This window comes from Thiemannella venezuelensis (assembly GCF_014203605.1).
GTDB lineage: Bacteria > Actinomycetota > Actinomycetes > Streptosporangiales > Streptosporangiaceae > Planomonospora_A > Planomonospora_A venezuelensis.
On sequence record NZ_JACHJJ010000024.1, the window covers coordinates 1 to 114,843 of the forward strand.

Consider the following 114,843-nt stretch of genomic DNA (forward strand, 5'->3'; position numbering starts at 1 on the left):
TGTGGATTTGATCTAGACACTCACATCCTTGCAGATCGGGCGCACCTTCTTCATTTATCGATCTTGAAGCGCATTCTCAGGCTGAATAGCCGAGGCTGATCCGGCCCGGATCGCCTACATCCTCATGCGGAAGAGCAACATCGCCACCGAGGCCGGCCACCCCGGACAAGGCTTGGGGCTCGCCAACGCAGCGCTCAACATGGCTTCCACGCTGACACCACGGCTTCGTGCGGTGTCGCTTCGCCAGATCGCCAACGCCCACGCACTGCTCAATGAGCCACGGGAGTTTGAATCCGCTGTGGATGAGGCGATTCAACAGGCGGCACGGGGCATCACCCAGCTGGAGCCTGACAACGCGGCTTACTGCACTCCGTCGTATGTCGAGATGGAGGCAGGGATGTCATGGGTGCTCCTCAAGAAGCCGGACGTCGCTGTGGCAGTGTTCGAGCAGAGTCTGACGAAGTGGCCGAGTGCTACCCAGACGCGGGACAAGGGGCTCTGTCTCGCCCGACTCGCTACCGCTTCCGCTGCCCAAGGTGAGATCGAACGCGCTGTTCAGATCGGAGCCGAAGCGCTGACCATCGCCCAGCAGACTGGTTCGGCGCGCATACGAGCCCAGCTCGGTGCTCTCTGTGATCACTTGGCACCTGCCGGAAGGCTACCCAGCGTGCAAGACTTGCAAGAGCAGTTGCTCCAGCTCGTGCAACATGCCGCCTAAACGGTGGAGATACACAGGGAGGGGACCTTGTGGCTCATTTGCTGCCTACCTTCACAACCGAGGATGAGCGGGCACGCAACGCACGTGTGGCCATCCTGCCCATAGGCAGCTTCGAGCAGCACGGCCCGTATCTACCCTTGATTACGGATGCTGCAATAGCATCGATTATCGCCCGGGAGATATCAGAGCTCTATCCGGTGCGTCATCTACCGCCCCTAACCATCTCCTGCTCCCATGAGCACAAGGCTTGGGCGGGGACGGTCAGCATTTCCGCGAGAACTCTCTACGCGGTTATCGGTGATATTCAAGAGTCGCTTCGCCGGTCAGGAATTTCCAAGCTTGTCCTGGTCAACGCGCACGGTGGTAATTACGTACTGTCCAACATCGTTCAGGAAGCCACTGTCGTCGAACGATGCATGGCACTCTTCCCCACAGGTGCCGACTGGAACAACGCCCGAGCTGCCGCAATGATGGAGACCGACGGACATGAGGACATGCATGCCGGTGAGCTCGAAGTTTCCATCCTATTGGCCACGCACCCGGAACTTGTGAAGGATGGATATGCAGCCGCCGATCACACAGCCGACGATCGGCAGGACCTTCTCACTCTTGGCATGGAGGCATACACCGAATCAGGTGTGATAGGCCGTCCCTCGCTCGCCACGGCCGAGAAAGGGCGAGCAGCTCTCGATCACCTTGGTAAAGCGTTCTCGTCCTGTCTCAAGAGTCTCGGAGAGGCCGTCTAGCCTGTGTGAGAACTTTCTTCTCAAACTTAAAGCGGCCCTGACCGGGCCGCACGCGCCGCCGACTCGGCGCGGGCCGGCTCACGCCGCTGGGGCTCTGCGACCGGCCCGCACAGCGCCGGTCGGCAGGCGCGGACGAGAGGACAGGGCCGCGAGGCCGGGGAAGCGCACCCTCGGGTCACGGGGCTGAGCTCATCAGCGCAGGCGCGCGCAGTCACGAGGCTGGCCTTACTACATGCCTCCGGCGGGGGCCTCCGGCTCCGGGTAGGCCAAGATCACAGCGTGCGGTGGTGGAGTGGTTGCGGTGGGAGCCTGCCTGCCTGCCGTCGTCCCAGGGCAAGCCCTAGCAGACCAGCCGCGGGGCCGCCTTCGTTCCATCGCGGACGTGACCCGGGCGCGCGGCCGGGCAGCCCCGCGGCTGGCCCGCTATCCCTGCGGGTGGGACGACGGCAGACGGGCAGGCCAGAAGAAGCTGTGGATCAAGGGCAGTACTGGCGTAGCGAGGCTGGAACCATTTCGCAGACCTGATCGTCTACCAAGACATGACACGGAGAGAGTCCGAGGTCTAGGAAGGTGGGAGGCATCACCCTTGGTGATGTGCTCCCAATCATCCTCGCGGTCATTCTGGTGCTGATCCCGGTCGTCTGCTCTTGGGGGGTTGCGAAGATCCTTCGCACCAAGACAGAGCATCGGGTAAAACGCATCAGCCTGGCCATGGGGAAGAACCTTTCACTAGAAATTGAATGCTACGAGGTGCCTGACCCGTCTCGCCCCAACCTAGAAACGACCATAGGCGAGCCCAGGGAGACGGAATTACAGTAAGGTCATCCAAGCTGCGTGGCGAGCTAGGAACCCCACTACCTCGCACGCTTTGTAGTCAGATGCATGAGCCCATTTGAAACGGATCTCGTGCTCATTAGGGTGATGGCCTTCGAAGGCCCTGGCGCTAAGCCGGGGCCTTCACTCTTACCTAAACCTCGCACACCTGGTAGCTCGACACTGACAAGCTTCGACCTTGTCCATGGCCTCCACAGTTCGTGAAGCCCACGCATCGATCGCAGCAGCCTGCCCTCTGCAGAAGACGCGTTCCTGCGCTGGCCGGACTCTACGAGTTGATCCTGAGTATATGAACCGTTCTCTCCCGAGAAGCGCTGAGCCTTTTTGACTATGCGGAAGCAGGAAAGATCTGCTCAACATGTGCATAGTCTGTTTCTGGATAAGGATACGCCCACATAATTTTGTCAAACGGCATCCAGGAAGCCGATGTAAGTTGTTCGCGTGCGTATCCTATTTGAAGGTCGTCAACTATGCCTATCAGGCTGTACGTTAGAAGCCATAGTTCGCCATTGTATTTTGTGTAGCGCTTCTTGAGTTTATTCTCGATTGTTGTCCATAGCTGCTTCCTCCACTTGTCTTCCGGAATAGGAAAAGAGTGAGAGAAGAAGATTCGTGGTCCCGGTTGCTCTGTGGGCCATAAACCCCTGGAGAAGCTTGCGCCTATACGGGGTTCAGTGGGTGCATCTTGCCATGTATAAGTTCGGGCCAATGATGTTAGCGGCAAACTCTGTACATCGTTAATGACCTCGCGAACGTGCTCTGCGATATTGGCCACGAGGTCGATGGCCGCCACGGAGTGAGGACGTGGATAGGGTGGATTCTGGTGGTAGTCATCGAGTTGAACTACGAAACCTTGCAGTCGTTCAACGTCCTTCCCAAGTGCCTTGCGGACTTCGGCTGCGTACCATCGCTGAGTCTCTACCTGCTTTGCGAGCTTCCTATCTATTACCTCTGCGAGCTCAATTCCAAGCTGACTACCCCCAATTGTCGTCTCTACGTCAGGCCACCGATCGCCGCGCTCAAGCGCTCCAAGAGTCGGACCGCCAATATCGAGAAGGCCGACCTTGAATTTTTCAACAACAACTAGCTCGATGTCTTCTGTGATCTCTGGAAGGGTTTCTTCTGCTCTACTTAAGGAGCCGGACTTGGAAAAAGAAATCGACATTAGTGGTGGAGTCGGTTTCTTGGGCCTGTTTCTTGGAGTTTTTTGAGCCATAACTCTCCTTGGGTATATGTATTGTACTCTATCTGCTATTGGGTCAGCTGGAAATGTTGGGTTATCGCCGGGTTGTCACTACACGAACTGATCAAAACAGCGAGATTCTGGTTCGAGTCCAATCGCGGATCGGAGTGACAAAGTGAGTGACATCCGGGGTGCCCAGCGAAGTCTGGTCACGCACAGTGGTGCACACCGACGTGGGGCTGAACAGCTAAAACGCCTAATCCCATGATCGGCATGTCTGCTTCACACCGAAGAGGTCACTGGTTCGATCCCAGTATCGCCCACACAGATGAGACGCAGGTCAGAGCCTGCCGGTTGACACAACCGGCGGGCTCTTCTGTTTTCCTGGATGTCGATGGGAGCCAGTCGGGGAGCCGTCTCACTCCGACTCGGCCCGCCGACTGTCGCCGAAGACGGTGTCCATGGTGTGGGCACTCTTGGTGATCACCGGTCGGAGTTGCTGCCGGTACACAGCCTCGGTGACGCTGGTGCCCGCGTGCCCGACGAGATCGGCGATGATCTCCAGGGGCACGCCCTGGCCGCTCATGATCGAGACGAACGAGTGCCGCAGTTCGCGGGGCAGCCAGCCCGTTCCGATCTTCGCGTCCTCGGTGATCTTCCGGAGTGCCCGCCGCACGTTCGCGGCATCGCAGAAGAAGGACGCCCTGCGGCGCTTCACCCAGGACCTGGATGCCTACATCCCGGAAACCAGGTGGTTGCCGGTCTGGGACGGGGGGACGAGAAGAGTGCTGGTGATGCCGGGGGGAGGAACGTCGTGGGCGCACAGTCAGAGCAGGATGAAGACCGGCCGTCGGATCCGCCGGGACCGCAGGCACCGATGGGGGAGCCGGGCGCAGGCCCCGTAGTCGGCATGCCGCCGGAGCGGCAGCAGATGTTCCTGTCCACCCTGCTCGACAGCCTGGCGTCGGGGGTGGTGGCCTGCGACGCCGAGGGCAACGTGGTGGTGTTCAACCAGCCGATGCGCCAGTCCCGCCCGCACATCCCCGGCCTGCACATCCGGGACATCGCCAAGGCCTTTCACCTGTACGCCGCCGACGGGCGCACCCCGCTGGAAGCGGAGCAGGTGCCGCTGGCGCGGGCGCTGGCCGGCGAACGCATCGACGCCGAGCAGGTGGTCGTGCGCCCGCCCGGCCGGCGCCCGCGTTGCTTCGCCGTCACCGGCCGGCCGATCGACACTCCGGACGGGCACCGCCTGGGCGCCCTGGTGGTTCTGGACGACATCACCGAGGCGCACCGGGCCGGCGTCCTGACCGCCGCCCAGCACGCGGTGTCCCAGGTACTGGCCGAGGCCGCCTCCGCCGAGCAGGCCGCCGTCGCCGTGGTCGCCGCGGTCACCGAGGCACTGGGCTGGAGCTGCGGCGAGTACTGGCAGGTCACCCCCGACCAGGCGGCGATCGCCCGGGTCGGCTCCTGGACGGCGCCGCACCGGGACCTGTCGGCCTTCCTGGCCGGCCGGCCAGGATGCGCCCCGGCGAGGGTGTGGCCGGCGCCACCTGGGCCGGTGGCCGTGAGGTGTGGATCTGCGACCTGCGCAGCGACCCGCGCGCCATCGTCGGCAAACAGCAGGCGCTGCAGGCCGGCCTGCGGGCCGCGATCGGCCTGCCGGTGCGCAGCGGCCGCCAGATCCTGGGCGTGCTGACCTTCTTCACCGACACCGTCCAGCCGGCAGAGGACGACCTGACCGGCCTGCTGGACGGCATCTGCGCCCACGTCAGCCGGTATCTGGAACGCCGCCGCGCCGAGGAGCTCACCGTGGCGCTGGCCACCAGCCGCCGCCACTTCGACCAGATCATCACCCAGATCAACGACAACGTGTGGACCGCCGAAGTCACCCCTGACGGCTCGACCCACTCGGTGTACCAGAGCCAGAACGCCGCCCCCCTGTTCGGCCGCCCGCTGCCCGAGGGGGCCGACCTGGCCGAGGTCCTGACCCGCCAGGTCCACCCCGACGACCAGGCCGCCTATGCCGCCTTCACCCGGGCGCTGCGCCGCGGAGAGCGCGCCGAGATCGAATGCCGCGTCCGCGGCCTGGACGATGTCACCCGGTGGATCTGGATCCGCTCCACCCCGCGCCGCGACGGCGAGCATCTGTTCATCGACGGTATCTCCACCGATGTGACCGAACGCCACCGGCTGGCCGAACAGCGCGATCAGCTGCTGGCCCAGCAGCAACAGCAGGTGCGGCGGCTACGCGAGATGGACCGGATGAAGGACGAGCTGATGGCGATGGTCACCCACGAGCTGCGCAACCCGATCGGCGCCATCGGCGGTTACGCCGAGATGCTCGCCGACGACCCGGACCTGACCGAGGCCCAGCGCACTTTCGCCGATGTCATCGACCGCAAAAGCACCCAGCTGCAGCGCCTGGTCGACGACCTGCTGGATCTGGCCCGGCTGGACACCGGGCAGTTGGCCATCGACTCGCGGCCGGTCGATCTGGCCCACCTGGCACGCCAGGCGGTGGAGGACCACCGGCCCGCCGCCCAGGCCAGACACCTCACCCTCACCGCCGAACTGCCGGAGCGGCTGCCCCTGAGAGCCGATCCGCTGCGGCTGCGGCAGGTGCTGGACAACCTGCTGTCGAATGCGATCAAGTACACCCCCGACAAGGGAGCCGTCACCGTCACCGCGGGATCCGTCGACAACAGGCAGGGCCAGGGGAAGGTCCGATGCGAGATGGCCGTACTCACTTTCGCCGACACCGGCATCGGCATCCCGCCCGAGCAGTACGAGCACCTGTTCTCCCGGTTCTTCCGCGCCTCCAACGCCAAAGACGCCGGAGTCAAGGGAACCGGGCTGGGTCTGGCCATCACCCGGGCGATCGTCACCGCGCACGGCGGCACCATCACCGCCGCCCCCCGTGACGGCGGCGGCACCGTCTTCACCGTCGCCCTGCCGGTGGCGTGGTGACGGTCCGTCGTCTGACCACGCCGTGCAGCCCACGGCTGCGGGCGCCGCCGTCCGGCGGGCACGCCCCACCCGGGAGGTGGGCATCCCCCGGTCGGCCGGTAGGTGGGAGTCCCAGCACTTCGGTCGGCGGGCGCCTGCACCTCCCGCACGCCGCCGGGGCGTCGCAGGCCAGGACCGCCCAGGACCGGCGGGCCGTCCTGGACTGCCGCAGGGCTCAGGTCCGGATACGCGAGCGGCGGGGTGTCACCTCGGGCCGGAGGCGGATGACAGGCGGGCCCGCAGTCCGTCCGCACCCGGGCCGGACAGCTGCGGCAGGGCGGCCGTGCGGCCGGTCAGCGCCAGCAGGATCGCCCCCACGGGACCCTCGACCCGCGCGCCGCGCCCCACCGACCAGGAGCAGTCGGTGGCGGTGAGCTCGAACCCGTCGGGCATCCGCCACATCTGCAGGGGCCACTTCATCTGCAGGGGCCACTTCATCGTCCAGACGCGCGTCGCGGCGGCGGCCGCCGCCGCGACGGGCATCGGCCGGTCGCGGCCGAGGGGGATCGCGATGTCCTGCCCGTGCACGAGGGCGTCGATGAGCGGTTCGAGGCGGCTCACGCCGGGTGCCTTCCTGCGGGAGCCCGCCATGCCCCGGAGCAGGGCGCCGTAGCGCTCCACCGGCAGCCCGGCCCGCCGCACGGCGGTGTCGCGGATCATGCGGTCCATGCTCCCGCGCGCCCTGACCAGATCGCCCGCCGCCCGCAGCACGCCCGTCTGGGCGAGCGTCAGGTGGGCGGCGACGTCGCGCACCCGCCAGCCGGCGCACAGGGACGGAGCCTCCCACTCCTCCTCGGACAGGCCGTCGAAGAGGTCCGCGAGACCGGACCTCTCCTGGTCGATCGCCTTCCACACCTCGTCGCGGTCCATCTCGGCCTCCTGTCGTGGCCGTCTGCGGCGGCCGTACCGGCCCGGCATCCGATCTAGTACGATTATGGAACTATATTAGTTCGATAATCTGTCTATCATCAAGAGGGCTGGGATGAGCGAGGATCCGCGCCGGAGCGAGCCGAACCTCGGCCTGCTCTGCTTCTTCCCCCACCGCCAGATGGAGGCCCGCGTCATGGGCGCCGTGGCCGCGGCCGGGTTCGACGACATCACGCTCGCGCAGAGCAGGGTCTTCCAGCGGATCGGCCCTGACGGCACGAGGATCTCCGACCTCGCCGAGCAGGCCCGGATCAGCAAGCAGACGGTCACCTTCCTCGTGGACCAGCTCGAACGGGCCGGCTACGTGGAGCGGGTGCCGGACCCGACCGACGCCCGGGCCAGGCTGGTGCGGATCGCCGCCCGGGGCCGGGCGGCCGTCGAGGTCGCCGTGGTCGCCGAGGCGGAGGTCGAGGCCGAATGGGTGCGGCACCTCGGCAGGCGGGACGCCGCCTGCCTCCGCCGCGCCCTCACCCGCCTGCGTGAGATAACCGATCCCTACCGGTGACGGCCGGCCGGTCCCCGCGCCCTCCGGCGCCGCGGCGGCATCCGGGCCGGCGCCGTCCGCCGGGTTCCGCCGGCGGTCACTGACGGGAGGTGTCAGGGACCGGCGGCTAGCGTCGTGCCATGGACAACGACTTCGGCTTCTTCGTCGGTGACTGGACCTCCCGCCAGCGGCGGCTGCGCAAGGCGCTCGCCGGCAGCGACGACTGGTACGAGTTCCCGGGCGTCACCAGGTGCTGGAGCATCATGGACGGCGTCGGCAACATCGACGAGGTCGCGTTCCCGACGCAGGGCTTCGGCGGCGTGACGCTGCGGCTGTACGACGAGGCGACCGGCATGTGGTCGCTGTACTGGGTGAGCAGCAGGACCGGTATCTCGCTGCCGCCGGTGGTCGGCCGCTTCGGCGACGACGGGCGCGGGGTGTTCACCTGCGACGACGTGTACGACGGCGTCCCCATCAAGGTCAACTACATCTGGTCGGAGATCACCGCGGACTCGTGCCGGTGGGAGCAGGAGTTCTCCGCCGACGGCGGCGCGACCTGGGAGACGAACTGGATCGCGGAGTTCACCCGCGCCTCCTGACCGGTTCCCGGCCGCGACGCGTGCCGCCTCCGTCCGGGCGGACCGGCGGAACGGGGCGACCGGTACGGGACCGGTCAGGCCGCACGGGCGAGCACGGGGCGACGGGCGGGGGAGGTGCGGGGCAGGGGCGGGCGGTGCGGGGGGACGGCGCGGCCGTCGGGGAGGAGCTCGCCGGTGTCGTCGAACAGCACGACGCCGTTGCAGAGCAGGCTCCAGCCCTGCTCGGGGCGGAAGGCGACGGGGCGCGCGGCCTCGCGGTCGGACGCGTACGCCGGGGGACAGGGGGGTTCGTGCTGGCACATGGCGGACCTCGGTGGTCGGTTCGGGTGACGGCCGCTCGCCGTCGAACCCCCTCAGCATCGCCTCCGGCCGTGCGCCGGTCCTCGTACAAATACCCGTGACGCCGCTGTGCGGAGAAGTGCCGGTACACGCTCTGCCTCCGCGGGGCCGTTCACCCCGGCATGGTGGTGAACAGTGTCTCGATCTCGGCATCGGTCGCAGGACGGGCATTCAGGATGATCTGCCGCAGGAGTGTACGGTCGACCGCGTCCGAGCCGCCGACCCGGATGAGCACCTCCCCGTCCCGGCGCACGTACTGGTGCAGCCCGCAGGGGCATCCCCACTCGGGCTCCGGGATGCGGCCGGTCACGTACCACAGGTCCGGGCGCTCCGCCGCGCACTCCGGCTTCTCGTCCTGGCCGAAGGTCACTGCGAGTGGTCCCTGCGGGCAGCCTTCCGCGGTCTCCCGCCGTACCGAGACGGTGATGTCGTGGTCCTGCCACACCGTGACCACCCGCTGGTCGACCGGGGTGAAGAAGATCGAGGTGCCGGGGAAGTCGCGGGTCGTCCGGTATCCCGGCGGTGTGGCCGTGACGTACATGAGCGGCCGGTCGATCCCGGGCCGGGAGGCGATCTCCTCACGGGTGTCCTCCTGGCCGATCAGGTACGCGCTCCATACGGACAGGCCGACCGTCACCGCCAGCGCGCCGACCGCCGTCCGGCGGCCGGCCAGGAAGGCCGAGACCAGCGCGAACGGCAGGCCGCCCAGGGCCGTCGCGGCGGGGCTGCCCAGGCCGAGCGACAGGTCGGCCTCGGCGGCGATGAAGGCGCCTGCAAGCCACAGCGCCTGGCCGCCGCCGTAGACCAGGACCGCCCAGGTGACACGTCGGCCCCTGCTCCCCGTCAGGGGGGATCCCGCCGGGGTCAGCGAGCCGATCCCGTACGTGATGAGCACTCCCAGGAGCATCAGCAGGGCGACGCCGGCGGCCCCCGCCCCGCTGCCCGTCCACAACGCGAGCACCGCCATGGTGGGCACGACGTGACCGCAGATCGAACCGGCCAGCCACACCGCCGAGACCTGTCCCGTGACCGCTCGCCACTGCATGCACGACACCCTACGCAGTGGGCGAGTGCGGCGAGCCGCGCCCGGGAGCCGGGGGTCAGCGAGCGCCCAGGATCGTCCAGCCGTGGGCGGGGACGAGACACGGGTCTGCGGGAGGTTCCGCGGATGACTCCAGCGTGACCAGGTCTCCGGTCCCCGCCGGGAGGTCCTCCACCGGGAGGCGCCAGGGCCGGTCACCGATGTTGAGCAGGGTGAGCAGCCCGTGGCCGGAGTGGCCCGGATCGGTGGAGGCCAGCGCGGCGGCCCGGTTGTCCAGGTACGGCACGGCGGTGCGCGCCCCGGCCAGCCACGGGTGGCGGCGGCGCAGCGCGATCAGCCGCCGGTGCAGCCGGTGGACGGGCTCGCCTGCGGGGGAGAGCCCGTCCGGGGAGGCGGGGAAGGCCGGGCGGACCGCGTCGTCCCCGCCGGCCCGGTCCTCCTTGACACCGCGGAGACCCTGCTCGTCGCCGTAGTAGACGCTGGGCACGCCGCCCACGGTGAACAGCACGGCCAGCGCGTGGCCGAGGTGGCGGGCGTCGGTCAGGCGGCTGGCCAGCCGGGTCACGTCGTGGTTGCCGGCGAAGGTCAGCGGGGTGAAGGTCTCCAGGAACCCGTTGTGCCGCTCCAGCGCCCAGGCCAGCTCGTAGAGGTTGCTGTCGTTGAGGGAGCTCCAGAGGGCCTTCCACAGCTCGTACTGGGTGACCGAGTCCAGCCCGCTCTCCGCGACGTAGGCGGCGTAGTCGCCGTGGAGCACCTCCCCGGCGAACCAGGCGCCGGGATGGCGCGGCCGGACCCGTTCCAGGGCCCGCCGCCAGAAGCCCGGCGGCACCGCGTAGGCGGCGTCGAGCCGCCAGCCGGAGGCGCCCCGGCCGAGCCAGTGGTCCATGACGCGCACGACGTGGTCGAGTACGGCGGGCTCGTCGTGGTCGAGGGCGACGAGGTGCCGGTGGCCCTCGAAGACGTCGTGGTCCGCCCCGCCGGGGGAGCGGCGGAACCAGGCCGCGGCGCGCGGGTCGGCCTCCGCCCGCCGGAAGGCCGGGAAGCCCCGGCCGACATGGTTGAACACCCCGTCCAGGAGCAGGTGCAGGCCCCGGTCGCGGGCGGCGGCGGCCAGCCGGTCGAAGTCGGCGTCGTCGCCGAGCCGGGGGTCGATCCGGAAGTGGTCGACCGTGTCGTAGCCGTGGGTCTCCGAGTCGAAGACCGGGCCCAGCTGCAGGCCGGAGCAGCCCAGCCCGACGGCGTAGTCCAGCCAGTTCTCCAGGTGCCGCAGGCGGTGCCGTACCGGCTCGGAGGCGGGGAGCGCGACGGCCTCGGCACCGGTGAACCCGAGCGGGTACACGTGCCACCAGATCGTGCGGTCGGCCCATGACGCCACGGTCGCTCCTTCGTCCGGGCCCCGAGGGGCGGTGTTTTCCGGTCCATCGGGTTCTCCCAGAAATGCCGTGCCGGAAACCGGACGCCGGAGGTTTCTCGTAGGGCGGGCCACATCGCGGCGGTCCCGTTGTGGCGGGAGGCCATAGATCGCGGGCGGCGGAGAGGACCATGATCGGCTCTCCGACCGCCGCGACGCCATCAGGGGGCGACCGTGCCGAACCTCCGACGTTCCGCCGCCGGGACCGCCGTCCTCCTGGCGGTCCTGCTCCCCGCGACCGGTGCCGCGACCGCCGGAGTGAACGCGGAGACGGGGGCGGTCGCGGCCGAGCGGCCCTGGCTCGACGGGACCAGGTCCGTCGCCGAGCGGGTCGACCTGCTGCTCGGCGAGATGACGACGGACGAGAAGCTGAACATGGTGCGCGGCCACGGCCTGGCGCTGATGCCGCGCGGCAGGGTGAAGGCCGTGCCCCGGCTCGGGATCCCGGAGCTGCGCATGCACGACGGCCCGCACGGCGTCAGCGACGTCGAGGGCGTGACCGCCTTCCCCGCGCCCATCACCCTCGCCGCCACCTGGGATCCCGCGCTCGCCCGCCGGTTCGGCGCCGCCCTCGGCGCGGAGGCCCGGGGCAAGGGGGTCAACGTGCACCTCGCGCCCGCCGTGGACATCCTGCGGGTGCCCCAGTCGGGCCGGGTCTGGGAGAGCTTCGGTGAGGACCCCCACCTCACCTCCGCGCTGGCCGCCCAGGAGGTCAGGGGCATCCGCAGCCGGCACGTCATCCCCACCGTCAAGCACTACGTCGGCAACAACCAGGAGACCGACCGCATGCTGGTCGACGCGCGGATCGACGAGCGCACGCTGCGGGAGATCTACTACCCGCCCTTCGAGGCCGCCGTCGAGGCCGGGGCCGGGGCGGTCATGTGCGCCTACAACCGGGTCAACGGCGCGTACGCCTGCGAGAACCGCAGGACGCTCACCGAGGACCTGAAGGAGTCCATGGGCTTCACCGGCTGGGTCATGTCCGACTGGCTGGCCACCCGGAGCGGGCAGAAGGCCGCGCGCGCCGGGCTCGACCAGGCGATGCCCGACGACCCGCTGTTCTCCGCCAACCTCCGGCTGGGGCTGGCCGCGGGGACCTTCCCGCGGGCCCGCCTGGACGACATGGCCCGCCGGGTGCTCACGCCGATGATCGCCGACGGGCTCTTCGAGACCCGGTACGGCTCGCCGGGCCGCGAGGTCCGCACCGCGGCGCACACCGCGCTGGCCCGCGAGATCGCGGTCTCCGGGACCACGCTGCTGAAGAACCGGGACGGTCTCCTCCCTCTGCCGAAGAACACCGGCAGCATCGCCGTCATCGGGACCGCCGCCCACGACGACGTCCGGATCACCTCCGCCGGATCCGGCCGGGTGCTCCCGCCGTACGTGGTCACTCCGTACGAGGGCGTCGAGGACCGCTCCGGCGGCGCCGTGACCTACACGCCGGGCGACGGCGACGGCGCCGCCGGGCTGCGCGCCGCGGCCGACGCCGCGCGGGAGGCCGACGTCGCCGTGGTCGTCGTGGGGCTGGTCACCGAGGAGGGGAAGGACCGCAAGGACCTGCGGCTGCCCGGGAACATGGACGAGCTGGTCGAGACCGTCGCCGCGGCCAACCCGGACACCGTGGTCGTGCTCACCAGCCCCGCTCAGGTCCTCATGCCGTGGGCGGGGAAGGTGAAGGCCGTGGTCTCGTCGTTCCTGGGCGGCCAGGAGCTGGGCAACGCGCTGGCCGCCGTGCTGTTCGGCGACGCCGACCCCGGCGGGCGCCTGCCGATGACCGTCGCCCGGCGCGCCTCCGACTACCCGGCGGGCACGCGCAGGCAGTTCCCCGGCGTGGGCCTGCGGCAGGTCTACAGCGAGGGGCTGCGCGTCGGCTACCGGCACTTCGACGCGACCGGGACCGAGCCGCTGTTCCCCTTCGGGCACGGACTGTCCTACACCGCGTTCTCCTACCGGGGCCTGTCGGTCTCCGGGAGCACGGTGCGGGTCACGGTGCGCAACACCGGCTCGCGTCCCGGCGTCGCCGTACCCCAGCTCTACCTGCAGTTCCCCGGGGGCGCCGGGGAGCCGCCGCGGCAGCTGCGCGGGTTCGCCAAGGTACGGCTCGCGCCGGGGGAGGCGGCCACGGTCACCTTCCGCCTCCCGGAGCGGGCGTTCCAGATCTGGCGGGGCGGCCGATGGACGACGGTGCCCGGCCGCTACACCGTGCACGTCGGCGCCTCCTCGCGCGACCTGCCGCTGCGGGGGACGATCCGCCGCTGAGCACGGGCGGGGCGCGGTCCGGCACGCGGGCCGCGGCGCCGCCGGCCCGGATTCCCGGCGCCGGTCCCGGGCCGCCCCTCCAACTGGGCGGAAGGAAGTTCTAGACTGGCCCGAACAACCAGAATGGAGTTCGGTATCGATGCGGATCGGACTGTACCTCGACGAGCCCCAGGGCCCGGAGGCGCTCGGCAAACTGCGGGATCGGATCGCCCGCACCGCCGACGAAGGCTTCCCCTCGGCGTGGGTCTCCAACATCTTCGGCCTCGACGCCCTGACCGCGCTCGCCGTGGCGGGCAGCCAGGTCCCGGGAATCGAACTCGGCACCGCCGTCGTGCCGACCTACCCGCGCCACCCCGCCGTCCTGGCCCAGCAGGCCCTCACGGTCAACACCGCCCTCGACGGGAGGCTGGCGCTCGGCATCGGGCTCTCCCACCAGATCGTCATCGAGGGCATGTACGGCTACAGCTTCGAAAAGCCCGCCCGGCACATGCGCGAGTACCTGTCGGTCATGGTCCCGCTGGTGCGGGGGGAGCAGGTGGAGTTCGAGGGCGAGACCCTCACCGCGAAGATCGGCCTGAGCACCCCGGGCACGGGCGACATGCCGGTGCTCATCGCGGCGCTGGCCCCGCGCATGCTCAAGCTCGCCGGTGAGGTCGCCGACGGCACCGTGCTCTGGATGACGGGCCCCAGGACCGTCGCCGAGCACGTGGCCCCCGCCGTCACCGAGGCGGCCCGGGCGGCGGGACGGCCCGCGCCGAGGATCGTCTGCGGGCTCCCGATCTGCGTCACCGACGACGTCGAGGCCGCCCGCGCCCGGGCGGCCGAGGTCTTCGCCGTCTACGGCCACCTGCCCTCCTACCGGGCCATGCTCGACAAGGAGGGCGCGGAGGGACCCGCCCAGGTGGCGATCGTCGGAGACGAGGACACCGTGGCCGCCCAGCTCGAGATGCTCGCCAAGGCCGGGGTCACCGACTTCGCCGCCTCCGAGTTCGGCCGCGACCAGCGCACCAGGGACTTCCTCACGTCCCTGCTGTGACCTGGCGGGACGACGGCCCGCCCGCGGCGCCGTCGTCCCGCCAGTGGCCGACCAGCCCGGCGTACACGGGTGATCGGGCCAGCAGTTCGCGGTGCGATCCGGTGAGCGCGGCCGCGCCGTCCATCACCAGGACGCGGCGGGCCCTGCAGGCGGAGCTGATGCGGTGGGCGATCACGATGAGGGTGCCCTCGCGGGCGGCGAACGCCGTCTCGGCGCGCAGCTCGGCGGCCGGGTCGAGATGGCAGGTCGCCTCGTCCAGGACGACGACACGCGCCGGGGACGCGTAGGCGCGGGCCAGGGTGATGAGCTGCCTCTCCCCGGCCGAGAGCGCGGCCGGCTCCTCGATCGCGGCGTCGAGCCCGCCCAGCCGTTCGACGAGCGCGCGGGCGCCCACGGCGTCCACCGCCTCCCGCACCCGCCTGTCCGCGGTCCGCGGGTCGGACGGGCAGAGGTAGGCGAGGTTCTCGCCCAGCGTCCCGGCGAAGACGTAGGCCTCCTGCGGCACCAGCGCCATCACGGTCCGCAGGAGGTGCTCGGGGACCGCCTCGAGCGGAAGGCCGCCGAGCCGTATCCGGCCGCCGGTGGGCCGCTGGAGCCCGGTCAGCAGCATGGACAGCGTGGACTTGCCGACGCCGCTGGGACCGACCACGGCCAGGTGCTCCCCTTCGGCGACGGTCAGGTCGAGGCCGTGCACCACGGGCGCGGCCCGGGAGGCGTAGGCGAAGCTCAGACCCTCCACCTCCAGCCGGTGACCGGACAGCGGACGCCCCGACAGCGGACGCCCCGACAGCGGGCGGCCCGGTGTCCCGGCACCCGGGACGGCCGCGCGACCGGCTCCGCCCCGACCGGCCGGGGTCGGAGTGGCCGGGGTCGGAGCGGCCGGTCCGGGCGGGGTCCGGGCGGGGACGGTGACGGTCTCGGCGAGCCTGCCCAGGGTGACGGTGAGAGTCACGCCCCAGGAGCCGACGACGCCGACGAGCACGCGCATCGCCGGGTCGAGCCCGGTCGCCAGGTAGGCCGCCGCGCCGACGACCTCGCCGGGGCTGAGGCGGCCCGCCTCGATCAGCGGCCGGGCGGCGATCAGCAGGCCCGCCAGCGGCAGGTGCGCGCCGAGTGCGACGACGAGCCGCCGGCTCACACCCGCCCGGGCCAGCGCCCGGGTGGCCGCCGCCTGGACGGCGACGGCGGACTCCACCGCCGCCTGCGCCTGCGCCCGCGCTCCGCAGGCGGCGATGTCACGCAGGCCCGCCAGGATCGGGGTGGCCCGGGCGGTGAGGTCCTCGTCGGCGAGGATGAGCGCGCGCTGACGGGCCAGGAGGACGGGCATCAGCCTGGCGAACACGGCCAGTGCCGCGGCGACGGGCACGGCGACGGCGGCGGCGACCACAGGGGACAGGATCAGCAGCCCGCCCAGCGCGGCGACCAGCGACATGCCCAGCGTGCGGGCGCTTCGCAGCAGCGCGGAGACCAGGTCCCGCACCGTCTCCACCTGCTCGGTGAGGCGGGTGGCGGCGGCGGGGTCCGGCACCGCCCCGCCGGCGGCCCGGGTCACGGTGGCGGAGACGAGCGCGCGGACCAGGTCGTCGCGGAGCGGCTCGACCACGGCGGCCAGGCAGGGGAACATCATCCGTACGGCCACGGCCCTGAAGAGCATCGTGAAACCGAGCAGGCCGAGCCAGGCCAGGCCGGCGCCCGGCCGCCCGGCGAGGAAACCGCGGTCGAGGGCCGCGGCGACGAGCAGCCCGGACAGCAGCGCCGGAACCGCCTCGACGAGGGACCAGGCCGCGGCGGCGGCCAGCGGGCGGCGGCGGGGCCGCAGCAGCGCCGGCAGCAGCCGCCACCCGCCTCCGCCCGCCGGACCGCCACCCGCCGGGCCGGCGGTGGAGGGCGCGGCGGTGGAGGGCGCGGCGCTCCGCCCGGGCCGGGGGAGCCTCACGAACGGGCCGGGCACGGGTCCTCCTGATCCTGCGGGGACACCTCGCCCGCGGCGGCGAACAGGGCCCGGTAGTCCGGGTCCCGCCAGAGCCCGCGATGAGTGCCGCGGGCCCGTATCCGCCCGTCCTCCATCCAGACCACCAGGTCGGCGCGGGCGGCGGTGGCGACGCGGTGGGCCACGACCAGCCGGGTGCGCCCGCGCATCCCCTCCAGCAGGGTGCGGGTCACCTGGGCCTCCGTGGCGGTGTCGAGGCCGGAGGTGGCGTCGTCGAGAACGGTCAGGCGCGCCCGCCGGACCAGCGCGCGGGCCAGCCCCAGCCGCTGGAGCTCGCCGCCGGACAGCGGGGCGGTGCCGGCCGGAGTGCCGTACCCCTCCGGGAGGCGGCCGATCACGTCGTCGACGTGCGCGGCGCGCGCCGCCTCCCGTACGGCCTCCCGGTCGACCGCGGGCAGGCCGTACGAGACGGCCTCGGCCAGATCGCCGCCGAGCAGCACCGGACGTTCGAAGGCGTAGGCGACGGCACCGCGCAGCGCGTCCGGTTCGATCTCCCGCAGCGGGCGTCCGTCGAGCAGCACCTCGCCCCGGTCGGGATCCGTCAACCGCCCGGCCAGCAGGGCCAGTGTGCTCTTGCCGGCGCCGGAGCGCCCCACGACGGCGGTCAGCGACCCGGCGGGGACCTCCAGGTCCACGTCCTCCACCGGCGCGGTGTTCTCCCGCACCACCGTGACACCGCGGAACGAGAGCGCACCGGGGCCCTCGGCCGGCGGGCGGGTGCCGGCCGGGGGAACGGGCAGGCCGAGCACCTCGCAGATCCGCCGGGCCGCCGAGCGGGAGTGCGCCAGGGCCATCAGCGCGTCGGTCTGGTCGACGAAGGACAGGCCCAGCGCGGTGTATCCGGCCGCGGCCAGCAGCTGCCCCGGCTCCAGGCGGCCGTCGGCGACGCCCAGCCCGGCCGTTCCGAGCACCGCCACCTCGATGAGCGGAAGCAGCAGGGCGATCTTCCACACGCTGCGGGCCTGCGCCCGCCACAGGGCGTGCCCGGAGCCGGAGAGCTCCGGCAGCGGGGCGAGGATCCGGGTGATCTCACGGTCGGCACTGCCCGAGGCCCGCACCGTGCGGATGCCGGCCAGGGCGTCGGTCAGGCGGGCGGCCAACCGGCCCTGCGCCCCCTGGTAGTCGTCGTACAGGCCCGAGACCCGCTCGACGAACAGGCGGATGAGGGCGACCGCGGCGGGTGCACCGGCCACGAAGGTGAGTCCCACCCGCCAGTCGATCACGAACAGGGCGGCGACGCCGCCGATGGAGGTGATCAGCCCGGTCGCGATGCCCACCAGCGTCACCGGAACGCGTCCGGCGGTCGCGGTGTTGCTCACCAGCCGGTTGACCAGCTCGCCGGTCGGTGACCGGCGGGTCTCGGCGATGTCGAGCGAGAGCAGGTGGGCGGTGAGCCGCACCCGCAGGGACGACGTGGCGGAGGCGGTGGCGGCGGCCCCGGCCACCATGCCGGCGATCTCGGCGCACGCCGTGAGGGCCAGCACCAGGATCAGGCACACCGCGGCGGTCCGCGGTCCGCGGCCGGTGAGGGCCTCGTCCACCGCGGAGGCCAGGACGGCGGGCAGGAGCAGCACGGCGGCGGAGGAGGCGAGGGAGGCGGCGGCGACCACCGCCAGCGGCACCCGGGGACCGCGCGCGAGGGAGACGAGCAGGCGGTCGCCGTGTTTCCGCGTCACCCGCTCGCGCGACGGGCCCGGCACGGGATCTGGCATCGTCTCCCTCTCTGCGTGGTGGATCCGTCGGGACGGCGGCCCCGCGCTTCCGGCGGGGCGGGAACCCGCCCCGCCGGAAGGTCTACCGGGGGCCCGGCCCGTCACGCCGCGGTGAACGCCCGCCGGCACTCACCGCGGCCCTCGGGCGGGAGCTGCGGGGATCAGTACGTGTACCCGGAGCCGTTGCAGCTGTTGAAGCAGGTACGGATGTTGATCTCGCAGGTGGAGTTGCAGCCGCGGAGCTGGGTCTCCTCGGTTGCGGGGAGCATCTCCAGGGCGTTGATGTCGAGTTCCATCGCGGTTCCTTTCTTCTTGCCGGTTTCTTCCGGGGTCGTCACCCCGTTCGGGGTGACCGCCGGGCACGTCCGGACAGGGACGTGGCCGGCCGCCGGCGAGCCCCGGCGAGTGTCCGCCCGGGCTCGCCGGAGGTCTACGGAGGGCCGTGCCGGTCGTACGGCGGCCGATGGCGGTCCTCGCCCTCGCTGAGGAAGCCGGCGACGCGGTCGAGGACGAGGTGCCCGCCGGCCTCGGACAGCGGATCGTGGCCGGCACCGGCGACCTCCAGGTAGGCCGGGCCGGCGCCGCCGCGGTGCCCGCTCTCGCGGAGCCGGTCGCGCAGGCGCCGGGAGTGGGAGACCGGGATGACCGGATCCTGGTCACCGTGGACGATGAGCAGGGGCAGCCGCATCCGGCCGGCCAGCCGCAGCAGGTCGCGGGGGCCGAGGTCGTCGTCGATCTCCTCCCGGCCGCCGAGCCGGTCGATGAGGTTGCGTACCTCGGGCGGCCCGTCGTCGTGCAGGTGCCGCCCGGACAGGAACGGGGCGACGACCGCGGCGCGGGCCCACAGGCCGGGCCGGGCGGCGGCGGCCAGCAACGCCAGGTAGGCGCCGTAGCTGGGGCCGTACAGCATCGGCCGCTCGCGGCCCGGCCCGCGCGCGGCGGACAGGGCGCGGCCCAGGTGCAGGACGTCGTCCAGGTCGGGGCCGCCCCAGGCGCCGCGGACGGCGTCGCGGTGCGCCGCGCCGTATCCGGTGCTGCCCCGCTGGTTGGGCGCGACCACGGCGATCCCCGCAGCGGCCAGGCGCCGGAACAGCGGGTCGAAACCGAGCCGCCAGGAGGACTCGGGGCCGCCGTGCAGCGCGAGCACCACCCGGCGGGCGGTGTCGGGGTCGCCGTACACGACGGCCTCGATGTCTCCCGCCGGGCCGTCGTAGGCTCGCACGGGGGGCCGGGCCGGCCGCGGACGGGAGCGGCGCCGGGCGGCGCCTGACCGGGACGGCCGGACCACGGTGATCAGGCCGGGCGGGTGGTCGGGCGTGCTGTGGACCAGGTGCAGCCCGGCGTCACCCCAGTGGGCCCTCCGGTACAGCACGCCTGCCGGGAGGCCGACCTCCCGGCAGGCGTCCTCCACCAGGTCGTGCAGGAGGAGGTGGGAGCGGGCGCCGCGGGTGACCGCCAGCGCCAGGCGCCGTCCGGCGGGGTCCAGGGTCAGCGGGATCACGCCGCCCTCGATCGCGTTCAGCCGGTCGGGGAAGACGGTGGGCCCCTCGTCGCCGCGGCGCCGGACGCCCAGCCGGTAGGCGCCGCCGCGGTGTGCGGCGGTGAGCAGTACCCCGGTGCGGGGCGCTGCCAGCAGCAGGTGCTCGTCGCCGGCCAGGCCGTCCAGAGGGGTCAGGACGCCGCGTGAGAGGTCCAGCACCACGGTGCCCCCCGCCCCGGACCGGCCGGAGGCCAGAGCGAGGCGGTCGCCGGTCCCGTCGAGCCAGATCCCTCCGCTGACCAGGACGGGGAGCTCGGCGATCCGCTCGGGCGGCTCGTCCCGGCCGGACAGCCGCCAGACCGTGGTGGTCCGGTCCGCGCCGGCCTCGAAGGCCAGGGCGGCGGTTGCGGGCGCCGGCCCGGCGATGAGCCTGAGGGCGGGACCGCCGACGGTGGCCAGCCGGTGCTCCTCGGCCGGGGCGTCGCCGTCCCGGGAGGGGACGGCGAGCAGGAGACGGTGCCCGCCGCCGTCCGGGCGGCACAGCAGCACGCGGCCGTCGTCGGTGGCGACGAGCGCGGTCTGCGGGCTCTCTCCGCCGGAGCCGCGCAGGGTCCGGGCACGCGGGCCGCTCCCCGTGAGGTCCCACAGCTCCGGGGCCAGGCGGTGGCCGCGGCGCGCCAGGCAGGCGGCGTACCGCCCGCCCCCGGAGAAGCAGAAGCCGCTCCGCCGGACGTCCTGGAGGACCTCTCGCCCGGTCTCGGCGACGACCCGGTCCATCACGTCGGCTCCCGCCGCGCCGCGCCGGCGGCCGCCGGGTCCGGCGGGCCGTCACCGGGAGGGTCGGCCATCCAGGGGCGCGGCCCGCCGTGGCGCAGCCGGTGCAGGAAGTCCAGTACCCCGGCCAGGCCGGTGTTCCAGCCGACGGTCACCTCGGTCGTGCTCTCGTCCGGGACCACCAGCAACCCGTCGCGGACGACGGCGCGCGCCCACAGGCACCCGGCCAGCTCCTCGGCCAGCTCGCGGTAGACCGGCTCGCCCAGGACGTCGGCCATGTCGAGGAGGAACTGCCCGTCTCCGGCGAGCCCGTGGCAGGCCGCCGTCCCCGAGCTCAGGCGGTGCGCGTGCACGGCGACCGCGGCGCCCCTGGCGGCGTCCAGGAAACGCCGGTCACCGGTGGCCGCGTACAGGCGGATCAGGAACGTGCCCACCCCCGAGGAGCCGCTGCACCAGTGCGGGAGCCTGTCCTCCCCGCCGGGGGCACTCGCCCACCAGGCGGCGTCGCCGTGGCGGTCGGCCGCGGCCAGCAGGGTCTCCCCGGCCGCCACGGCCGTCTCCAGGCAGTCCTCGTGCCCCAGGGCGGCGTCCGCGGCCAGCAGGAAGGCGCCGACCCCGGCGACGCCGTGGGCGAAGCCGTAGTGCACCACGCCCGCCAGCCCGGAGTCGAAGTCCTCGGGAATCGGCCACAGCACCGTCTCGGGAGTGCGCCGGGCGGCCTTCAGCAGCGCGTCGGCGCACTCTCCGGCCCGCTCGCGGAAGCGGGCGTCACCGGTGGCGTACCAGAAGTGCAGCAGGGCCAGCCCGGTTCCGGACAGGCCGTGGCACACGTCCGGGTTCGGCCAGCTCGTCGGCAGGTCCAGCGCGAGGCCGGTGCCGGTGGCGCGCAGACCGTTGTCGCCGAGCGCGCGGCCGGCCTCGTACAGGCCCCAGGCGATCCCGGCGCGGCCGAAGTACAGCCCCGGAGAGGGCCGGTGCTCACCGGCGAGGCGGCGCGCCGTCCAGCCCGCCGCGTCCCTCAGCCCCGCCGGCAGCCCGGCGTGCGGTCCCGGCGCCTCCGTCCGCGCCGGCCGGGCGGAGGCCGTGGCGGCCTCGTGCCCCGCCAGCGAGGCGAGAAGGGTGAGCACTCCGGCCGATCCGTACTGCACGGCGCACGGATCGGTGGTCGCCCCGTATCCGCGCGCCCCCTTGACGGGCCACAGCGTGGCGCGCGCCTCCGGGTCGGCGACCGCGGCCGGGGAGATCGTCCGCAGGATGTGGGCGAGCCCGTCGCCGAGCAGGCGATCCTGCTCGGCCGCGCCCAGCCGGTAGCCGTGCGGAGTCCCCGCGCGGACCGCCGGCGGGAGCGGCGCGGCGGCCAGGCCGTCCAGGAACGCCCGTACCCGCTCCAGGTCCCAGCGCCGTCCGGGCTCCTGCCCCATCAGGCCGAGGAAGAGCGGGACCAGCGCCGTCGCCACCGGATCGCCCGCGGTGGCGACGCTCACCAGCGTGCCCAGCCGCGCGTCCCACGACCGCGTCCCGGCGGGCCGGTCCTCCGCCAGCACCGGCTGGCAGTCGGTGGCCATGAAGAACACCGTCGCCCCGAGCGCGAACAGGTCGGCCTCCGGGCCGGGCGCGGGGCCGTACTCGGCGCCCCGGACCTGTTCGGGCGGAGCGTAACCGGGGGTGAACGCCCTGACCACCGGTGTGCCGGGCACCGCGGCCGTCTCCAGGTCGATCAGCAGGCAGTCGTCGCCGGTGACGATGACGTTGTTCGGCGTCAGGTCCCGCAGCACGTATCCCCGGCCGTGCACCACGGCGACCAGGGCGGCCAGCCGCCGGGCCAGTCCCACCACCGCGGCGTGGCGATCCGGGTCCGGCGGGGAGAACCGCCGCCTCCCCGCCCATTCGGTGAGCACGCTCCCGGAGAGGCGCTCCTGGGCGAGGAAGAGGTTGTCGTCCTGCTCGAACAACTCCACCTTGCGCGCCGTGACGCCCAGCGGGGCGAACAGGTCGAGCATGCGCGCCTCGTGGCGGAGCCGGTCGCGCCCGTCCCGCCCGTGCAGGCCGGCGCCCAGGTGCGGGCGGGCGTGCTTGACCACCACCTGTCCGCCGGTCTCCCGGTCCTCGGCCAGGAAGACCCCTCCCTTGGCGCCGTGCCGGACGGCCTGGCGCACCACGAACCGGCCGCCCAGCAGCACCGCCTCCGGAACGGTGGTCCGGGCCGGCGCCCGGCCGGACTCGAACGGGCACCGCGCCCACTCCGGAGGGGAGTACCACGCCTTGCGCTCGTCGGTCACCCTGGTGCCGTCGGGCGCGGTCAGCCGCGAGGTGTAGGTTCCGTCGTTGTCCAGTTCGCCGGGGGCGGAGAAGACCCCGAAGCGGTAGTGCACCAGGCTGCCGGGCAGGTAGGCGCGGTCGGACAGGATCGGCGGGCCGGGCAGGCCGGAGGTGGCCCGGTGCAGCTCCTCGGCGATCGCCACGGCGGTCTCGTCGTCGGGCGGGTAGACCGTGACGAACTTGCCGACGGATCCGCGGTCCTGCTCACGTGACAGGAGGGCGCCCGTCTCGCCGAGCGTGGCGGCGAACTTGAACGGGCAGCGGCGGCGGCCCAGCACCTCCGCCACCCGCGCCAGCACCACGGGGGCCGACAGCGGCGTCGCCGACACGTGGAGCTTCCAGCCCTGGGCGCGCCGCACCGAATCCGCCGGAGCCGCATAGGTCCACGGCGTACCGGGGTGGATCTCCCAGCCGGGCAGGAGCCGTCCGGCGGCGGGGGCGGAACCTCCTGCGGCGGGCTCCGCGCCGGCGTCCGCCACGTCCGCCGCCCGGCCCGCCACCCGTCCCAGGGTCGCCCTGGCGATGTCCTCCAGCAGATGGCGGTCCCCGTCCGCACGCCCGCCCTCACCCGTACTCCGCACAGCCACGCCTCTCCGACTCCTCACCCTCGCCCGGCGATCCGTGTGGGGTCCGGGCGGAGCCTTCCCGCCGCGGACCGGCCGGCGCCCCGCGGCCGGGAGGGCGTCGCCCGCCCTCGCGCTCCACCGGGAACCCGCCGGACGGATCCACTCGGCGGGAATGTTCTCCGGCCGTGTTTGCGAGCGGCTTGGAGGTGCTTGTTTGCGAACCGCTTGGAATCGTTTGGAGCCGTCCGGGGCCACCGCGAACCGCGGTTCGGAGCGGGGATCGGTGATCGCGGAGTCCCGGGGACCGGGTCGTACCGCGGGACGCGGGGCGCCCCGCCCGTCCTCGGCCCCGTGCCCGGACATGCCTGACCCCGGCCGCGGGATCCGGGACCGGGGTCAGGGCGGCGCAGGTTATTCGTGGTAGAGGTAGAGGTCGAAGAAGGAACCGGCGCGCCTGCACTCGAAGTCCAGGGCGTTGGTGTTGAAGAGGGCTCTGACGCCGGCGCTGCTGCAGCCGCCGCTGGTCGTGTAGTGGCCTGCGAACCACCAGCTCCCGGCGGACTGCGCGGAAGCGGCCGTCGCGGGAGCGGTCATGGCTCCGAAGGCCAGGCCCCCGGCCACCAGCGCCACCGCGGCCAGACGACGAGTTCTCATTCTCTTTCCGCCTTTCGTGAAGAGGCGCGCCCGCGAGCGGCGATTCCGGTGAGGACCGCACCCGGACGCGTGTTTTCCCGCTGAGAGGGTGCATCGGCCTGCTTGGAAAGCACTTGGAGGATCGCCCCGGAGGCCTCCCGCGGCGGAGGCGGGATCTCCGGCCGGCTCCGGAGCCCCGGACTCAGCCCGCACGCCGCGGCGCCGCGCTCCGTCCCTCCCGGATGATGAGCCCGAGCTCCGACCTCGCCCGGTCCCGCCATCGCACGAGCCCGTTGCGGCCCGCCAGCCGTGCCAGCGCCACCAGGTGCCGGACGGCGGTCTCGTGCTCGCCCAGGGCGGAGGCGAGCAGGGCCAGGAACCAGTCCACCGGGCCCGCGAACGCGATCGCGGAGCCCGTGGAGACGCCGCCGCCGTGCGGCAGCAGCGCCGAGTAGCTCGCCCGGCAGGCGGAGACGTCGCCGAGGGCCGTCTGCGCCGCCGCCTGCAGGCAGGTCATGGTCAGCCAGGACCAGTCCCGCGGCGGAGTGCCCCAGCCGCGCTCGGCCAGCCCGCGGGCCTGCGCGGTACGGCCCTGCGCGCACAGGTGCAGGATCCGCGAGTCACGGTCCATGGTGGCGTGGATGCCGGCGACCGAGTCGATCAGGGTTCCGGCGTCGGCCATGGAACCGCGCTGGAAGTGCAGCATGATGCGCCCGGTGGCCACCACCGCGCCTGCGTACCACATGCCGAGCCGCCCGGCCTGCCGCTCGGCCTCGCCGTACAGGACGTCGGCGTCGTCGAAGCGGCCCTCCAGGACCAGCCTGCCGGCGCGCCACATCGTGTGCTGGAAGCGCGGCCAGGGGAGCGGCAGCCGTTCCAGGATCGCGTCGCAGCGGGCGGCGGCCTCGTCGGCACCGGCCAGGTCGAACAGCTGCAACCGGTGGTGGGTGAACAACATCTGCGCGAGCAGTTCGAACTCGGGCGTGCAGGTGCGCGCGGCCAGGTCGAGCAGTTCGGCGGCGATCTCCAGCAGCTCGCGGGAACGGACGGACTGGGGCAGCGAGAGCTGCCGCGCGTTGAGCGTCTGCATCAGCAGGTGCGGATCGCCGAGCCGCCGGGCCGCCTCGACGGCCTCGGCCGACAGGCGGTCGCAGCGCGGGTCGTCGCTGCCGTCGTACAGCTCCTGCGCCAGCCCGGCCAGCAGCCGCACGCGTTCGGCCCCGTCGTCCGGGGGCAGGCGGTCCAGCGCCGCCTCGAACCGGCGGACCAGATGCAGTTCCACCTCTTCGTAGGGGTTGCGCAGGGTCCAGACCGACGGGGCGTCCAGCGCGGTCAACGCGCGGGTCGTCAGCCCGGGGTCGTCCCGCCCGGCGGTGCGGTCGCCGCGGTCGGCGACGCGGATGGCCTGCGCCCGCGCTTTGCGGGCGCCGAGCGCGTCGCCGGCCGCCAGCAGCGCGCGAACCTGGTGAAGCAGGAGGTCGACGTGGTCGAGGGGATCGCCCGCGGAGGCGCCGTGGGCCTCGACCGCCCGGCCCCACCACAGGGCCGCCTCCTCGTAGGCCAGCCGCAGGGACGCCTGCCGGGCGGCGGCACGGGCCCAGCGCGCCGCCTCGCCGTAGGCCGCGGGACCGGCCTCGACGGCGTGGTGGGCGATGACCGCCACGTCCACGCCGGGACGGTCGGCCAGGGCGGCCATCACCTCCCGGTGCACCGCCGCCCTGCGCAGCGCGGGGAGGTCGCGCAGGAGGGCCTCGCGGACCAGGTCGTGGGCGAAGGCCATGCGCGGGGGGCAGGAGACGAGCAGCCCGGCGTGTACGGCCTGGTCCAGCACGCCGTAGACCTCTGCCGGCGCCGCGCGGCAGGCCTGGGCGACGACGCCGGGATCGAAGTCCCTGCCGATGACCGCGGAGGCGTTGAGGGCCTCGGCGGCCTGCGGGCCGAGCGCGGCCACCCGCCGCCGGATGAGGTCGGCGACCGCGACCGGTACGGCGCCCAGCGTGCCGCCCTGGGCGAGCACGCGGGTCGTCTCCCGGGCGAACAGGGGATTCCCGCCGGTGCGTTCGGTCAGCCGCAGGGCGGTCGGCCCGTCCAGCTCGACGCCCATGCCGTGGGCGATGACCTTTATGGTCTCGGGGCAGAGGCCGGCGAGCCGGACGTGGAGCAGGTCGTGGCGGGCCAGCCGGCCGAGCACGTCGTCCAGGTGCAGGCGGTCCGGCCCGTCGCGGAAGGCGGTGACCAGCGTGACGGGGACGGGCTCGGCGGAGTCCGTCAGCAGCGTGACCAGGTCGCTGAGCAGCCGGAGCGACGCGGGATCGGCCCAGTGCAGGTCGTCCAGGACGACGACCAGGGGCCGGGAGCGCGCGGCGGTCCTCAGCCAGTCCGCGATGGCCTGATGGCGGCGCAGCAGCGCGGCCTCGGTGGATCCCGCGGGGGTCTCGTCGTCCAGGAGGCCGGTCAGGGCCCGGCGGTCGGGCGGGGGGCAGACCTGGGTGAGCGCGCGCAGCAGCTGCAGCCACGGCCACAGGGGCGGGGAGCCCTCGGTCTCGGGGCAGCGGCTCCAGAGCACCAGGCGGCCGGCGGCGGTGCAGCGGTCGCGGAACGCTCCGAGCAGCCACGTCTTGCCGATGCCCGGCTCGCCGCTCACCGCCGCAACGGCGACCCCTCCCCGCTCCGGCAGGGTCTCCAGCTCGGCCAGCTGCCGCTCCCGGCCGTGCGGGGCACGCGGTCTCGCGGGGGGCGCGGGGACGGGCTCCGCGGGAGCGGGCACCGGGGGGGCAGGCACTGCGGGAGCGGAGGGGAGCATGAGCGAGTCGGCCTGCCGGAGGATGGCCTCCTCCAGGGTCCTCAGCCCAGGGCCGAGGCCCAGCCCCAGCTGGTCGGCGAGCAGCCTTCCGGCGCGGCGCAGCACGGCCAGCGCGTCGGCCTGCCGCCCGGTGCGGTAGAGGGCCAGCGCCAGCAGGTGCCACAGCCGCTCACGCAGCGGATGCGCGGCCGACTCGGCCTCCAGGCCGGTGACGACGGCCTGCGGGCGGCCGAGGTCCAGTTGCGCCCGGGCACGCCGCTCGACCGCGACGAGACGCAGCTCGCAGAGGCGGGCGACCTCGGAGGAGGCCCACAGCTCCCCGGTGAACTCGCCGTAGGGCGGCCCGTGCCAGAGCCGCAGCGCCGCCTCCGAACAGGCGAGCGCCTCCTCGGGCGGCAGGGACTCCGACCGGGTGACGAGCTCGGTGAACCGGAGCGCGTCGAGGTCGGTCGCGGCGAGCAGGTACCCGGGGGGCCGCCCGACGAGCAGCCGGGGGAGGGCACGCGGCGGGCGCCCCGGTTCGACGGCCCGGCGCAGGTTGGACACGTAGGCCTGGATCGTGGCCACCGCGCTCGGCGGAGACGCGTCGCCGTACAGATCCTCGATCAGGGTGTCGGTGGAGACGACGGCTCCGCCCGCGACCAGCAGCCGGGCGAGCACCGCGCGCTGGCGCGGACCGCCGAGCCTGACGGGAACCCCGTCGTCGTCGTAGACCTCGATCGGGCCGAGAACCCGGAACCTCATCCCTACCACCCATGGTCGGCACAGTAGGTGCGGCCACTGCGACAGGAACGAACTTCACGTATCAAACATCGCTTCCGTGTGGAGATCAAGTATGTCCGGAACCTGTGACAAACCCCTGCTCCGGGAGGCGGCCGGCACCGGCCGGGACCGCCTCCGGCGGGCGGCGATCCGCTACAGGTGATCGCGCAGGAGGGCGCCGAACTCGGCCTCGAACAGGTCGTAGCGGTGGCGCAGGCCGTCCCCCGGCCAGCCGCCGGGCAGGAGGCCGGGCGGGAGCAGGGGGTCGGTGAGCAGGTGCCGCAGGATCGCGGCGGCCAGGACGAACCGGTCGGTCACCGGGACCGCCGCGTCGAACTCCCCGCACAGCGCCCGCGCCCGGTCCGCCCACGCGGGAAGGTCCCACAACGACGCGGCCAGCGCGGCGGGGGCGTCCTCCGGTACGGCCCGCAGGAACATGCACTGCCCGGCGGCGGGGGAGGGCGGGGCACCGGCCTCCCCGGCGGGCTCCGAGCCCGCGGCGGCCTGGCCGGGCGCGCCTCCGCCCGGGACGCTCCGGACCAGGTTGCCCGGGCGCATCCACACGCCTTCGCGGACCTCGGCCATGCGCAGCGCCGCCATGGCGTCCCGGAACGCGGCGCGCTCGGCGGCCGGCCGCCGCTCGGCGGTGACGATCGCGACCTCCCACGAGCCGTCCCACTCGCGGGTGAGGGGCGAGCGGCTGGCGTCCTGGCGCGCCTGGCGCTCCCGCAGGCGCCCGCTGAGCCGGTAGCCGCCGTCCTCCTGGAGGAGGTCGCCCGCCGCGACCATGCGGGAGAGCGCCACCCGGACCGTGCCCTCGGAGATGCCGAACAGCTCTCCCGCCCGCACCAGGTGGCGGGCCTTAAGCCGGGGCGGGTGCGAGCCCAGCAGCGTGCTGAGGACCACCGAGCGCGCCGTCAGCGGCCGGAGCTCCAGCGAGTCTTCGTTCTTCATCGGCGGTTCAGAGCTTAGGGCCCGCGGGCCGGGCCTCCGGCAGGGTCCCCGCCCCGTGCGGGCGCGGCGGCGGTGCGGCCGGGCGCCGGTCCGGTCTCTCCCGGAACGCGTCCCCGCGACCTGACATTACATCTTCCCATCATGTGTCGGAAAAACGTAACATCCAGGCATGGCCTCTTATCTCGTCGAGCCGGTCGACCGGCTGCCCTTCGGCACCCCGGACAAGTCCCGGCGCTACGCCACCGAGCGTTATCCGGGTGCGGCCGGGCTGAACTGGTACGGCTCCGACCCCACCCTGGGCTTCCTGCTCCGCCGCCATCTCGGCGCCGAGGGCCTGGAGTGGGCGGCCCCGTACCTGGAGGACGCCGGCGCGCTGATGGCCGGGCCGATCTCGGAGCACGCCGAGGAGACCGACCGCAACCCGCCCCGCCTGGAGCGCTACGACCGGTGGGGCCGCGACGTCAGCCGGATCGTCATGCCGCCGTCCTTCGAGGCGGCCCGGAGCGAGCTGGTCGCGCGGAGCTTCACCCGGCCGGAGTTCGCCGAGGAGGCCCGGGCGGCCGGGGCGGACCCGGCGGTCATGGCCGCGGCCTGGCACTACCTGCTCTACCAGGCCGACATCGGCATGGGCTGCGCGCTCGGCACCGGCGGCGACATGGTCGTGCTGATGGCCGAGCGGTTCGCTCCCGAGGACGTCAGGGAACGCGTCCGGGAGATCTTCGCCGCCGGCATGTTCTCCGGTGAGGCCGCGCAGATGTTCACCGAGCGCTCCGGCGGCTCCGACCTCGGCGCGCTGGAGACCACCGCCACCCCCGACGGCGACGCCTGGCGGCTCAACGGCCTGAAGTGGTTCGCCTCCAACGCCAACGGCTCGGCCTTCGTCGTGCTCGCCAAGCCCGAGGGCGCCGCGGACGGGGTGCGCGGGATCTCGCCCTTCCTGGTGCTGCGCGAGCGCCGCGACGGGAGCCGCAACGGCATCCGGATCCGCCGGCTCAAGGACAAGCTCGGCACCCGCTCGGTCGCCTCGGCGGAGGTCGAGTTCGCCGACGCCGAGGCGTTCCTGCTCGCCCCCGACCCGCGCGGCACCGGCGACGGCAGGGGCCTGGCGCGGATGATGACGCTCACCAACGGCGCCCGCCTCGCCATCGCCATGATGGGCCTGGGCTGCGCCCGCCGCGCCCTGGTCGAGTCGGTCTGCTACGCCCGCAGCCGGGAGGCCTTCGGCGCCCCTCTCATCGACCAGCCGCTCATGCGCCGCAAGCTCGCCGAGCTGGTCGTCGAGGTCGAGGCCGCCCAGGCCATGGTCTTCGACGCCACGCTCGACCCCGGCCTGCGCCTGGCCCCCGCCCTGGTCAAGCTCCGCGCCGCCCGCCTCGGCGTCACCGCGGCCAGCGACGCGATCGAGATCCACGGCGGCAACGGCTACATCGAGCAGTGGCCGGTCGCCCGGATCCTGCGCGACGCCCAGGTCAACCCGATCTGGGAGGGCGGCGACAACATCCTGTGCCTGGACGTACGGCGGGCGATGGTGAAGGAGGCCGCCCACGAGCCGTTCCTGGACCGCCTGGCCGCGGCCGTCGACCAGGCGCCGCCCGGTGACGAGGCCACCGCCGACCTCGTCCGGGGGCGAATCGACGACCTCCGCAAGGCGATCACCGCCCTGTCGGGCCTGGACCCGGTCACGGCCGAGGCGAGGCTGTTCCCGCTGGCCCGGTTCATGTGCGACGTCTACGCCGCGGCCCTGCTGCTGGAGCAGGCGGGCTGGGAACGCCGCGAACTCGGCACCGACCGCAAGGCCCTCGTCGCCCGCCTCTACGCCGACGCCCACCTCGCCGACCACGGCCCGCTGAGAGGGATCGACCGCCCGGCCGAGGACCTCGACCGCTTCGACGACCTCCTCGCGGGAGCCCTCGCCCTCTGATCTTGATTGGCACCCGTGCCCGAGGCGTGTCAGGTGAGCGGATATCCAGGTGAGAGCGGCGCGCGGGGCTCGTATCCTCATGGACCATGACCGTGGGCCTTCTGTTCTGCGCCGATCCGCTCCGGCCCCGGCGGGTCGATCCGCACTTCGAGCCGGAGGCGCGGGCCGTACGGGACAGGGGCGGACGCCTGGCGCTGATCGATCACGACGCGCTGGCGGCCGACCGGGCCGAGGAGGCGGTGGCGCGGGTGCCGGAGGGGTTCGGCCCGGTCTGGTACCGCGGCTGGATGCTCCGCTCCCGGCAGTATGCGGCGCTGGAGGAGGCACTGCGAGCCAGGGGCTGCCGCCTGCTCACCGATGCCGGCGGCTACCGCCGTGCCCACGAGCTGCCCGGCTGGCTGCGCTGCTTCCGGGAGCTGACGCCGTGCACGGCCGTGGTGCCGATGGCGCCGGGCGAGCGGGCGCCGCGCGGCCGGAGGCTGGCCCGGTTGGCGGGCGGGCTGGGGGAGACGGGCTTCGTGGTCAAGGACTATGTGAAGTCACGCAAGCACGAGTGGGCGGAAGCGTGCTACGCGCCTGACCTGGAGGCGCTGGAGCGGGTGGTGGCCCGGTTCGTCGAGTTGCAGGGCGAGGACCTGACCGGGGGTCTGGCGATCCGCCGGTTCGAGCGCTTCACCGGGGCGCAGCTGCGGGTGTGGTGGGTGGACGGGGAGGCGGTGTTCGCCGGGCCGCACCCCGACAGCCCCGACGGCGCCGCCGAGCGGCCCGAGGCCATGGACGAGGTGCGCGAGGCGGTGCAGAACCTCGGTGCCCGGTTCGTCACCACCGATCTGGTACGGCGGGCCGACGGGGCCTGGCGGGTCATCGAGGTGGGCGACGGGCAGGTGAGCGACTGGCCGTCCACGGCCGATCCCGGGGTGCTGGCCGATGCGCTGCTCACGGCCAAGGGGTACGGCCAGCGGATCCACCGGCTGGGCCTGTTCGTCGAGGACGAGCCCGCCTGGGAGCCGGCTCCGGCTTCCGCGGAGTGATGTGCCCCGCCACCGGACGGAGGTCGGGTCCGCCGGGGACACGCCGGGCGGTCCGCCGCTGACCTGCACCGCCGACCACGACGGAGTACCGGCACCCGGGGGATCGGCCGGGGCCCGTGGTCATCGATCCGCGTGCGACCGGGGTTCACCAGGACTCGACGATCGGTGCGTCGTGCTCCTGCTCCGACCACACCGCGGTGAGACGGCCGAGCCGTTTCGGGGAGGCCATGCCGTACGCGGACGCGATCCTGCCCTCGCGCATCTCGAGCACCACGAGGCCCGTCACCTGGTCGCCGACCACGGCGACCAGGGCGGGGGAGCCGTTGACCACGGCGGCGTGGAGCGCGGGGGAGCCGCCGACCAGCCGTCGCTTGCTCTCGCTCGGTCTGAGCGCGCCCCGCATGGCGGCGGCCACCCGCTCCGGGGTGGGGAACAGCAGCAGCCTCCCGGCGAGTCCGGCGCCGTCGGAGATCGCGGTCGCGTCCTCGGTGAGCAGCGCGATCAGCCGCTCGGTCCGCCCCGAGGCGGCGGCGTCGAGGAAGGCCTCGACGATCCGGCGCGCACCGGCGCCGTCGACGACGTCGCCGCGGCGCCCGGCGGCGACGCGTCGCCGGGCCCGGTGGAGGTGCTGCTGGCTGGCGGACTCGGTGATGCCGAGGATGCCGGCGATCTCGGCGTGGCCGTACGAGAACGCCTCGCGCAGCACGTAGACGGCGCGTTCGTTGGGGGAGAGGTGCTCCATGAGGGTCAGCACGGCCAGGGACACCGATTCGCGCTGCTCGAAGGTCTCGGCCGGACCGAGCATCGGGTCGCCGTCGAGGAGCGGTTCGGGCAGCCACGCGCCGGCCGGGCGCTCGCGCCTCGCCTGCGCGGAGCGGAGCCGGTCGAGGCACAGGTTCGTGACGATCGTGGTCAGCCACGCCTCCGGCACCTCGATCCGGTCGCGGTCGGCCGCCTGCCAGCGCAGGAACGCGTCCTGCACGGTGTCCTCGGCGTCGGCGGCCGAGCCGAGCAGGCGGTATGCGAGCGAGGCCAGCCGGGACCGGCCGGCCTCGAACCGCTCGGTGGCGAGGGCGTCCATGCGGGCGACTCTAGGCGACGACCGCCTCGGCGGAGCGTCCGGGCGCGGAGGCCAGGCGGTGCCTCCGGGCCGGCATGCCGAAGGTCGGGTGGCCCATGCTCCAGGCGGCGCCCCGGAGGATGCCGTTCTTGAGGCGCGCGGCCGTACGGCCCCGCAGGTGCCAGGACCTGGCGCGGGCGTCGCCGTCGACCAGCTGGAAGATCGCGTCGCGCCGGCCGAGGCTGATGTGGTTGCCGTAGTACACCAGCGCGGTGGACGAGACCTTGCGGCCGGTCAGGCGCCCGATGATCGCACCGGTCGCCCGCATGCCCGTGAAACCGGCCGAGGCGCACGACATCGGCAGCGGCCGGCCGTTCTCGCCGATGGCGTGGACGCTGTCGCCGGCGGCGTAGACGTCGGGGTGCGAGACCGAGCGCATGGTGTCGTCGACGACGATCTGGCCGGTGCCGGTGACGTCGAGGCCGCTGTCGGCCGCGATGGGGTGGACGGCGAACCCGCCGGACCACACGGTCGCCTCGGAGGCGAAGACGGTGCCGTCGGAGCCGATCGCCCGTGCCGGCTCGACGCGGGTGACGGTGGTGTGCTCGTGGACGGCGATGCCGAGGCGGTCGAAGGCCCGGCGCAGGTGGCGGCGGGCGCCGGGGGAGAGCCAGGCCCCCAGCTCGCCGCGGGCGGCCAGCGCCACCTTCAGCCCGGGCCGCGACTCGGCGATCTCGGTGGCGGCCTCGATGCCGGTCAGGCCCTCGCCCACCACCAGGACCCGCCCGCCCTCGTCCAGGCCGTCCAGGCGATCGCGCAGCCGCAGCGCCGCGGCCCGGCCGGTGACGTGGAATGCGTGCTCGGCGGCACCGGGGACGCCGAGGTCGGCGACGGTGCTGCCGAGTGCGTACAGGAGGGTGTCGTAGGCGAGTTCGCCGTCGTCCAGGGTGACGGTCCTGCGTTCGACGTCGATCGATTCGACGCGCGCCAGGCGCAGCCGCACCCCGGTGCCGGCGAACACGTCGGCCAGCGGGCGCTCTCTGAGGTCCTGGCCGGCCGCGAGCTGGTGGAGGCGCAGCCGCTCGACGAAGTCGGGTTCGGCGTTGACGACGGTGATCTCGATGTCGGCGGGGTCGAGGCGGCGAGCCAGGTTGCCGGCCGAGTAGGCCCCGGCGTAGCCGGCGCCGAGGACGACGACGCGGTGCTTCATGGTCTTGCTCCTGTCTGTTCGCTTGTCGGTTGAGCGAGACAGCGGGCCGATCCATGACAGGACCTCACTGTGAAGCGGATCACATTCCGTCCGCCGGGGAGCCGGACGGGCGAGCGGCCGCCGCGGTGGTCGCCGCGGCGGTGAGGCCGTCGGGCGCAGCCGTCTCCCCATTCGCCTCCGGTGCCTTCTTGTTTCCTTTGAAGAGACGGTGTTACAACGTAGGAAACATCCGGTCGTGCCGGACGCGCCGGCCCCGTCCCCCAAGGAGCCCCGTGTTCTCGGTGTCGTTCCTGCTCATCGGGATGACCCAGCTCGTCTTCCTGGCCGGCTTCGTCCGGGTGCTGGCCGTACGGCGCCGGCCGGCCGACCTGATCCCGGCCGTGCTGACGGTGATGCTCGCCTACGACAACGCGGTCATCGGCGCCGGACGGTGGATCGGGGAGGGAGAGCTGCTGCGGGCGCTGAATCTGCCGAGGTTCGCCGGTCACGCCCTGCTGACCCCGCTGCTGCTGGTCTGGGGGCTGTCGCTGCTGCGCCGGGCGTCGATCGCCCGGGCCGCGCGGCCCGCCGCCGCCGCCGCGGTCTGGGCGGTCGCGCTGGCGCTGATCGCCTACGACGCGTCCTTCGACGTCTTCGGCGTCGTCCTGGAACCCGAACGCTGGGCCGGCACCCTGCGCTACGTCAACACCGCCGCGCCGCCCGGTCCACCGGTCGCGGCGGTCCTGACCTGCCTCGGCCTGCTGGCCGCCGGCGTCCGGCTGCTGATCGCCACGGGCTCCCGCAGGCTGCTGGTCGCCGCCCTGGTGATGACGGCCGCGTCCGCTCTGGCGGCCCGGGCGCCGATCGCCGGGAACATCGGCGAGGCGGTGCTGGTGGCGGGCATCCTGGCAGCCGCCCGTCCGCGGTCCGACTCCCCCGAGGAGGCCTCACGGCGGTGATTCCTCCCGCGGGCGGCCGGTTCACCCGACGGCCCGGGGCGGAGCCCGACCGCACCGCCGCCGGGCCGTCAGGACACCCGGCCGGCCAGGTCCAGGACCGCGTCCACCAGTTCGGGGCCGTCCAGGAGGACGCGGTCGTTGTGGCCCGCGCCCGGGATCTCGACGCTGCGGACCGCATCCCGTCGCCGCCGGTCCGGGGCCCGGTGTCTCCTGCGCGGTCCCGCCCGCGCCCATCCGGCCCGGCGGGCCGCCGGTCGCGTGCCGCCGGGCGCGCGGTCAGGCGCGCAGCCGGGCCAGCACGTCGGCCTCCTCCCAGACCTCGCCGTACTTGGCCTGGATGTCGAAGAGGCTCGCCTCGTGCGGCCGGGGGTCGCGGTCGCCCACCGCCTGCCGCACGACGATCGGCACGAAGCCGTGCTGGATCGCGTCGACGGCGGTGGCGCGCACGCAGCCGCTGGTGGAGACCCCGGTGATGACGAGGGTGTCCACCCGCAGGGAGTTCAGCGTGGAGGCCAGGGTGGTGCCGAAGAAGGCGCTGGCGTACTGCTTGACGATCACCGGTTCGCCGGGGCCGGGCGCCACCTCGGGCATCAGCGCGCCGAGCGGGCCGTCGCCGACCAGGTGGCGCAGGGGGGCGACCTTGCGGAAGAACAGTCCGCCGTCCACGCCGCCCGGGCCGAAGGCCACCCGGGTGTGGACCACCGGTACGCCCGCCCGCCGGGCCGCGGCCAGGACCCGGGAGGCCGACTCCAGGCACGCGCGCGAGCCCAGGTACAGCTCGGCGCCCGGCTCGAAGTAGGCGCGCATCAGGTCGACGACGACCAGCGCCGGGCGCTCACCGAACGGCAGGGAGCCTGCGAACACCTCCCCGTGCTCCCCGACCGAGGGGGCGTGCGCCGGAGGCTCCGCGTCGGGGAGGACGCGGGCCGGGCGATCCGCCCGGCCGGGGGCGTGCGCGGGATGGTCCATGCCGGAGTCCTCTCCGTTCGGGCGGTTCCCTCAGATGACCTTCTCGGCCCGCAGGCGCGCCATCTCCTCGTCGCCGAGACCGAGCAGGCCCCGGTAGACCTCGTCGTTGTGCAGGCCGAGCGCGGGTCCCGGGCTGCGGACGCCGCCGGGCGTGGCCGAGAGCCTGGGCGTCACGTTCTGCATGGCCAGCTCGCCGAAGTCGGGGTGCGGGACGCGCACGATCGCCTCGCGGGCGGCGAAGTGGGGATCGGCGAACATGTCCCTGGCCGTGTAGATGCGCCCGGCGGGCACGCCGCCGTCGTTCAGGTGCGCCAGCAGGTCGTCGGCGGGGTGCCGCGCCGTCCACGCGGCGATCAGCTCGTCCAGCTCGGCCATGTGCGCGCCCCGGGCGCCGTGCGTGGCGTAGCGCGGGTCGTCGGCCAGGCCCGGCTCGCCCATCGCGGCGGCCAGGCGGCGGAAGACGCTGTCCTGGTTGGCGGCGATGAGGATGGACTCGCCGTCCTCGGTGGGATAGACGTTGCTCGGCGAGACGTTGGGCAGCACGGGACCGGTGCGCTCCCGCTGGTAGGACGTCTGCTGCCACTCCGGCAGCAGCGACTCCATCATCGCCAGCACCGCCTCGTAGATCGCCGAGTCGACGACCTGGCCCTTGCCGCTGCGCTCCCGCTCGTGCAGGGCGACCAGGGTGCCGACGCAGGCGTGGGTGGCGGCCAGGGAGTCGCCGAGGGAGATCCCGGCGCGCGACGGCGGCCGGTCGGGGTCGCCGGTGACGTACCTGATGCCGCCCATCGCCTCGCCGATCGAGCCGTAGCCCGCCCGGGGCGCGTACGGGCCGGTCTGCCCGAAGCCGGTGACCCGGGTGATCACCAGCCGGGGGTTGACCGCGTGCAGTTCCTCGGGCGACAGCCCCCAGCGCTCCAGCGTGCCGGGCCGGAAGTTCTCCAGCAGCACGTCGGACCGGGCGGCCAGCTCCCGGACGAGCTCCTGGCCCCGGGCCGTGCGCAGGTCGCAGGTGACGGACTTCTTGTTGCGGGCCACGACCGGCCACCACAGGGACTTCCCATGGGGCTTCTCCCGGCCCCACTGCCGCATCGGGTCGCCCCTGCCGGGGTCCTCCACCTTGATGACCTCGGCGCCGAAGTCGCCGAGGAGCTGGCCGCAGAACGGTCCGGCGAGCAGTTGCCCGAGCTCGACGACGCGGATGTCGCCGAGGGGGAGACCTCTCATCGAATCTCCTTGCAGGTGTGGGAGCCCGGCCCGCGGGACGGGGCCGGAGGTCAGCCGCCGTCGCGGCGCCGGGGGCCGAGCAGCGAGGCGCGGGCGGAGAACAGGTGGGCGCGCATGACCACCTCGGCCCAGTCCGGGTCCCCCGCGCGTACGGCCGCCGCGATCTCGACGTGGTGGTCGACGCTGCGCCGCATGGCCTCGGCGTCGAAGGAGCCGTAGGTGCGCAGCAGGACGGGGGAGTGGACCAGGGCGCTGAGCGACTGGGCGAGGACCGCGCTGCCGCCGAGCCGTACCAGGCTCCGGTGGAAGTCGGCGTTGAGCCGGTAGACGGCGTCGAGGTCGCGCCGCCCGGCGTGCTCCCTGAGCGTGACGGCGGTCTCGTGCAGGAGGTCGGCGTCCTCGGCGGTCGCGACGGCGGCGGCCTGGCGGGCGGCCAGGCCCTCGATCCGCGCGCGCAGCTCGAAGACCGTCTCCAGATCCCCGGCGGGGAACTGCGCCACCCGTGCGCCCCGGTTGGCGGCGACCTCCACGAGCCCTTCGGCCTGCAGACGCCGGAGCGCCTCGCGGACCGGGGTCCTGCTGACGCCGAGCGTCTCGGCGAGTTCGACCTCGCCGAGTCTGGCTCCGGGGGCGTACCGGCCGTTCAGGATCAGGTTCCTGAGATCATCGACCACTGACATGTGTACATTCCTCCGGTTCTGCTGCCACCATGATGGAGAAATGACCTCTCTATCGCAAGGGGTTGTATGCAATCCACAGACGTCGATGTGATCGAGGTGGGCCCGCGCGACGGCCTGCAGAACGAGCCGGTGACCGTGCCCACCGCCGCCAAGGTCGCCTACGTCGAGGCGCTGGTCGCCGCCGGGCTGCGGCGCGTCGAGGCGGTCAGCTTCGTCCACCCGGGGCGGGTGCCGCAGATGGCCGACGCCGAGGAGGTCATGGCGCGCGTGCCGCGCGTGCCCGGGGTGCGGTACGCGGGCCTGGTGCTGAACGAGCGCGGCCTGGAGCGGGCGCTGGCCGCCGGAGTGGACGAGGTCAACGCCGTGGTGGTGGCCACCGAGACCTTCTCGCGGCGCAACCAGGGCATGTCCGTCGACGACGCGGTCCGCGGCTTCGGGGTGATCGCCGGGCGGGCGCGCGGAGCGGGGCTCACGGTGACGCTCACCGTGGCGGCGAGCTTCGGCTGCCCGTTCGAGGGCGAGGTGGACCCGGCCCGCGTCGCCGGCCTGGTCCGGCGCTGCCCGGACGCCCAGGAGGTCGCACTGGCCGACACGATCGGCGTCGGCGTCCCCGCCGACGTGCGCCGCCTGGCCGAGGCGGTCGGCGAGGTGACCGCCGCGCCGCTGCGCTTCCACTTCCACAACACCCGCAACACCGGCTACGCCAACGCGGTCGCCGCCCTGGAGGCGGGGGCCGCGGCCCTGGACGCCAGCGCCGGGGGCATCGGCGGCTGCCCCTTCGCCCCGGCCGCCACCGGCAACATCGCCACCGAGGACCTGCTCTACCTGCTGCACCGCTCCGGCCTGCGGACCGGGGCCGACCTGCCCGGAGTGCTCGCCGCCGCGGCCCTGATCGAGAAGGAGCTGGGTACGCGGCTCCCCGCCCAGCTCGGGCGCGCCGGGACCTGGCCCCCGCCCGCCCGCTGACCGTCCGTGCGGCCGGGGCCGTCCCCGGCCGCACGGCCCCCGCCGGCGCGGCCGCCCGGCGGGTCAGTGCTCGCGCAGCAGGGAGCCCGCGCCGTCCACCCGGTCGCCGATGCCGTTGTCGCGCAGGGCCATCCACCAGGTCGCGGCGTTGATGGCGATGACCGGCTTGCCCAGCCACCGCTCGGCCTCGTCGGCCAGGCCCACCATGGACAGGTTGGTGCCGCACTGCACGAGCGCGTCCACGTCCGGGCCGTCCACCTCCACCAGGGCCGCGCGCAGCTCGGCCTCGGTGACGTGCGCGATCGACACGGCGGTGGGGCAGCGCAGGCCCCGGATCGCGGCCACCTCGAAGCCGATCTCGCCGAAGAACCGGGTCACGTTCGCGTCGCCCACCGGCTGGTAGGGGGTGACGACGCCGATGCGGCGGGCGCCGTACAGCTTCAGCGCCCGCTCGCACGCCTCGGCGCCGGTGGCCACCCGCAGCCCGGTGATGTCGTGGATCTGCCGGACGAACTGCCGGTTGCCCTCGACGCCGCCCCAGAACGTCTCGGCGGACATCCCCATCACCATGTAGTCGGGCTCGCAGGTCAGCACCCGCTCGCAGGCCGCGCCGATCTCCCCGCGGATCTGCTCCAGCAGCCGCTCCATGCCCGCGTCGCCGTCCATGTCCTGGTCGCGGATGTGGATCCGGCCGATGTGCGCGGTCACCCCGGGCACCGTCATCCGGTAGAAGTCGGGCTCGACGACCGTGTTGGTGGACGGGGCGATCACTCCGAACTTCGCGCGCCAGCCGAGGGCGTCGGTCATCGCGGTACCTCCGATCGCATGCGGCCCAGCCGGAAGGCCGCCACCGCGAAGGCGGCCTGGGCGGCGGTGTTGCACAGCTGCTCGGCCCACTGCAGGGCGACGGTCTGGTCGGGACGGGCCGCCAGCGGGCCGAGCACGAAGAATCCCAGCAGCTGCACGCCGAACAGCCCGGCGGCGAGCGGGTCGCCCTGGCGCCGGGCGGCGGCGATCAGGTGGACCCCGCAGACCGTGGCGAACACCGAGGCGCTGACCAGCATCGGGATCGTCCGGCCGGACAGGACGGCGCCGAGCGCGCAGGCCAGGGTCAGCCCGGGCACCAGGACCGCCACCCATCGCGGCGCCGGTCCGTCCGGCGCGGCGAGCGTCCAGGCCAGCAGGCCGAAGCCCAGGGTCAGCAGGGGGAACAGCAGCGCCTCCAGCCAGGGCAGGTCCGGGCCGTCCAGGGCCATGACCAGCTTCCAGACGGCCTTGCCGAGGCCGCCCGCCCCGATGAGGGCCGCCGCGGCCACGATCCGCCGGGCGGCGGCGGCGGGGCCGGCGCGGCGGGCCAGCAGCAGCACTCCCGCGGTCGTCAGCAGCACCGGGACGAAGTCCTCGACCGCGAGGGCGGCCGGGTAGTCCACCGCGTCCCCGCCCGCCGGGGCGGCCGGGCGGCCCACGGCGTGCTCCGCCGCATGTTCCATGTGGTGATCCGTCGTGTGCCCCACCGCTACTCCCCGCCGGAGAACAGGTCGCGCCTGCGGACGGGGGCCAGCGCGAAGCGGGCCGCGATCTTGGCGGGGGTCAGCCAGCGGACGTGGGCGCCGTTGCGCGCCTGCGAGAGCGCCCGCTCGGCGAGCCAGGGGGCGACGGTCTCGACCCGGTCGGCCAGGATGTTGAAGATCTTCTTGGCCTTCGCGAAGGCCTCCGGGTCGTAGTCGCGGGTGAGCAGGCCGGTGACGACCATCCCCGGGCTGAGCAGCCCGGCCGACACCCCCGGCGGCACCTCCTTCACCAGCGCCCGGGTCAGGTAGGTCAGCGCCCGCTTGGTCGAGCCGTACACGCTCAGCCCGGGGACCGCCCGGCCGTCGCTGCCCAGGCCCTCCATGTTCCACAGATGGCCGCGGCCCTGGGCGGCCATCCCGGCGAGCGCCACCGCCGAGCCGTTGAGCACGCCCACCAGGTTCGTCCCGACCACGGCGCGGATCTCCTCGTCGGGCAGTTCCCAGAGCGGGGCCCGGGTGTGCGAGACCCCGGCGTTGTTGATCCAGAGGTCCACCCGCCCGAAGCGCCCGGCGGCCCCGTCCCACAGCGCCTGCACCTGGTCCCGGTCGGTGACGTCGGCGACCAGGCCCAGGACCTCGGGTCCGGGGAGCCCCGCGATCGCCTTCTCCACCGTCTCCTCGCGGCTGCCGCACAGCGCGACCCGGTGACCGCGCTCCAGGAAGGCCCGCACGAGCCCGAGGCCGATGCCCCGGGTCCCGCCGGTGACCACGACGGTCCTGGCTCCCGCGCCCGTGCCGGCGGTTCCGCTCCCGGTCATGCCACCAGCTCCCCGCGCACGCGCTCCGCCTGCTCCTCGCCGAGCAGCCGCGCCACCTGGTGCCAGACCGGGTCCACCTCGGGGCTGAACAGGTTCGCCCGCTGGTCCCGGTCCCGGGCGGCCGGGTCGCCTCCGACCCCGGGCACGCCCGTGCCGACCAGCGACAACCAGTGCGCCAGGTAGGCGTCGACCGTGCCGTCGAGGGCCGCGAAGGCCTGCTCGGTGGCCCGGCAGACCACCATCCACGGCGACATCATGGCCCGCTGGCGCGGGCCGACCGCCGCGGGGGAGAGGCCGTCGATCGTCCAGGCGTGCTCCAGCGGCCCGGTCAGCGGCAGGAAGCAGGCGTCCAGGTAGTCGAGGTGGACGGCCAGGTCCGCCCGGGGGATCAGGTCCAGGTGCATCGCGTGGTGGTCCGGCGACCGCACCGCGTCCAGCGTGAAGTGCGGGACCGCCGAGTCCGCCGGGGTGAAGGCGAAGAGCATGTGGCTGTCCAGCCCGATCGCCGGCACGACCAGGCTGACCGTCACGGCCTTGTCGACCGGCCCGCCCCGCAGGACCCGCAGCCGTCCGGCGGGCTCCGGCGACATCGGGCCGGTCAGCGGCAGATCCTCGGCGACCGCCAGGCCGAGCGCCTCGGTGAGGGCCGACAGCGTCCGCTCGCTGAGAGCGGCGGGAAGACTCATGGAGAACGGCTCCCTGCGGGAAGGCCCGACCCGGTACGGGTCAGGGGGTGGCTTCTTCGGACGGCTCCGGCTCCCCAGCCGGATCCCGTGCCGGGGCCGCTCCGGCGCCGCTGCGGGCCTTGTGCACCCAGGCGCGGGCCAGCTCGGGGTTGTCGCGGCGGGCGGGTGAGGGGATGACGGTGGCCCGGCGGCGGGGGCCGTCGCCGGTGACGATGTCGTCGCCGCCCACCCACCAGCCCTGCCCGATCAGCTGGGCGCGCCGCCTGCGGTAGGCCACCTGCAGGGCGTCGCTGCGCATGTGCAGTTCGTCGGGCAGGTCGAAGGGGAGCAGCTCCGGGCGCTGCGACTCCACGACGGGCTTGTCCTGCAGCAGGATCTTCTCGATCCGCTTGACCGCGTTGCCGTCGGCCCACCTGCCGGTGAAGAAGTTGCGGTAACCCAGGATCTTGATCAGCGTCCGGTCCTGGGAGAGCGGGATGTTGAAGTCGTACAGGATCAGGTCGCCGAACGGCAGGCGGACGTGGAGCTTCACCACGTTGGGCAGGTACCAGCCGTTGGTCACGGTGACGTACTCCGGGCGGGGCCGCCGCCGCGCCAGCAGGCTCCACAGCCCGCCGGGAGGGGGAGGGCTGAGCAGGATGTCCGCCTCGGCCGACCAGTCGTCCTGCTTGATCTCGAAGTCGGGGACCTCGGGCCTGTCGGGGTTGCCGAACGCGGTGCCGTGCACGAACGGCGTGTGCGCGGCGTCCACCACGTTCTCGAAGGTCCGCTCGTAGTTGGCCGCGATCTCCATCTCGTAGTGGACCGCGCGGAAGGCCGGGTCGCCGTGCTCGGGGATGTGCGGGACGGGCGGGCGCTCGTCCTCGGGCAGGTCGCCGAGGAACGCCCAGACCATGCCGTACCGCTCGACCGTCGGGTAGGAGTCCACCCGGGCCTTCTTCGGGACGCCCCGCCCCGGCGGGTTGGCCGGGATCTTCACGCACGCCCCGTCCGGCCGGTACTCCCAGCCGTGGTAGGGGCAGACCACGCAGTCGCCGGAGACCGTGCCCATCGACAGCGCGCCGCCCCGGTGCACGCACAGGTCGGACAGGCACACGGCCGTGCCGTCGCCGGTGCGGTAGAGCACGAAGTCCTGGCCCAGGCAGGTCGCCTTCACCGGCGTGCGCCCGACCCGGTGGCCGAACTCCAGTGCGTACCAGAAGTTCTTCAGCATGCTCGCGCTCCTATCGGCTCCGGATCAGCGTCGCCGCGTCGAACCGGTCCAGCACGGCCCGCGCCGCCGGGTCCCGGCGCAGGTGGACCCCGAGGAACGCGGCGACCAGCCGTGCGAACGGCTCCAGCGCGTCGGAGGTCGCCGGGCGGTCGAGGAACGCCCGGGCCGCCGTCGGATCGGCCGAATCGGCGACGGAGAAGTGGTTGGCGCCCTCGAAGACCGCCAGGACGTGGTCACCCTCGGGCAGGGCCTCGGTGAAGGTACGGGTCACGGGATCCCGGCGGGCCGCCGCGTCCTCGCCGTAGCGGTCCGCGCTGCCGTCGATCACGCCGTCCTCCGTGCCCACCCCCAGCAGCACCGGCCCGGCCACCTGGGCGGGCAGCACCGTCCCCGGCGGCCAGCCCAGCATGGTCGCGACCATCGTGTGGGTGCCCCAGGCGAACACCGCCCCGACCTGCGGGAAGAACCGGGCCGACTGGAGCGCCACCGTGCCCCCGGCCGAGTGCCCGCCCAGGGCCACCCGCTCCAGGTCCAGCGCGCCCTTCAGCGGTCCTTCGGCGTTGAGCTCCTCCAGCGCCCCCAGCAGCGCGGAGACGGTCGGGCATGTCGGGCGGGAGCCGTACGTGCCGGGCCTGGCCGCCTCCAGGTCGACCCCGGGGGTGAGGCCGTACCGCCCGCCGAACAGCTCCCCGACCCGGTCGAAGGTGACGACGGCGAACCCGGCGGCGGCCAGCAGGCAGGCGAGACGCCGGTAGGAGTCCTGCCCGACGTTCACTCCGGACAGGAACAGCGCCACCGGGTACGGCGCCCCGGCGGGATCGGGCGGGAACACCCCGGTCAGGCGCTCGGCGTCGTCACCCCGCGCGGTGGCGGGGTAGTAGACCTTCAGGTGCGCGGTGTCGAACGGCGCGCGGCCGTCCGTACGGGCGGACCACCACAACGAACGGATCGTTCTCACCCGAGCTCCCCGGACGGCCTCGGCAGGACGCGGTCGCCGCCCCACAGGGCGCGCACGAGCCTGTCGGTCGTCTCCTGCCCGAACATCCGCACTCCCATCACGTTCGCGGGGTCCCGTTCGGCGATGTTGCGCCGGACGGCCAGGTCCCGCGCGGCCAGGGCGGCCCGCTCCCCGGCCGGTACGGCCTCCGCCCCGTCCACCCAGGCCAGCCACCGCCCGACCCGCCCGCGCAGGATCTCCTCGACGACGCCGAGGTTGGTCCCGGTCGGCGGGAAGGAGTAGCAGTAGGCCGTCGGCGACAGTCCGGCGCGGATGAACGCCGACCGGCTGGTGAACCACGTGAAGTCGGGGTGTTCCTCCCGGTGCGCCAGCCAGGCGGCCTCGCCGGGCGCGTAGTACCGGTCGAAGTAGGCGGCGTCGGCGGTCAGGTCGGTGCGAGGGACGGCGTCGGTGTAGAACCAGCCCTCCGGCCACAGCAGCAGCGCGATGGCCAGGTGCGGGACGCGGACGTGAGGGCCGAGCCAGACCGTCAGGTGCATGTTGACGAACCCGCTCCCGGGGTCGCCGATCCACGAGTGGACCATCCAGTCGACCTCCGGCCCGGTGTAGGCGGCCAGCCTGCCGCCCGGCCCGTTCCCCGGGTCCCCGTAGGACTCGAGGTCCTCGGTGGACGGGTCCCTGGCCAGCTCGAACCGGGATGCGATCTCCGTCTTCAGCTCGGCGAGCAGCCGCTCCCACCGCTGGAACGTCCCGGTCACGTCCGTGACCGGCGACGCGTCGACCATCTGCTCGACGTGCTGGAGCGTTTCCTTCACCGGAACTCCTGGTCCACTCTGCGAAACGGTGTTTCCAATGCTGGGAGGGCGGGCCCTCCGTGTCAATGGGTGCGCCTGTCAACGGGTGCGCCTGTCAACGGGTGCGCCTGTCAACGGGTGCGCCTGTCAACGGCGCGACGGCGGCGGGGTGCGGCAGCGGGGTGCGACGGTGGCGGGACGTGAGGGCGTGCGGAGAAGGCGTCACGGGGAGGCGGCGACGAGCGCGCCGGCCAGCCGCCACGGGCGCCCGTCCACCAGGTCGGTCCCGCGCGAGACCAGGCGGTTGACGGCCTCGGCCGGGCGGACCTCGGCGTGCACGACGCGCTCGCCGTTCTTCACCGGGGTGACGACCGGGTGGCTGATGCGCCCGGTGAACGGTCCCTCCCAGGCGGTCCAGAGGGTGAAGTCCGGTGAGAGGGCCAGGATCGCCCCGGCCATCCCGCCGGGCCCGTCGTGCCCGGCCGCGATCACGTTCAGCCGGTTCTCCGCCGCCCGCTCCGGCAGGCCGAGCCGGAGCTCCCACGGCTCCGAGGGCGTGAACGGCACCGCCACCACGTCGGCGTCCCGCAACGCGGCCAGCCGGAACGTCTCCGGGAACACCGCGTCGTCGCCGACCACGATCGCCAGGCGTCCCCAGGGCAGCGAGAAGACCTCCAGCCCGGCCCCCAGGTCGCCCGCCCACGGGTGCCGGGCCGAGGGGTGCAGCTGCCGCTGCCGCCCCGCCACCCCCGCGCCGTCGACGAGCACGCCCTCGTGCGCGCTCCCGGCCCGCACGCTCAGCACGGCGTGCGCCGTGCTTCCCCGCAGGGCGCGCGAGGTCTCCGCGACCGTCATCCCGCACAGCTCGGGCAGCACGATCAGCTCCGCGCCCCCGGCGGCGGCCCCGGCGACCATCCGCTCGGCCGCTTCGGGCTCGCCGCCCGGCGGCCGGACGACCGCCACCCGCAGCCGGGGCGCGCCGGGCGGGGCCGTACGGCCCGCGGGCTCGGCCGCGACGGGGGAGTAGAGCTCGGGGCGGCGGGCGGCCAGGACGTGCGTGCCGTCCGGGCGGAGTTTGCCGTCGGCCAGGCGGACGTCGATGTCGGCCACCACCACGGCCTCCCCGGTCCGCGGCGCCCTCGCCACGGTCGTCCCGTCCGGCGCGACGATCTGGCTCTCGCCCGCGCCGTGCAGCCACTCCGGCGGCACGCCGAGCCTGCCCGCGATCGCCGGCAGCTCGGCGGCGGGAAGCAGGGGGCCGACCTTGTTCGCCGCGACCACCCAGACCCGGTTCTCGGCCGCGCGGACCGGGACGTGCAGGTCCGCCTCGTCCACGGCGAACGAGTTCAGGCTGTTGAGAAGCACCTGGGCGCCTCTGAGCGCCAGGGACCGGCAGACCTCGTTGATCACGCCTTCCATGCACGCGTACATCCCCAGGCGCCCGATCGGGGTCTCGATCACCGGGGAAGCGGCGGAGCCGGGGGCGAGGTGGTCGTTCTCGGCGCCCATCAGCGTCTGCTTGTCGGACTCGCCGAGCAGGGTGCCGTCCGGTCCGTAGAGCAGGCCGGTGCCGGTGATCCGGCCGTCGTCGCGGGCGACGGTGACGCCGATCTTGACGTACGCGCCGTGCCGGGCGGCCCGCTCGGAGACCGCGCCGAGGAACGCGTCCCCGATCCGGCACGCCATCCGGCGGGCGTGGTCGCGGCCGCCGTACCAGGACAGGTGGTTGCAGAACTCGGGGAGCACGATCAGCTCGGCGCCCCGTTCCGCCGCCGCGTCGATCACGCGCAGGCAGGCGGCCAGGTTGGCGGCCGGATCCGTGCCCGCTTCCAGTTGCGCGGCGGCCACACGCACCATGGAACCCTCCGTTACTCCTAGAGAAACGTTGTTTCCAAAAGTAGACTCTCGCGAAAACGATGATCTGTCCAGGAGTCCTCATGCTGACCCATGTCGTACTGATGAAGTTCGCCGATCCGGCCGACGCGGTCACGGCCGGGCGGCTCCTGGAGGGGCTCGGCGGGACGGTCGGGCAGATCCGCTCCCTGACCGTCGGCCTGGACGTCGTCCGCTCCGAGGTCTCCTACGACCTGTGCCTGGTCACCACCCATGACTCGGTCGACGACCTGCGCGGCTACCAGAGCCACCCCGCCCACCTGGAGGCGTCCGCCTGGCTCCGCCCGCGCCTGGTGGCCCGGGCCGTCGTGGACCACGAGTCCTGAACCCGGTTCACCCGTGCTCCTCCCCGGCCCGCCGGGTACGGCGGTGCACGGGTTCCCACGCGAACAGGTACCGGCGGATCAGCTGGACGGTGGACGCCGACGGGGACCGGAACATCACCACGATGTGCTGTCCCAGCCCGTCGGGGGCCTCGCGCACGACGGTGACGGTGCCGGTCTGGCTCAGGAGCCCGTTGCTGAGCACCGCCCGGACGTGTACCTGCTCGCCCACGGCGATGTCGAAGGCCGGCGCCCAGCAGCGCAGCGCTTTCTCACTGAGGTCCAGCAACGTGCTGTCGAAGACGATGGCGGGCTGGGTGGTGTAGGTGGAGACGCGCATCCTCTCCCCGCCGCCGCCCCGCTCGTGCCGCCGCCGCCCGAGCCGGCGCACCTCGCCCAGCGGGTGCAGCCTCCAGCGCTCCGGCGGGCCGGGACTGACGCCGGCGAACCGCACCGGGATCACCATGCGCCCCTCGGCATTGATCCAGAACAGCGTCAGATGGCTGCCGGCCCGGACGGCCTCGAGATGGGCGGCGTCCGCGGGCGCGGCGATGACGATCCCCTCGTCGGTGACGGCCTCCAGCCGGGAGCGGTGCCCGGTGTCGTTGTCGATGCAGACGTAGAGGGCGCTTCTCAGCGGGGGGAGCGGTTTCACAGGGACTCCATCGGCAGGAGGGCCGCCGACCTGACGGGACCAAAGCCCCGGACGGCCAAAGCCCCGGACGGCCAAAGCCCCGGACGGCCAAAGCTCTGGACGGCCAAAGCTCTGGACGGTCGGAGCCTCGGACGGCCGGAGTCCCGGGCGGCGGCCCGCCCCGCCGGTCTCCGGCGTCCCCTCAGCCGGGATAGGCCCCGGCGGGCATGCCGGGGCCGCCGGGGCGGAAAGCCGCCGGGGCGTGGACCACGGCGCTCTGCACGTACTCCAGCAGGCCCTCGTCGGCGTACTCCCGCCCGTACCCGCTCTGCTTGGTCCCGCCGAACGGGGCGCGCAGCGACATGCCCGTGCGGTTGTGGGTGTTGACGAAGGTGAAGCCCGCCTCCAGCCGCGCGGCGAAGGCGAAGGCCCGCTCCTCGTCCGCCGACCAGACCGAGGCGCCCAGACCGAGCTCGCAGGCGTTGGCGCGGGCCAGGGCCTCGTCCTCGTCGTCGTAGGGCAGCAGCGGCACGAGCGGACCGAACTGCTCCCCGGCCACCAGCGGAGCGTCGTCGGCCAGGCCGAGCACGAGGCGCGGAGCCACGAAATAGCCGCTGTGCGCATATTCATCGCGTCCGTACTCATCGTGTCCGTATCCGCCGTGCCCATATCCGCTGTCTCCGCCACGCCCGGAGACGATCGCGGCGGCCGGGTCCCGGGTACGGCGGGCGGCCCAGGTCCCCAGCGGGACGGCCGTGCCGCCGCGCCGGACGGAGTCCTCGGCGAGCGCCTCCAGGCGCCGCGCGGCCTCGGCGGAGACGACCGGGCCCATGGTGACGCCGGGATCGAGCGGGTCGCCGGTGACCAGGACGCGGCGGGCGGCGGCGACGTAGGCGTCGACGAAGTCGCCGGCCCGGTGCCGGGGGACGTACAGCCGCTTGGCGGCCATGCACACCTGGCCGGAGGTGGCGAACGACGCCATGACGAGGCGCTCGAAGTCGGCCTCCGTGAGCGCGAAGTCCGGAAGGAAGACCGCCGGGTCGTTGCCGCCCAGCTCCAGCAGCACCGGTTTGCCGCCGCGGCCCGCCGCCGCGGCGATCTCCCGCCCCGCCGCCGCCCCGCCGGTGAAGGCGACCTTGCGGACCAGGGGGTGGCCGACCAGTTCCCGGACGGTCTCCGGCCCGCCGTGGACGACGGACGTGCCGGGGAACAGCCCGGCCGCCTCGGTGACCGCGAGGGGGGCCAGCGGAGAGGGCTTCAGCACCACCGTGTTGCCCGCCGCCAGCGCCGGGCCCAGCTTCAGCACCGCGAGGATGACCGGCGCGTTCCACGGCGTGACCGCCGCGACCACCCCGTACGGCGCGCGCCGCACCGCCAGCCGTCCCGCCCCGTCGTCCACCTCCCGTGAGGCGAGGACGCCGGGGGCCCGCTCGCACAGCCACCTCAGGTAGGAGACCGCGAAGCCGATCTCCCCCCGGCAGTCGCCCACGGGCTTGCCCGACTCCCGGGCCAGCAGCACCGCCAGCGCGTCCTTGCGGGCGGCGAGCGCGTCGGCCGAGGCGGCCAGCGCGGCCAGGCGGCCGGCCGGCGGCAGACGCGACCACTCCAGGAACGCCTCGCCGGCCCGCCGCACGACGGAGTCCACCTCCGCGGGATCCGTCACGCGGACCGCCCCCACGATCTCGTCCGGCCGGGCCGGGTTCTCCCGCTCGATCAGCCCGGCGGCCGCGCTCACGCCGGGCCTCCGGGCCGGAAGGCGGAGATCATCGAGGAGCGGAGCAGGTGCGCCCGCGCCGCCGCCGGATCGGCCGCCAGCGCCCGCAGCTCCCCGTCGCGGGAGCCGCCGGAGCGGATCCTCTCCCAGTTGGCGTGGCTGGCCCGCTGGACGTGGTCGAGCGCGACCGCGCGCCGGCGGGCGGCCGCCGCCTCCAGCCGGGCCGGCCGCCCGCCGTACGGCGCGGAGCCGGTCAGGACGTCGGCGAGCGCCGTGCCCATCTCGACGGCGTCGTGGATGCCGCTGTTCATGCCCATGCCGCCGAGCGGGTTGTTGACGTGGGCGGCGTCTCCGGCCAGCAGCACGCGGCCCAGCAGGAAACGGGCGGCCACCCGCTGGTGGACCCGGTAGATCGAGGCGTGGGCCACCTTCCAGTCCCGCCCCGGGTCCGCGACGCCCCGCAGCCGGGAGGGCAGGCGGCCGAGCTCGGCGGCGTCGGAGGTGCCGGAGGGGGTGGGCAGCAGCACCCGCCAGTGGTCGGGGGTGCGCAGCAGCACCAGCCACTCGACCGGGTCGGACACGTAGGCGACCGGGCCCAGACCCGGCAGCAGCTCCGCCAGATCCTCGCCGGTGGAGGCGACGAGGAACCGCTCGGGATAGGTGATGCCCTCGAACGGCACGCCCAGCGCCCGCCGTACCGCCGAGTGCGCGCCGTCGGCGCCGACCAGCCAGCCGCCGCGCACCTCGCCGCGCGAGGTCTCCACGACCACGCCGCCCGCCCGGGCGGCGACCCCGGTCACCCGGTGCCCGAAGCGCACCTCGGCCAGGCCCGCCAGCTCCCCCAGCAGGACGGGGGTCAGCTTGCTCTGCTCGCACTGCACCCGGAAGGGGTAGGGCGTGTCACCGGCCAGCACGCCCAGGTCCAGCTCGGCGAGCACCCGGCCGGCCCGGTCCCGGTACTGGAAGGTCCGCGTGACCAGGCCGCGCTCCAGCAGGGCCTCCAGCACGCCCAGGTCGTGGAGCATCTCCAGCGTCGGAGGGTGGAACGTGGAGGCGCGCGACTCCGACGACAGCTCCTCGCCGGCCTCCAGCACGGTCACCGCCACCCCGCGCCTGGCCAGCACCAGCGCGGCCGTCAGCCCCACGGGACCGGCCCCCGCCACGACGACCCCGGCGGCCTGCCCTGCGGCTCCGGTCATGACCGCGTCTCCTCCCCGCGCCCCGGAGGCGCTCAGCCGCCGGAGTGCAGGGCGAAACCGCCCTCCACCCCGACGACCCGCGCACCGGTGAAGAACCTCAGCGTCTCCGCCGTGCCCTCCTCGCCGAGCCCGGACAGGCCCCAGGCCGGGCGCGGGGTCATCAGGTGCAGGCTCATGACCGAAGACCCGTTCACCTTGACCTCCCCCGCACGGATCCGCCGCGCGACCGCCAGCGCCGCCTCCTCGTCCGCGCCGCACACGTAGCCCTCCAGCCCGTACGGCACCGCGTTGGCCAGCCGGACCGCCTCCTCGACGTCGTCGTAGGCGACCACCCCGGCGACCGGGCCGAAGACCTCGTGCTCCAGATCCCCCGCGACCAGGGTGGGGGCGAGGAAGTTGCCCCTGCCCGGCATCGAGCCGTAGGAGGCCGAGGGCAGTCCCGCGACGGCCCCGCGGACCCGGTCGCGGTGGACGGAGTGCACGAGCGGGCCGAAGTCGGTGGCCTCCTCCAGCGGCGGGCCGGCGACGAGGGCGGCCAGGCGCTCGCCCACGGCTCCGAGGAGCTCGCGCTCCATCGCGCGGGGCACGACCAGGCGGCCCAGGGCGCGGCACCACTGCCCGTTGAGCGTGGTGAGCAGCTCGGCGGCCATCCGCGCGGCGGTGTCCACCGGGGCGTCCGGCAGGACCACCAGCGGGTTGCTGCCGCCGAGCTCCAGTTGGACGGGGCGCATCAGGGGCGCGCTCGCGGCCGCGACGAACCGCCCCGCGGGCAGGCCGCCGGTGAAGGAGACCGCCCGGATCCGGGGGTCGCCCACCAGCCGGGCCCCGGTCTCCGGGCCGCCGTGCACGAACTGGAAGAAGCCCTCGGGCACGTGCTCGGCGACCACCTCGGCGAGCAGTTGCGAGCCGTACGGGGCGAACTCGCTCACCTTGAGGATCACCGGGCAGCCCGCGGCCAGCGCGTTGGCCACCTTGTGCGCCGCCATCGGGGCCGGGGCGTTCCACGGCACCAGGCACAGCGCCGGGCCGAGCGGCAGCCGGTGGACCTCCACCCGCCGGCCGTCCTCGCGCACGGCCGAGCCGAGCAGCGCCCCCGAGCGCAGCTGCCCGGCGGCCAGCCGGAAGGATCCGCCGACGATCGCGCCGAGCGGCGCGGCCTGCCGGATCGGCACGCCCGTCGCGCAGGCCTCCAGCGCCGTGATCTCCGGGAGCCGCCGGTCGAGGGCGTCGGCGATCGCGTCGAGGGTCTCGGGCCCGACGGCGGGAGAGGAGGACGCGGCCTCCCGCGCCGCGGCCTCCGCGGCGCCGAGCGCCCGCTCGATCCGCTCCGGACGGCTCGCCCGCGCCCGGCCCACCGGCTCACCGGTGGCCGGGTCCTCCAGGTCGAAGCCGAGGTCCTCGTGTGCCGGGCTCCAGGTCCCGGCGACCAGGTCGCGTGGTTCCGGCAGGTCGATCACGAGTCCTCCCGGGAGGGGCGGGCGGGTGCCGTGGCGAACAGCTCGTTCTCCTTGGCGGAGGTGACGATCTGCGCGGCCTCCAGCCTGCCGCGCTCGGCCGGGAAGGTCATCACCAGGCCCATCGCCAGGTCCCGCAGGGCGCGGCCGACGACGCCGCCCATCATCGCGCCCGAGGTGCCGCCCGCCTTGAAGGCGCCCAGGGCCACCTGGAAACACGCCTCGGTGACCGACCCCTTGCCCAGGCGCCACTGCTTGAACACCTCCTGCTTGGGACGCCGGGGAGGATCTCCGGTCTCCAGGTCCAGCTGGTGGCGGAGCCACAGGTAGGCCGTCTCCAGTTGCTGGGTCATCTCGCCGATGAGCTGCTGGTGCACGGGGGAGGAGGCGATCGGGCGGCCGGTGTCGGCGAAGGTCCTGCGGGTGGTCGCCTCGATCGTGTGGTCGTAGACGTTCTGCGCGCATCCGGCGTAGACCGCGGCGATCGCGAGCTGGTTGCCCACGAAGCTGCCCCTGCTCATCCGGAGCATCCGGGTGAAGGCCCCGGGGACGGTGAGCGCCTCGTCGTCCGGGACGAAGACCCCGGCGAGCCGGATGCCGTTGTTGGCGGTGGCGCGCATGCCCAGGCCGTCCCAGGCGTCGCGCACGCTCACCCCGGCGGCGTCGCGCGGGACGAAGAAGGTGGCCAGCCCCTCGGCGGTGTCGTAACCGTCGAGTCTGGCGGTGGTCAGGTAGTGGTCGGCCACGCCGGTGGCGCAGCCGAACGACTTCTCGCCGTCCAGGACCCAGCCGCCCTCCGCCCTGCGGGCCGTGGTGGCGATGGTGATGTTGGCGGTGGAGCTCTTCACCGACTCGGAGGCGAAGTTGGCCAGCCAGGCCCCGTCCGCCATCCGGGTGAGCACCTTCTCGGCGAACGCCCGGACGGGCGGGATCTCCTCCTCGCCGAACAGCCCGGCGTCGATCGCCTCCAGCGGCAGCAGCCCGCGGGAGGCACTGGTGTTGTGGAAGAAGTAGGCCAGCGCGGTGGAGGGGCAGGCGGTGCCCATCGCGTAGGTGGCGGCGGCCAGGTCGCGCAGCGTGCCTCCGAGGCCGCCGTACTTCTCGGGCACCACGAGGCCGAGCAGCCCGGCCTCGCGCAGCAGGCCCACGTGCCCGGCGGGGAAGGCGGCGAGCAGGTCGGCCTCCCCGGCCGCCTCCCGCAGCGCGGGCAGCACGGTCTCGACCCGGGCGGCGCGCTCGCGCTCGGCATCGGTCATGTCCTCGACGAGACGTTCGCCGATCATGGGACGACCCCCTGACTCATGGAAGAACCGTCTTGATCACGACAGGGCGCCCACCGGGCCGGCACGTCGCGCAGGAAATCCGCATCCACTCCGACCACCGTTTCACTGTTGGAAACGTTGTAACGCAGACGGTAACGATTGGAGTCCGGGCATGTCAACGCCGATGGGAAACGCGCACCCTCGGGTTTCCAAGGGGGCGCGACGGGGTGTTTCCCATCGGGAAATCCTTCGCCCTACACTGGCGTCGTGCCAGCCGACGAGCCCGAGAACCAGAGCCGGTCGATCGCCGCGGTGGAGCGGGCGATGGACGTGCTGCTCCTGTTCGGCCGCAGCGATCGCCCCGACCTGGGTGTGACCGAGATCGCGGCCGAGCTGGGCCTGACCAAGGCCGCCGTGCACCGCATCCTCACCGCGCTGCGCAACCGCGAGCTCATCGCCGCGGACCCGGTGACCCGCAGATACACCCTCGGCCACGCCGCGATCGCCCTCGGCCGGGCCTACCTGGCCCGCACCGACCTGCGGGCGATGGCCGGCCCCGAGCTGCGCCGCCTGGCCGCGCGGACGGGGGAGACGGCGACGCTGTCGATCCGGCGCGGCGACACCCGCCTCTACGCCGACCAGGTGGTGCCCGAGCAGGAGCTGCGGATGGAGGTGACGCTCGGCATCCCGTACGCACTGCACGCCGGGAGCTCCTCCAAGGTCGTCCTCGCCTTCCTCCGCGAGGAGGAGATCGACGGATACCTCGCCCGGCACCGACTGGAACCCATCACCGAGACGACGATCACCGACCCGGAGAAGCTCCGCGCCGAGCTGGCCGGGATCCGCGCCCGGGGGTACGCGGTCTCGCTCGGCGAGCGCCAGGTCGGCGCGGCCTCGGTCGCCGCCCCCGTCTTCGACCGCGACCGCCACGTGGTCGCCGCCGTCGGCGTCTGCGGCCCCATCACCCGCTTCGAGCCCCGCGTGGACGACTGCGTCCCGCTCCTGCTCGACGTCACCGCCCGGCTCTCCGCCCGGCTGGGCTACCCCGGTCAGAGCACCGCTCCCGGCTCGGGCTCGACGGCCGCCGGGTGTCCCTGACGACACGCAGGCATGAGTTAAATTGATGCGTCACGGGTGCGGTCGGCCGCGGCACCCCCCGGCGGGCGCACGGTGACGGTTGCCCGGACCGCCCGCAGCCGGCGACCGTACGGCATCGCCATCCCGCCCCTACCCGCCTCAGGAGAGCCTCGCCCATGGGCGCCAACCACTCCCACGGCCCGCATCGCCCCGCACCGGCCGGCTCGCGGGCGACGGTGGGGGCGATCCTCGCCGTGATCGTCCCGCTGGCGGTCGCCACCGTGGCGGCGCTGGTCTGGTTGTGGCCGGCCGAGCCCGCCTCCACCGCCCAGCAGCCGACGCTGCAGCGGGTGAACGGGACCGTCCTGTCCATCACCCTCACCCCCTGCCCGGAGGAACCGCCCCTCGAAGGCGCGCCGCAGAGCGCGCCGGCGCCGCCGGACCCGGCCACCTGCGGCGAGGCCCGCGTCGAACTGACCGGCGGTCCGCAGTCCGGTGAGCGCGTCACCGCCCCGCTGCCCAGCGGTCCGGGCGCGCAGCGCTTCGCCGCCGGCGATGACGTGGTGCTCATCCACACCCCCGACAGCGAGCTGGAGGTGCCGCCGTACCAGATCTCCGACCACGACCGGTCCTCGCCGTTGTGGCTGGCCGGCGCCGCGTTCGCGCTGGCGGTGATCTCTTTCGGCCGCTGGCGCGGGGTGATGGCGCTGATCGGGCTGGCCGTCACCTTCGTGCTGCTGCTGGCCTTCGTCATCCCGGCGATCCTGGCCGGGGAGCCGCCGCTGCTGGTGGCCGTCGTCGGCGCAGCGGCGATCATGCTGACCGTGCTGTACCTCACCCACGGCTTCACCGTCACCACCTCGGTGGCGATCGTGGGAACCGTGGCCAGCCTGACCCTGACCGGCGCGCTGGCCTACGGCGCGATCGGCATGGTGCAGCTGAGCGGCATCACCGACGAGAGCTCCTTCTACCTGGACACCAGCTACCGCATCAACACCGAAGGGCTGCTGCTGGCGAGCATCATCATCGGCTCGCTCGGCGTGCTGGACGACGTCACCGTCACCCAGGCCGCCACCGTCGCCGAGCTGGCCCACGCCAACCCCGGCTACGGTTTCGCCCGGCTGTACCGGGCCGCGGCCCGGGTCGGCCGCTCCCACATCGCCTCGGTGATCAATACGATCGTGCTGGCCTACGCGGGCGCGTCGCTTCCGCTGCTGCTGCTGATCAGCGTCGGTGAGCAGCCTCTGGGCGAGGTGCTGACCAACCCGGTGCTCGCCCAGGAGATCGTCCGCAGCGTGGTGGGCACCCTCGGCCTGATCGCGGCCGTGCCGATCACGACCGCGCTGGCCGCGCTGGCCGGCACCCGCAGCACCGGCCCCGACCACGGTGGTGACCACGGTGGCGACCACAACGGTGGCCACGGCCCCGACCACGGTGGCGGCCCCGGGGACCCGCCGCGCCGGGCGCGCCACCGGCGGGCGCCGCAGACGCTGCCCGATCCCGTCGTCTGAAACACCGCGGCCGGGGTCCCAGGCCGGTGCGGCCTGCCGGTAGGGTCGCCGCCATGCAGATCATCAAAGGCGCGGGGGAGTGGGCGCGTCCGGCAGCCGGAGCCGCCAACGATTGGGTTGAACACCTCAGTGTGCCCGACATGTCCGTCGGGACGTACTGCATCCCGGCGGGCGGGACCGACGACCAGAGCCCGCACACCGAGGACGAGATCTACGTGGTGACCGCGGGCCGGGCCCGGATCGCCACGGCGAGCGGTGAGGCGGAGGTCGGCCCCGGTGCGGTGATCTTCGTTCCTGCGGGTGAGGAGCACCGCTTCGTGGACGTCACCGAGGATCTGGCGCTGCTGGTGGTGTTCGGCCCGGCCTACGGCTCGCGGGCGGACTCCCGGGTCTGACCCGCCCCCGCCCTCGCCCCCCGGCCGGTCGCCGATCGCCCGGTGCGGGCCCGGACACGGGAGGCGCCGGTGCATTCTGGAAGAACGCGACCACGAGGAGACCCGAGATGACCCGCCCTCCCGGCACGCAGCCCGCGCCGCGGCGCACCCCCCTCAGCGCGGACGAGAAGGCCCGGGGCGAGGCGAACTTCGCCCCCCTCGTCGCGGAGCAGCTCGCCGCCCACGGGCGGTTCAGGGTGAGCGCCGACACCCCGGAGACGGTGGAACTGTTCCAGGCGGTCGCCCGCAGGGTGGGAGACATGCTCGGGCGGCCCGTGGTCAGCTACGCCAACGGCAGGTACATGGTGATCGCCTTCGGCCAGGAGGAGCCCGCCGGGCTCACCGGCCGGGGCGGCCTCCCCGCGCCGGGGTGACCGGCGGGCGCCGTCCACGGAGCCGGACGCCCCGGTGACGTCTCAGCCCCGGTGGAACCGGCGGTGCAGTTCGCGGACCTCCCCGGCCAGCTCGTCGGCGGGCCCCTCCACCACCACGCCGGGAGCGACCGCGTTGACCGGCAGGGTCTCCACCGGCGGCGGGGGCACGCCGAGCTCCGCCAGCCAGGCGGACAACTGCCGCGAGGACGCGGCGTAGACGATGCGGCCCAGTCCCACCCAGGCGTGCGCCGCCGCGCACATCGGGCAGTGCTCGCCCGAGGTGTAGACGGTCGCGGCCGCCCGATCCCCGGGCGCCAGGTGCGCCGCCGCCCACCTGGCCAGCTCGAACTCGGGGTGCCGGGTACCGTCACCGGACGCCACCTCGTTGTGCCCTTCGGCCAGGACCGTCCCGTCCGCCGACACCAGGACGGAGCCGAACGGCTCGTCGCCCTTCTCCAGCGCCACCGCGGCCAGTTCCACGCATCGCCGCAGGAACCGCAGGTCTGATTCGTCCACGCCTCGCCTCCGGCACGAGAGGATCCGTCATCCGACGATACCGATCAGGCACCTGACCGCCGCCACCGGTGCTCCGCCGGCCCGACCGCCGCCCGCCGCTCCGGTACGCCCGGGCCGGTGGCTCATCGTGTCCTGCGGTAGCGGGTCATCGGGCCGAGCAGGCCGGGCACCGTCGCGAACGGGGTCATGCCGAGCCGGGTGACGACCGCGGCCGACGCGGCGTTGCCCTCGTCGACCTCGGCCAGCACCTCGGGCAGTCCGAGCGTGTCCAGGGCGTACTCGACCACGGCGCGGGCGGCCTCGGTGGCGTACCCCCTGCCCCACGCGCCGGGGTCCAGGCTGTAGACGACCTCGAGCCCGAGATCGTCCAGGGGGCGCAGTCCCGCCGTGCCGGCCAGGCCGGACCCGTCCGCCTCGCGGATCAGCCACAGGCCGTACCCGGCCCTGGCGAAGTCCCGGACGCTGCCCTCGATGGCCGCGGTGATCTGTTCCGGGGCCGGCGCCACCCCGTCGAACAGGAACCGCCGCACCTGCGGGGCGGCCCAGTGGGCCAGCAGTTCGCCGTGGTCGTGCACGGTCACCGGACGCAGGATCAGGCGCTCCGTCGCCAGGACATGGTTCATGATCGGCAGACTACCGTCCGGCCCGCCGGACCGACCGGAGCGGGAAGAGGGGACGCGGGGGTCTCCCGCGGCACGCCGGAGTGCCTCGCGCAGGGCCGTACCGGAGAAGGCGGGCAGCACCGCGGCCAGGTGGCCGTCCGGCCGGACCAGGTGCACACTGTCACCGCCGGCGTGCAGCGCGCGGACCACCACGCCGTCGGCGTCGATGTCGGCCAGGGCGTGCACCGTGACGGGCACGCCGCCCGCGCAGGCCGTACGGGCGGCCTCGACGCGATCGGCGCGGGCGGTGAGCACCGTGAACCCGGAGCCGAACAGCCGCCGCAGCCGTGTCGCCCGGCCCGCCGCGGTCACCGGGCCGTCGGGGCAGAGCACCCCCGGCAGCGGCGGGCGCGCCGCACCCGGCCCGGCCGGTACGGGCCCGCCGCCGGTGGTCAGCGGCGAATCCACATACCAGTACGGCTCGGCCAGTCTGCCGGAGTCGATCTGCGCACGGGCGGCGGGATCGCTCACCGCCCGGGTGAGCACCGAGCGCCGCCGCTCCCGCCGGGCCTCGTCCTGCGGCACCAGGAACGCCATGGTGTCACCGGTGACCTTCAGGTTCTCCAGGGCGGCGGCCCGCCGTTCCGTCTCGTAGCTGTCCAGCAGGACATCGCCGCCGAGGGCCAGTTTCCAGGCCAGGTTCTCGGCGTCCTGGATGCCGGAGTTGAGGCCGCGCGCGCCGAACGGCGCGTACAGGTGGGCGGCGTCCCCGGCGAGGAAGATCCGGTCGCGCCGGAAGGCGGAGGCCACCCGCTCGTGGAAGCGGTACAGCGTCCGCCAGACGATCTCGTACGGCCGGTCGCCGGTGATCCGGCGCACCATGGCGTCGACGTCGGCGGTGGCCGGGTCGAAGGCGGGCGGCACCTGCCAGTCGATCCGCCAGACCGAGTCCGGGCACTGGTGGACCAGCACCTGGCGGCCGGGGTTCCACGGCGGGTCGAAGTGGAACCGGCGCTCGCTGGGGAAGGGCAGATCGGCCCTGACGTCGCAGATCAGGAACAGGTCGTCGAAGGAGCGGCCGGGGAAGCCGATCCCGGCCAGCCTGCGGACCGCGCTGCGGGCGCCGTCCGCGCCGACCAGGTGGGCGCCCGGCACGCTCACCCGGCCGGTAGCCGTGGCGGCGTCCGCCTCGATCCCGCCGGCGTCCTGGCGGCAGCCGATGACCCGGTGGCCGAAGCGCAGGTCGACCAGCGGCTCGTGCGCCGCCTTCGCCAGCAGCAGCTCCTCGACGCGGGCCTGGGAGATGTTGATCCACGGCGGCAGGACGCCCCTGCCCGGGTCGGGGAAGGTGACGGCGAACAGCTCGTGCTCGCGGTAGTAGGTGCGGCCGGTGGTCCAGGTGACGCCCTCGGCGACGATCTGCTCGGCGCAGCCGACGCGGTCGAGGACGTCCAGGACGTCGCGCTGGAAGCAGATGGCCCGGGAACCGGTGGCGTCCCGGTACGGCTGCGCCTCCAGCACCGTGCTGGGCACCCGCCACCGGGCCAGCAGCAGGGCCAGTACCAGGCCGACCGGCCCGGCCCCGGCGATCACGACTGGAGCGCGTTCCATACCTGGCGGTCCCTCTCGGCGGTCCAGATCACCGGGCGCTCGACGCCCGACAGCTCGTCCCACAGCCGCGAGACGTTGAACGGCATGCAGTGCTCGAAGATCGGCCAGCGGCCGTAGCGGGGCTCCAGCGCGGCGTGCGCCGCAGCGAACGCCTCCTTGAGCGTCCCTCCGGCCTCATGGACCCGGCCGACCCGATCCAGCATGGTGGTCAGGAAGCCGCGGGTCTGCCCGATGGCGGCCTCCACCGCGTCCCGGCCGCGCGCGACGGCGCCGCGCCCGCCGACGACCGCCTCCGCTCCCAGGGCCTCCACCCGGTCGAGGGTGCCCGTGGCCCACTGGCGGTGGAAGGCGTCGCCGGTGTAGAGGGCGGCCTGCGACTCGACCAGGTCCCCGGCGAACAGGATCCTCTGCTCGGGCAGCCAGGCGACGATGTCGCCCTCGGTGTGGCCTCGCCCGCAGTGGGCCAGGACCAGCTCGCCCCGGCTCCCGCCCAGGTCGATGGTGAGCCGGTCGGAGAACGTCACGGTCGGCCGGGTCAGGCCGGGGATCGAGCCGGGCTCCCTGAACAGCCGGGGCATGCGCCCGAGCTCGGAGGCCCAGTCCTGCATGCCGCGTTCGGCGATGAGCTCGCGGGTGCCCTCGTGCGCGACGATCGACTCGGCGCCGAAGGCGGAGGCGCCCAGCGTGCGTACCGCGTGGTAGTGCGACAGGACCAGGTAGCGGACCGGCTTGCCGGTGTGCTCGCGCAGCCGGGCCAGCCAGGCGCGGGCGGCGACCGGGGTGGCCAGGGCCTCGAAGCAGACCAGGAAGTCCTCGCCCTCGACCGCGCCGACGTTGGGGTCGCCCTCGGCGGTCAGGGCGTACACCCCGTCGGCGAGCACCTCCAGGGTCTGCTCCTTGTCCGCCAGGTCGGCGGAGGAGGCGAACGGCTTGGCGGTCATGGGCGACCTCCTCGTGTGTCGCGATCCGGATCCCGCCGGTCCGGGCCGGCGTCGCGTCCCGTCCGGTGACGTACCCGTTCCGGCCCGGTGTCCCGCCTCCGGGCCGCGAACCGTCCGCGACACGGGATGACCAGGCGCCGATGCCGGCGTGGGACGGTCAGGCGCCGATGCCGGCGCGGAGCAGCCTCCACGCCAGTCCGGCGGTCTCGCGCCGGGCGGCGGCCGGTTTCTTGGCCAGGATTCCGGCGACCATGCCGATGGCCAGCATCAGGTCCCCGGCGGTGACGTCCGCACGGATGCGGCCGGCCTGCCGGGCCTGGGCGAGCAGGCCGTCCAGCAGCTCGGTCACGCGGTCGCCGACGCGCAGGATGCGCGGGTCGGCCGGGAACGCGCTCACCATGTCGACGAACGCCGTCGAGGCGATCATCTGCTCGGTCATCAGCGCCAGCATGTCGTCGAGGGTGGTGCCGGGCTCGGCCGCCAGGGACTCAAGTTCCTTGACGCCGTCTTCGAACACGGCCAGCGCGAGGCTGACGCGGTCGGGGAAGTGGCGGTAGAGACTGCCCTGGCCGACCCGGGCCGCGCGGGTGATCGAGGTGAGCGGCGCCTCGTATCCGTCGCTGGCGAAGACCTCGCGAGCCGCCGCTATCAGCGCAGCCCGGTTCTCCGCCGCCGCGCTCGGGCCCCTGTTGGCACGGCGGACATCGCGGCGTGCATCTCGACGGGGATCTGGCATAGCGGCTACGGTAGCAACCGGACGACATTGTCCGGTTAGGGTCGCGGTCCTTCCTCCGCCAGGGGCGGAGCCCGCTCTCATGACCGGACGTAATTGTCCGGTTATTGGAATGCCGCCGACGTCGCCCGACCACCCGGCATCCGTTCCGATCGGAAGGAACGCACACATGACCAGCTCCACCTTCGACCACCGCATCGTGTTGATCACCGGAGCGGGTTCCGGGATCGGCCGGGCGATGGCCATCGCGTTCGCCAAGGCGGGCGCCCGCGTGGTGGCGTGCGACATCGACCCCGCAGGCGCCGAGCGCACCGCCGCCGACATCGGCGAGGCCGCCGTCGCCGTGGCCGCCGACATCTCCGACGAGGCCTCGGTGGCCGCGATGACCGAGACGGCGATCGGCGCGTACGGCCGCATCGACGTGCTGTGCAACAACGCCGGGATCATGGACACCATGGCGCTGCCCGCCGACATCACGGTCCAGCAGTGGGAGCGGGTACTGCGGGTCAACCTGACCGGCACCTTCCTGGTCACCCACGCCGTGCTGCCGCACATGCTGCGCCAGGGCGGCGGCGCGATCGTCAACACCGCCTCCGAGGCCGGCATCCGCGGCGGCGCGGCCGGGGCCGCCTACACCGCCTCCAAGCACGGCGTCGTCGGCCTGACCAAGAGCGTCGCCTGGGCCTACGCCAAGGACGGCATCCGCTGCAACGCCATCCTGCCCGGCCCCACCCTGACGGGCATCGTCGAGTCCGCCGCCTCCTTCGACCCGGTCGGCAGCGCCCGGCTCGCCCCGGTCATCGCGCTCGGGGAGCGACTGGCCCAGCCGGAGCAGATGGCCGACGCCGCCCTCTTCCTCGCCTCCGACGCCGCCTCCTTCGTCAACGGCGCCATCGTCCCGGTGGACGGCGGCTGGTCGGCGGCCTGACGGCGCTCCGCACGGACCGGACCGAAGGCCGGCACGATGACGGAGCAGTGGGACGGCGTCGTCGACGCGGCGCTGCCTCCCCGGCTCGCCCGCCCCCGTCGCGACGGTGCGCCCGGCGGGTCACGCGCCTTCACCGGGGCCGGGCAGGCGCAGGGCGAGCAGGGCGATGTCGTCGGTGCCGCCGGTCGGCATGCGTTCCACGATCTGGTCGCAGACCTCGTCCACCGGGTGGCGGGCCAGGGCGGCCGCGTGGCGGCGCAGCCGGTTCATGCCGGCCTCCAGATCCGCACCGGGGGCTTCGATCAGGCCGTCGGTGTACAGCAGCAGGGTGCTGCGGGCGGGCAGCGGCTCGACGGCGTCGTGGCGGGGTTCCTCCTGCAGGCGGGCCCCCATCAGCAGATTCTGGCTCGCCTCCAGGTAACGGGCGTGACCGTCCTCGGTGATCAGCAGCGGTGGCGGATGCCCGGCGCTGGTCCAGTGCAGCTGCCACGGGCCGCCTTCGGGACCCTCGACGCGGGCCAGGATCATGGTGGCCATCGGGATGTCGGTGATCGCGGACATCGCCTTGTCCAGGCGGTCGACGACGAGACTCGGAGGTTCCCGGCGGTCCCACATCAAGGAACGCGTCATGTTGCGCAGCTGGGCCATGTCGGCCGCCGCCTTGAGATCGTGCCCGGCCACGTCGCCGATGACCAGCGCGGTGACGCCGTCGGGCAGCAGGAAGGCGTCGTACCAGTCGCCGCCGACCTGGGAGCCCTCCGGGGCCGGTTGGTAGCGGGCGCTCATGCGCAGGTGGTTCACCTGCGGCAGCGGGGCCAGCAGGTGGCGCTGCATGGTCCGGGCCACGTCGCGCTGCTGGCCGAACAGGCGGGCGTTGTCGACGGCCAGCCCGGCGCGCCGTCCGATGTCGGCGATCAAGGTCAGGTCGGCGGCGTCGAAGGGCCGGGCCGGGTCGGCGCGGGCCACGGTCAGGGCGCCCAGCACCTGGCGGGCGGTGCGCAGCGGCGCGACGATCGCCGAGGCGGCGCCGAAGGCGGCGAACAGCTCACCGTGGGCGGCGGCCAGCGGCGCGTCGGCCGGGGCGGCCAGTTCGTCGGGGCCGAGCAGCAGGGCCTCGCCGCCGCGCAGCACGCGGGCCAGGGGCGCGCGGGACGCCTCGGTGACCGGCGGTAGCGGACCCTGCCAGACCAGGTCGCTCCGGTGGTCGGAGGGAGGGGCCACCGTGATCCGGCGCACGTCCTGCGGGCCGGTGTACAGATCGACGGCCGCCCAGTCGGCCAGCCGGGGCACGATGAGCCGGCCCAGCCGGGCCAGTGCCTCATCCACGTCCAGCGTCTGGGTGAGCACGGTCGTGATCTCCGTGATGGCCGTCAACCGCCCGGTGAGGGCCTCCAGCGCGGTCAGCTGGTCGGCCTGGCGCCTGGCGGCCGCCAGGCGCTGCGTGGCGTCGATGAACAGCACCGCCGTACCGCGGATCTGCCCTTCCTGGCGGATCGGCGAGGCCGACCAGGCGACCGGCAGCAGGCGGCCGCTGCCGTCGAGGAACATGGCGGACTCGCCGCGGGCGGCGTGGCCGTGCTCCAGTACGGCCAGCAGTTCGCACCCCGGACGGGGGATCGTCCCGCCGCCGGCGTCCCGGTGCAGCAGGTCGTGGGCGTCGGCTCCCAGCAGCCCCGCCGCCGGCCGGCCCAGCAGCGTGACGGCCTGGGCGTTGACCGCGGTGACGACTCCCGCGCGGTCGGTGAGGTACAGGCCCGCGCCCAGGTCGGTGAAGACCGCCCGCAGCAGCGCGTCGTCGGGCAGTACACCGTCGTTCCCGGCTCCATCCGCGATGGCGGCCCCGTCAGTCATCGCGGACGTACCTTCCCCTTCCTCGCCGTTGCCTCCGATCCTCGGTACAGACCGGGCGGACACGGGGAGGCACGCCGGACTTGGAGCAGGCAGCGTCCGCAGCTGACCAGATCATGGGGATGGCGGCCACCTGCGACCGGGGGCCGGGGGCCGGGGCCGGGGAAGGGGGGAAGAGGGAAGGGGAGGGGGGAGGAGCGACGGAACCGCTCCGGCATCCCCGGGGAACCGGAAGCCGACTGCATCGGATCGGCAACAGAGCGGCGGTGGGCTATGGACAGGCGGACTCCGGACGGAGATTCTGTCGGTCACCCCCCAGCGGTAAGGATCGTTCGTGGACTCTGTTCTGACCAGTGTCTTTCTGCCCGCCGCCCTCGCCGTCATCATGTTCGGACTCGGTCTGGGACTCACCGTCGCGGACTTCCGCCGCGTCGTCGTCTACCCGAAGGCCGCCTTCCTCGCCCTCCTCTGCCAGATCGTCGTGCTGCCGCTGGTCTGCTTCGGGCTCGTGCTCGCCTTCGGCCTGGCGCCCGGCCTCGCCGTCGGCATGATGCTGCTGGCGGCCTCGCCCGGCGGCACGAGCGCCAACCTCTACAGCCACCTGTTCGGCGGCGACGTCGCGCTCAACGTGACCCTGACCGCGATCAACTCGGTCCTCGCCGTCTTCACGCTGCCGCTGGTCACCAACCTGGCCATCTCCCGCTTCCAGGGCGGGAGCGGCCAGGTCGGCCTGCAGTTCGACAAGACCGCGCAGGTCTTCCTGATCGTCCTGATCCCCGTCGCGATCGGGATGGCGGCCAGGGCGAGGTTCACCGCCTTCGCCGCCCGGGCGGAGAAGCCCGTCAAGATCCTGTCCGCGGTGATCCTGCTGGCCGTGATCGTCGGGGCGATCGTCAAGGAGGCCGCCGACCTCGGCGGGTACATCGCCTCGGTCGGCCTGATCACCCTGGTGTTCAGCGTGCTCAGCCTCACCGTCGGCTACTGGGTGCCGCGCCTGGCCGGGGTGGGCCCCCGCCAGGCCGTCGCCTCCTGCATGGAGATCGGCATCCACAACAGCACCCTGGCCATCACCGTGGCCATCAGCCTGCTGGGCAGTGCCGAGACCGCCGTCCCGGCGGCCGTGTACGGCGTGCTGATGTTCTTCACCGCGGCCGCCGCCGGAGTGCTCCTGCGGCGGCGCGCGGCCCAGGAGGCCGAAGTCCCGGTCTGACCGGTACCGGGCCGCCGGCCGGCCCCCGATGCCAGGGGCCCGCCGGACGGCGGCGGTCAGCGGGCCCGCCGCACGGCGGCCAGGGCCGGGAGCACCGCCGCGCCCACGGCCAGCGCCAGGCACCCGCCGACCACGACGAGCACGACCGGCCACGGGACGACCAGCGCCGCAGCGGCGCCGATCTGCTCGCTCAGCCCGGACCGCATGCCCAGCAGCGCGGGGAAGGCGACCGCCATGCCGAGCGCGGTGCCCAGCCCGGTCACGGCGGCCGACTCGGCGGAGACCATCCCGATCACCTGCCGTGACGTGGCCCCAGACAGCCGCAGCACCCGGAAGTCGGCGGCCCGTCCCGCGGTGGCCATCACCATCGTGTTGGCGACCGCCAGGCCGGTGTAGCCCACCGCCATGCCGACCAGGATCAGCGTGAAGACCCAGACGAGCCGGTCCTCCTCGTCGCCCGCGTTCCTGGCGTAGGCCTCCGCGCCGAGCACCCGGCCTCCGGGGACCTCGCCCCGGACCGGGCCGTCGAGGAGGACCTCCCGGGTCAGGGCCGAGGGGTCGTGGGCCCGTACGGTGCCCCGGGGAAGGAGGAGGGGGGCCGGGGAGTCGGCGACGACGGCCGCCACGGCCAGCGTCTCGGTGCGGCCGTCCTCGAAGGCCAGGGAGACCGTGCGGCCGGCCCGCCAGCCGCGCTCGTCCGCCAGCCACCGGGCCACGACCACCCCGCCGTCACCACTCCCGCCAGCACCGCTGTCACCGCCGCCACGGGCGGTGCTTTCACGATCGCGACCGGTCCTGTCCGCGTTCCCGGCCGGATCCCGGCCGTTCCCGCCGTCCCGCCCCGCGGCCAGAGAGCCTTCGAGGACCTTCAGCCGGCCCGCCGAGCGGGCCAGTGCCTCGGGGGTGATCCCGGCCGCCTCCAGGGGCGGCCCGCCCTCGCCGTACACCGTGGTCGGCAGCAGCGAGACCCCGCCCGCCGCGGTGACGGCGGCGTCCGACAGCCCGGGCGTGCCGTCGGGCACCACCACCGCCTCCGCCCCCACCGCCGTGGTGCGGCCCAGTGCGAACGCCCCCGCCGTCGTCTGCGTCATGCCGGTGACCAGCACCGCGAAACCCACGGTGACCAGCACCGGCGCGGCCGTGGACGAGGTCCGTCGCACCGCCGCCAGCATCTCCTCGCGCACCAGCATCCCGGTGGCGCCCCGGGTCCGGAGGAGCGGCCGGGAGAGCACCCGCACGACGGGCGGGACGATCGCCGGGGCGAGCAGGGTCAGGCCCAGGATCAGCGCCATCGCGGCGTACAGGGAGTAGTTCACGATCGCGTCGGCTCCGGCCCCGGCCGTGGCCGCGGCGCATCCGGTCCCGAGCAGGGTGAACGCCGCCCCGGAGATCCACCGCGCACGGGTCATCGGCCGCCGGTCCGCCTCGGCCTCGCGCAGCGCCTCCAGCGGGCGTACCCGCCCGGCCCGGCGTGAGGCCGACCAGACGGCGAGCAGCGCGACGCCCAGCCCGGTCCCGAACGCGGCGACCGGCGGCCAGGCCTCGATCCGCACGGAGAAGCCCGGCGGCTCGAAGCCCGCCTCGACCAGCAGGCCGCCGAACACGGGGGCCAGCACGATCCCGAGCGCGGCCCCGGCCGCGGCCGCGGCGGCGCCGACCGCGAGCGCCTCGCCGTACACCATCCGCCGCACCTGCCGCGGCGTGGCGCCCACCAGCCGCAGCAGCCCGAACTCCCGCCGCCGCTGGACCACGCCGAACGCGAACGTGGAGGCCACCACGAACACCGAGACGAACCCGGAGACGGCCGCCATGCCCGTCAGGACCTGCGTGCCGATCCACCGGACGCGCTCGTCGGCGCGCGGCTCCAGCGCCGCCCGCGCGTCACCGGCGAGCACTTCGCCCCCGTCGCCGACGATCTCGCGGGCCATGCCCTCGACCCGGGCGAGGTCCGCCCCGGCTCCGGTCACCAGCCCGATCACCCGGACCCCGCCGGAGAACCGGGCCGCCGCCGCGTCGGTCACGTGGAAGCCCGGCGCGGCGAGGGTGCCGGTCACGGTGTACGGCTCCGGCCCGGCGGCGGTGAGCAGGGTGACCGGGGAGCCGGGGGAGATCCCCAGCGCCCGGTCCAGCACCACCTCGCCGTCCCGCGCGGGCGGCCTGCCCTCCACCGGCCCGTACGGCGCCAGCGCCACGCTCGACCAGCCGTGACCCCGCAGGTCCCCGGGGACCGGCCGGCCGGCCACGACCGCCTGGGCGTAGAACGACCGGTCGGCGACCGCCGCCGTCACCCCGGGGATGCCGCGCAGCCGGGCGGTGAGGGCCGTCACGGCCTCCGGGGACCAGGGTCGGTCCTCCAGGAAGAAGCCCTCGCCCTGCTCGGCGACCGGGGTGCGGACCAGCACGCCGGTGCCCGCGTACCGGTCCGGGACGCGGGGCGAGGCCGACGCGTGGACCAGGGCCGTCATCGACATGAGCGCCACGCCCAGGCAGAGGGCGGTGAACGCCCCGGCGAAGCCGCTCCACCGGCCCCGCGCCATCGCCAGACCCGTCCTCAGCACGACGCCTCCAGTGCGGCCATCCGAGCCGCGATCAGCTCCGGGCTCAGCCCGGTCGGCGCCGGGCCGGCTCCGCCGCCGCGGTCTCCGCCGGCGGCGAACTCGTCCACCACCCGGCCGTCGGCCAGCAGCAGCACCCGGTCGGCATGGGCCGCCGCGACCGGGTCGTGGGTGACCATGATCACCGTCTGCCCCCGGTCGTCGGTGAGGCCGCGCAGCAGCCGCAGGACGTCCCGGGAGGTCGCCAGGTCGAGCGCGCCGGTGGGTTCGTCGGCGAAGAGCACCGCGGGCCCGGTGACCAGCGCCCGGGCGATCGCCACCCGCTGCCGCTCCCCGCCGGACAGCTCGCCCGGCCGGTGCCCGGCCCGCCCGGCCAGTCCCACCTCGGCCAGCGCGGCGCGCACCTGCGCCGCCCGGGGCCGGGTCCCGGCGAGCCGGAGCGGCAGGGCCACGTTCTGCTCGGCGGTGAGGGCGGAGACCAGGTTGAAGGACTGGAAGACGAATCCGACGCGCTCCCTGCGCAGCAGGGTCAGCGCGGTCTCGTCCAGCGGTCCGAGGTCCGTCCCGTCGATGGTCACCTTGCCGGCGGTCGGCCGGTCCAGCCCGGCGGCGCAGTGCAGCAGGGTGGACTTGCCGGAGCCCGAAGGACCCATCACGGCGGTGAAGGTGCCTTCGGGAAAGGAGACCGTCATGTCGTCCAGCGCGGTCACCCCGCCGGCCGCGGAGCCGTACACCTTGCTCACCGACCACAGCTGGACCGCCTCCGCCGCTGGGCGGGGCGGTGGGGGGAGGGGGGCGGAAACGGGAGTCGTCATGGGGTCAAGCCAACGCCGGACCGGCTTCCGGCGCATTGGCGGTGGCACGAGGACCGCGGCTCCACGGGAGGCGAGGGCCAGGACTACAGCTGGCACTACCGCCGGGGGCCCGTGAGCCGGATAGCGTCGGAACCGTGCCCACCGCTCCCGCCCGGACCGCGCTCCAGGCCCTCGTCCGCAACCCGGCGGGGCTGCTCTGGTCACCGTGGCCGTGGCGGTCGCTCGCCTACCTGCTGAGCAGCGCGCCGATCGGCCTCCTCCCGGTGTACCTGCCCTTCCTGGCCTATGTGTACGGCATCCTGCCCGCGGCGGTGCTGGCCGTCCTCGTCGTCGCCGGCGCCGGGATCCCGGTGGCGAGGTTCGAGCGGCTGCGGCTGCGGCTGGTGGACCTCGATCCGCTTCCCGACCCGCACGCCGGGCCCCGTCCCCCCGGCCTGCGCGCGCGGGTCCGCGCGCGGCTGCGCTCGCCGGCCACCTGGCGGGACTTCGGCTACGCGCTGGTCTCGCTGATGGCGCTGTGGTGGATCGACCTGTCGGTGATCGCCCTCGCCGGCGGGGTCCCGGCCATCCTGATGTCCGCGCCGTTCCAGCCGGACGCGTCGCCCGTGCTCGGCGCCGTCCTGGCCGTGGCCGGGTTCGCAGCCCTGCCCGTGGCCGCCTACCCGATCACCGCGTGGGCCGGGGGCCGGGCCGTGATGGCACGCGCGGTCCTCGCCCCCCGCGACGCCGAGCTGATCGAGGTCGTCCGGTCCAGGGCACGCCTGGTGGACGCCTTCGAGCTGGAGCGCCGCCGGATCGAGCGGGACCTGCACGACGGCGCGCAGCAGCGGCTGGTCGCGCTCACGCTGACGCTGGGCATGGCCGGGCTCGACCTGGAGCCCGGGTCCCCGGCGGCCGCGCGGGTCGCGGAGGCGCACGAGCAGGCCCTGCTCGCCCTGGCCGAGCTGCGCGAGCTGATCCGGGGCGTGCACCCGAAGGTCCTCACCGACCACGGCCTGCCCGACGCGGCCCTGGACGTGGCCGGGCGCTCACCCGTCCCGGCGGAGGTCGACATCGCACTGCCCGGCCGGCTGCCCGCCCCGGTCGAGGCCGCGGCCTACTTCGTGATCGCCGAGGCGCTCGCCAACGTGGCCCGGCACAGCCGGGCGAACCGCTGCCGGATCCGGGGCCGCCTGGTCGGCGAGACGCTCCTGATGGAGATCCGCGACGACGGGATCGGCGGGGCCGACCCGGCCGGGGGCACCGGGCTGGCGGGCCTGGCCGACCGGGTCGCGGTGGTGGACGGCAGGATGTCGGTGTCCAGTCCGGCCGGAGGGCCCACCCTGCTGCGGGTGGAGATCCCGTGCGGGTAGGACCCCCGGACCGGGGCCGGTGCCGGGATCGGCGCCGGGAGCGGGATCATGGTCGGTGTCCGGGCCGGGCCGGAGCGGCGGAGGAGTCCGTCCGGTGGTCGTGATCGGGAGAGGTGCGCCGTGCGGGTGGTTCTGGCGGAGGATTCCGTGCTGCTCCGGGAAGGGCTGGCCGGCCTGCTGGAGCGGTTCGGCCACACCGTGGCCGCCGCCGTGGGAGACGCCCCCGCGCTCGTGGCCGCCGTCGAGGAGCACGGGCCGGACGTCGTGGTGACCGACGTGCGGATGCCTCCCGGCTTCACCGACGAGGGGCTGCGCGCCGCGCTCACGCTGCGCCGGGCGCGCCCCGGGCTCCCCGTGCTGATCCTCAGCCAGTACGTCCAGCAGGCCTACGTCGAGGAGATCATGGGACCGGGCGTCGGCTACCTGCTCAAGGACCGGATCGGCCACGTGGCGGAGTTCGCCGACGCGCTGGAGCGGGTCGCCGCCGGAGGCACGGTCATCGACCCCGAAGTGGTCAGGCAGCTTCTCGCCCGGCGGCGTGACCCGCTGCAGCGCCTGACCCCCCGGGAGCGCGAGGTCCTCGCGCTGGTCGCGGAGGGCCGCTCGAACGCCGCCGTGGCCCGGGCCCTCGTGGTGACCGAGGCCGCCGTCGCCAAGCACATCGCCGCCATCCTCGCCAAGCTCGACCTGCCCCCGGCTCCGGACGACCACCGGAGGGTCCTGGCCGTCCTGGCCTACCTCAAGGGCTGAGCCCGCCGTCCGCGGAGCCGGGGCAGGATGCAGGAACCGGCGCCCCGGCCGTACGGCGGGAGCCCGGCCGCTTCAGCAGCAGCCGCCGGACGGACCTCAGATGCCGAACGCCGCCAGCGTCGCCCAGGCCGAGCCCGCGCCGCTGACCGCCCCGGCCGCGACCTGGGCCCGGGTGTGGTGCCCGAGCCGTACCCGCGCCCAGCAGATCAGCGCCACGACCGGCGCGCCCGCCGCCAGGGTCGGTACGGCGGGCAGCACGTGGGCCAGGAGCACCACGGTGCCCGCCGACACGGCCGCGTGGAAGGAGATCTTCCAGCGCAGGGTGATCGGGACCGTCAGGGCGAGCGCGGCCAGCATGGCGGTCACCGTGGCCACCAGGAGCCGGGGCGCGTCCAGGACTGCCAGCAGCACCAGCGCCGCGATCACCGCGACCATCGCGACCAGCAGCGGCCTGGTCCGGCTCTCCCGCCTCACCAGATGGTGGGAGTCGAGCCGCCCGGCACGGACCCCGGCCATGATCACACCGGCGGGGACCCCGCCGCACAGCGCCGAGGCCACCAACCCCCACCCCGCGCCCGGCCAGCCGCCGGTCATCAGCCCGATGAGCGGCGGCAGCACGATGACCAGTGCCTGCGGGGCGAACAGCCCCGTCACCCAGCGCGCGACCCGGGTGCCCACGCTGGAGTCGGCCGGCAGGCCCGTGCCGGAGCCGGCCGGCGTGCCCGCCGGGGATCCCGGAACCGCCTCCTGTTCCGCCATGCCGTCAGTCGTTGGCGTGCAGGATGCTGTTGAGCTCCACGCCGGTGCCCTCGCGGGGGAGGACCTCGATCGCGCCGGTGGTGGAGTTGCGGCGGAACAGCAGGCCGGAGGCGCCGGAGAGCGCGGCGGCCTTGACGACCTTCCCGTCGGGGAGGATGACCCTGGTCCCGGCGGTGACGTAGAGGCCTGCCTCCACCACGACGTCGTCGCCCAGGGAGATGCCGATGCCGCCGTTGGCGCCGATCAGGCAGCGCTGCCCCACGGAGATGACCTGCCTGCCGCCGCCCGACAGGGTGCCCATGATCGAGGCGCCGCCGCCGACGTCGGAGCCGTCGCCCACGACGACGCCCGCCGAGATGCGTCCCTCGACCATGGAGGCGCCGAGCGTGCCGGCGTTGAAGTTGACGAAGCCCTCGTGCATCACCGTCGTGCCGGAGGCCAGGTGCGCGCCGAGGCGGACCCGGTCGGCGTCGGCGATCCGCACGCCGGTCGGCACCACGTAGTCGACCATCCGGGGGAACTTGTCGATCCCGTGGACGGTCACCTGGCCGCGGGCGCGCAGGCGGAGCCGCGCCTGCTCGAATCCCTCGACCGGGCACGGACCGTGGTTGGTCCACACGACGTTGCTGAGCAGGCCGAACAGGCCGTCCAGGTTCTGCCCGTGCGGCTGGACGAGGCGGGCGGAGAGCAGGTGGAGCCGGAGGTAGGCGTCGTGCGCGTCGGCGGGCGGCTCGGAGAGCTTGGCGATCCCGGTCTCCACGGCGACCACCTCCACGCCGCGGTCGGCGTCGGGGCCGAGCAGCGCGGCCGCGGCGGGGCCGAGGGCCTCCGCGGCCTCCTGGGCGGTCAGCCGCCGGGTGCCGGCGGCGGAGGGCTCGCCCAGGCGGGGAGAGGGGAACCAGGTGTCGAGCACGGTCCCGTCGGAGGTGATGGTCGCGATGCCGACGCCGTGGGCGCCGGAGGTCTGAGGTGCTGCGTTCACAGGGACCAAGCGTAGTGACAGACCGGCGGCGGAGGCGGATGGGCTCCCCGGGAGGACGGCGCGGGGGAGGATCCGGGACGTCGGGAGGGATCATGCGCCCGGCGCGCCGGAGCGACTGGGATCGCGCGCCGCCGACACCGGTAGCATCGGTTCCCTGACCACTCGATGAAGGAGCAACCGTGTCTGCCGTGCCAGAACTTCGTATCACCCTCGCCGGAGCCGAGCGTGTGGTGGCGGGGGGCACGACGTACGGCGAGGCCCTCGGCGCCGACGGACGCTCCGTGGTCGCCGCCCGCGCCAACGGCGAGCTGAAGGACCTCGCCGCGGCCGTGGCCGACGGCGACGTGATCGAGCCGGTCGAGGCCGGCAGCGCCGACGGCCGGGCCATCGTCCGCCACTCCACCGCGCACGTCATGGCCCAGGCCGTCCAGGAGATCTTCCCCGAGGCGAGGCTCGGCATCGGCCCGCCGGTCGAGAACGGCTTCTACTACGACTTCGACGTGAAGAACCCGTTCACCCCCGAGGACCTCAAGCGCATCGAGAAGCGCATGCGCGAGATCGTCAAGCAGGGGCAGCTGTTCGCCCGCCGCCCCGTCACCGACGAGGCCGCCCGCCAGGAGCTGGCCGCCGAGCCGTACAAGCTGGAGCTGATCGGGCTCAAGGGTGGCGCGGCCGACGAGGAGAGCGTCGAGGTGGGCGGCGGGGAGCTGACCATCTACGACAACCTCGACCCCAAGACCGGCGAGCTGTGCTGGAAGGACCTGTGCCGCGGCCCGCACGTGCCGACCACCCGGTCCATCCCGGCCTTCAAGCTGATGCGCTCCGGCGGCGCCTACTGGCGGGGCAGCGAGAAGAACCCGCAGCTCCAGCGGATCTACGGCACCGCCTGGGAGTCGCGCGAGAAGCAGGACGAGTACCTCCACCTGCTGGAGGAGGCCGAGAAGCGCGACCACCGCAAGCTCGGAGCCGAGCTCGACCTGTTCTCGTTCCCCGACGAGCTGGGATCGGGCCTGCCGGTCTTCCACCCCAAGGGCGGCGTGATCCGCAAGATCATGGAGGACTACTCGCGGCGCAGGCACGAGGAGGCGGGCTACTCCTTCGTCAACACCCCGCACATCACCAAGGACAACCTCTACAAGGTCTCCGGCCACCTCGACTGGTACGCCGACGGCATGTTCCCGCCCATGGAGCTTGAGGGCGCCAAGTACTACCTCAAGCCCATGAACTGCCCGATGCACAACCTGATCTTCCGGGCGCGCGGGCGCTCCTACCGGGAGCTGCCGCTGCGGATGTTCGAGTTCGGCACGGTCTACCGCTACGAGAAGTCGGGCGTCGTGCACGGCCTGACCCGGGTGCGCGGCCTGACCCAGGACGACGCGCACATCTACTGCACCCGCGAGCAGATGCGCGAGGAGCTGGCGTCGCTGCTGCGCTTCGTGCTCGACCTGCTGCGCGACTACGGCCTGAGCGACTTCTACCTGGAGCTGTCCACCAAGGACCCGGTCAAGTTCGTCGGCACCGACGAGGACTGGGAGGAGGCGACCCAGACGCTGCGCGAGGTCGCCGAGTCCGAGAACCTGGAGCTCGTCCTCGACCCGGGCGGCGCGGCCTTCTACGGGCCGAAGATCTCGGTGCAGGCGCGTGACGCGATCGGCCGCTCCTGGCAGATGTCGACGATCCAGCTCGACTTCAACCTGCCGCAGCGCTTCGAGCTGGAGTACCAGTCGGCCGACGGCTCGCGCCAGCGGCCCGTCATGATCCACCGCGCGCTGTTCGGCTCGATCGAGCGCTTCTTCGGCGTCCTGGTCGAGCACTACGCGGGAGTCTTCCCGCCGTGGCTCGCCCCGGTGCAGGCCGTCTGCATCCCGATCGCCGAGGCCCACGCGCCCTACCTGCAGGACGTGGCCAAGAAGGCCCGCGAGCGGGGCGTCCGGATCGAGGTGGACGCCTCCGACGACCGCATGCAGAAGAAGATCCGCAACGCGCAGAAGGCCAAGGTGCCGTTCATGCTCCTGGCCGGCGACGAGGACATCGCGGGCGGAGCGGTCTCCTTCCGTTTCCGCAACGGCGAGCAGAGGAACGGAATCCCGGTCGACCAGGCGATCGACGAGATCGTCGAGGCGATCGAGCGCCGCGTCCAGGTCTGACCCGCGCCCGGCCCGCCGCCCGCCACGGGCGGCGGGCCGCGGCGGACGGGCGCCCTCCCCGCCCGGTACCGTCCGGCGTCCCGGAGCCGTCCCGGCGGTGACCTGCATGCAGGCTGCGCCGTACTCTGCCGCCTGAAATATTGACTGATCGTTCCAGATGTGCGGTAGTGTGCGACGCATGGCACGGACGAGGGAGTTCGACACCGACGCGGTGGTCGACGACGCGATCGGCGTCTTCTGGCGCAAGGGCTACGCCGCGACCTCGATCCAGGACCTGGTCGAGGCCACCGGGGTCGGCCGCGGCTCGCTGTACGCCGCCTTCGGCAGCAAGGACGGGCTCTACGAGGCCGCGCTCGTGCGCTACGCCGAACGGGCCGCCTCCGACATCGCCGCTCGCCTGGAAGGCGCGGCCCCGGCCTGCGAAGTCCTCCGCGACCTGCTGCTCCACGTCGTTGACGCGACGGTCGCGGACCCGGGCCGGCGAGGCTGCCTGATCACCAACGCCGCGACCGAGCGGCTGCCGGACGATCCGGTCGCCGCCCGGGTGGTCGGCCGGGCGCTCGACCGCAACGCGATGTCCGTCACCGCCGTGCTGCGCCGCGCCCGCGAGCGCGGCGAACTGCCGCCGGACGCCGACGTGACCGCGATGGCCGACCTCGTCGTGACGATGATCCAGGGCCTGCGCGTCCAGGGCAAGGCGGGCGCCGACCGGCGGCGGCTGGCCGCGGTCGTCGACGTGACACTATCTGTACTGTTCGTTCAAGATAGGAGTTCGTTATGACCACCGTCGCGTTGCTGGGCACCGGGATCATGGGCGCGGCGATGGCGCGCAACCTGGCGAGGGCCGGTCTCGAGGTCAGGGTCTGGAACCGGACCAGGGAGAAGGCGCTGCCGCTGCAGGCCGACGGCGCCACCGTCTCCGCCACCCCCGCCGAGGCCGTGGCGGGCGCGGACGTCGTGATCACGATGCTGAGCGACGGCGACGCGGTCCACGGAGCCATGTCCGCCGCCGCTCCCGGGCTGCGGGCCGGGCAGGCGTGGGCGCAGATGAGCACGGTGGGCGTGACCGCGATCGACCGGCTCGGCGCGCTGGCCCGCTCACACGGGCTGGTGTTCGTGGACGCGCCCGTGCAGGGCACCCGGCAGCCCGCCGAGGCGGGGACGCTGGTCGTGCTCGCCGCCGGACCCGCCGACGAGCGGCTCGAACCCGTCTTCGCCGCCGTCGGCGGCACGACCCTGTGGGTCGGGGAGGCGGGCGCGGCCACCCGGCTCAAGCTCGTCACGGTCGGCTTCGGGATCGAGCTGACCTCCGTGCTGGCCGAGGCGCTGGCGCTGGCCGAGGGGCTCGGGGTGGAGCCGGAGCTGTTCGCCCGGGTGGTCACCGGCGGGCCGATGGACAGCCCTTACCTCCAGGCCAAGATGAAGGCCGTCCTGGGCGGGGACTACTCGCCCAGCTTCACCGTGCGCAACGCCGAGAAGGACACCCGGCTCATCGCCGAGGCCGCCGCGGCCGCCGGGGTCGCGGTGGACCTGGCCGAGGCCGCCGGCGCGCGGCTCCGGCGGGCCGAGGCCCGGGGGCACGGAGACGACGACATGGCGGCGAGGTACTTCGCCGGTTCCCCCGCGCCTGCGTAGACCGGGCTCCCCGCGTAACCGGGCTCCCCGCGTAACCGGGCTCCCCGCGTAACCGGGCTCCCCGCGTAACCGGGCTCCCCGCGCCGGGACGGGCTGCGGGCCCGTCCCGGCGCGGGCGGGACGCCACCGAGCGCTACGCGTCCTCGCCCGCGGTGTCCCCGGCGGGCTCGGCGCCGGACTCACCGGGCAGGCGGACGTCGTCGACGTTGACGTTGACCTCGACGACGCGCATGCCCAGCATCCGGCTGACCGTGCGGGCCACGTTGGTCTTGACCTCGTTGGCCACGTCCATCACCGCGTGGCCGTACTCGGCCACGATCGCCACGTCCACGGCGACGGTGCGGTCCTGGACGTGGGCGACGACCCCCTGCGGGCCCCGCCGGCCGCCGGCGCGCCCGCGGGCCGGGTCGACCGCGTGAGCGGGGTCCTCGCCCAGCCCGGCGACGCCGGTCACCTCCAGCGTGGCGAGCGCGGCGACCTTCTCGACCACCTCGTCGGCGACCTTGATCCGGCCCTTCACCACGGCCGAGGACGTCGGCTCGGGGGCCGAGGCGACGGACATGCTCAGGGAGAACGGGCGGACGGCGGCCGGCTCGGCGGGAGAGGCGGAAGGCTCGGGAGACGCGGGAGACTCCGCCTCCTCGGTGATCTCCCCGGCGGTCCTGTCCAGGGGTTCCTCGACGGAGACGTCGGTCATGGCTTGCTCCTCGGCTGTCATCTGGCGCGCTCGCTGGGACTCTGCCGGAAGTATGCCGTATATGTCCGCTACGGCTGTAGAGAAGCGGCCCGACCGGGATGCCGGAGGAACGCGTGGATCCGCCGGGCAATATGCTGACCGCCATGAGCGACGAGCCGCAGGCGCAGCACGGGACGCCGCAGGAGACGGGGCCCGGGACACCGTACGGGGCAGGGACTCCCGACGCGTTCGCCAGGCTCTGGACCCCCCACCGGATGGCCTACATCAAGGGCGAGAACAAGCCGACCGGCTCGGGCCCGGAGGACGGCTGCCCGTTCTGCGAGATCCCGAAGCTGAGCGACGAGGACGGGCTGGTCGTCGCCAGGGGAGAGAAGGTCTACGCCGTCCTCAACCTCTACCCCTACAACTCCGGGCACCTGCTCGTCTGCCCCTACCGGCACGTGCCGGACTACACGGACCTGGACGGCGCCGAGACCGCCGAGCTGGCCGTCTTCACCCAGCGCTGCCTGGCCGCCCTGCGCAAGGCCAGCGGGGCGCAGGGCTTCAACGTGGGCATGAACCTCGGCATCGTGGCGGGCGCGGGCATCGCCGCCCACCTGCATCAGCACGTGGTGCCCCGGTGGGGCGGCGACACCAACTTCATGCCGGTGGTCGGCCAGACCAAGGTCCTGCCTCAGTTGCTGCGCGACACCAGGTCGTTGCTGGCGGACTGCTGGCCCGGCGGCTCCTCGTAGGACGCCTCCTCGGGCTCCCGCAGGACCGCGACGCCCGCCGACAGGGCCAGCGGTACGGCCAGCGCCAGGGCCATGGAGAGCACGGCCGCGCCCGAGTCGTTGACCAGCATGCCGACGACCCCGCTGACCAGGACGCCGATCAGGCCCGCCTTCAGCGCGGGGGAGTGCGCGAAGGCGGCCGGCAGCACCCCGGCGCTCGCCGTCGCGGGCCGCAGCAGCGCGTAGACGAGGAACGCGGCCGCCACGACCACGATCGGCATCAGGTTGGGGCTGAGCAGCGTGCCGACCATCGCACCGAACTTGCGGCCGATCACGTCCATCGCCTCGCCGGTGAAGATCTGGCCGACGAACCGGCCCAGATGGGTCTGGGAGGCGGGCGGGCGGAGGTGGTCGAGATAGGCGATCGCCATCACGGTGGCGCCGCCCGCCGCCACGAGCGCGCCCAGCTTGACGACCGAGATGCGGCGGCCCGCCAGGAGCATCGCGGTCACCGCGATGCCCGGCACGAACGCGATCACTCCGCCGAAGTCGCTGCCCACCCCCGGCCAGCCGCCGAGGACCATCGCCGAGCAGCCGAGCACCACCACGACGGCGACTCCCGCGCCCCGGCGCCCCCGCCGCGTGAGCAGGTGCGCGAGCGCCGAGGCCAGCAGCAGCACCGAGGTGGCGAACAGGGCGAAGGGGATGTTGCCCAGGCCGTAGTAGCGGGCGCCGACCACGGCCGTGTAGCCCATCACGCTGTTGAGCTGCAGGGTCGTTCCCGTCAGCAGGTCACCGGCGAGGACCGCCGCGGTGACCGCGGAGACGATCGCCAGCGGCCCGAGCGGCCGGCTGCGCCGCAGCGCGGCGGGCACGCCCCGGGCACGTGCGCGCAGGGTCGGCGAGCCCGCGCCGCGCCGCCCCCGGCGGACGAGCAGCCGGAGCGCCAGCGACCACAGGAACGGCACCGCCAGGGCCACCGCCGCCAGCAGGAGGGCGGTTCCCGCGATCCCTCCCGCCAGGGAGAGCGCGGGCGTCTCGGCGTGCCGCCAGCCGGTGAAGTTGACCAGATAGGTCGAGACCGGCAGCGAGGCGAGGACGACGGCGGCCAGACGGACCCGGCCCAGCCCGTGCCTCCGGCGCAGCAGCAGGAACGCGGTGACGTAGAACAGGACCTGGAGCACGGCGACGGTGGTGAAGAAGGCGCCGCCGACCTCCCTGACCGTCTGCCCCGCGACGTCGGCGGCGACCAGCTCGGCCCGCGCGCTCTCGACCCCGTCGGTACGGCCCCTGCCCGCCTCCCAGGGGGTCCCGACCACCGACGGCGGAACCGGAGCGCCGATCACCGAGAGCACCGTGGCCGTGATGTCCGGCAGGATCGTGACGTCCCGTCGGTGGGTGGAGGCCGCGCCGAGGAAGCCTCGCTGGCTGCCGGGCCCCAGGTTCATCATGGCCACCCGCAGGTGCGGCTGGGACCCGTGGTCGGACAGGCCCGCCAGCATCACGACGGCGTCCTCGGACAGCACGCTGACCACCGCCCCGGCCTTGGCGTCGGCGCGCAGCAGCGCGGTCGCCCGCTGCTGCGGGGTGAGCGCGTCCTCGACGCGGGGGAGGCGGTCCTCCGCCAGGTAGGGCCGGATGAGGTCGTCGACGTCGACCGCGACCACCCGGCACCGGGTGAGGGCGACGGCCCCGGCCTGCGCGGGGGAGGGGGCGTAGTGGTCGACCTTCCCGGCCCGGTCGGCCAGGGCCAGCGCGGCGCCCGGCCCGACCGCGAACGTGCAGTCGCCGGCGGCGCGCACGGCCTCGCCGAGCGTGCCGGCTCCGCGCTGCCCGGCGACCTCGTGCAGGTAGTCGTAGCCGGGAATGATCGCGCCGCCCTCGACGGGTTCGGGCACCGGAGGGAGGCCGCAGCCGTACCCGACGGCGGACCTGACCCCGGCCGACACCGTCAGCCACGCGTCGTAGGGGCAGGTCACCCTGCCCACCGTGCGGACCGAGAGGGAGCCCGTGGAGCTCTGCCCGGCCAGCCGCCACAGGTTGGGCGTGCCCTCGGGGCTGAGGTCGCTCCAGAGCAGGCCCGGGATCCCGATCAGGACCACCTGCCCGCGGGCGGGGTCCTCCTCCGGGGCGGCGGAGCCGGCCGCCGCGGCGGAGGCGGGGGTGGAGGAGGCCGCGGCCGAGGACTGCCCCGCACCCGGCCCCAGCACACCCGGCCACAGCGCGCCCAGCAGCAGCGCGGCCGTGATCAGCGTCCGCCTCACCGGTGACCTCCCTGGTCCTGGGCCGAGTGCCCGTTGACTGCTGGCACCGTAGGGGAAGACCGGGGTCCCGGTCCAGCGAACCGGTGTCAGGGCGGGGCGGACGGGGTCCGGTGAGGCGGGTTCGGAGAGGAATGCCCCGGATTCGGCGCGGCCGGATCAGGGGAGGACGGCCGGGCTCGCGGGGCTCTCGTTGTGCAGGCGGTCGAGGGCGGAGACGAGGTACTTCCCGCCGCCCCGGAGGGCGAAGGTCTGGCGGGTGCCGCCGGTCGCGGGGACGACCGCGACCAGGTTGCGGGCGTCGGCGACGGCGCACGGACCCGCCTCGCCGGAGGTGACCCGGTAGACGGCGTAGGAGCGCGCGCCCGCGGAGGTCTTCCACATGAGCGAGGCGCCCTGGACCCTGACGTTGGCCGGGGCGGCCGGGGCGCGGCCGCCGCGCTCCTTGACCAGGGGCAGCAGCGCCGGGCGCGAGTAGTGGTCGCGGGAGATCCGGTCCATCACCCCGAGCGGGTTGCCGCCGACCTGCTTGGCACTGAAGTAGACGTCGCCGGAGACCTCCGGGTGCCTGCGGTTCCGGGTGAGGTGCGAGGGGAGCTCGCCGGCCTTGCGCCAGGCGGGGGTGTCGGTGGCGCCGACCCGGTAGAGGGCCTGGCCGATGTACAGGTGCACGCCGGTGCCCCGGACCTCCCTCGCCCACCAGGCCGTCAGCACGTCGTAGTCGGCGATGCGGAAGCCGCGCGGCCAGTACAGCTGCGGCATGACGTAGTCGACCGTGCCGCTGCGGATCCAGTGGCGGGCGTCGGCGTAGATCGAGTCGTACGCGGACATCCCGCCGGTGGCCGAGCCGGTCGGGTCGTTGGACTTGTTGCGCCAGATGCCGAACGGGCTGATGCCGAACTTCACGCGCTTCTTCGTCTCGTGCACGACCCTGTCGACCTGGGCGATGAGCGTGTTGACGTTGGCGCGGCGCCAGTCGGCCAGCTTGGCGCCGCCGCCGTACCGGGCGAAGGCGTCGCCGTCGGCGAACTTCTTGCCGCTGCCGGGATAGGGGTAGAAGTAGTCGTCGAAGTGCACGCCGTCGACGTCGTAGCGGGTCACCACGTCCTTGATGACCCCGGTGACGTGGTCGCGGACCGCCGGAAGTCCGGGGTTGTAGTAGAGGCGGCCCTCGTGCTTGACGACCCAGTCGGGGTGGACCCGGGCCGGGTGGGCGGCCGGGAGCCTGCTCACGTCGGTGTCGTAGGCCGCCCGGTAGGGGTTGAACCAGGCGTGGAACTCCATGCCGCGCTTGTGCGCCTCGGAGATGAGGAAGGGCAGCGGGTCCCAGCCGGGGTCCTTGCCGGCCGTACCGGTCAGGAACTTCGACCAGGGCTCCAGGGAGGACCGGTAGAACGCGTCGGAGGCGGGGCGGACCTGGACGAACACGGCGTTGAAGCGGCGCTTGGCCGCGTTGTCGAGGAGCTTGACGTACTCCGCCTTCTGCCGGGCGGCGGTCATGCCGGTCCGGGTCGGCCAGTCGATGTTGTTGACCGTGGCGATCCAGATCCCGCGGAGCTGCCGCTTGGGGTACCGCGCGTCGACCGGGCACGACGCCGCGGCGACCACCGCGCCGGGCGCGGGCGCGACGGCGGCTCCGGAGGGGTCGGCGGCCTCGGCGCCCGGGCCGAAGGCGTGGGCGGCGCCGAGGGTGAGAGCGGAGAGGGCGGCTGCGGCAAGCAGGGGACGTCCGGTTCGCATGGACCTCAGTGTGGCATCGGCTCCGTGATGCTTCGGCCGAAAGAACGAAATGGTTCTGTGATGTTCCTGCGACGGAAGTGGCCTAAGGGGCGGGTGCGCACCGGCCCGGCCTCCGGCCGGGCCGGGCCGGTGCGCGCCCGCCGCGCCGGGATCAGGCGGTGACCTTCTCGACCAGGTGGGAGGGGAGCGGCTCGTAGCGCAGGAAGGTGCGCTGGAAGGTCCCCGTCCCGTGCGACATCGACCTCAGGTCGATGGCGTACCGGGTGATCTCCAGTTCCGGCACCTCGGCCCGGACCAGGGTGCGCCCGACGCCGACCGGTTCGGTGCCCAGGACGCGGCCGCGGCGCGAGGACAGGTCGGACATCACCGCGCCGACATGGTCGTCGGCGACCAGCACCGCCACCTCGTCGACCGGTTCCAGCAGCAGCGTCGGCACCTTGGCCGCGGCCTCCTTGAGCGCCAGCGCCCCGGCGATCTGGAAGGCCATGTCGGAGGAGTCGACCGAGTGGGCCTTGCCGTCGTAGAGCGTCACCCGGACGTCCACCATCGGGTACCCGGCGACCACGCCGCGCGCCATCTGGGTCCGCACGCCCTTCTCCACGGAGGGGATGAACTGGCGCGGCACCACACCGCCGACGATCTTGTCCACGAACTCGAAACCCCCGCCCGAGGGCAGGGGCTCGACCTCCAGATGGCAGATGGCGTACTGGCCGTGGCCGCCGGTCTGCTTGACGTTGCGGCCCAGCACCTGGCATCTGCCGCCGAAGGTCTCGCGGAGCGGCACCCGCAGGCCGATCTTCTCGACCTCCACGCCGTGCCGCTTGCTCAGCCGGTCCAGCAGCACGTCGGCGTGGGCCTCGCCCATGCACCAGAGCACCAGCTGCTTGGTCTCGGCGTTGTTCTCCAGCCGGAGGGTCGGGTCCTCGGCCACGAGACGGCCCAGCGCCTGGCCGAGCTTGTCGTCGTCGGCCTTGGACCTGGCCTGGATCGCGACCGGCAGCAGCGGGTCCGGCATGGTCCACGCCGTCATCAGCAGCGGGTTCTCCTTGTCGGAGAGCGTGTCGCCGGTCTCCGCGCGCGACAGCTTGGCCACCGCCACGATGTCGCCCGCCACGCACTTGGCCGCGGGCCGCTGGAGCTTGCCGAGGGGGGACGAGAGCGCGCCGACGCGCTCGTCCAGGTCGTGGTCCTCGTGCCCCCGGTCGGCCAGGCCGTGCCCGGAGACGTGCACGACGGCGTCCGGGCGCAGCGTCCCGGAGAACACCCTGACCAGGCTGATCCGGCCCACGTAGGGGTCGCTGGTGGTCTTGACGACCTCGGCCACGAGGGGCCCCTCGGGGTCGCAGACGATGCCGGGCACCGGTTTGCCGTCGATCGTGGTGATCTCCGGCATGGAGTGCTCCGTCGGGGAGGGGAACCCCTGGGTGACGAGCTCCAGGACCTCCGCCGCGCCCACGCCGGTCCCGGTGGCCAGCACCGGGTAGAAGCCGCCGCGCGCGACCGCCTTCTCCAGGTCGTCGATGAGGACCTTGGTGTCGATCTCCTCGCCGGAGAGGTAGCGGTCCATCAGGGACTCGTCCTCGCTCTCCTGGATGATCCCCTCGATCAGGTCGCCGCGGTACTGCTCGATCTGGTCCTGGTAGTCGGGGCCGGGGGAGTTCTCGGTCCGGACCCCGGTGGCGTAGTTGTAGAACTTCTGCGACAGCAGCCCGATCAGGCCGTTCACGTGGCCGTTGGTCACCACCGGCAGGTACAGCGGTGCCACGCCGTCGCCGAACGCGTCCTGGCAGGCGGTGAGGGCCTCCTCGAAGTCGGCCCGCTGGTGGTCGATCTTGGTGATCACGACCGCGCGGGGCATGCCGACCGCCGAGCACTCCTCCCAGAGCATCCTGGTCAGGCCGTCCACGCCCTCGGCCGCCGAGACGACGAACAGCGCGGCGTCGGCCGCGCGCAGCCCCGCGCGCAGATCGCCGACGAAGTCGGCGTATCCGGGCGTGTCCAGCAGATTGATCTTGATGTCGTTGTGGACCACCGGGGCCACGGTGAGGTTCACCGAGCGCTGCTGGCGCACCTCGACCTCGTCGAAGTCGCTGACGGTGGTCCCGTCCTCGATCCTGCCGGCCCGCTGGATCGTCTTGGTCGCCGCCAGCAGCGACTCGACCAGGGTCGTCTTCCCCGAGCCCGAATGGCCGACCAGCACCACGTTGCGCACCATGTCCGGCCGGTCGGCCATGAGTGCTCTGCCCGCGGCTCCCGTTGTGCCGGCTGACTTCTCCGCCATGTCGCCTCCCGTGTCGTCTCCTGCGTCGTGTCTCCCGTGTGCCGCGAGGGGGCGGTCGCGCGCAGCCGCGCCCTCGGGTCCGCCGCCGCGTCCGGACACCGCAAGGACGCGGTGTGTTCACCAAATACCCATGTGGCGAATATCACAAGAGGACTGGCCGGATCCGCTTGCGGAGCGTTGGATGCGCGCTCGTGATCGGCGTGGCCTACGATCGGAGCGCGATGCTGAAACTTCTGCGACCTGCCGTCACCCGAGTGCTGACCCCCCTGGGCAGGGTGCTCGTCGGACGGGGGATCGGCCCTGACGCGATCACCGCGGTCGGCACGCTCGGCACCGTCGCCGCGGCACTGTTCTTCTATCCCCGGGGCCAGCTGTTCGCGGGCACGGTGGTGATCACGTTCTTCGTGCTGGCGGACCTTCTCGACGGGGTCATGGCCCGGATGACCGGGCCGGGCAGCGTCTGGGGGGCCTTCCTCGACTCCGCCCTCGACCGGGTGGGCGACGCCGCGATCTTCTCGGGGCTGGTGCTCTGGTTCATCGTGAGCGGAGAGCGGGTGCTGGCCGGGGTGGCCCTGTTCTGCCTCGTCGCCGGGGCGCTGGTCTCCTACGTCAAGGCCAGGGCCGAGGGGCTGGGCATGACCTGCGACGTCGGCCTCGCCGAGCGCCCCGAGCGCCTGGTGGTGGGGCTGGTCTCCGCGGGCCTGTCCGGGCTCGGCGTGCCGTACATCCTGCCCGCCGGGCTCTGGCTGCTCGCCGCCGCCAGCGCGGTCACGGTCGTCCAGCGTCTGGTGCACGTCCGCCGCCAGGCCGCCTCCGTTCCTCCCCAGACCCTCCGCTGACCGGGAGAAGCATGACCGACAAGCCGTCTCTGCAGGATCGCCTCGTCGCGGCCGGGTTCGGCGCGGGCTGGGCGATCGTCCCCCACCTGCCCGAGCGCCTCACCACCCGCGCCTTCGACGCCGCCGCCGACCGGCTGTGGAAGCGGCGGGGGAAGTCGGTGCTCCGGCTGGAGGCCAACCTCGCCCGGGTCAGGGGCACCTCCTCCGACGACCCGGACGTGCGGGCGCTGAGCCGCGAGGGCATGCGCTCCTACTTCCGCTACTTCCACGAGGTCTTCCGCCTGCCGTCCGTCCCGCGCGCCGAGGTCGTCGCCCGCACCCACGTCACCGGCGGGGAGCGGATCTTCGAGAACCTGGAGAAGGGGCGCGGCGTGGTGCTCGCCCTGCCGCACACGGGCAACTGGGACGAGGCGGGCGCCTGGCTCATCGGGGCGTCGGGGCAGTCGTTCACGACCGTGGCCGAGCGGCTCAGGCCCGAGTCCATGTACCGCCGCTACACCGCCTTCCGCGAGGGGCTCGGCATGGAGGTGCTCCCGCTGACGGGAGGCGAGGGCAACACCTTCGGCACGCTGGCCCAGCGGCTGCGCGCCGGCCGGGTGGTCGCCCTGCCCGCCGAGCGCGACCTGACCGCCCGGGGGATCGAGGTCCGGTTCTTCGGGGCCGCCACCCGCATGCCCGCGGGCCCCGGGCTGCTGGCCGTGCACACCGGGGCCGCGCTGCTGCCGGCTCTGCCGTACTTCAGGGGCCGCGACTGGGGCCTGGACATCGCCGAGGAGATCGAGGTGCCCGCCGAGGGCACCCGCCAGGAGAAGACGGCCGCCGTCATGCAGAGCCTGGCCGTCGCCTTCGAGAAGGGCATCTCCGAGCACCCCGAGGACTGGCACATGCTCCAGCGCCTCTGGCTCGACGACCTGGAGCCCCGGTCATGAGGGCCGCGGCCGGACCCGGCGCGGCGGGCACGGACCGGGACCTCCGCGGACCGGGCTCCCGGCGGAGCGGGCGAGGGGCGGCGGGGACGCGGTGAGAGTAGGCATCGTCTGCCCGTACACCTGGGACGTGCCCGGGGGCGTCCAGGCGCACATCCGCGACCTCGCCGAGGCGCTCATCGCCGACGGCCACCAGGTCGAGGTGATCGCCCCGGCCGCCGACGACGCGCCGCTGCCCTCCTACGTGACGCCCGCCGGGCGCGCGGTGCCCGTGCCCTACAACGGGTCGGTGGCGCGGCTGGCGTTCGGGTTCCTGTCGGCGAACCGGGTGCGCCGGTGGATCCGGGAGGGCCGGTTCGACGTGCTGCACGTGCACGAGCCGTTCGTGCCGAGCCTGGGCGTCCTGGCCTGCTGGGCGGCGAAGGGGCCGATCGTGGCCACCTTCCACGCCTCCTACCAGCGCTCGCGGGCGCTGTCGGTCTCGGCGCCGGTCCTGCAGACCGCGGTGGAGAAGATCACCGGCAGGATCGCCGTGTCGGACGCCGCGCGCACGACCCTCGTCGAGCACATGGGCGGCGACGCCGTGCTCATCCCGAACGGGGTGACGGTGAGCCGCTACGCCGAGGCCGAGCCGCTGCCCGGCTGGGACGGGGGCGAGGTGATCGGGTTCCTGGGCCGGATGGACGAGCCGCGCAAGGGCCTGCCCGTGCTGCTGGAGGCCTTCGCGCTGCTGGCGCCCGTGCGGCCGCGCCTGCGCCTGCTCGTCGCCGGCCCCGGCGACGCGGAGGAGGTGCTGGAGAAGGTCCCGGCGGAGTTCCGCGACCGGGTCGGCCTGCTGGGCATGGTCAGCGAGGAGGACAAGGTCCGGGCCTACCACTCGGTCGACGTCTTCTGCGCGCCCAACCTGGGCGGGGAGAGCTTCGGCATCGTGCTCACCGAGGCCATGTCGGCCGGGGCGGCGATCCTGGCCAGCGACATCCCCGCCTTCCGCAGGGTCCTCGACGACGGCCAGGCCGGGGCGCTGTTCGAGACGGGCGACGCCGCCTCGCTCGCCCGCGAGGCCGCGGCGCTGCTGGACGACCCCGCCCGCCGGGCCAAGCTCTCGGACGAGGCGCGCACCGCCGTGTGGAAGTACGACTGGTCGACCGTCGCCCGCGACGTGGTGCGCGTCTACGAGACGGTGGCGAGCGCCGCCGGGGTCGAGGAGGACGACCGGCCGTGACGACCACGCTGATCCTGGTGGTGGGCGCCCTCGTGGTGCTCACCGCCGTCTACGTCTCCTGGCGGGCGGGCCGGCTGGACCGGCTGCACATCCGGCTGGAGCTGGCCCGCGAGTCGCTGGACGCCGCCCTCGTACGGCGGGCCGCCGTCTGCCTGGAACTGGCCGCCTCCCGGATCCTGGACCCGGCGACCAGCCTGGTGCTGGCCGCCGGCGCCCACGAGGCCCGTACGGCCGGCCCCGAGGAGCGCGAGCACGCCGAGAGCGACCTGTCGCGCACGCTCCGGGCGGTGCTCGACCAGGACCGCTTCCGGGAGAAACTGGCCGAGACCCCGGCCGGTCCGGAACTGCTCGAGGAACTCGACGCGGCGGTGGCCAAGGTGGTCTACGCCCGCCGCTTCTACAACAACGCGGTCGGCGTCACGCGCGCGGCCCAGCGCCGCTGGCTGGCCCGCACGCTCCGGCTGGCCGGACACACCGCCTACCCGGACTTCTTCGAGATCGACGACGATCCCCCGTACGCTCTGGCCGCGGAGTAGCCGATCCCTGCGGGCGGTTCCCAGGAAGTTCGCAGGCTTCTCGAGGGAGAGGCGGAGGCCTGACCCGCGGACCGCCGCCTGCCGCGGAGAGCTCGGGAACGGGCCCGCGCGACCTGCCCGGCCGGGATTTTCCGTCATGCACGAAGCCGACTATCCGATAAGTCCGACACAGGTAAGCTCTTGGGGATTTCAGGCCTGATTTTAGGAGATGTACCGTGCGGTTGCCCCGGATGATCGCCGTCACGCTGGCCGGATCGGCGGTCCTGCTGCCGGCCGCGGCCTGCTCGTCCGACGAGTCCGCCCCGGGCAAGGCGCCGCAGGCGGCCACCGCCGCACCTCCGACCCCCACCCCGGAGCCGACCCACCCGTTCACCGGGCTGCCCGGCGCGGCCCGCAGGCCGGTGCTCGCGGCGAAGATCGAGAACACCTCGGCGGGCAAGCCCCAGCTCGGCCTCAAGAGCGCGGACATCGTCTACGTCGAGCAGGTCGAGGCGGGCCTGACCCGGCTGATGGCGATCTTCTCCTCGAAGATCCCGGCCAAGATCGGCCCGGTCCGCAGCGCCCGCATCTCCGACCTGCACATCGCCCCGCAGTTCGGCAAGCCCGCCTTCGCCTACTCCGGCGCGCAGACCAAGATGCTCCCGCACATCGCGGCCGCCTCCCTGTTCGACGTCTCCGACAGCCGCGCCCCCGGCGCCTACTTCCGCCAGCCCGGCCGGTACGCCCCCTACAACCTGTTCGCCAACACCCGGCAACTGCTGGCCAAGGCCCCCAAGGCGAGCCGGGCCAAGGACATCGGGTTCACCTTCGGCGAGGCCCCGGCCGAGGGCGGGACGCCCCGCAGGACCTTCAACGTGAAGTACCCCGCCGCCCGCTTCACCTTCGGCTGGTCGGAGAAGGCCGGCAAGTGGCTGATCTGGCAGGACGGCGAGAAGGACATGGCGGCCGAGGGCGGTCAGCTCGGCGCCCCCACCATCGTCGTGCAGTACACCAAGACCGAGCGCTCGGAGTTCCACGACAAGAACCAGAGCTACACGCCCCTGGTGCACACCGTCGGCAAGGGGCGGGCGGTCGTGCTCCGCGACGGCATGGCCTTCAAGGCCAGGTGGTCGCGGGCGGGCGAGGAGGACGGCACCGTCTTCACCACCGAGGCCGGGGAGCCGATGAACTTCGCCCCGGGCCAGGTCTGGGTCGTGCTCGCCGCGCCCAAGCCCGTCATCCCCTGAGGCGCAAGCCGTACATCCTGTCCAACATGTGCGGCCGGGCGTGACAAGGTGGCGTGTAAGGGGAAGGGCGTGCCACCGCCTACGATGAAGAGGTGGCGGCCGTCCGACGGGCGGCCGTGATCCGCAGCAACCAGCCGTCGTGAGGTAGAGACCGTGTCCAGCAGCACGCCCGAAGTCACCGAGACCGCCGTCACCGGAACCGCCCGGGTGAAGCGCGGTATGGCCGAGATGCTCAAGGGCGGCGTCATCATGGACGTCGTCACCCCCGAGCAGGCCAAGATCGCCGAGGACGCCGGGGCCGTCGCCGTCATGGCCCTGGAGCGCGTCCCGGCCGACATCCGCGCCCAGGGCGGCGTCTCCCGGATGAGCGACCCCGACATGATCGACGGCATCATCGCCGCCGTCTCGATCCCCGTCATGGCCAAGGCCCGCATCGGCCACTTCGCCGAGGCCCAGGTCCTGCAGTCGCTGGGGGTCGACTACATCGACGAGTCCGAGGTGCTCACCCCGGCCGACTACGCCAACCACATCGACAAGTGGCAGTTCACGGTGCCCTTCGTCTGCGGTGCGACCAACCTGGGCGAGGCGCTGCGCCGCATCACCGAGGGCGCGGCCATGATCCGCTCCAAGGGCGAGGCCGGCACCGGCGACGTCTCCAACGCCGTCACCCACATGCGTACGATCCGCGGCGAGCTCCGGCGCCTGGCCGCGCTGCCCGAGGACGAGCTCTACGTCGCGGCCAAGGAGCTGCAGGCGCCGTACGAGCTGGTGGCCGAGGTCGCCAAGACCGGCAAGCTGCCCGTCGTGCTGTTCACCGCGGGCGGCATCGCCACCCCGGCCGACGCCGCGATGATGATGCAGCTCGGCGCCGAGGGCGTGTTCGTCGGCTCGGGCATCTTCAAGTCCGGCAACCCCGCCCAGCGCGCCGCCGCCATCGTCAAGGCCACCACCTTCCACGACGACCCCGACGTCGTCGCCAAGGTCTCCCGCGGTCTGGGCGAGGCCATGGTCGGCATCAACGTCGACGAGATCCCCGTCCCGCACCGCCTGGCCGAGCGCGGCTGGTAACGCAGGGGGAGCGCGTCGAAGGCGGCATCCGCGAAGGATGCCGCCTTCCGCATGTCCGGCGGAGTCCACCCGTCCGTCACGATCCTCCGGGTCCTGCGGCACGGCGTGGCCACGGCGGCCCCCGAGTGGGGGCACAGCGTCCATGTCGAGGTGGGAGGGCTCTTTCACCTCCTGTTCACCTCCTGTTCACCTCCTGCCGGCGCCCGGCCGAGGAGCACCCGGATCCGGTGCCGCACCCGGGCGACTACCAGTACGAGTACCGGCGCGACACCCACACGATCCCCGGCGGCAGCATCCGGTGCGATACCGTCCGGCACATCGGACGGCAGGGACTACGCTTCTAAGCGAACCCGACAAGCCGTGCGAAAGGATGACCGTGCCCACGATCGGTGTGTTCGCCCTCCAGGGGGACGTGCGCGAGCATGTGCGCTCGCTGGAGGAGGCGGGCGCGAAGGCGGTGCCCGTACGGCGGCCCGCCGAGTTGGAGACCGTCGACGGACTGGTCATCCCCGGCGGGGAGTCCACGACCATGTGGAAGCTCGCCGAGACGTTCGACCTGCTCGAGCCGATCCGGACGCGGGTCAAGGGCGGCATGCCGGCCTACGGCTCCTGCGCCGGCATGATCATGCTGGCCGACCGGATCGAGGGCGGCATCGAGGGCCAGCAGACCGTCGGCGGCATCGACATGACGGTCCGCCGCAACGCCTTCGGACGCCAGGTCGACTCCTTCGAGTCCGACATCGACTTCGCCGGCCGCGGCGCGGTGCGCGCGGTGTTCATCCGGGCCCCCTGGGTGGAATCGGTCGGGCCGGAGGTCGAGGTGCTGGCGCTGGCCGAGCCGGGGGATAGGATCGTCGCGGTCCGCCAGGGACCGCTGCTCGCCACGTCGTTCCACCCGGAGCTCACTCCGGACGCGGGCGTGCATTCATACTTCGTTGAGATGGTTAGGGAGCTTTAGCCGATGTCGGGCCACTCCAAATGGGCGACGACCAAGCACAAGAAGGCCGCGCTCGACTCCAAGCGCGGCAAGCTGTTCGCCAAGCTCATCAAGAACATCGAGGTCGCGGCCCGGACCGGTGGCCCTGACCCGGACGGCAACCCGACGCTGTACGACGCCATCACCAAGGCGCGCAAGAGCTCGGTGCCGATCGACAACATCGAGCGCGCCCGCAAGCGCGGCGGCGGCCTGGAGGCCGGCGGCGCCGACTGGCAGACCATCATGTACGAGGGCTACGCCCCCGGCGGCGTCGCGGTGCTGATCGAGTGCCTCACCGACAACCGCAACCGCGCGGCCTCCGAGGTCCGCGTCGCGCTGACCCGCAACGGCGGCTCCCTGGCCGACCCGGGCTCGGTCTCCTACATGTTCAACCGCAAGGGCGTCGTGATCGTGCCCAAGGGCGGGCTGTCGGAGGACGACGTGCTGACGGCCGTCCTCGACGCCGGCGCCGAGGAGGTCAACGACCTGGGCGAGAGCTACGAGGTCGTCTCCGAGGCCGGTGACCTCGTCCCGGTCCGCAAGGCCCTGCAGGAGGCCGGGATCGACTACGACTCGGCCGAGTCCGGCTTCATGCCGACCATGAACATCCAGCTCGACGAGGAGGGCGCCCGCAAGGTGTTCCGCCTGATCGACGCGCTGGAGGACAGCGACGACGTGCAGAACGTCTGGTCGAACGCCGACGTCTCCGACGAGGTCCTGGAGAAGCTCGACGCCTGACCGCCGCCCGCCGCGGGCGCGCCCCGTGCCGGAGGGGGTGCGTCCGCGGCTCCGCGCGGAGGCGTGCACGACCGCTCCGGCGCTTTCCCGGGGCGGGGCGGCACCGTGCGGTCCCGCGCCGTGCCGTTCCGGAGCGCCCGGAATCGCGCTGAGGAGTTTGCGCTCCTCCGCGTGGGTATCTCCGCGGGACTATGGGGAACACGGATCTCGTCTTCACGGTGGCGGGCGCCGGTGCCCTGCTCGCGGCGGTCCTGCCGAGGATGCTCAGGCGGCGGCCCTTCTCGCTGCCGATCGCCTGCCTGCTCGGAGGGATCCTCCTCTACCTGCTCCCGCTGGACCTGCCCCGGCTCGATCCCGTGGCGCACCGGGCCGCGGTCGAGCACGTCACCGAGATCTGCGTGATCCTCTCGCTGATGGGCGCCGGGCTGGCGATCAACCGCCCCTTCGGGTGGAGCCGGTGGGCCTCCACCTGGCGGCTGCTGGCCTGGACGATGCCGCTGACCGTGGCGGCCGTCGCCGTCGCCGCCTGGGGGCTTCTGGGCTGGCCGCCCGCCGCGGCGCTGCTGCTGGGCGCGGTGCTGGCCCCGACCGACCCGGTGCTCGCCTCCGACGTCCAGGTCGGTGAGCCGGTCGACTCCGAGAAGGCCGACGACGAGGTGCGTTTCACCCTCACCTCGGAGGCCGGCCTCAACGACGGGCTGGCCTTCCCGCTCGTCTACGCCGCGATCGCGGTGGCGATCGCCGGCGGGTCCGGCTGGGCCGTGGAGTGGGCCCTGACCGACCTGCTCTACAAGTGCGGCGCGGGCGTGCTGGGCGGCCTGGCCGCCGGCTGGGCGCTGGGCCGCCTGTTCTTCCGCGCGCGGGTGCCGGATCTGAGGCTCGCCGAGCACCGGGACGGCTTCGTCGCGCTGGCGGCGACCTTCCTGGCGTACGGCCTCACGGAACTGGCCCACGGGTACGGGTTCATCGCGGTCTTCGTCGCCGCGTGCACGATCAGGGCGGCCGAGCGCACCCACGGCTACAACGGGGTGCTGCACGGGTTCATCGAGCAGGTCGAGCGACTGCTCACCGCCTGGCTGATCACGTTGCTCGGCGGGTTCGTGGCGGGCGGCGGCCTGTCGGCGCTCACCTGGCGCGGAGCGGCGGTCGGGCTGCTCCTGCTCCTGGTGATCCGCCCGCTGACCGGCTGGCTCGCCGGACTGGGCGGACGGGCGGGCCCGCGGGAGCGCGGCGTGACCGCCTTCTTCGGCATCCGGGGCATCGGCTCGCTCTTCTACCTGGCCTACGCCCTCGGGCAGACCGGTTTCGGTGTGCCCGCCGCGGAGCTCTGGGCGGTGGTGGCGTTCACCGTGCTGGCCTCGGTCGTCCTGCACGGCGTCACGGCGACGCCGGTGATGGCCCGGCTGGACCGCATGCGGGCCCGGGCGGCCGAGAGCACCGCGGGCGAGCCCGCCGCCCAGCACCCCTGAGCCGGCCCCGCCGCCCGCCCCGCCGGCGGGACCGGCCCGGACGTCTCCGGCGGGACGGGCCGGTGCTCCGCCCTCTTCCGGGCGGCCTCCGTGCGCGGGCCGCTCCCACACGGTAGAGTCTGGCACCGAACAGGTGTTCGGCGGGTGGGAGGCGTGCCGGTGCGGGTGCCCGAGCTGCGGGTGATGGGGGTCGATCCGGGGCTGACCCGGTGCGGGCTCGGCGCGGTGGAGGGACGGCCGGGCGCGCCCCTGAGCCTGGTCAAGGTCGGGGTCGTGCGAACCTCGGCCGACGACGAGATCGGAGCCCGGCTGGTGGCGGTGGAGGCCGGGATCGAGCAGTGGCTCGACGAGGTCGGGCCCGACGCGGTCGCCGTCGAGCGGGTCTTCGCCCAGCACAACCTCAGGACCGTGATGGGCACCGCGCAGGCCTCGGCCGTCGCGATCCTGTGCGCCTCGCGACGGGGGATCCCCGTCGCGCTGCACACCCCGTCGGAGGTGAAGGCCGCCATCACCGGCAGCGGCACGGCCGACAAGAAGCAGGTGGGCACCATGGTGACCCGGCTGCTCCGGCTCGACGAGATGCCCAGGCCCGCCGACGCCGCCGACGCCCTCGCCCTCGCCATCTGCCACGTGTGGCGGGGCGGGGCGCAGAACCGGCTGGCCGAGGCGCTGGCCCGGTCCTCGGCGGGCACGGGCACCACCGCGGCGGCCTACTTCCGCGGCCGCGGCCGCGCCGGACGTTCGAGAGGGAGCGCGCAGTGATCGCCTCGGTGCGGGGACGGGTGACCGCGATCATGCCCGACGGGGCGGTGGTCGAGGTCGGCGGGATAGGGGTGCTGGTGCACTGCACGCCGGCCACGCTCGCGACGCTGCGCGCGGGGGAGGAGACGCGGCTGGCCACCTCGCTGGTGGTCCGCGAAGACTCCCTCACCCTGTACGGCTTCGCCGACGACGACGAGCGCCGGATCTTCGAGCTGGTGCAGGGCGCCAGCGGGGTCGGGCCCAAGGTGGCGCTGGCGATGCTGGCCGTGCACACGCCCAACGGTCTCCGGGTGGCCGTGGCGAGCGCCGACGTCAAGGCGCTGACCCGGGTTCCCGGAGTGGGCCCCAAGGGGGCGCAGCGGATCATCGTGGATCTCAAGGACAAGCTCGGCGCCCCCGAGGAGGCCGTCAGCGCCGCCCTCGACGGCCGCGCCGCCGCGCCCGCCTGGCGGGACCAGGTCCACTCCGGCCTGGTCGGCCTCGGCTACTCGGCCAGGGACGCCGACGAGGCCGTCGCCGCGGTGAGCCCGCAGGCCGACGCCGCGCTGGCGGAGGGCAGGGCCCCGCAGGTGGCGGCGCTGCTCAAGGCCGCGCTCCGGATGCTGAGTCTCCGATGACGGGGTCTCCGATGACGGGGTCCCCGCGGCCGCCCGCGGAGCGGACCGGGGGCGGTCCGGCAGGCCGGGGCGAGCAGACGACCCCCGTTCGAGTGAAGGCAGGCTGACGTGAGTTCGGAACGGGACCTGGTCTCGGCGGAGGCCGAGGGCGACGAGCGGCTGATCGAGGCGGCGCTGCGGCCCAGGCGGCTGGAGGAGTTCATCGGCCAGGCGCGGGTGCGCGAGCAGCTCTCGCTGGTGCTGCACAGCGCGCTGCGCCGCAACCGGCCGCCGGACCACGTGCTGATGAGCGGCTCGCCGGGGCTGGGCAAGACGACCCTCTCGATGATCATCGCTACCGAGCTGGGCGTGCCGCTCCGCATCACCTCCGGGCCCGCGCTGGAACGGGCCGGCGACCTCGCGGCGATCCTCTCGACGCTGTCGGAGGGCGAGGTCCTGTTCATCGACGAGATCCACCGCATGGCCCGCCCGGCGGAGGAGATGCTCTACCTCGCGATGGAGGACTTCCGGGTCGACATCGTGGTGGGCAAGGGGCCGGGCGCGACCGCGATCCCGCTGGAGATCGCGCCGTTCACGCTGGTGGGGGCGACCACCAGGGCGGGTCTGCTGCCGGCGCCGCTGCGCGACCGGTTCGGGTTCGTCGCGCACATGGACTTCTACGAGGCCGCCGAGCTGGAGCAGGTGCTGAACCGCTCGGCGCGCCTGCTCGGACTGGAGCTCCCCGGCGACGCGGCGCACGAGATCGCCGGGCGGTCGCGGGGCACTCCCCGGATCGCCAACCGGCTGCTGCGCCGGGTCCGCGACTTCGCCGAGGTCCGCGCCGAAGGAGTGATCACGAAGGAGGTGGCCTCGGCCGCGCTGAACCTCTACGAGGTCGACGCGCAGGGGCTGGACCGGCTGGACCGGGCGGTGCTGGGCGCGCTGCTGCGCAGGTTCGGCGGCGGCCCGGTCGGCCTGTCCACGCTGGCCGTCGCGGTGGGGGAGGAGCCGGAGACCGTCGAGGTGGTGGCGGAGCCGTTCCTGGTGCGGCAGGGTCTGCTGGCCCGCACGCCCCGGGGCCGGGTCGCGACCGCCGCGGCCTGGATCCATCTGGGCATGACCCCGCCGCCGGACGCCTTCGGCGCCGCGGTCGCCGCCGACCTGACGGAGCGGTCCTGATCCTGGCGGTGCAGCCCCGGCGTCGGCTTTTCGTGCGGGAGCCGTACAGGAACGATCACGGATCAATGACAAGGGTCTCGAAACGGGAACTTCTCCCCGTGCTGGTTCGTGCCCTCGTTGCCGCGCTCCGAACAGCTCGCCTAAACTCCGTGGCTTGGCTGGCTGTGTAGGCTGACGTGCTGAGCGGCGTGGCCGTATACGACGTCCGGCGCCAGGCCGGTCATTCTTAAGCGAAGGAGCGGCCCCATGGGCGGCAACTACTCAAGCCTCATCATGATCGCTCTGATGGTCGTGGTCTTCTACTTCCTGCTGATCCGCCCGCAGCGCAAGCGGCAGCAGGAGCAGATCCAGATGCAGAACTCCCTCACGCCCGGGACGCGGGTCATGACCACCACCGGTCTCTTCGCGACCGTGGTGGAGATCGACGCGGACGACGTGATCCTGGAGATCGCCGACGGGATCCAGACCCGCTGGGTCAAGGCCGCCATCGGACGCGTGCTGACCCCGGTCGAGGACACCGAAGAGGACCTCAAGGCCGTCGACCACGACGCGGTGGAGACCCCCGAGCAGCAGGGCGGCGACCAGGACTCCACCACCAAGAAGTCCTGAGCAGGATCACCTCCAATCCCCTATAGCCGAAAGAACTGACGACCAGTGGCCCGACCGACCAGTGGCCAGAGCAGACCGGGGCGCATGCTCCTGGTGCTTCTGGCGCTCATTCTCGCCATGGGCGGGGTGATGTTCCTGAACAAGGCGCTCACCCCCGAGTATGGCCTCGACCTCGCCGGCGGCACGACGGTGACGCTGCAGCCCCTCACCCCGGACGGGAGCGATCCCTCCGAGGAGAGCATCGACCTGGCCGTGAACATCATCCGTGACCGGGTGAACGGCAGCGGCATCTCCGACGCCGAGGTCGTCAAAGCAGGTACGAACATCGTCATCTCCGTCCCCGGCGTCGGGCAGGAGGAAGTCGTCGAGCTGGTCGGCACCACCGCGGAGCTGCGCTTCCGCCAGGTGCTGGCGGTCACGGACGGGTCGGCCGTCTCCACGGGCGAGCTGCCCACCCAGGCGCCGACGCCGTCCGCCTCGCCCACGGCCACTGGGCAGAAGAAGAACACCCGCACGCCGAAGCCGTCCGCGACCGCGACCGCGGCGCCCGACGCGAGCGCCTCGCCCGCCGGGCGCGGCCTGTCCGAGGCGCTGACCAACCCCTCGGCCGACCCCTCGGCCAACCCCACGGCCAAGCCCTCGGCCGCCCCCAGCGCGGCTCCGTCGACCACTCCGGCCGCGAGCACGGCCCCCTCGGCTTCGCCGAGCGGGAGCGCCGCCCCGTCCGAGCAGCCGGTCAGCGACCCGATGGCGGGGGTCGACCCCACCGGCATCGACCCGGCGGTGCTCAAGCAGTTCCAGGAGCTCGACTGCTCCAAGAAGGACAGGGGCCAGGGCGCGCAGGACGACCCCGCCAAGCAGATCGTCGCCTGCTCCGAGGACGGCCTGGCCAAGTACGTCCTCGACAAGGCGGCCGTCCAGGGGTCCGAGATCAGCAGCGCGACCTCCGGAGTCCGCGAGACCGGCGAGTGGGTCGTCAACCTCGACTTCAAGAGCGCGGGCGCGGCCGAGTGGGCCAAGCTCACCGGCCAGGCCTACAACGCCGCGCCGCCCCGCAACCAGCTCGGCGTGGTCCTCGACGGCGTCGTGATCACCTCGCCCGTCTCCAACGGACCCATCCCCGGCGGCAGGACCGAGATCTCCGGCAGCTTCACCCAGGCGACCGCCACCGAGCTGGCCAACCAGCTCAAGTACGGCGCGCTGCCGCTGAAGTTCGAGAAGAGCTCGATCGAGGAGGTCTCCTCCACCCTGGGCGCCGACCAGCTCCGCGGCGGCCTGATCGCCGGTGCGATCGGCCTGGCCCTGGTCGTCGTCTACTCGATGCTCTACTACCGGGGCCTGGGCGTCGTCTCGGTGCTCAGCCTCGCCGTCGCCACGATCCTGACCTACCAGGCGGTGGTGCTGCTCGGCCACTTCGCGGGCTTCCGGCTCTCGCTGCCGCACATCATCGGCCTCATCGTCTCCATCGGCATCACCGCGGACTCGTTCATCGTCTACTTCGAGCGGATCCGCGACGAGATGAAGGAGGGCCGCCGCTCGCTGCGCACGGCCGTCGAGGTCGCCTGGGTGCGGGCCCGGCGCACGATCCTGATCGCGGACGCGGTCATGTTCATCGCCGCGCTGGTGCTGTACTTCCTGGCGGTCGGCGGCGTGGCCGGGTTCGCGTTCGCGATGGGCCTGACCACGCTGATCGACATCGTCGTGGTGTTCATGTTCACCAAGCCGTTCGTCGCGCTGCTGGCCCGCCTCAAGTTCTTCGCCAAGGGGCACCCGCTCTCCGGCCTGGACGCCGAGCGCATGAGCGTCCAGCCGGCCGCCGGCCCCAAGACCGTTTCACAGGAGGCATGATGGCCGGCCTCGTAAGCCGCCTGTACCGGGGCGAGGTCAACGTCGACTTCGTCGGACGTCAGAAGCTCTGGTACGGACTGTCCGCCTTCCTGTTGATCGTCTCCATCGCCGGCCTGATCCTCCACCCCCTGAACCTGGGCGTGGAGTTCAAGGGCGGCTCCGTCTTCTCCTTCAAGGCCCCCTCGGCCGGCATCGAGGAGGTCCGGAGCACCGTCCTCGACGCCGGCGCCCACCAGGTCATCCCGCAGACGACCAACAACGGCTGGCGGGTCACCACCGAGAGCCTCCCGGCCGAGCAGGTGACCGCGGTCCAGAAGGCGGTCGCCAAGGAGTTCGGCCTCCAGCAGGACGACGTCACCCTCCAGGTGATCGGCGCCTCGTGGGGCGGCCAGGTCGCCGACAAGGCCGTCATCGGACTGATCGTCTTCATGCTGGCGATCATCCTCTACCTGACCATGGCCTTCGAGTGGAAGATGGCGCTGGCCGCCATCGTCGCCCTGATCCACGACCTGGTCATCACCGCGGGCGTCTACGCCTGGTCCGGATTCGAGGTCACCCCGGCGACCCTGCTGGGCTTCCTGACGATCCTCGGCTACTCGCTCTACGACGCGGTCGTGGTGTTCGACATGATCAAGGAGGTCACCGCCAAGCTCGGCACGACCTCGAAGGTCACCTACACCCAGGCCGCCAACGACGCGCTGAACCACACGCTGATCCGGTCGCTGAACACCACCCTGGTGGCGATCCTGCCGGTGGCGGCGATCCTGTTCATCGGCACCACGCTGTTCGGCGCGGGAACGCTGAAGGACCTCTCGCTGGCCCTGTTCGTGGGAATGCTCGTCGGCACCTACTCCTCGCTGTGCGTGGCGACCCCGCTGCTGGTGACGCTGAAGGAGCGCGAGCCGCGCTACCAGGCGATCGCCCGCAGGCTCGCCTCCACGGGCGGCGGGTCCGGCGCCAAGGCCGTGCGCCAGCCGGTCGCCGCCGGGGCCTCCAAGGCCGCGACGGCGGACGAGAAGCGCAAGAAGAAGTAGCTCGGCGTGAGAACGCCTCCGCTCCCCGGGCAGGGGAGCGGAGGCGTTTTCCGTAGGCGCACGGCGGCGCCCGCCCCCGCGGGCGGGACCGCGGCGCCGTACCCACCGGTGTTCTCCAGCAGGGATGTGACCATGAGCGACCTGAGCAGGCTGATCCTGGACCGGATCCGCGACGTGCCCGACTACCCGAAGCCGGGGGTGCTGTTCAAGGACATCACCCCGCTGCTCGCCGACCCCGCGGCGTTCTCCGCGGTGACGGACGAGCTCGCCGGGCTCCACGAGGTCGACAAGATCGTCGGTATCGAGGCCCGGGGGTTCATCCTGGCCGCGCCCGCGGCCTACAAGGCCGGCGCGGGCTTCGTTCCGATGCGGAAGAAGGGGAAACTCCCCTCGGAGACACTTGATGAGTCCTACGATCTGGAGTACGGTTCCGCCACCATCGAGGTCCATCGGGACGCCTTCGCCCCAGGCGACCGGGTCCTGATCGTCGACGACGTGCTCGCCACCGGCGGCACGGCGTGCGCGGCGGTGGAGCTGGTCCGCAGGGCGGGCGCCGAGGTCGTCGCCGTCGCCGTGCTCATGGAACTGGCCTTCCTCAAGGGGCGCGACCGGCTCGCCGGAGTCGAGCTGCACCCCCTTGTGATCGTCTGATCCACCCCCGCGCAGGCAAGCACCCGAGCCGGTCTGGATACACTGAGGGATCTGGACTCGAACGTGAGGAGTCTGAGTGCCCCGTGATGTGGTCGTGCCCGACGTGACCGCCGCCGGTGGCGGTCCCGACATGGCCGTCCCGGCAGGCGATGCCGGCTCCGCCATGTCCGGAGCCACCGAGGAGAAACCGGCGGTGCGGCGGAGGCTCGCCCGCTTTGGGGGGCAATGGGGTGGCGCCATGAACCCGGTGCTTGAGCCGCTGTTCCGGACGGTCCGCGCGACCCATCCGAAGGCAGACCTGCGGCTGATCGAGCGCGCCTACGATGTGGCGGCCTACCACCACCGCGACCAGAAGCGCAAGAGCGGCGACCCCTACATCACCCACCCGCTGGCCGTCGCGACGATCCTGGCCGAGCTGGGCACCGACGACGAGACGCTCTGCGCCGCGCTGCTGCACGACACCGTCGAGGACACCGCCTACGGGCTGGACGAGCTGCGCGCGGACTTCGGCGACAACATCGCGCTGCTGGTCGACGGCGTCACCAAGCTCGACAAGGTCAAGTTCGGTGACGCCGCCCAGGCCGAGACCGTGCGCAAGATGGTCGTCGCGATGTCCCGCGACATCCGGGTGCTGGTCATCAAGCTCGCCGACCGGCTGCACAACATGCGCACCATGCGCTACCTGCCCGAGCACAAGCGGCAGCAGAAGTCCCGCGAGACCCTGGAGATCTTCGCGCCGCTCGCCCACCGGCTGGGCATGAACACCATCAAGTGGGAGCTGGAGGACCTCGCGTTCGCCATGCTCTACCCCAAGCGCTACGACGAGATCGCCCGGATGGTGTCCAAGCGCGCTCCCCGCAGGGACCTGTTCCTGCAGGAGGTCATCGAGAACGTCTCGGCCGACCTGCGCGAGGCCAAGATCCGCGCCGAGGTCAAGGGCCGGCCCAAGCACTACTACTCGGTCTACCAGAAGATGATCGCGCGCGACGTCGCCTTCGACGACATCTACGACCTGGTGGGCATCCGGGTGCTGGTCGACACGGTCCGCGACTGCTACGCCGCCCTCGGAACGATCCACGCGCGGTGGAACCCGGTGCCCGGCCGGTTCAAGGACTACATCGCGATGCCCAAGTTCAACATGTACCAGTCGCTGCACACCACGGTGATCGGTCCCGAGGGCAAGCCGGTGGAGCTGCAGATCCGCACCCACGGCATGCACCACCGGGCCGAGTACGGCGTCGCCGCGCACTGGAAGTACAAGGAGGACATGACCACCTCCGGTCCTCCCGGGGCGAAGCTGAAGCCCGCCAGCGACATGGCCTGGCTCCGCCAGCTCCTGGACTGGCAGAAGGAGACCGCCGACCCGGGCGAGTTCCTGGAGTCGCTCCGGTTCGACCTGTCGGTCTCCGAGGTCTACGTCTTCACCCCCCGGGGCCAGGTGATCGCCCTGCCCGAGGGCGCGACCCCCGTCGACTTCGCCTACGCCGTGCACACCGAGGTCGGCCACCGCTGCATCGGCGCCCGGGTCAACGGCCGGCTGGTGCCGCTGGAGTCCAGGCTGGGCAACGGCGACACCGTCGAGATCTTCACCTCCAAGTCGCCGGACGCGGGCCCGTCCCGCGACTGGCTGAAGTTCGTCAAGTCCGGCCGGGCCCGCAACAAGATCCGCCAGTGGTTCTCCAAGGAGCGCCGCGAGACCGCGATCGAGGCGGGCAAGGAGGCCATCGGCCGGGCCATGCGCAAGCAGGGCCTCCCGCTGCAGCGCCTGATGTCCGGAGAGTCCCTCCTGGCGCTCGCCAGGGACCTGCGCTACCCGGACGTCTCCTCGCTCTACGCGGCCGTCGGAGAGGGCCATGTGGCCGCCCAGTCGGTCGTGCAGAAGCTGGTGCAGTCCATCGGGGGCGTGGAGAGCGCCGAGGAGGACATCGCCGAGACCTCGGTCCCGACGAAGCTCCGCGGCCGTCCCCGCGGCGGCGGCGGAGCGGGCGTGGTGGTCGCCGGCGACTCCGACGTCTGGGTACGGCTCTCGCGCTGCTGCACCCCGGTCCCCGGCGACGACATCGTCGGGTTCGTCACCCGCGGGCACGGCGTCTCGGTGCACCGCACCAACTGCCCCAACGTGGAGCAGCTCAGAGCCGAGCCGGACCGGCTGGTGGAGGTCTCCTGGTCGCCCGGCGACGACTCGGTCTTCCTGGTCGCCATCCAGGTGGAGGCGCTGGACCGGCCCCGGCTGCTGTCCGACGTCACGCGGACGCTCTCCGACCAGCACGTGAACATCCTGTCCGCGTCGGTGACGACCTCCCGCGACCGCGTCGCGATCAGCAAGTTCACCTTCGAGATGGGCGATCCCAAGCACCTGGGCCACGTCCTGAAGGCCGTCCGCAACATCCAGGGCGTCTACGACGTCTACCGGGTCAGCGGCGCCGGAGGCTGAGGGCCGCCCGGTGCGGCGGCGGGAGCCGGGCGCACGACGCGGAGGACGCGGGGCCCGGAGGCTCCCGCGTCCTTCGCGCGACGGGTCAGGAGAACTCGGCGAGCGTGCGCTCGGCCTCCTCCAGCCAGGAACGGCGGGCGGTCAGCGCCTCCTCGGCGTCCCGGGCGTCCTTGTCCTTGCCGGCGGCGCGCGCCTTGGACAGGCGGGCCTCCAGCTGCTCGATGGACCTGCGGAGCTGGTCCACCGTGTTCTGCGCGCGGGCGCGGGCCTCGGGGTTGGAGCGCTTCCACTCCGCCTCCTCCGCCCGGCGGACCGCCTCGTCCACCTTGCGCAGCCCGCCCTCCAGCCGGTCGCGCTGCTCGCGGGGGACCGGACCGGCCTCCTCCCAGCGCTCCAGGATGCCGCGCAGAGCGGCCCTGGCGGTGCGGGCGTCGGAGACCGGCAGGATCTTCTCCGCCTCGGCCAGGAGCTGCTCCTTGACCTCGGCGTTGGCCGCGAGCGAGGCGTCCCGCTCGGCGAAGACCGCGGAGCGGGCCTGGAAGAACTGGTCCTGAGCGCCCTTGAACCGGCCCCAGAGCTCGTCCTCGACGTCGCGGGAGGCGCGGCCGGCCGTCTTCCACTGCCGCATCAGCTCGCGGTAGGCCGAGGCGGTGGCGCCCCAGTCGGTGGAGGAGGCCAGGGCCTCGGCCTCGGCCACGATGCGCTCCTTGGTGGAGCGCACGCCCTCACGCTGCTCGTCCAGGCCCGCGAAGTAGGCCTTGCGCCGCTTGGCGAAGGCCGTGCGGGCGGCCGACAGGCGCTTCCACAGCGCCGCCTCGGTGACCCGGTCGATCCGCTCGGCGGCCTTCCACTCCTCCACCAGCTGGCGCAGGCGCTCCCCGCCGGTCTTCCAGTGGGTGGTGTCCTCGGCGATGCGCTCGGCCTCGGCGACGATCCGCTCCTTGACGCCCTTGGCCTCGGCGCGGGCCACGTCGCGGGCGGCCTTGACCTCCTCGCGGCGCTGGGCGACCAGCTCCGTGAGCGCGCTCAGCCGGGCCAGCAGCGTGTCGAGGTCGCCGACCGCGTGCGCGTCGGTGATCGCCTCACGGAGCTTGACGATGGTCGCCTCGGCCTGGGCGGGCGGCAGGTCGGTGCCGCGCACCCGCTGCTCCAGGAGTGTGACCTGCCCGGCCAGCTCGTCGAACTTGCGGCGGAAGTAGGCGAGCGCCTCCTCCGGCTCGCCTGCCTGCCAGGACCCGACGGCCCGCTCTCCCTCAGCCGTACGCACGTAGACGGTGCCGTCGTCGTCTACCCGGCCCCACGGGTCGGTGCTCACCGTGTCCTCCCGCACTTTCCTCAGCCTTTCCGGGACCGTCCGGTCCCGGGTCCGTATGCCTGGTTGTATTACGTCAGCTCGTGGCGGACATTGTCACGTCTTTGATCTCGACGGCCTTCTTCGGGGCCCCGGTTCCGTCGGGTCCCGGAGTGATGACGCCGGCCTTGTTCACCTCGTCGACGATCTCCAGGCCCTTGGTAACCGTACCGAACGGGGTGTAGTTCGGGGGCAGCCCGGCGTCGCCGTACACGATGAAGAACTGGCTGCCGTTGGTGTCGGGGCCGCTGTTGGCCATGGCCACCACGCCGCGGGTGTACTTCGCGCCGCTCAGGTTCTCGTTGACGAACCGGTAGCCGGGGCCGCCCTGGCCGTCGGTGTCGGCCTTGCCGTCGGCCTTGGCCAGCGGGTCGCCGCACTGCAGGACCGGGAACTGGTCGGAGCCCAGGCGGTGGCACTTGGAGCCGTCGAAGTAGTCCTTCGAGGCGAGGAACGCGAAGGACCCGACGGTGCAGGGGGTCTTCTCGGCGCTCACCTCGATGACGATGTCGCCCCGGTTGGTCTTCAGCGTCATCGTCTTGGGTGTGGTGTCGACCTTCGCCGGGGGCATGCCGACATCCTTGACCTGGCCGCTCTCGGCGGCGGGCACGTAGCCGCAGGTGCCGGCGGCGGCGTCGAAGGCCGCGGGCTCGGCCGTGCTCGCGCTCGCCGAAGGGGTCGCCGCCGTGTCCGTGGCGGTGGAGTCTCCCGACCCGCCGAGCAGGAACGTTGCGGCGATGACGCCGCCCACGACCACCACGGTGCCCACGCTGCTGCCGATGATCGCGGTCCGCTTGGCCTGGGCCTCGCGCTCCGCGCGCCGCTGCATCTGCCGCTCGTAGTGCTCGCGCGCCAGCTGCTTCTGGCGGTCCTTGCCGCTCACCGCTTCGCCCTCCCGAGTGCCGGAGTATCACATATTGAGGTGGGCGAATCGTATCGGTCACAGGGCGATGGTTCGCAGCCCGCCGACCCGCACCGGTACCCTTCGGTTACATTCCCATCCGCATTCTTGACGAGATCAGCTGAGGCAGATGCTCATCGCCGGCTTCCCCGCAGGGTCGTTCCAGACCAACTGCTACGTCGTCGCTCCCGCCGCGGGCGAGGAGTGCGTCATCGTCGATCCGGGGCAGAACGCCGTCGGCGACCTCGATGACGTGCTGAGAGAGCATCGGCTCAAGCCGGTCGCCGTGCTGGTCACCCACGGTCACGTCGATCACATGTGGTCGGTCGCCCCGGTCTGCGGCGCGCGCGGCGTCCCCGCCTGGATCCACCCCGAGGACCGGGACCTGCTGTCCGATCCGGGCAAGGGGCTCGCGCTGGCGACCCGGCAGCAGCTGTTCGGCGGGCTGACCTTCACCGAGCCGGACGACGTGCGCGAGCTCGCCGACGGCGAGGTGCTGACGCTGGCGGGAATGGAGCTCACGGTCGACCACACTCCGGGCCATACCAGGGGGTCGGTGACGTTCAGGCTGCCCCGGACGGAGGAGATTCCGGACGTGATGTTCTCGGGCGACCTGCTGTTCGCCGGCTCCATCGGCCGCACAGATCTCCCGGGCGGCGACTACCCGACGATCCTGCGCAGCTTGGCGGCCAAGTGCCTGCCGCTGCCGGACGACACGGCGGTCCTGCCCGGCCACGGACCACAGACCACGATCGGCCGGGAGCGCGCCACCAACCCGTACCTCGCGGAGGCCGCCCCCTACGCCGGTCCCACCAGGGGACTTTGAGACACATGAGCTTCCAGGCGCCCAAGGGCACCTTCGACTGGATCCCACCGCGCTCCGAGCGGGCCCTCGCCGTGCGCGAGGCGCTGGCGGCCCCCGCCCGCCGCGCGGGGTACGGCTACATCGAGACGCCGACCTTCGAGGACACCGCGCTGTTCGTGCGCGGCGTCGGAGAGTCGACCGACGTCGTCTCCAAGGAGATGTACACCTTCACCGACAAGGGCGGACGCTCCATCACGCTCCGCCCCGAGGGCACCGCTTCGGTCGTGCGAGCCGTCCTCCAGCACGGCCTGCACAACGGCCAGCTCCCCGTCAAACTCTGGTACTCCGGGAGCCAGTTCCGTTACGAGCGCGCCCAGAAGGGCCGCTACCGCCACTTCTGGCAGGTCGGCGCCGAGGCCCTCGGCGCGGAGGACCCGGCGCTGGACGCCGAGCTGATCCTGCTGGCCGCCGACGGCTACGCCGCGCTCGGGCTCACCGGAGTCCGGCTGCTGCTCAACACGCTGGGCTGCAAGGAGTGCCGCCCCGGCTACCGGGCGGCGCTGCAGGAGTTCCTGCGCGCCCTCGACCTCGACGAGCCCACCCGGGCGCGGATCGAGATCAACCCGCTGCGGGTGCTGGACGACAAGCGGCCCGAGGTGCAGGTCCAGCTCGCCGGCGCGCCGCTGGTCGTCGACCACCTGTGCGGGGCCTGCAAGGCCTACCACGAGGAGGTCCGCACGCTGCTGACCGCCTCCGGCGCCGCCTTCACCGACGACCCCCGCCTGGTCCGCGGTCTCGACTACTACACGCGCACCACGTTCGAGTTCGTCCACGACGGCCTGGGCTCGCAGTCCGCGGTCGGCGGCGGCGGCCGCTACGACGGGCTGAGCGAGATGATCGGCGGCCCGGCGCTGCCGAGCGTCGGCTGGGCGCTCGGCGTCGACCGGACGGTCCTGGCCATGGAGGCCGAGGGGCTGTTCGAGGAGGACGCGGGCGGGGAACGTGTCCAGGTGTACGGTGTGCCGCTGGGAGAAGAGGCACGCCGCCGCATGTTCCTGCTCGTCACCGAGCTGCGCCGGGCGGGGATCGCCGCCGACATGTCCTTCGGCGGCAAGGGCGTCAAGGGCGCGATGAAGGGCGCCGACCGCTCCGGGGCCCGCTACGCGCTGATCCTGGGCGAGCGTGACCTGGCGGCGCGGGCCGTACAGCTGAAGGACCTGACCACCGCAGAGCAGACCGAGGTGCCGCTGGCCGAGGTCGCCGACATTCTGAAGGGGAAGTTTTCGTGATCCGCACGCACACCGCCGGTTCGCTCCGCAAGGAGCACGCGGGTGAGCAGGTAACGCTGGCCGGATGGGTGGCGCGCCGCCGCGACCACGGTGGCGTGGTCTTCATCGACCTGCGCGACGCCTCCGGCTCCGCGCAGGTGGTCTTCCGCGAGGAGGACGACGCGCACGGCCTGCGCGCCGAGTACTGCGTCAAGGTCGTCGGGGAGGTGCGGGTCCGCCCGGAGGGCAACGAGAACCCCGATCTGCCCACCGGTGAGATCGAGGTCGTCGCCTCCGAGGTCGAGGTGCTCAGCGAGTCGGCCCCGCTGCCGTTCCCGATCGAGGGCAACGCCGGTGTCTCGGAGGAGGCCCGGCTGAAGTACCGCTACCTCGACATCCGCCGCCAGCAGGTCGCCCAGGCCGTGCGGATCCGCTCCCAGGCCACCTACCTGGCCCACGAGGTGATGAAGGAGCACGGGTTCGTCTACGTCGAGACCCCGACGCTCACCCGCTCCACCCCCGAGGGCGCCCGCGACTTCCTGGTCCCGGTCCGCCTCCAGCCCGGCAGCTGGTACGCCCTGCCCCAGTCGCCGCAGCTGTTCAAGCAACTGCTGCAGGTCGCCGGCCTGGAGCGCTACTACCAGCTCGCCAAGTGCTACCGCGACGAGGACCTGCGCGCCGACCGGCAGCCGGAGTTCACCCAGATCGACGTGGAGATGTCCTTCGTCGACCAGGACGACGTCATCGCCCTCGGCGAGGCGCTGGTCGGCCGCATCTGGAAGGAGACGATCGGCTACGACCTGCCGACGCCGCTGCCCCGGATGACCTACGCCGACGCCATGTCCCGCTACGGCTCCGACAAGCCGGACCTGCGCTTCGGCTGCGAGCTGGTCGAGATGACCGGGTTCTTCGCCGAGACCACCTTCCGCGTCTTCCAGGCGCCCTACGTCGGCGCCGTGGTCATGCCCGGGGGCGCCTCCCAGACCCGCAAGGAGCTGGACGGCTGGCAGGAGTGGGCGAAGTCGCGCGGCGCCCGCGGCCTGGCCTACGTGCTGGTCGGCGAGGACGGCACGCTCGGCGGCCCGGTCGCCAAGAACCTCTCCGAGACCGAGACCGCCGGCCTGGCCGCCAAGGCGGGCGCGAACCCGGGTGACGCGATCTTCTTCGCGGCCGGCGCGGTCCACGCCTCCCGCGACCTGCTCGGCGCGGCACGCCTGGAGATCGGCCGCCGCTGCGGCCTCATCGACGAGTCGGCGTGGAACTTCCTCTGGGTCGTCGACGCCCCCATGTTCGAGCCGGTGCTCGACGACGTCGGCCGGCAGACCGGCTGGACCGCGGTGCACCACCCGTTCACCGGCCCCAAGCCCGAGTGGGCCGACACCTTCCAGGACAAGCCGGGCGAGGCCCTGGCCTACGCCTACGACATGGTCTGCAACGGCATGGAGATCGGCGGCGGCTCGATCCGGATCCACCGCGCCGAGATGCAGCAGCGCGTCTTCGAGGTGCTCGGCATCTCCAAGGAGGAGGCCGAGAGCAAGTTCGGCTTCCTGCTGGAGGCGTTCAAGTACGGCCCGCCGCCGCACGGCGGCATCGCCTACGGCTGGGACCGCATCTGCATGCTGCTGGCGGGCGGCGACTCGATCCGCGACGTCATCGCCTTCCCGAAGACGGCCTCCGGCTTCGACCCGCTGACCGGCGCGCCCACCCCGATCACGGGCGAGCAGCGCAAGGAGGCGGGCGTGGACGCCCAGCCGAAGGAGACGGGGCCGAAGGAGACCGGCGCGGCCAGGCCCGCGGCATCCTGATCCCCCCTTTCCTCCGGCCCGTACGGCGGGCGCCCGGCGAGGCGCCCGCCGTACGGCTTCTCAGAAGCGGACCGGCAGCGCCTGCAGACCGCGGACGATCGAGGCGCTCCCGCGCCATTCGAGCTGCTCCGGAGCGCAGTCGAGCGCGATGTCCGGCAACCGGCGCAGCAGCGTCCCGAAGGCGATCCGGGCCTCCAGCCGGGCCAGCGGGGCGCCCAGGCAGAAGTGGACGCCGTGGCCGAAGGCCAGGTGGTGGCCGCCGTCCCGGGTGACGTCCAGGGCGTCGGGGTCGTCGAACGCTCCGGGGTCGCGCCCGGCCGCGCCGAGCGAGACCTGGACCATGCTGCCCTCGGGGATGCGGACGCCCGCGATCCGGAGGTCCTCGGTGGCGAAGCGGAGGGTGGCCCGCTCCACCGGCCCGTCGTAGCGCAGGAACTCCTCGACCGCCCCCGGGATCAGCTCGGGCTCCTCCTGCAGGAGGCGGAGCTGGCCGGGGTGGGTCAGCAGGGCCAGCATGCCGTTGCCGATGAGGTTGACCGTGGTCTCGTGCCCGGCGATGAGCAGCAGCGTGAGCATGGCGATCAGCTCCGGCTCGCTCAGCAGCTCGTCCTCGTCGCTGGCGGTGACCAGCGCGCTGACCATGTCGTCCCTGGGCTCGGCCCGGCGCTCGGCGATGAGCCCGGAGAAGTAGGCGCGGATGGCGGTGTTCACCGCGTCGCGCCGCTTGACGGACTCCTCGTCGAGTGAGGGGGTGACGAGGGTGGCCGACCAGACGCGGAAGTCGTCGCGGTCCCCGGCGGGTACGCCCAGCAGCTCGCAGATCACGGTGATCGGCAGCGGGAAGGCGAAGTCGTCGAGGAGGTCGGCCCGCCCCCGGGCGGCCATCGTGTCGATCAGCCGGTCGGTGATCTCCTGGATCCGGGGGCGCAGGCTCTCGACCCGGCGTGCGGTGAAGGCCCTGGAGACCAGGCGGCGCAGCCGGGTGTGGTCCGGCGGGTCGGTGGAGAGCAGGTTCTCGGCGAGCGCGGGATTGCCGCCGGCCAGTTCCCGGAAGAGGTCGGGCCCGTTGCGCAGGTTCTTGGCCAGCCGGGGGTCGCTCAGCGCCGCGCGGCCGTGCTCGTGGTCGATGACCAGGAACGACGACACCCCCGGCGGGAAGTCGATCGGGTGGACCGGGCCTTTCTCGCGCAGCCTGCCGTACTCGGCGTACGGGTCGCGGGTGAACTCCGGGCTGAAGAGGAATTCGAGTGGAAGCCGCTCCGGGTTCCCCGTGTTCCCGGTGCCCTCCGGGTTCGCTGCGGTGCGTTCGGACATGGATGCCCTCCGGTGAGATGATCACGTGTCCTTCCGCCCCCAGCATGTCCGATCTTGCCCCGCCGCGTAAGGCGGGGAACGGCGAACGCCCCGGCGGAGCACCGCCGGGGCGTTCGCACGGGACCGCGTCAGGAGACGGTGACGTCCTTGATGAGGACCGGGATCTTGGGGGCGTTGGAGCCGCCGTCGCCGGTGATGTCGTCGGGGTTGGTGATCCACCCGCCGGCGAAGACCTTCTCGAGGATCTCCATGCCCTTGGAGACGGTGCCGAAGGGCGTGTAGGCCGGCTGCAGCTGGGCGGTCTCGTCCGAGAGCGAGATCCAGAACTGGCTGCCGTTCTGGTTGCTGGCGTCGCCCGCCTGCGCCAGCGCCACCGTGCCCTTGGTGTACGGCATGCCGCCCAGGTTCTCGTCGTTGAAGACGTAGCCCGAGCTGCCCTGGCCGTCGGTGGGGTTCTTGCCGTCGGCCTTGGCCTGCGGGTCGCCGCACTGCAGCAGGCCCAGCCCCGAGTTCTCCGGGGTGGCCAGGCGGTGGCACTTGGTGTTGTCGTAGAAGTTCTTCTTGGCCAGGAAGGCCAGGGAGTTGACAGTGCAGGGGGCCGCCTGGGTCGCCAGGTCGATCACGATGTCGCCGTGGTTGGTGGTGATCGTCATGGTCTTCGGCTTCAGGTTCGGCTTCTTCGGCGGGTAGCCCACCTTCTTGGCCGGGCTGCCGCTGGTGTCGGCGCGGTAGTCGCAGGTGACGGAGGCCGGGTCGGCCACCCCGGCGCTGACGCTCGGCTGGGGGGTGGCGCTCTGCGAGGGCGCCGGCGACGCGACCGCGGTGTTCGTGCTGTCGCCGCCTCCGCCGAGCAGGACCGTGGCGGCGACCACGCCGCCGGCCACCACGGCCACCGCGGCACCGGCTCCGATGAAGGTGTTCCGCTTCGCCTTCCTGGCCTGCTCGGCACGCTGGGCCTGCCGCTCCTTGTGCTCCCGCGCCAGCTGGCTCTGGCGGTCTTCGCCGCTCACCGCTATGTCCTCCAGGATTGCCGTTCCATGACTATCAACTCGGCGAAAGCGTACCGGCCCTGCGGTGTGCTGGATGTAAGTGACGAAATCCCTCGTATGAGGTTACGGGGGAGATACCCCGTCTCTTTACGCGTTTCAGAGAGGCCGCGTGATGAGATGCCCCCTGGCGATGACGAGCCGCGTACCACCGGAGCCGCACCATGTTCGAAGAGATCCTGGGCCTTCCCGCCCACCCCCTGATCATCCACGCCGCCGTGGTCCTGACACCGCTGCTGGCGGTGCTGGCGGCGGTCTACGCGCTGGCTCCGCGCACGCGCGCCGCCCTGCGGTGGGCCGTCCTCGGCCTCGCGGTGGTCACCCCCGTCGCCACCCTGGCGGCCAGGCAGAGCGGCGTCGCGCTCATGGAGGGCCGCTTCTCCTCCGCCTCGGGGACGCTCGGCGAGCGCATCGCCGAGCACGCGGCGTTCGGCACGCCGCTGACGCTGTCGGTGGCCGGCCTGGGCCTGGCCTCGCTGGCGACCGTCCACGTCTCCCGCTCCGAACGCCCCGGCCGGCCGGTGGAGCTGGCCGTGACGGCCCTCACGGTCCTCCTGGCCGCCGTGGCGGTCTACTACGTGGTCCGGGCCGGGCACAGCGGCGCCACGGCCGTCTGGGGCGGCTGAGGACGCCCCGCGGGCACGGTCCCGCCCGGCCCGCGGGGCGGGACCCCGCCTCCGCCCGCGGGGAGGACCGGCCCTCCGCCGGTGGCTGTACTGTCGGGGCTGTGGAGAGCCTGTTCGACTCGGCGGCCGAGGAGGCGCACCGCGGCCAGGAGCCCCTCGCGGTGCGGATGCGCCCGCGCGGCCTGGACGAGGTGATCGGCCAGCGCCATCTGCTGGGCCCGGGAACGCCGCTGCGCCGCCTCGTCGAGGCCGAGGCGCCGATGTCGCTGTTCCTGTGGGGACCGCCGGGGACCGGCAAGACCACCCTGGCCTACGTCGTGGCGGGCGTCACCAAGCGCCGCTTCGTGGAGGTCTCCGCGGTCTCGGCGGGCGTCAAGGAGGTGCGCGCGGCCATCGAGCAGGCCCGTCGCGAACTGGGCATGTCCGGCCGGCAGACCGTGCTGTTCGTGGACGAGGTGCACCGCTTCAACAAGGCCCAGCAGGACGCCCTGCTGCCCGCGGTGGAGAACCGCTGGGTCACCTTCATCGGCGCGACCACGGAGAACCCGTTCTTCTCCGTCATCTCGCCGCTGCTCTCGCGCTCCCTGCTGCTGACCCTGGAGCCCCTGTCCGACGACGACGTCCGGGCGGTGCTGGAGCGCGCCGCCGCCGACCCGCGCGGCCTGGACGGCTCGGTACGGCTGGCGCCGGAGGCGGTCGGCCACCTCGTCCGGCTGGCCGGCGGGGACGCCCGCCGCTCGCTCACCTACCTGGAGGCCGCCGCGCTGATCGCCGACGGCGAGATCACCGTCGAGGTGGTGGAGCGGGCGGTGGACAAGGCGGCCGTGCGCTACGACCGCCAGGGCGACCAGCACTACGACGTGATCAGCGGCTTCATCAAGAGCATGCGCGGCTCCGACGCCGACGCTGCGCTGCACTACCTGGCCCGGATGATCGAGGCGGGCGAGGACCCGCGGTTCATCGCCCGCCGGATCATGATCTTCGCCTCCGAGGACGTCGGCATGGCCGACCCGACCTGCCTGCAGGTCGCGGTGGCCGCCGCCCAGGCGGTGGAGATGATCGGACTGCCCGAGGGGCGGCTCAACCTCGCCCAGGCGGTCATCCACTGCGCGCTGGCCCCCAAGTCCAACGCGGTGATCACCGCCATCGGCGAGGCCGCGGAGGACGTGCGGCGCGGCGACATCGGCCAGGTCCCCGGCCACCTGCGCGACGCCCACTACGCGGGGGCGAAGAAGCTCGGCCACGGCCGGGGCTACAAGTACCCCCACGACTTCGAGCACGGCCTGGTGCGCCAGGACTACATCCCCGAGGCGCTCCGCGACCGCCGCTACTACCGGCCCACCCGGCACGGCGCCGAGGCGGGCTACGCCGACCGGTGGTCCAGGATCCGGAGGTTCCTCCGCGGCGTGCCCGGGGAAGAGGGCGGGACGCGATAGGGTCTTGCCATTCCGGGTGACGTAGGGAGATCGGCGCATGCTTACCGCGGGAGAGGTCGCCGGGCTGATCGCGGCCGTGGCCTGTGTGGTCCTGGTCTGCTTTCTGGTCGTGGTCCTGCTCAAGCTGGCCAGGCTGCTCGCCGAGGCCACCAGGGCGGTCTCCGAGCTGAACGGCCGGGTGGTGCCGCTGCTGGAGGAGGTCGCGCTCACCGTCGGCGAGGCCAACCGGCAGCTCGTCGAGGTCGAGGCCGTCATCCGCGACGTCAAGCAGGTCAGCGGGCACGTGGCCAAGGTCAGCGACGCCACCCAGACGCTGGTCACCGGCCCGATCATCAAGGTCGCGGCGCTCGGCCACGGCATCCGGCAGGCCATGAGCGCCCGCGGGCGCGGCCGGTCGCCCCGCGCGCTGGAGAGGCGTCGGCGGTGATCCGGCGGCTGTTCTACATGGCCCTGGGCGCGTTCGGCGCCGTGTGGGCCATGCGCAGGCTCCAGGCCCTGCGCCCCGACCATGTGGCCCGGCGCGCCGTGCGGGGCGCCTCCGGCGTGCTGGAGCAGGCCCGGATCTTCGCCGAGGACGCGCTGGACGGCGCGGCCCGGCGGGAAACCGAGTTGCGGGCCCGGCTCGGGCTCGGCACCGTGGAAGAGACCACCGCGGAAAACACCTATCACTACGACGTAAAGGATGGCCGCTGACATGGAGTCGGCAGAGATCGCCCGCCGCTTCCTGCGCTTCTTCGAGGAGCGTGGGCACACCGTCGTGCCCTCGGCCAGCCTGATCGCCGAGGACCCGACACTGCTTCTGGTCCCCGCGGGCATGGTCCCCTTCAAGCCCTACTTCCTGGGCCAGCGCACGCCTCCCTACCAGCGGGCCGCCAGCGTCCAGAAGTGCGTGCGGACCCCCGACATCGACGAGGTCGGCAAGACCACCCGGCACGCCACGTTCTTCCAGATGCTCGGCAACTTCTCCTTCGGCGACTACTTCAAGGAGCAGGCGATCCCGTTCGCCTGGGAGCTGCTGACCAGGTCCGAGGCCGACGGCGGCTTCGGCTTCCCGGAGGAGCGGCTCTGGGTCACCGTCTACCACGACGACGACGAGGCCGCCGAGATCTGGCACACCAAGGCCGGCGTGCCGGCGGAGCGCATCCAGCGCCGCGGCCTGGCCGACAACTACTGGCACATGGGCGTGCCGGGGCCGGGCGGGCCGTGCACCGAGATCTACTACGACCGCGGCCCCGAGTACGGCCGCGAGGGCGGGCCCGTCGCCGACGAGAACCGCTATCTCGAGGTCTGGAACAACGTCTTCATGCAGTTCCAGCTCGGCACGGTCCGCAGCAAGGTCGACTTCGACGTCACCGGCGAGCTGCCCGCCAAGAGCGTGGACACCGGCATGGGCCTGGAGCGCATGGCCGCGATCCTGCAGGGCGTCGACAACATCTACGAGATCGACACCACCTACAAGATCCTCGACCGGGCCGCCGAGCTCACCCGGACCCGGTACGGCCGCGACGCCCGCTCCGACGTCAGCCTGCGCGTGGTCGCCGACCACGTCCGCAGCGGCACCATGCTGGTCGCCGACGGCGTGCTGCCCGGCAACGAGGGCCGCGGCTACGTGCTCCGCCGCATCCTGCGCCGCTCGATCCGCAACCTGCGCCTGCTCGGCTCCGGCGAGGAGCGCTACATGCACGAGCTGACCGAGGTCGCGATCAACGTGATGGGCGAGCTCTACCCCGAGCTCAAGGCCGACGCCCCGCAGATCCACGGCGTCATCGACGCCGAGGAGCGCCTGTTCCTGGGCACCCTGCGCACCGGAACCGCGATCTTCGACGTGGCGGTGGAGGAGACCAAGCGCAAGGGCCAGAGCGTGCTGCCCGCCGGGCAGGCCTTCCAGCTCCACGACACCTACGGCTTCCCGATCGACCTGACCCTGGAGATGGCCTCCGAGCAGGGCCTGCAGGTCGACGAGGAGGGCTTCCGCCGGCTGATGAAGGAGCAGCGCGACCGCGCCAAGGCCGACGCCGCCGCCAAGAAGACCGGCAACGCCGACATCTCGGTCTTCGGGCAGATCCTGGAGAAGGCCGGCAAGGTCGAGTTCCTCGGTTACGACCAGGTGACCGCCGAGTCCGAGGTGATCGGCCTGCTCGTCGACGGGGCCACGGTCCCCGCCGCGGGCGCCGGCAGCACGGTCGAGGTCGTGCTGGGCCGTACGCCCTTCTACGCCGAGGGCGGCGGCCAGCTCGCCGACCAGGGCCTCATCCGCACCGCCGGGGCCGAGGTCGAGATCACGGACGTGCAGTCCCCGGTGGCGGGCGTCGTCGTGCACCGCGGCAAGGTCCGCACCGGCGAGGTCCGGGTGGGCGACTCCGCCGAGGCCCTGATCGACGTCGAGCGCCGCCGCGCCATCTCCCGCAGCCACACCGCCACCCACCTGGTGCACCGCGGATTCCGCAACGCGCTGGGGGAGACGGCGGCCCAGGCCGGCTCGGAGAACTCGCCCGGCCGCTTCCGCTTCGACTTCACCGCCGCAGGGGCCGTCCCGCCCAGCGTGCTGCGCGACGTCGAGGACGAGGTCAACGCCGTCCTCATCAACGACCTGCAGGTCAACGCCTTCCACACCTCCCAGGCCGAGGCCCGGGCGATGGGCGCGCTGGCCCTGTTCGGCGAGAAG

At 73.3% G+C, this 114,843-nt stretch carries 98 protein-coding genes and 1 pseudogene (1 of these 99 only partly in view); 50 read left to right on the forward strand and 49 right to left on the reverse strand.

The window, feature by feature from the left end:
• Positions 1–124 precede the first annotated feature (124 nt).
• Together FHS22_RS28455 and FHS22_RS28460 are read left to right on the forward strand one after the other, a co-directional pair.
• Positions 125–718 carry an NsdA family TPR-like regulatory protein gene (locus FHS22_RS28455; protein ID WP_184946637.1) on the forward strand — a complete coding sequence of 198 codons (594 nt, stop codon included), beginning with the start codon at positions 125–127 and terminating at the stop codon, positions 716–718.
• Between the two features lie 29 nt (positions 719–747).
• Positions 748–1,464 (forward strand): creatininase family protein, encoded by a 717-nt coding sequence (locus tag FHS22_RS28460; RefSeq protein ID WP_184946639.1) that lies wholly within the window; start codon positions 748–750, stop codon positions 1,462–1,464.
• Between the two features lie 1,162 nt (positions 1,465–2,626).
• Here FHS22_RS28460 and FHS22_RS28465 read toward each other — a convergent pair.
• Together FHS22_RS28465 and FHS22_RS28470 are read right to left on the reverse strand one after the other, a co-directional pair.
• On the reverse strand, positions 2,627–3,514 hold the full coding sequence (locus tag FHS22_RS28465) for a hypothetical protein (RefSeq protein ID WP_184946641.1): 888 nt from the start codon (positions 3,512–3,514) through the stop codon (positions 2,627–2,629).
• Between the two features lie 385 nt (positions 3,515–3,899).
• The gene (locus FHS22_RS28470; RefSeq protein ID WP_184946643.1) at positions 3,900–4,199 is read right to left on the reverse strand and encodes a tyrosine-type recombinase/integrase; all 300 of its coding nucleotides are present in this window, start codon (positions 4,197–4,199) and stop codon (positions 3,900–3,902) included.
• A gap of 213 nt (positions 4,200–4,412) precedes the next feature.
• Between FHS22_RS28470 and FHS22_RS38485 the strand changes: the two are divergent.
• Both FHS22_RS38485 and FHS22_RS28475 read left to right on the forward strand, forming a co-directional pair.
• Positions 4,413–4,766: pseudogene (locus FHS22_RS38485) on the forward strand (PAS domain-containing protein); the annotation flags it as partial.
• 236 nt (positions 4,767–5,002) lie between these two features.
• Entirely contained in the window at positions 5,003–6,451 is a 1,449-nt protein-coding gene (locus FHS22_RS28475) for a sensor histidine kinase (protein ID WP_184946645.1), read from the forward strand.
• 243 nt (positions 6,452–6,694) lie between these two features.
• Here the strand turns inward: FHS22_RS28475 and FHS22_RS28480 are convergent, their stop codons facing one another.
• On the reverse strand, positions 6,695–7,360 hold the full coding sequence (locus FHS22_RS28480; protein WP_184946647.1) for a maleylpyruvate isomerase family mycothiol-dependent enzyme: 666 nt from the start codon (positions 7,358–7,360) through the stop codon (positions 6,695–6,697).
• Positions 7,361–7,472: 112 nt separating this feature from the next.
• On the opposite strand from FHS22_RS28480, the gene FHS22_RS28485 reads away from it, so the two are divergent.
• Together FHS22_RS28485 and FHS22_RS28490 are read left to right on the forward strand one after the other, a co-directional pair.
• Entirely contained in the window at positions 7,473–7,922 is a 450-nt protein-coding gene (locus tag FHS22_RS28485; protein WP_184946649.1) for a MarR family winged helix-turn-helix transcriptional regulator, read from the forward strand.
• A 119-nt stretch (positions 7,923–8,041) separates the two neighbouring features.
• On the forward strand, positions 8,042–8,500 hold the full coding sequence (locus FHS22_RS28490; protein WP_184946651.1) for a hypothetical protein: 459 nt from the start codon (positions 8,042–8,044) through the stop codon (positions 8,498–8,500).
• Between the two features lie 74 nt (positions 8,501–8,574).
• On the opposite strand, the gene FHS22_RS28495 is transcribed toward FHS22_RS28490, so the two are convergent.
• The 3 genes from FHS22_RS28495 to FHS22_RS28505 form a co-directional block, all read right to left on the reverse strand.
• A complete protein-coding gene (locus tag FHS22_RS28495; protein ID WP_184946653.1) occupies positions 8,575–8,802 on the reverse strand; it encodes a DUF5999 family protein in 228 nt (75 codons plus the stop codon).
• Positions 8,803–8,951: 149 nt separating this feature from the next.
• A complete protein-coding gene (locus FHS22_RS28500; RefSeq protein ID WP_184946655.1) occupies positions 8,952–9,884 on the reverse strand; it encodes a hypothetical protein in 933 nt (310 codons plus the stop codon).
• Between the two features lie 55 nt (positions 9,885–9,939).
• On the reverse strand, positions 9,940–11,256 hold the full coding sequence (locus FHS22_RS28505; RefSeq protein WP_184946657.1) for an alpha-amylase family protein: 1,317 nt from the start codon (positions 11,254–11,256) through the stop codon (positions 9,940–9,942).
• Positions 11,257–11,466: 210 nt separating this feature from the next.
• Here FHS22_RS28505 and FHS22_RS28510 point away from each other — a divergent pair, with 210 nt between their 5' ends.
• Both FHS22_RS28510 and FHS22_RS28515 read left to right on the forward strand, forming a co-directional pair.
• A complete protein-coding gene (locus FHS22_RS28510) occupies positions 11,467–13,551 on the forward strand; it encodes a beta-glucosidase (protein WP_184946659.1) in 2,085 nt (694 codons plus the stop codon).
• Between the two features lie 139 nt (positions 13,552–13,690).
• Positions 13,691–14,587: a TIGR03564 family F420-dependent LLM class oxidoreductase gene (locus FHS22_RS28515; RefSeq protein ID WP_184946661.1), complete on the forward strand. Its 897-nt coding sequence runs from the start codon at positions 13,691–13,693 to the stop codon at positions 14,585–14,587.
• Here the strand turns inward: FHS22_RS28515 and FHS22_RS39385 are convergent.
• The 8 genes from FHS22_RS39385 to FHS22_RS28550 form a co-directional block, all read right to left on the reverse strand.
• On the reverse strand, positions 14,571–16,538 hold the full coding sequence (locus FHS22_RS39385) for an ATP-binding cassette domain-containing protein (protein ID WP_221474231.1): 1,968 nt from the start codon (positions 16,536–16,538) through the stop codon (positions 14,571–14,573). The genes FHS22_RS28515 and FHS22_RS39385 overlap by 17 nt on opposite strands.
• The gene (locus FHS22_RS28525; RefSeq protein WP_184946663.1) at positions 16,520–18,289 is read right to left on the reverse strand and encodes an ABC transporter ATP-binding protein; all 1,770 of its coding nucleotides are present in this window, start codon (positions 18,287–18,289) and stop codon (positions 16,520–16,522) included. Before FHS22_RS28525 ends, FHS22_RS39385 begins: the two co-directional genes overlap by 19 nt.
• 161 nt (positions 18,290–18,450) lie before the next feature.
• Positions 18,451–18,585 (reverse strand): ALQxL family class IV lanthipeptide, encoded by a 135-nt coding sequence (locus tag FHS22_RS37475; RefSeq protein WP_221474232.1) that lies wholly within the window; start codon positions 18,583–18,585, stop codon positions 18,451–18,453.
• A 134-nt stretch (positions 18,586–18,719) separates the two neighbouring features.
• The gene (locus tag FHS22_RS39040) at positions 18,720–20,546 is read right to left on the reverse strand and encodes a prolyl oligopeptidase family serine peptidase (RefSeq protein ID WP_275955180.1); all 1,827 of its coding nucleotides are present in this window, start codon (positions 20,544–20,546) and stop codon (positions 18,720–18,722) included.
• Positions 20,546–23,449: a class IV lanthionine synthetase LanL gene (lanL, locus tag FHS22_RS28535; protein ID WP_184946667.1), complete on the reverse strand. Its 2,904-nt coding sequence runs from the start codon at positions 23,447–23,449 to the stop codon at positions 20,546–20,548. The genes FHS22_RS39040 and lanL overlap by 1 nt, the downstream gene beginning before the upstream one ends.
• A 390-nt stretch (positions 23,450–23,839) precedes the next feature.
• The gene (locus FHS22_RS28540) at positions 23,840–24,082 is read right to left on the reverse strand and encodes a hypothetical protein (protein WP_184946669.1); all 243 of its coding nucleotides are present in this window, start codon (positions 24,080–24,082) and stop codon (positions 23,840–23,842) included.
• Positions 24,083–24,263: 181 nt separating this feature from the next.
• Positions 24,264–27,608: an ATP-binding protein gene (locus tag FHS22_RS28545; protein ID WP_184946671.1), complete on the reverse strand. Its 3,345-nt coding sequence runs from the start codon at positions 27,606–27,608 to the stop codon at positions 24,264–24,266.
• 171 nt (positions 27,609–27,779) lie between these two features.
• The gene (locus FHS22_RS28550) at positions 27,780–28,580 is read right to left on the reverse strand and encodes a PaaX domain-containing protein, C- domain protein (RefSeq protein WP_184946673.1); all 801 of its coding nucleotides are present in this window, start codon (positions 28,578–28,580) and stop codon (positions 27,780–27,782) included.
• A 169-nt stretch (positions 28,581–28,749) separates the two neighbouring features.
• Here FHS22_RS28550 and FHS22_RS28555 point away from each other — a divergent pair, with 169 nt between their 5' ends.
• Entirely contained in the window at positions 28,750–30,501 is a 1,752-nt protein-coding gene (locus FHS22_RS28555) for an acyl-CoA dehydrogenase family protein (RefSeq protein ID WP_184946675.1), read from the forward strand.
• An 86-nt stretch (positions 30,502–30,587) separates the two neighbouring features.
• Positions 30,588–31,532 (forward strand): ATP-grasp domain-containing protein, encoded by a 945-nt coding sequence (locus FHS22_RS28560; RefSeq protein WP_184946678.1) that lies wholly within the window; start codon positions 30,588–30,590, stop codon positions 31,530–31,532.
• 145 nt (positions 31,533–31,677) lie between these two features.
• Here the strand turns inward: FHS22_RS28560 and FHS22_RS28565 are convergent, their stop codons facing one another.
• Positions 31,678–32,613 carry a sigma-70 family RNA polymerase sigma factor gene (locus FHS22_RS28565; RefSeq protein ID WP_184946680.1) on the reverse strand — a complete coding sequence of 312 codons (936 nt, stop codon included), beginning with the start codon at positions 32,611–32,613 and terminating at the stop codon, positions 31,678–31,680.
• A gap of 10 nt (positions 32,614–32,623) precedes the next feature.
• A complete protein-coding gene (locus FHS22_RS28570; RefSeq protein WP_184946682.1) occupies positions 32,624–33,802 on the reverse strand; it encodes an NAD(P)/FAD-dependent oxidoreductase in 1,179 nt (392 codons plus the stop codon).
• 272 nt (positions 33,803–34,074) lie between these two features.
• Between FHS22_RS28570 and FHS22_RS28575 the strand changes: the two genes are divergently transcribed.
• Entirely contained in the window at positions 34,075–34,740 is a 666-nt protein-coding gene (locus tag FHS22_RS28575; RefSeq protein ID WP_184946684.1) for a hypothetical protein, read from the forward strand.
• Between the two features lie 276 nt (positions 34,741–35,016).
• On the opposite strand, the gene FHS22_RS28580 is transcribed toward FHS22_RS28575, so the two are convergent.
• From FHS22_RS28580 to FHS22_RS28590, 3 genes are read right to left on the reverse strand one after another with little or no spacing between them, the layout of a single operon-like run.
• Complete coding sequence (locus tag FHS22_RS28580; protein WP_184946685.1) at positions 35,017–35,709, reverse strand: isochorismatase family protein; 693 nt, start codon at positions 35,707–35,709, stop codon at positions 35,017–35,019.
• A gap of 30 nt (positions 35,710–35,739) precedes the next feature.
• The gene (locus FHS22_RS28585) at positions 35,740–36,936 is read right to left on the reverse strand and encodes a CaiB/BaiF CoA transferase family protein (RefSeq protein ID WP_184946687.1); all 1,197 of its coding nucleotides are present in this window, start codon (positions 36,934–36,936) and stop codon (positions 35,740–35,742) included.
• Between the two features lie 50 nt (positions 36,937–36,986).
• Entirely contained in the window at positions 36,987–37,616 is a 630-nt protein-coding gene (locus tag FHS22_RS28590) for a GntR family transcriptional regulator (protein WP_184946689.1), read from the reverse strand.
• Positions 37,617–37,682: 66 nt separating this feature from the next.
• On the opposite strand from FHS22_RS28590, the gene FHS22_RS28595 reads away from it, so the two are divergent.
• Complete coding sequence (locus tag FHS22_RS28595) at positions 37,683–38,582, forward strand: hydroxymethylglutaryl-CoA lyase (protein WP_184946691.1); 900 nt, start codon at positions 37,683–37,685, stop codon at positions 38,580–38,582.
• Between the two features lie 63 nt (positions 38,583–38,645).
• On the opposite strand, the gene FHS22_RS28600 is transcribed toward FHS22_RS28595, so the two are convergent.
• The 8 genes from FHS22_RS28600 to FHS22_RS28635 form a co-directional block, all read right to left on the reverse strand.
• Entirely contained in the window at positions 38,646–39,389 is a 744-nt protein-coding gene (locus tag FHS22_RS28600; RefSeq protein WP_184946693.1) for a maleate cis-trans isomerase family protein, read from the reverse strand.
• Entirely contained in the window at positions 39,386–40,072 is a 687-nt protein-coding gene (locus FHS22_RS28605; protein WP_184946694.1) for a hypothetical protein, read from the reverse strand. Before FHS22_RS28605 ends, FHS22_RS28600 begins: the two co-directional genes overlap by 4 nt.
• A gap of 26 nt (positions 40,073–40,098) precedes the next feature.
• Complete coding sequence (locus tag FHS22_RS28610; protein WP_184946696.1) at positions 40,099–40,911, reverse strand: SDR family oxidoreductase; 813 nt, start codon at positions 40,909–40,911, stop codon at positions 40,099–40,101.
• A complete protein-coding gene (locus FHS22_RS28615; RefSeq protein ID WP_184946698.1) occupies positions 40,908–41,597 on the reverse strand; it encodes a hypothetical protein in 690 nt (229 codons plus the stop codon). The genes FHS22_RS28610 and FHS22_RS28615 overlap by 4 nt, the downstream gene beginning before the upstream one ends.
• 40 nt (positions 41,598–41,637) lie before the next feature.
• Positions 41,638–42,810 (reverse strand): aromatic ring-hydroxylating dioxygenase subunit alpha, encoded by a 1,173-nt coding sequence (locus FHS22_RS28620; RefSeq protein ID WP_184946700.1) that lies wholly within the window; start codon positions 42,808–42,810, stop codon positions 41,638–41,640.
• Positions 42,811–42,820: 10 nt separating this feature from the next.
• Entirely contained in the window at positions 42,821–43,768 is a 948-nt protein-coding gene (locus FHS22_RS28625) for an alpha/beta hydrolase family protein (RefSeq protein WP_338047998.1), read from the reverse strand.
• Entirely contained in the window at positions 43,765–44,583 is an 819-nt protein-coding gene (locus FHS22_RS28630; protein WP_184946704.1) for an oxidoreductase, read from the reverse strand. The genes FHS22_RS28625 and FHS22_RS28630 overlap by 4 nt, the downstream gene beginning before the upstream one ends.
• A gap of 201 nt (positions 44,584–44,784) precedes the next feature.
• Entirely contained in the window at positions 44,785–46,419 is a 1,635-nt protein-coding gene (locus tag FHS22_RS28635) for a nitrilase-related carbon-nitrogen hydrolase (protein ID WP_184946706.1), read from the reverse strand.
• A gap of 80 nt (positions 46,420–46,499) precedes the next feature.
• Here FHS22_RS28635 and FHS22_RS28640 point away from each other — a divergent pair, with 80 nt between their 5' ends.
• Positions 46,500–46,781: a Dabb family protein gene (locus tag FHS22_RS28640; protein WP_184946712.1), complete on the forward strand. Its 282-nt coding sequence runs from the start codon at positions 46,500–46,502 to the stop codon at positions 46,779–46,781.
• Positions 46,782–46,788: 7 nt separating this feature from the next.
• Here FHS22_RS28640 and FHS22_RS28645 read toward each other — a convergent pair whose 3' ends face one another.
• From FHS22_RS28645 to FHS22_RS28665, 5 genes are all read right to left on the reverse strand, one after another.
• Entirely contained in the window at positions 46,789–47,433 is a 645-nt protein-coding gene (locus FHS22_RS28645; RefSeq protein WP_184946713.1) for a PilZ domain-containing protein, read from the reverse strand.
• Positions 47,434–47,614: 181 nt separating this feature from the next.
• Positions 47,615–49,147, reverse strand: a complete 1,533-nt coding sequence (locus FHS22_RS28650; protein ID WP_338047999.1) for an aldehyde dehydrogenase family protein — start codon at positions 49,145–49,147, stop codon at positions 47,615–47,617.
• The gene (locus tag FHS22_RS28655) at positions 49,144–50,325 is read right to left on the reverse strand and encodes an FAD-dependent oxidoreductase (RefSeq protein ID WP_184946714.1); all 1,182 of its coding nucleotides are present in this window, start codon (positions 50,323–50,325) and stop codon (positions 49,144–49,146) included. Before FHS22_RS28655 ends, FHS22_RS28650 begins: the two co-directional genes overlap by 4 nt.
• A gap of 32 nt (positions 50,326–50,357) precedes the next feature.
• Complete coding sequence (locus tag FHS22_RS28660; protein ID WP_184946715.1) at positions 50,358–51,782, reverse strand: aldehyde dehydrogenase family protein; 1,425 nt, start codon at positions 51,780–51,782, stop codon at positions 50,358–50,360.
• Entirely contained in the window at positions 51,779–53,062 is a 1,284-nt protein-coding gene (locus FHS22_RS28665) for an acyl-CoA dehydrogenase family protein (RefSeq protein WP_221474233.1), read from the reverse strand. The genes FHS22_RS28660 and FHS22_RS28665 overlap by 4 nt, the downstream gene beginning before the upstream one ends.
• A 246-nt stretch (positions 53,063–53,308) precedes the next feature.
• Here FHS22_RS28665 and FHS22_RS28670 point away from each other — a divergent pair, with 246 nt between their 5' ends.
• The 4 genes from FHS22_RS28670 (at position 53,309) to FHS22_RS28685 (ending at position 56,437) form a co-directional block, all read left to right on the forward strand.
• Positions 53,309–54,139, forward strand: a complete 831-nt coding sequence (locus FHS22_RS28670; RefSeq protein ID WP_338048000.1) for an IclR family transcriptional regulator — start codon at positions 53,309–53,311, stop codon at positions 54,137–54,139.
• A 155-nt stretch (positions 54,140–54,294) separates the two neighbouring features.
• A complete protein-coding gene (locus tag FHS22_RS28675) occupies positions 54,295–55,629 on the forward strand; it encodes a YibE/F family protein (protein WP_221474234.1) in 1,335 nt (444 codons plus the stop codon).
• Between the two features lie 53 nt (positions 55,630–55,682).
• Positions 55,683–56,024, forward strand: a complete 342-nt coding sequence (locus tag FHS22_RS28680) for a cupin domain-containing protein (RefSeq protein WP_184946716.1) — start codon at positions 55,683–55,685, stop codon at positions 56,022–56,024.
• A gap of 107 nt (positions 56,025–56,131) precedes the next feature.
• Positions 56,132–56,437 carry a hypothetical protein gene (locus FHS22_RS28685; RefSeq protein WP_184946717.1) on the forward strand — a complete coding sequence of 102 codons (306 nt, stop codon included), beginning with the start codon at positions 56,132–56,134 and terminating at the stop codon, positions 56,435–56,437.
• A 42-nt stretch (positions 56,438–56,479) separates the two neighbouring features.
• On the opposite strand, the gene FHS22_RS28690 is transcribed toward FHS22_RS28685, so the two are convergent.
• The 4 genes from FHS22_RS28690 to FHS22_RS28705 form a co-directional block, all read right to left on the reverse strand.
• Positions 56,480–56,953, reverse strand: coding sequence for a nucleoside deaminase (locus tag FHS22_RS28690; protein WP_184946719.1), 474 nt, complete (start codon positions 56,951–56,953; stop codon positions 56,480–56,482).
• Between the two features lie 122 nt (positions 56,954–57,075).
• Positions 57,076–59,166, reverse strand: a complete 2,091-nt coding sequence (locus FHS22_RS28695) for a GNAT family N-acetyltransferase (RefSeq protein ID WP_184946720.1) — start codon at positions 59,164–59,166, stop codon at positions 57,076–57,078.
• Positions 59,145–60,107, reverse strand: coding sequence for an MBL fold metallo-hydrolase (locus FHS22_RS28700; protein ID WP_184946722.1), 963 nt, complete (start codon positions 60,105–60,107; stop codon positions 59,145–59,147). Before FHS22_RS28700 ends, FHS22_RS28695 begins: the two co-directional genes overlap by 22 nt.
• Positions 60,108–60,264: 157 nt before the next feature.
• Positions 60,265–60,843, reverse strand: coding sequence for a TetR/AcrR family transcriptional regulator (locus FHS22_RS28705; RefSeq protein ID WP_184946724.1), 579 nt, complete (start codon positions 60,841–60,843; stop codon positions 60,265–60,267).
• 166 nt (positions 60,844–61,009) lie between these two features.
• Between FHS22_RS28705 and FHS22_RS28710 the strand changes: the two genes are divergently transcribed.
• Positions 61,010–61,768, forward strand: coding sequence for an SDR family NAD(P)-dependent oxidoreductase (locus FHS22_RS28710; protein ID WP_184946726.1), 759 nt, complete (start codon positions 61,010–61,012; stop codon positions 61,766–61,768).
• Positions 61,769–61,888: 120 nt separating this feature from the next.
• Here FHS22_RS28710 and FHS22_RS28715 read toward each other — a convergent pair whose 3' ends face one another.
• Positions 61,889–63,619, reverse strand: a complete 1,731-nt coding sequence (locus FHS22_RS28715) for a SpoIIE family protein phosphatase (protein ID WP_184946728.1) — start codon at positions 63,617–63,619, stop codon at positions 61,889–61,891.
• A 331-nt stretch (positions 63,620–63,950) separates the two neighbouring features.
• Here FHS22_RS28715 and FHS22_RS28720 point away from each other — a divergent pair, with 331 nt between their 5' ends.
• A complete protein-coding gene (locus FHS22_RS28720; protein WP_184946730.1) occupies positions 63,951–64,826 on the forward strand; it encodes a bile acid:sodium symporter family protein in 876 nt (291 codons plus the stop codon).
• 56 nt (positions 64,827–64,882) lie between these two features.
• Here the strand turns inward: FHS22_RS28720 and FHS22_RS28725 are convergent, their stop codons facing one another.
• Together FHS22_RS28725 and FHS22_RS28730 are read right to left on the reverse strand one after the other, a co-directional pair.
• A complete protein-coding gene (locus tag FHS22_RS28725; protein WP_221474235.1) occupies positions 64,883–67,384 on the reverse strand; it encodes an ABC transporter permease in 2,502 nt (833 codons plus the stop codon).
• Positions 67,378–68,196, reverse strand: coding sequence for an ABC transporter ATP-binding protein (locus FHS22_RS28730; protein WP_184946732.1), 819 nt, complete (start codon positions 68,194–68,196; stop codon positions 67,378–67,380). Before FHS22_RS28730 ends, FHS22_RS28725 begins: the two co-directional genes overlap by 7 nt.
• Positions 68,197–68,330: 134 nt before the next feature.
• On the opposite strand from FHS22_RS28730, the gene FHS22_RS28735 reads away from it, so the two are divergent.
• Complete coding sequence (locus FHS22_RS28735; protein ID WP_184946734.1) at positions 68,331–69,548, forward strand: sensor histidine kinase; 1,218 nt, start codon at positions 68,331–68,333, stop codon at positions 69,546–69,548.
• A gap of 120 nt (positions 69,549–69,668) precedes the next feature.
• The gene (locus tag FHS22_RS28740; RefSeq protein ID WP_338048001.1) at positions 69,669–70,298 is read left to right on the forward strand and encodes a response regulator transcription factor; all 630 of its coding nucleotides are present in this window, start codon (positions 69,669–69,671) and stop codon (positions 70,296–70,298) included.
• A gap of 96 nt (positions 70,299–70,394) precedes the next feature.
• Here FHS22_RS28740 and FHS22_RS28745 read toward each other — a convergent pair whose 3' ends face one another.
• Together FHS22_RS28745 and dapD are read right to left on the reverse strand one after the other, a co-directional pair.
• Positions 70,395–71,057: a hypothetical protein gene (locus FHS22_RS28745; RefSeq protein ID WP_260408388.1), complete on the reverse strand. Its 663-nt coding sequence runs from the start codon at positions 71,055–71,057 to the stop codon at positions 70,395–70,397.
• Between the two features lie 4 nt (positions 71,058–71,061).
• Positions 71,062–72,039 (reverse strand): 2,3,4,5-tetrahydropyridine-2,6-dicarboxylate N-succinyltransferase, encoded by a 978-nt coding sequence (gene dapD / locus FHS22_RS28750; RefSeq protein WP_184946738.1) that lies wholly within the window; start codon positions 72,037–72,039, stop codon positions 71,062–71,064.
• Positions 72,040–72,218: 179 nt separating this feature from the next.
• On the opposite strand from dapD, the gene thrS reads away from it, so the two are divergent.
• The 3 genes from thrS (at position 72,219) to FHS22_RS28765 (ending at position 75,821) form a co-directional block, all read left to right on the forward strand.
• Positions 72,219–74,186 carry a threonine--tRNA ligase gene (gene thrS, locus FHS22_RS28755; RefSeq protein ID WP_184946740.1) on the forward strand — a complete coding sequence of 656 codons (1,968 nt, stop codon included), beginning with the start codon at positions 72,219–72,221 and terminating at the stop codon, positions 74,184–74,186.
• A 178-nt stretch (positions 74,187–74,364) separates the two neighbouring features.
• Positions 74,365–74,967, forward strand: coding sequence for a TetR/AcrR family transcriptional regulator (locus FHS22_RS28760; RefSeq protein WP_184946742.1), 603 nt, complete (start codon positions 74,365–74,367; stop codon positions 74,965–74,967).
• A complete protein-coding gene (locus FHS22_RS28765; protein WP_184946743.1) occupies positions 74,964–75,821 on the forward strand; it encodes an NAD(P)-dependent oxidoreductase in 858 nt (285 codons plus the stop codon). The genes FHS22_RS28760 and FHS22_RS28765 overlap by 4 nt, the downstream gene beginning before the upstream one ends.
• Positions 75,822–75,954: 133 nt before the next feature.
• Here the strand turns inward: FHS22_RS28765 and FHS22_RS28770 are convergent, their stop codons facing one another.
• Positions 75,955–76,518 (reverse strand): Asp23/Gls24 family envelope stress response protein, encoded by a 564-nt coding sequence (locus tag FHS22_RS28770; RefSeq protein WP_184946745.1) that lies wholly within the window; start codon positions 76,516–76,518, stop codon positions 75,955–75,957.
• A 143-nt stretch (positions 76,519–76,661) separates the two neighbouring features.
• Here FHS22_RS28770 and FHS22_RS28775 point away from each other — a divergent pair, with 143 nt between their 5' ends.
• Positions 76,662–77,252: an HIT family protein gene (locus FHS22_RS28775; protein WP_221474237.1), complete on the forward strand. Its 591-nt coding sequence runs from the start codon at positions 76,662–76,664 to the stop codon at positions 77,250–77,252.
• Here FHS22_RS28775 and FHS22_RS28780 read toward each other — a convergent pair.
• From FHS22_RS28780 to FHS22_RS28790, 3 genes are all read right to left on the reverse strand, one after another.
• Positions 77,192–79,495, reverse strand: a complete 2,304-nt coding sequence (locus FHS22_RS28780) for a hypothetical protein (RefSeq protein WP_184946749.1) — start codon at positions 79,493–79,495, stop codon at positions 77,192–77,194. The genes FHS22_RS28775 and FHS22_RS28780 overlap by 61 nt on opposite strands.
• Before the next feature lie 156 nt (positions 79,496–79,651).
• The gene (locus FHS22_RS28785; protein WP_184946751.1) at positions 79,652–81,232 is read right to left on the reverse strand and encodes a glycoside hydrolase family 10-like protein; all 1,581 of its coding nucleotides are present in this window, start codon (positions 81,230–81,232) and stop codon (positions 79,652–79,654) included.
• A 151-nt stretch (positions 81,233–81,383) separates the two neighbouring features.
• On the reverse strand, positions 81,384–83,513 hold the full coding sequence (locus FHS22_RS28790; protein ID WP_184946753.1) for an elongation factor G-like protein EF-G2: 2,130 nt from the start codon (positions 83,511–83,513) through the stop codon (positions 81,384–81,386).
• A gap of 221 nt (positions 83,514–83,734) precedes the next feature.
• Here FHS22_RS28790 and pgsA point away from each other — a divergent pair, with 221 nt between their 5' ends.
• The 17 genes from pgsA (at position 83,735) to FHS22_RS28875 (ending at position 101,626) form a co-directional block, all read left to right on the forward strand.
• On the forward strand, positions 83,735–84,352 hold the full coding sequence (pgsA, locus tag FHS22_RS28795) for a phosphatidylinositol phosphate synthase (RefSeq protein ID WP_184946755.1): 618 nt from the start codon (positions 83,735–83,737) through the stop codon (positions 84,350–84,352).
• Between the two features lie 11 nt (positions 84,353–84,363).
• Entirely contained in the window at positions 84,364–85,281 is a 918-nt protein-coding gene (locus FHS22_RS28800) for a phosphatidylinositol mannoside acyltransferase (protein WP_184946757.1), read from the forward strand.
• Positions 85,282–85,372: 91 nt separating this feature from the next.
• On the forward strand, positions 85,373–86,500 hold the full coding sequence (locus FHS22_RS28805; RefSeq protein ID WP_184946759.1) for a glycosyltransferase family 4 protein: 1,128 nt from the start codon (positions 85,373–85,375) through the stop codon (positions 86,498–86,500).
• Positions 86,497–87,036 (forward strand): LemA family protein, encoded by a 540-nt coding sequence (locus tag FHS22_RS28810; RefSeq protein WP_184946761.1) that lies wholly within the window; start codon positions 86,497–86,499, stop codon positions 87,034–87,036. Before FHS22_RS28805 ends, FHS22_RS28810 begins: the two co-directional genes overlap by 4 nt.
• Before the next feature lie 215 nt (positions 87,037–87,251).
• On the forward strand, positions 87,252–88,262 hold the full coding sequence (locus FHS22_RS28815; RefSeq protein ID WP_338048002.1) for a DUF3048 domain-containing protein: 1,011 nt from the start codon (positions 87,252–87,254) through the stop codon (positions 88,260–88,262).
• Positions 88,263–88,415: 153 nt separating this feature from the next.
• Complete coding sequence (gene pdxS / locus FHS22_RS28820; RefSeq protein ID WP_184946763.1) at positions 88,416–89,330, forward strand: pyridoxal 5'-phosphate synthase lyase subunit PdxS; 915 nt, start codon at positions 88,416–88,418, stop codon at positions 89,328–89,330.
• A 370-nt stretch (positions 89,331–89,700) separates the two neighbouring features.
• Complete coding sequence (pdxT, locus tag FHS22_RS28825; protein ID WP_221474238.1) at positions 89,701–90,288, forward strand: pyridoxal 5'-phosphate synthase glutaminase subunit PdxT; 588 nt, start codon at positions 89,701–89,703, stop codon at positions 90,286–90,288.
• A 3-nt stretch (positions 90,289–90,291) separates the two neighbouring features.
• A complete protein-coding gene (locus tag FHS22_RS28830; RefSeq protein WP_184946767.1) occupies positions 90,292–91,044 on the forward strand; it encodes a YebC/PmpR family DNA-binding transcriptional regulator in 753 nt (250 codons plus the stop codon).
• A gap of 191 nt (positions 91,045–91,235) precedes the next feature.
• Positions 91,236–92,513 (forward strand): cation:proton antiporter, encoded by a 1,278-nt coding sequence (locus tag FHS22_RS28835; RefSeq protein ID WP_184946769.1) that lies wholly within the window; start codon positions 91,236–91,238, stop codon positions 92,511–92,513.
• Between the two features lie 174 nt (positions 92,514–92,687).
• Positions 92,688–93,275, forward strand: a complete 588-nt coding sequence (gene ruvC, locus FHS22_RS28840; protein ID WP_184946860.1) for a crossover junction endodeoxyribonuclease RuvC — start codon at positions 92,688–92,690, stop codon at positions 93,273–93,275.
• Positions 93,272–93,892, forward strand: a complete 621-nt coding sequence (gene ruvA, locus FHS22_RS28845) for a Holliday junction branch migration protein RuvA (protein ID WP_184946771.1) — start codon at positions 93,272–93,274, stop codon at positions 93,890–93,892. The genes ruvC and ruvA overlap by 4 nt, the downstream gene beginning before the upstream one ends.
• Positions 93,893–94,000: 108 nt before the next feature.
• Positions 94,001–95,050, forward strand: a complete 1,050-nt coding sequence (ruvB, locus tag FHS22_RS28850; protein WP_184946773.1) for a Holliday junction branch migration DNA helicase RuvB — start codon at positions 94,001–94,003, stop codon at positions 95,048–95,050.
• 246 nt (positions 95,051–95,296) lie between these two features.
• Positions 95,297–95,659 carry a preprotein translocase subunit YajC gene (gene yajC, locus FHS22_RS28855; RefSeq protein WP_184946775.1) on the forward strand — a complete coding sequence of 121 codons (363 nt, stop codon included), beginning with the start codon at positions 95,297–95,299 and terminating at the stop codon, positions 95,657–95,659.
• A gap of 84 nt (positions 95,660–95,743) precedes the next feature.
• Positions 95,744–97,507 carry a protein translocase subunit SecD gene (gene secD, locus FHS22_RS28860; protein ID WP_184946777.1) on the forward strand — a complete coding sequence of 588 codons (1,764 nt, stop codon included), beginning with the start codon at positions 95,744–95,746 and terminating at the stop codon, positions 97,505–97,507.
• Positions 97,507–98,541, forward strand: a complete 1,035-nt coding sequence (gene secF, locus FHS22_RS28865; RefSeq protein ID WP_184946779.1) for a protein translocase subunit SecF — start codon at positions 97,507–97,509, stop codon at positions 98,539–98,541. Before secD ends, secF begins: the two co-directional genes overlap by 1 nt.
• 132 nt (positions 98,542–98,673) lie before the next feature.
• Positions 98,674–99,192: an adenine phosphoribosyltransferase gene (locus FHS22_RS28870; RefSeq protein ID WP_184946781.1), complete on the forward strand. Its 519-nt coding sequence runs from the start codon at positions 98,674–98,676 to the stop codon at positions 99,190–99,192.
• A gap of 130 nt (positions 99,193–99,322) precedes the next feature.
• The gene (locus tag FHS22_RS28875; RefSeq protein WP_420830027.1) at positions 99,323–101,626 is read left to right on the forward strand and encodes a RelA/SpoT family protein; all 2,304 of its coding nucleotides are present in this window, start codon (positions 99,323–99,325) and stop codon (positions 101,624–101,626) included.
• 85 nt (positions 101,627–101,711) lie between these two features.
• Here FHS22_RS28875 and FHS22_RS28880 read toward each other — a convergent pair whose 3' ends face one another.
• Both FHS22_RS28880 and FHS22_RS28885 read right to left on the reverse strand, forming a co-directional pair.
• A complete protein-coding gene (locus FHS22_RS28880) occupies positions 101,712–102,941 on the reverse strand; it encodes a DUF349 domain-containing protein (protein WP_184946785.1) in 1,230 nt (409 codons plus the stop codon).
• A gap of 73 nt (positions 102,942–103,014) precedes the next feature.
• Complete coding sequence (locus tag FHS22_RS28885; RefSeq protein WP_184946788.1) at positions 103,015–103,860, reverse strand: peptidylprolyl isomerase; 846 nt, start codon at positions 103,858–103,860, stop codon at positions 103,015–103,017.
• A gap of 148 nt (positions 103,861–104,008) precedes the next feature.
• Here FHS22_RS28885 and FHS22_RS28890 point away from each other — a divergent pair, with 148 nt between their 5' ends.
• Genes FHS22_RS28890 through aspS form a run of 3 tightly spaced genes read left to right on the forward strand, consistent with a single transcriptional unit; the run spans position 104,009 to position 107,756 of the window.
• Positions 104,009–104,704 (forward strand): MBL fold metallo-hydrolase, encoded by a 696-nt coding sequence (locus FHS22_RS28890; RefSeq protein WP_184946790.1) that lies wholly within the window; start codon positions 104,009–104,011, stop codon positions 104,702–104,704.
• Between the two features lie 5 nt (positions 104,705–104,709).
• Entirely contained in the window at positions 104,710–105,972 is a 1,263-nt protein-coding gene (gene hisS, locus FHS22_RS28895) for a histidine--tRNA ligase (RefSeq protein ID WP_184946792.1), read from the forward strand.
• Positions 105,969–107,756: an aspartate--tRNA ligase gene (aspS, locus tag FHS22_RS28900; protein ID WP_184946794.1), complete on the forward strand. Its 1,788-nt coding sequence runs from the start codon at positions 105,969–105,971 to the stop codon at positions 107,754–107,756. The genes hisS and aspS overlap by 4 nt, the downstream gene beginning before the upstream one ends.
• 60 nt (positions 107,757–107,816) lie before the next feature.
• Here aspS and FHS22_RS28905 read toward each other — a convergent pair whose 3' ends face one another.
• Together FHS22_RS28905 and FHS22_RS28910 are read right to left on the reverse strand one after the other, a co-directional pair.
• Positions 107,817–109,070, reverse strand: coding sequence for a cytochrome P450 family protein (locus tag FHS22_RS28905; RefSeq protein WP_184946796.1), 1,254 nt, complete (start codon positions 109,068–109,070; stop codon positions 107,817–107,819).
• Between the two features lie 128 nt (positions 109,071–109,198).
• Positions 109,199–110,080: a peptidylprolyl isomerase gene (locus tag FHS22_RS28910; RefSeq protein WP_184946798.1), complete on the reverse strand. Its 882-nt coding sequence runs from the start codon at positions 110,078–110,080 to the stop codon at positions 109,199–109,201.
• A 200-nt stretch (positions 110,081–110,280) separates the two neighbouring features.
• On the opposite strand from FHS22_RS28910, the gene FHS22_RS28915 reads away from it, so the two are divergent.
• The 5 genes from FHS22_RS28915 to alaS all read left to right on the forward strand — a co-directional run.
• Complete coding sequence (locus tag FHS22_RS28915; protein WP_184946800.1) at positions 110,281–110,742, forward strand: DUF2231 domain-containing protein; 462 nt, start codon at positions 110,281–110,283, stop codon at positions 110,740–110,742.
• 101 nt (positions 110,743–110,843) lie between these two features.
• On the forward strand, positions 110,844–112,178 hold the full coding sequence (locus tag FHS22_RS28920; protein ID WP_184946801.1) for a replication-associated recombination protein A: 1,335 nt from the start codon (positions 110,844–110,846) through the stop codon (positions 112,176–112,178).
• A gap of 37 nt (positions 112,179–112,215) precedes the next feature.
• A complete protein-coding gene (locus FHS22_RS28925; RefSeq protein WP_184946803.1) occupies positions 112,216–112,605 on the forward strand; it encodes a DUF948 domain-containing protein in 390 nt (129 codons plus the stop codon).
• The gene (locus FHS22_RS28930) at positions 112,602–112,871 is read left to right on the forward strand and encodes a hypothetical protein (RefSeq protein WP_184946805.1); all 270 of its coding nucleotides are present in this window, start codon (positions 112,602–112,604) and stop codon (positions 112,869–112,871) included. Before FHS22_RS28925 ends, FHS22_RS28930 begins: the two co-directional genes overlap by 4 nt.
• Position 112,872: 1 nt before the next feature.
• On the forward strand, positions 112,873–114,843 hold the 5' portion of the coding sequence (gene alaS, locus FHS22_RS28935) for an alanine--tRNA ligase (protein WP_184946807.1). 702 nt of this gene lie beyond the right edge of the window; 1,971 of the gene's 2,673 nt are visible here — the first part of the coding sequence; its start codon is at positions 112,873–112,875; its stop codon lies beyond the right edge, outside the window.

What these genes read in the sequence shown, in the direction of transcription:
- FHS22_RS28455 (WP_184946637.1), top strand. Translation starts at nt 125, where the DNA reads ATGCGGAAGAGCAACATCGCCACCGAGGCCGGCCACCCCGGACAAGGC.
- FHS22_RS28465 (WP_184946641.1), bottom strand. Translation starts at nt 3,514, where the DNA reads ATGGCTCAAAAAACTCCAAGAAACAGGCCCAAGAAACCGACTCCACCA.
- FHS22_RS28475 (WP_184946645.1), top strand. Translation starts at nt 5,003, where the DNA reads ATGCGCCCCGGCGAGGGTGTGGCCGGCGCCACCTGGGCCGGTGGCCGT.
- FHS22_RS28480 (WP_184946647.1), bottom strand. Translation starts at nt 7,360, where the DNA reads ATGGACCGCGACGAGGTGTGGAAGGCGATCGACCAGGAGAGGTCCGGT.
- FHS22_RS28485 (WP_184946649.1), top strand. Translation starts at nt 7,473, where the DNA reads ATGAGCGAGGATCCGCGCCGGAGCGAGCCGAACCTCGGCCTGCTCTGC.
- FHS22_RS28490 (WP_184946651.1), top strand. Translation starts at nt 8,042, where the DNA reads ATGGACAACGACTTCGGCTTCTTCGTCGGTGACTGGACCTCCCGCCAG.
- FHS22_RS28495 (WP_184946653.1), bottom strand. Translation starts at nt 8,802, where the DNA reads ATGTGCCAGCACGAACCCCCCTGTCCCCCGGCGTACGCGTCCGACCGC.
- FHS22_RS28500 (WP_184946655.1), bottom strand. Translation starts at nt 9,884, where the DNA reads ATGCAGTGGCGAGCGGTCACGGGACAGGTCTCGGCGGTGTGGCTGGCC.
- FHS22_RS28515 (WP_184946661.1), top strand. Translation starts at nt 13,691, where the DNA reads ATGCGGATCGGACTGTACCTCGACGAGCCCCAGGGCCCGGAGGCGCTC.
- FHS22_RS28525 (WP_184946663.1), bottom strand. Translation starts at nt 18,289, where the DNA reads ATGCCAGATCCCGTGCCGGGCCCGTCGCGCGAGCGGGTGACGCGGAAA.
- FHS22_RS37475 (WP_221474232.1), bottom strand. Translation starts at nt 18,585, where the DNA reads ATGGAACTCGACATCAACGCCCTGGAGATGCTCCCCGCAACCGAGGAG.
- FHS22_RS39040 (WP_275955180.1), bottom strand. Translation starts at nt 20,546, where the DNA reads ATGGACCGGGTCGTCGCCGAGACCGGGCGAGAGGTCCTCCAGGACGTC.
- FHS22_RS28540 (WP_184946669.1), bottom strand. Translation starts at nt 24,082, where the DNA reads ATGAGAACTCGTCGTCTGGCCGCGGTGGCGCTGGTGGCCGGGGGCCTG.
- FHS22_RS28545 (WP_184946671.1), bottom strand. Translation starts at nt 27,608, where the DNA reads ATGAGGTTCCGGGTTCTCGGCCCGATCGAGGTCTACGACGACGACGGG.
- FHS22_RS28550 (WP_184946673.1), bottom strand. Translation starts at nt 28,580, where the DNA reads ATGAAGAACGAAGACTCGCTGGAGCTCCGGCCGCTGACGGCGCGCTCG.
- FHS22_RS28555 (WP_184946675.1), top strand. Translation starts at nt 28,750, where the DNA reads ATGGCCTCTTATCTCGTCGAGCCGGTCGACCGGCTGCCCTTCGGCACC.
- FHS22_RS28560 (WP_184946678.1), top strand. Translation starts at nt 30,588, where the DNA reads ATGACCGTGGGCCTTCTGTTCTGCGCCGATCCGCTCCGGCCCCGGCGG.
- FHS22_RS28565 (WP_184946680.1), bottom strand. Translation starts at nt 32,613, where the DNA reads ATGGACGCCCTCGCCACCGAGCGGTTCGAGGCCGGCCGGTCCCGGCTG.
- FHS22_RS28570 (WP_184946682.1), bottom strand. Translation starts at nt 33,802, where the DNA reads ATGAAGCACCGCGTCGTCGTCCTCGGCGCCGGCTACGCCGGGGCCTAC.
- FHS22_RS28580 (WP_184946685.1), bottom strand. Translation starts at nt 35,709, where the DNA reads ATGGACCATCCCGCGCACGCCCCCGGCCGGGCGGATCGCCCGGCCCGC.
- FHS22_RS28585 (WP_184946687.1), bottom strand. Translation starts at nt 36,936, where the DNA reads ATGAGAGGTCTCCCCCTCGGCGACATCCGCGTCGTCGAGCTCGGGCAA.
- FHS22_RS28590 (WP_184946689.1), bottom strand. Translation starts at nt 37,616, where the DNA reads ATGTCAGTGGTCGATGATCTCAGGAACCTGATCCTGAACGGCCGGTAC.
- FHS22_RS28595 (WP_184946691.1), top strand. Translation starts at nt 37,683, where the DNA reads ATGCAATCCACAGACGTCGATGTGATCGAGGTGGGCCCGCGCGACGGC.
- FHS22_RS28600 (WP_184946693.1), bottom strand. Translation starts at nt 39,389, where the DNA reads ATGACCGACGCCCTCGGCTGGCGCGCGAAGTTCGGAGTGATCGCCCCG.
- FHS22_RS28605 (WP_184946694.1), bottom strand. Translation starts at nt 40,072, where the DNA reads ATGGAACATGCGGCGGAGCACGCCGTGGGCCGCCCGGCCGCCCCGGCG.
- FHS22_RS28610 (WP_184946696.1), bottom strand. Translation starts at nt 40,911, where the DNA reads ATGACCGGGAGCGGAACCGCCGGCACGGGCGCGGGAGCCAGGACCGTC.
- FHS22_RS28615 (WP_184946698.1), bottom strand. Translation starts at nt 41,597, where the DNA reads ATGAGTCTTCCCGCCGCTCTCAGCGAGCGGACGCTGTCGGCCCTCACC.
- FHS22_RS28620 (WP_184946700.1), bottom strand. Translation starts at nt 42,810, where the DNA reads ATGCTGAAGAACTTCTGGTACGCACTGGAGTTCGGCCACCGGGTCGGG.
- FHS22_RS28635 (WP_184946706.1), bottom strand. Translation starts at nt 46,419, where the DNA reads ATGGTGCGTGTGGCCGCCGCGCAACTGGAAGCGGGCACGGATCCGGCC.
- FHS22_RS28640 (WP_184946712.1), top strand. Translation starts at nt 46,500, where the DNA reads ATGCTGACCCATGTCGTACTGATGAAGTTCGCCGATCCGGCCGACGCG.
- FHS22_RS28655 (WP_184946714.1), bottom strand. Translation starts at nt 50,325, where the DNA reads ATGACCGGAGCCGCAGGGCAGGCCGCCGGGGTCGTCGTGGCGGGGGCC.
- FHS22_RS28665 (WP_221474233.1), bottom strand. Translation starts at nt 53,062, where the DNA reads ATGATCGGCGAACGTCTCGTCGAGGACATGACCGATGCCGAGCGCGAG.
- FHS22_RS28675 (WP_221474234.1), top strand. Translation starts at nt 54,295, where the DNA reads ATGGGCGCCAACCACTCCCACGGCCCGCATCGCCCCGCACCGGCCGGC.
- FHS22_RS28680 (WP_184946716.1), top strand. Translation starts at nt 55,683, where the DNA reads ATGCAGATCATCAAAGGCGCGGGGGAGTGGGCGCGTCCGGCAGCCGGA.
- FHS22_RS28685 (WP_184946717.1), top strand. Translation starts at nt 56,132, where the DNA reads ATGACCCGCCCTCCCGGCACGCAGCCCGCGCCGCGGCGCACCCCCCTC.
- FHS22_RS28695 (WP_184946720.1), bottom strand. Translation starts at nt 59,166, where the DNA reads ATGGAACGCGCTCCAGTCGTGATCGCCGGGGCCGGGCCGGTCGGCCTG.
- FHS22_RS28700 (WP_184946722.1), bottom strand. Translation starts at nt 60,107, where the DNA reads ATGACCGCCAAGCCGTTCGCCTCCTCCGCCGACCTGGCGGACAAGGAG.
- FHS22_RS28705 (WP_184946724.1), bottom strand. Translation starts at nt 60,843, where the DNA reads ATGCCAGATCCCCGTCGAGATGCACGCCGCGATGTCCGCCGTGCCAAC.
- FHS22_RS28710 (WP_184946726.1), top strand. Translation starts at nt 61,010, where the DNA reads ATGACCAGCTCCACCTTCGACCACCGCATCGTGTTGATCACCGGAGCG.
- FHS22_RS28715 (WP_184946728.1), bottom strand. Translation starts at nt 63,619, where the DNA reads ATGACTGACGGGGCCGCCATCGCGGATGGAGCCGGGAACGACGGTGTA.
- FHS22_RS28730 (WP_184946732.1), bottom strand. Translation starts at nt 68,196, where the DNA reads ATGACGACTCCCGTTTCCGCCCCCCTCCCCCCACCGCCCCGCCCAGCG.
- FHS22_RS28745 (WP_260408388.1), bottom strand. Translation starts at nt 71,057, where the DNA reads ATGGCGGAACAGGAGGCGGTTCCGGGATCCCCGGCGGGCACGCCGGCC.
- FHS22_RS28760 (WP_184946742.1), top strand. Translation starts at nt 74,365, where the DNA reads ATGGCACGGACGAGGGAGTTCGACACCGACGCGGTGGTCGACGACGCG.
- FHS22_RS28765 (WP_184946743.1), top strand. Translation starts at nt 74,964, where the DNA reads ATGACCACCGTCGCGTTGCTGGGCACCGGGATCATGGGCGCGGCGATG.
- FHS22_RS28770 (WP_184946745.1), bottom strand. Translation starts at nt 76,518, where the DNA reads ATGACCGACGTCTCCGTCGAGGAACCCCTGGACAGGACCGCCGGGGAG.
- FHS22_RS28775 (WP_221474237.1), top strand. Translation starts at nt 76,662, where the DNA reads ATGAGCGACGAGCCGCAGGCGCAGCACGGGACGCCGCAGGAGACGGGG.
- FHS22_RS28785 (WP_184946751.1), bottom strand. Translation starts at nt 81,232, where the DNA reads ATGCGAACCGGACGTCCCCTGCTTGCCGCAGCCGCCCTCTCCGCTCTC.
- FHS22_RS28790 (WP_184946753.1), bottom strand. Translation starts at nt 83,513, where the DNA reads ATGGCGGAGAAGTCAGCCGGCACAACGGGAGCCGCGGGCAGAGCACTC.
- pgsA (WP_184946755.1), top strand. Translation starts at nt 83,735, where the DNA reads ATGCTGAAACTTCTGCGACCTGCCGTCACCCGAGTGCTGACCCCCCTG.
- FHS22_RS28800 (WP_184946757.1), top strand. Translation starts at nt 84,364, where the DNA reads ATGACCGACAAGCCGTCTCTGCAGGATCGCCTCGTCGCGGCCGGGTTC.
- pdxT (WP_221474238.1), top strand. Translation starts at nt 89,701, where the DNA reads ATGACCGTGCCCACGATCGGTGTGTTCGCCCTCCAGGGGGACGTGCGC.
- FHS22_RS28830 (WP_184946767.1), top strand. Translation starts at nt 90,292, where the DNA reads ATGTCGGGCCACTCCAAATGGGCGACGACCAAGCACAAGAAGGCCGCG.
- FHS22_RS28835 (WP_184946769.1), top strand. Translation starts at nt 91,236, where the DNA reads ATGGGGAACACGGATCTCGTCTTCACGGTGGCGGGCGCCGGTGCCCTG.
- yajC (WP_184946775.1), top strand. Translation starts at nt 95,297, where the DNA reads ATGGGCGGCAACTACTCAAGCCTCATCATGATCGCTCTGATGGTCGTG.
- secD (WP_184946777.1), top strand. Translation starts at nt 95,744, where the DNA reads ATGCTCCTGGTGCTTCTGGCGCTCATTCTCGCCATGGGCGGGGTGATG.
- secF (WP_184946779.1), top strand. Translation starts at nt 97,507, where the DNA reads ATGGCCGGCCTCGTAAGCCGCCTGTACCGGGGCGAGGTCAACGTCGAC.
- FHS22_RS28870 (WP_184946781.1), top strand. Translation starts at nt 98,674, where the DNA reads ATGAGCGACCTGAGCAGGCTGATCCTGGACCGGATCCGCGACGTGCCC.
- FHS22_RS28875 (WP_420830027.1), top strand. Translation starts at nt 99,323, where the DNA reads ATGGCCGTCCCGGCAGGCGATGCCGGCTCCGCCATGTCCGGAGCCACC.
- FHS22_RS28890 (WP_184946790.1), top strand. Translation starts at nt 104,009, where the DNA reads ATGCTCATCGCCGGCTTCCCCGCAGGGTCGTTCCAGACCAACTGCTAC.
- hisS (WP_184946792.1), top strand. Translation starts at nt 104,710, where the DNA reads ATGAGCTTCCAGGCGCCCAAGGGCACCTTCGACTGGATCCCACCGCGC.
- FHS22_RS28905 (WP_184946796.1), bottom strand. Translation starts at nt 109,070, where the DNA reads ATGTCCGAACGCACCGCAGCGAACCCGGAGGGCACCGGGAACACGGGG.
- FHS22_RS28915 (WP_184946800.1), top strand. Translation starts at nt 110,281, where the DNA reads ATGTTCGAAGAGATCCTGGGCCTTCCCGCCCACCCCCTGATCATCCAC.
- FHS22_RS28925 (WP_184946803.1), top strand. Translation starts at nt 112,216, where the DNA reads ATGCTTACCGCGGGAGAGGTCGCCGGGCTGATCGCGGCCGTGGCCTGT.